103 protein-coding genes (2 of these 103 only partly in view) are annotated in these 113,664 nt (G+C 66.4%); 68 read left to right on the top strand and 35 right to left on the bottom strand.

Annotation, left to right across the window (positions count from 1 at the left end):
* Positions 1-672, top strand: the 3' end of a protein-coding gene (locus tag QX108_RS09570) for an EAL domain-containing protein (protein ID WP_315721110.1). 1,836 nt of this gene lie to the left of the window's left edge; the window shows 672 of its 2,508 coding nt (coding positions 1,837-2,508); its start codon lies off the left edge, out of view; its stop codon occupies positions 670-672.
* Here the strand turns inward: QX108_RS09570 and QX108_RS09565 are convergent.
* Both QX108_RS09565 and QX108_RS09560 read right to left on the bottom strand, forming a co-directional pair.
* Entirely contained in the window at positions 626-1,690 is a 1,065-nt protein-coding gene (locus QX108_RS09565; protein WP_315779544.1) for a helix-turn-helix domain-containing protein, read from the bottom strand. The two genes, QX108_RS09570 and QX108_RS09565, sit on opposite strands and share 47 nt — an antisense overlap.
* A 387-nt stretch (positions 1,691-2,077) precedes the next feature.
* Positions 2,078-2,323, bottom strand: a complete 246-nt coding sequence (locus QX108_RS09560; RefSeq protein ID WP_172112765.1) for an Lrp/AsnC ligand binding domain-containing protein — start codon at positions 2,321-2,323, stop codon at positions 2,078-2,080.
* 120 nt (positions 2,324-2,443) lie between these two features.
* Between QX108_RS09560 and thiD the strand changes: the two genes are divergently transcribed.
* Together thiD and QX108_RS09550 are read left to right on the top strand one after the other, a co-directional pair.
* Positions 2,444-3,244: a bifunctional hydroxymethylpyrimidine kinase/phosphomethylpyrimidine kinase gene (gene thiD / locus QX108_RS09555; protein ID WP_315721108.1), complete on the top strand. Its 801-nt coding sequence runs from the start codon at positions 2,444-2,446 to the stop codon at positions 3,242-3,244.
* 58 nt (positions 3,245-3,302) lie between these two features.
* Positions 3,303-3,761, top strand: coding sequence for an ester cyclase (locus QX108_RS09550; RefSeq protein WP_409998489.1), 459 nt, complete (start codon positions 3,303-3,305; stop codon positions 3,759-3,761).
* A gap of 25 nt (positions 3,762-3,786) precedes the next feature.
* Here the strand turns inward: QX108_RS09550 and QX108_RS09545 are convergent, their stop codons facing one another.
* Complete coding sequence (locus tag QX108_RS09545; RefSeq protein ID WP_315779546.1) at positions 3,787-4,836, bottom strand: AraC family transcriptional regulator; 1,050 nt, start codon at positions 4,834-4,836, stop codon at positions 3,787-3,789.
* 142 nt (positions 4,837-4,978) lie between these two features.
* On the opposite strand from QX108_RS09545, the gene QX108_RS09540 reads away from it, so the two are divergent.
* From QX108_RS09540 to QX108_RS09490, 11 genes are all read left to right on the top strand, one after another.
* Positions 4,979-5,803, top strand: coding sequence for an alpha/beta hydrolase (locus tag QX108_RS09540; RefSeq protein ID WP_315721106.1), 825 nt, complete (start codon positions 4,979-4,981; stop codon positions 5,801-5,803).
* 15 nt (positions 5,804-5,818) lie between these two features.
* A complete protein-coding gene (locus tag QX108_RS09535) occupies positions 5,819-6,331 on the top strand; it encodes a hypothetical protein (RefSeq protein WP_315779549.1) in 513 nt (170 codons plus the stop codon).
* 27 nt (positions 6,332-6,358) lie between these two features.
* Positions 6,359-7,003: a hydrolase gene (locus QX108_RS09530; protein ID WP_315721104.1), complete on the top strand. Its 645-nt coding sequence runs from the start codon at positions 6,359-6,361 to the stop codon at positions 7,001-7,003.
* A 13-nt stretch (positions 7,004-7,016) separates the two neighbouring features.
* A complete protein-coding gene (locus QX108_RS09525; RefSeq protein ID WP_315779551.1) occupies positions 7,017-7,304 on the top strand; it encodes a XapX domain-containing protein in 288 nt (95 codons plus the stop codon).
* A complete protein-coding gene (locus QX108_RS09520) occupies positions 7,301-9,178 on the top strand; it encodes an amidohydrolase (protein ID WP_315779553.1) in 1,878 nt (625 codons plus the stop codon). The genes QX108_RS09525 and QX108_RS09520 overlap by 4 nt, the downstream gene beginning before the upstream one ends.
* On the top strand, positions 9,178-9,603 hold the full coding sequence (locus tag QX108_RS09515) for a DoxX family protein (protein WP_315779554.1): 426 nt from the start codon (positions 9,178-9,180) through the stop codon (positions 9,601-9,603). Before QX108_RS09520 ends, QX108_RS09515 begins: the two co-directional genes overlap by 1 nt.
* Positions 9,604-9,629: 26 nt before the next feature.
* Positions 9,630-10,514 carry a glyoxalase gene (locus QX108_RS09510; protein ID WP_315779556.1) on the top strand — a complete coding sequence of 295 codons (885 nt, stop codon included), beginning with the start codon at positions 9,630-9,632 and terminating at the stop codon, positions 10,512-10,514.
* Positions 10,515-10,518: 4 nt separating this feature from the next.
* Entirely contained in the window at positions 10,519-11,928 is a 1,410-nt protein-coding gene (locus QX108_RS09505; protein WP_315779558.1) for an alginate export family protein, read from the top strand.
* Positions 11,929-11,948: 20 nt separating this feature from the next.
* Positions 11,949-12,638: a YoaK family protein gene (locus QX108_RS09500; RefSeq protein WP_315779560.1), complete on the top strand. Its 690-nt coding sequence runs from the start codon at positions 11,949-11,951 to the stop codon at positions 12,636-12,638.
* Between the two features lie 174 nt (positions 12,639-12,812).
* A complete protein-coding gene (locus tag QX108_RS09495) occupies positions 12,813-14,081 on the top strand; it encodes an HlyD family secretion protein (protein ID WP_315779562.1) in 1,269 nt (422 codons plus the stop codon).
* A 13-nt stretch (positions 14,082-14,094) separates the two neighbouring features.
* On the top strand, positions 14,095-15,675 hold the full coding sequence (locus QX108_RS09490; protein WP_315779564.1) for a DHA2 family efflux MFS transporter permease subunit: 1,581 nt from the start codon (positions 14,095-14,097) through the stop codon (positions 15,673-15,675).
* Positions 15,676-15,921: 246 nt separating this feature from the next.
* Here QX108_RS09490 and QX108_RS09485 read toward each other — a convergent pair whose 3' ends face one another.
* The 4 genes from QX108_RS09485 to QX108_RS09470 are packed head-to-tail and all read right to left on the bottom strand — an operon-like array spanning position 15,922 to position 20,599.
* The gene (locus QX108_RS09485; RefSeq protein WP_315779566.1) at positions 15,922-16,773 is read right to left on the bottom strand and encodes a fumarylacetoacetate hydrolase family protein; all 852 of its coding nucleotides are present in this window, start codon (positions 16,771-16,773) and stop codon (positions 15,922-15,924) included.
* A 14-nt stretch (positions 16,774-16,787) separates the two neighbouring features.
* Positions 16,788-18,113, bottom strand: a complete 1,326-nt coding sequence (locus tag QX108_RS09480; RefSeq protein WP_315779568.1) for an MFS transporter — start codon at positions 18,111-18,113, stop codon at positions 16,788-16,790.
* Positions 18,114-18,143: 30 nt separating this feature from the next.
* Positions 18,144-19,676 (bottom strand): bifunctional 3-(3-hydroxy-phenyl)propionate/3-hydroxycinnamic acid hydroxylase, encoded by a 1,533-nt coding sequence (locus tag QX108_RS09475; RefSeq protein WP_315779570.1) that lies wholly within the window; start codon positions 19,674-19,676, stop codon positions 18,144-18,146.
* 29 nt (positions 19,677-19,705) lie between these two features.
* Positions 19,706-20,599, bottom strand: coding sequence for a VOC family protein (locus QX108_RS09470; protein WP_315779572.1), 894 nt, complete (start codon positions 20,597-20,599; stop codon positions 19,706-19,708).
* 174 nt (positions 20,600-20,773) lie between these two features.
* On the opposite strand from QX108_RS09470, the gene QX108_RS09465 reads away from it, so the two are divergent.
* Positions 20,774-21,493 (top strand): GntR family transcriptional regulator, encoded by a 720-nt coding sequence (locus QX108_RS09465; RefSeq protein ID WP_315779574.1) that lies wholly within the window; start codon positions 20,774-20,776, stop codon positions 21,491-21,493.
* A 93-nt stretch (positions 21,494-21,586) separates the two neighbouring features.
* On the opposite strand, the gene QX108_RS09460 is transcribed toward QX108_RS09465, so the two are convergent.
* Positions 21,587-22,243 carry a TetR/AcrR family transcriptional regulator gene (locus QX108_RS09460; RefSeq protein ID WP_172112784.1) on the bottom strand — a complete coding sequence of 219 codons (657 nt, stop codon included), beginning with the start codon at positions 22,241-22,243 and terminating at the stop codon, positions 21,587-21,589.
* Between the two features lie 173 nt (positions 22,244-22,416).
* Between QX108_RS09460 and QX108_RS09455 the strand changes: the two genes are divergently transcribed.
* The gene (locus QX108_RS09455) at positions 22,417-22,842 is read left to right on the top strand and encodes a CHRD domain-containing protein (RefSeq protein WP_315779576.1); all 426 of its coding nucleotides are present in this window, start codon (positions 22,417-22,419) and stop codon (positions 22,840-22,842) included.
* Between the two features lie 9 nt (positions 22,843-22,851).
* Here QX108_RS09455 and QX108_RS09450 read toward each other — a convergent pair whose 3' ends face one another.
* The 5 genes from QX108_RS09450 to QX108_RS09430 form a co-directional block, all read right to left on the bottom strand.
* On the bottom strand, positions 22,852-24,426 hold the full coding sequence (locus tag QX108_RS09450) for an EAL domain-containing protein (RefSeq protein WP_315779578.1): 1,575 nt from the start codon (positions 24,424-24,426) through the stop codon (positions 22,852-22,854).
* A 169-nt stretch (positions 24,427-24,595) separates the two neighbouring features.
* The gene (locus tag QX108_RS09445) at positions 24,596-25,783 is read right to left on the bottom strand and encodes an MFS transporter (protein WP_172133041.1); all 1,188 of its coding nucleotides are present in this window, start codon (positions 25,781-25,783) and stop codon (positions 24,596-24,598) included.
* Between the two features lie 27 nt (positions 25,784-25,810).
* Positions 25,811-27,187: an NAD(P)-binding domain-containing protein gene (locus QX108_RS09440; protein WP_315779580.1), complete on the bottom strand. Its 1,377-nt coding sequence runs from the start codon at positions 27,185-27,187 to the stop codon at positions 25,811-25,813.
* A 61-nt stretch (positions 27,188-27,248) separates the two neighbouring features.
* Positions 27,249-27,566, bottom strand: coding sequence for an ArsR/SmtB family transcription factor (locus tag QX108_RS09435; RefSeq protein ID WP_172112829.1), 318 nt, complete (start codon positions 27,564-27,566; stop codon positions 27,249-27,251).
* Positions 27,567-27,669: 103 nt separating this feature from the next.
* On the bottom strand, positions 27,670-28,152 hold the full coding sequence (locus QX108_RS09430) for a hypothetical protein (RefSeq protein WP_315779582.1): 483 nt from the start codon (positions 28,150-28,152) through the stop codon (positions 27,670-27,672).
* Between the two features lie 77 nt (positions 28,153-28,229).
* Here QX108_RS09430 and QX108_RS09425 point away from each other — a divergent pair, with 77 nt between their 5' ends.
* The 4 genes from QX108_RS09425 (at position 28,230) to arsB (ending at position 30,882) form a co-directional block, all read left to right on the top strand.
* Positions 28,230-28,877, top strand: a complete 648-nt coding sequence (locus tag QX108_RS09425; RefSeq protein ID WP_315779584.1) for a Crp/Fnr family transcriptional regulator — start codon at positions 28,230-28,232, stop codon at positions 28,875-28,877.
* Between the two features lie 90 nt (positions 28,878-28,967).
* A complete protein-coding gene (locus tag QX108_RS09420; protein ID WP_172182586.1) occupies positions 28,968-29,330 on the top strand; it encodes an ArsR/SmtB family transcription factor in 363 nt (120 codons plus the stop codon).
* Positions 29,323-29,850: an arsenate reductase ArsC gene (locus QX108_RS09415; protein WP_315779587.1), complete on the top strand. Its 528-nt coding sequence runs from the start codon at positions 29,323-29,325 to the stop codon at positions 29,848-29,850. Before QX108_RS09420 ends, QX108_RS09415 begins: the two co-directional genes overlap by 8 nt.
* Before the next feature lie 3 nt (positions 29,851-29,853).
* Positions 29,854-30,882 (top strand): ACR3 family arsenite efflux transporter, encoded by a 1,029-nt coding sequence (gene arsB / locus QX108_RS09410; protein WP_315721085.1) that lies wholly within the window; start codon positions 29,854-29,856, stop codon positions 30,880-30,882.
* A 34-nt stretch (positions 30,883-30,916) separates the two neighbouring features.
* Here arsB and QX108_RS09405 read toward each other — a convergent pair whose 3' ends face one another.
* The gene (locus tag QX108_RS09405) at positions 30,917-31,156 is read right to left on the bottom strand and encodes a hypothetical protein (RefSeq protein ID WP_315779589.1); all 240 of its coding nucleotides are present in this window, start codon (positions 31,154-31,156) and stop codon (positions 30,917-30,919) included.
* 328 nt (positions 31,157-31,484) lie between these two features.
* Between QX108_RS09405 and QX108_RS09400 the strand changes: the two genes are divergently transcribed.
* The 13 genes from QX108_RS09400 (at position 31,485) to QX108_RS09340 (ending at position 45,742) form a co-directional block, all read left to right on the top strand.
* The gene (locus QX108_RS09400; RefSeq protein ID WP_315721083.1) at positions 31,485-31,790 is read left to right on the top strand and encodes a PepSY domain-containing protein; all 306 of its coding nucleotides are present in this window, start codon (positions 31,485-31,487) and stop codon (positions 31,788-31,790) included.
* A 9-nt stretch (positions 31,791-31,799) separates the two neighbouring features.
* Complete coding sequence (locus QX108_RS09395) at positions 31,800-32,465, top strand: response regulator transcription factor (RefSeq protein WP_172112796.1); 666 nt, start codon at positions 31,800-31,802, stop codon at positions 32,463-32,465.
* Entirely contained in the window at positions 32,462-33,892 is a 1,431-nt protein-coding gene (locus tag QX108_RS09390) for a sensor histidine kinase (protein ID WP_315721082.1), read from the top strand. The genes QX108_RS09395 and QX108_RS09390 overlap by 4 nt, the downstream gene beginning before the upstream one ends.
* Positions 33,893-34,002: 110 nt before the next feature.
* Positions 34,003-34,551, top strand: a complete 549-nt coding sequence (locus tag QX108_RS09385; protein WP_315779592.1) for a cytochrome b — start codon at positions 34,003-34,005, stop codon at positions 34,549-34,551.
* Positions 34,552-34,611: 60 nt separating this feature from the next.
* Entirely contained in the window at positions 34,612-35,307 is a 696-nt protein-coding gene (locus tag QX108_RS09380; RefSeq protein ID WP_315779593.1) for a VIT1/CCC1 transporter family protein, read from the top strand.
* A 794-nt stretch (positions 35,308-36,101) separates the two neighbouring features.
* Positions 36,102-36,383 carry a hypothetical protein gene (locus QX108_RS09375; protein ID WP_315779596.1) on the top strand — a complete coding sequence of 94 codons (282 nt, stop codon included), beginning with the start codon at positions 36,102-36,104 and terminating at the stop codon, positions 36,381-36,383.
* A 168-nt stretch (positions 36,384-36,551) separates the two neighbouring features.
* Positions 36,552-36,803: a DUF3551 domain-containing protein gene (locus tag QX108_RS09370; protein ID WP_315799399.1), complete on the top strand. Its 252-nt coding sequence runs from the start codon at positions 36,552-36,554 to the stop codon at positions 36,801-36,803.
* Positions 36,804-38,408: 1,605 nt separating this feature from the next.
* Positions 38,409-38,681 carry a DUF3606 domain-containing protein gene (locus QX108_RS09365; RefSeq protein ID WP_315779599.1) on the top strand — a complete coding sequence of 91 codons (273 nt, stop codon included), beginning with the start codon at positions 38,409-38,411 and terminating at the stop codon, positions 38,679-38,681.
* 26 nt (positions 38,682-38,707) lie between these two features.
* The gene (gene glgX, locus QX108_RS09360; RefSeq protein ID WP_315779601.1) at positions 38,708-40,945 is read left to right on the top strand and encodes a glycogen debranching protein GlgX; all 2,238 of its coding nucleotides are present in this window, start codon (positions 38,708-38,710) and stop codon (positions 40,943-40,945) included.
* A 97-nt stretch (positions 40,946-41,042) separates the two neighbouring features.
* On the top strand, positions 41,043-42,116 hold the full coding sequence (locus tag QX108_RS09355; RefSeq protein ID WP_315721073.1) for a tartrate dehydrogenase: 1,074 nt from the start codon (positions 41,043-41,045) through the stop codon (positions 42,114-42,116).
* A 155-nt stretch (positions 42,117-42,271) separates the two neighbouring features.
* Positions 42,272-43,690, top strand: a complete 1,419-nt coding sequence (pyk, locus tag QX108_RS09350) for a pyruvate kinase (RefSeq protein ID WP_315721072.1) — start codon at positions 42,272-42,274, stop codon at positions 43,688-43,690.
* A gap of 192 nt (positions 43,691-43,882) precedes the next feature.
* Complete coding sequence (locus tag QX108_RS09345) at positions 43,883-44,695, top strand: UDP-2,3-diacylglucosamine diphosphatase (protein ID WP_172115044.1); 813 nt, start codon at positions 43,883-43,885, stop codon at positions 44,693-44,695.
* A gap of 57 nt (positions 44,696-44,752) precedes the next feature.
* The gene (locus QX108_RS09340; protein WP_315779603.1) at positions 44,753-45,742 is read left to right on the top strand and encodes a threonine/serine dehydratase; all 990 of its coding nucleotides are present in this window, start codon (positions 44,753-44,755) and stop codon (positions 45,740-45,742) included.
* A gap of 13 nt (positions 45,743-45,755) precedes the next feature.
* On the opposite strand, the gene QX108_RS09335 is transcribed toward QX108_RS09340, so the two are convergent.
* Both QX108_RS09335 and QX108_RS09330 read right to left on the bottom strand, forming a co-directional pair.
* Entirely contained in the window at positions 45,756-47,495 is a 1,740-nt protein-coding gene (locus QX108_RS09335; RefSeq protein WP_315779605.1) for a caspase family protein, read from the bottom strand.
* Between the two features lie 154 nt (positions 47,496-47,649).
* Complete coding sequence (locus QX108_RS09330) at positions 47,650-49,260, bottom strand: hypothetical protein (RefSeq protein WP_315779607.1); 1,611 nt, start codon at positions 49,258-49,260, stop codon at positions 47,650-47,652.
* A 75-nt stretch (positions 49,261-49,335) separates the two neighbouring features.
* Here QX108_RS09330 and QX108_RS09325 point away from each other — a divergent pair, with 75 nt between their 5' ends.
* On the top strand, positions 49,336-50,535 hold the full coding sequence (locus QX108_RS09325; RefSeq protein ID WP_315779609.1) for an MFS transporter: 1,200 nt from the start codon (positions 49,336-49,338) through the stop codon (positions 50,533-50,535).
* Here QX108_RS09325 and dgcA read toward each other — a convergent pair.
* Positions 50,505-51,500 (bottom strand): N-acetyl-D-Glu racemase DgcA, encoded by a 996-nt coding sequence (dgcA, locus tag QX108_RS09320; RefSeq protein WP_315721067.1) that lies wholly within the window; start codon positions 51,498-51,500, stop codon positions 50,505-50,507. The genes QX108_RS09325 and dgcA overlap by 31 nt on opposite strands.
* Before the next feature lie 158 nt (positions 51,501-51,658).
* On the opposite strand from dgcA, the gene QX108_RS09315 reads away from it, so the two are divergent.
* The 3 genes from QX108_RS09315 to QX108_RS09305 all read left to right on the top strand — a co-directional run bounded on the left by QX108_RS09315 (position 51,659) and on the right by QX108_RS09305 (position 54,595).
* Positions 51,659-52,792 (top strand): ABC transporter permease, encoded by a 1,134-nt coding sequence (locus QX108_RS09315; RefSeq protein ID WP_315721066.1) that lies wholly within the window; start codon positions 51,659-51,661, stop codon positions 52,790-52,792.
* Between the two features lie 6 nt (positions 52,793-52,798).
* Positions 52,799-53,569 (top strand): ABC transporter ATP-binding protein, encoded by a 771-nt coding sequence (locus QX108_RS09310; protein WP_172115057.1) that lies wholly within the window; start codon positions 52,799-52,801, stop codon positions 53,567-53,569.
* Positions 53,570-53,722: 153 nt separating this feature from the next.
* Positions 53,723-54,595, top strand: a complete 873-nt coding sequence (locus tag QX108_RS09305; protein WP_315721065.1) for an MlaD family protein — start codon at positions 53,723-53,725, stop codon at positions 54,593-54,595.
* A 356-nt stretch (positions 54,596-54,951) separates the two neighbouring features.
* Here the strand turns inward: QX108_RS09305 and QX108_RS09300 are convergent, their stop codons facing one another.
* Positions 54,952-60,702: a methyl-accepting chemotaxis protein gene (locus QX108_RS09300; RefSeq protein WP_315779613.1), complete on the bottom strand. Its 5,751-nt coding sequence runs from the start codon at positions 60,700-60,702 to the stop codon at positions 54,952-54,954.
* Between the two features lie 384 nt (positions 60,703-61,086).
* On the opposite strand from QX108_RS09300, the gene QX108_RS09295 reads away from it, so the two are divergent.
* Together QX108_RS09295 and QX108_RS09290 are read left to right on the top strand one after the other, a co-directional pair.
* Positions 61,087-61,461, top strand: coding sequence for an Hpt domain-containing protein (locus QX108_RS09295; RefSeq protein ID WP_315779615.1), 375 nt, complete (start codon positions 61,087-61,089; stop codon positions 61,459-61,461).
* Positions 61,462-61,544: 83 nt separating this feature from the next.
* Positions 61,545-61,865 carry a 2Fe-2S iron-sulfur cluster-binding protein gene (locus QX108_RS09290; protein ID WP_172115065.1) on the top strand — a complete coding sequence of 107 codons (321 nt, stop codon included), beginning with the start codon at positions 61,545-61,547 and terminating at the stop codon, positions 61,863-61,865.
* A 59-nt stretch (positions 61,866-61,924) separates the two neighbouring features.
* Here the strand turns inward: QX108_RS09290 and QX108_RS09285 are convergent, their stop codons facing one another.
* Positions 61,925-62,389: a thioesterase family protein gene (locus QX108_RS09285; RefSeq protein ID WP_315721062.1), complete on the bottom strand. Its 465-nt coding sequence runs from the start codon at positions 62,387-62,389 to the stop codon at positions 61,925-61,927.
* 176 nt (positions 62,390-62,565) lie between these two features.
* Here QX108_RS09285 and QX108_RS09280 point away from each other — a divergent pair, with 176 nt between their 5' ends.
* Positions 62,566-63,594 carry an NAD(P)/FAD-dependent oxidoreductase gene (locus QX108_RS09280; protein WP_315721061.1) on the top strand — a complete coding sequence of 343 codons (1,029 nt, stop codon included), beginning with the start codon at positions 62,566-62,568 and terminating at the stop codon, positions 63,592-63,594.
* Between the two features lie 171 nt (positions 63,595-63,765).
* Positions 63,766-64,374 carry a DUF2147 domain-containing protein gene (locus QX108_RS09275; RefSeq protein ID WP_315721060.1) on the top strand — a complete coding sequence of 203 codons (609 nt, stop codon included), beginning with the start codon at positions 63,766-63,768 and terminating at the stop codon, positions 64,372-64,374.
* Positions 64,375-65,057: 683 nt separating this feature from the next.
* Here the strand turns inward: QX108_RS09275 and QX108_RS09270 are convergent.
* Both QX108_RS09270 and QX108_RS09265 read right to left on the bottom strand, forming a co-directional pair.
* Positions 65,058-67,004, bottom strand: coding sequence for a hypothetical protein (locus QX108_RS09270; RefSeq protein ID WP_315779617.1), 1,947 nt, complete (start codon positions 67,002-67,004; stop codon positions 65,058-65,060).
* Between the two features lie 92 nt (positions 67,005-67,096).
* Positions 67,097-68,188 carry a YbhN family protein gene (locus tag QX108_RS09265; protein ID WP_315779618.1) on the bottom strand — a complete coding sequence of 364 codons (1,092 nt, stop codon included), beginning with the start codon at positions 68,186-68,188 and terminating at the stop codon, positions 67,097-67,099.
* A 371-nt stretch (positions 68,189-68,559) separates the two neighbouring features.
* Between QX108_RS09265 and QX108_RS09260 the strand changes: the two genes are divergently transcribed.
* Positions 68,560-69,066 (top strand): ferritin-like domain-containing protein, encoded by a 507-nt coding sequence (locus QX108_RS09260; protein WP_315779620.1) that lies wholly within the window; start codon positions 68,560-68,562, stop codon positions 69,064-69,066.
* 74 nt (positions 69,067-69,140) lie between these two features.
* Here the strand turns inward: QX108_RS09260 and QX108_RS09255 are convergent, their stop codons facing one another.
* Complete coding sequence (locus QX108_RS09255; RefSeq protein ID WP_315721058.1) at positions 69,141-69,572, bottom strand: hypothetical protein; 432 nt, start codon at positions 69,570-69,572, stop codon at positions 69,141-69,143.
* A 49-nt stretch (positions 69,573-69,621) separates the two neighbouring features.
* Between QX108_RS09255 and QX108_RS09250 the strand changes: the two genes are divergently transcribed.
* The 3 genes from QX108_RS09250 (at position 69,622) to QX108_RS09240 (ending at position 71,702) form a co-directional block, all read left to right on the top strand.
* Complete coding sequence (locus QX108_RS09250) at positions 69,622-70,206, top strand: hypothetical protein (protein WP_315726286.1); 585 nt, start codon at positions 69,622-69,624, stop codon at positions 70,204-70,206.
* Positions 70,207-70,466: 260 nt separating this feature from the next.
* A complete protein-coding gene (locus tag QX108_RS09245; RefSeq protein WP_315721057.1) occupies positions 70,467-71,054 on the top strand; it encodes a YdcF family protein in 588 nt (195 codons plus the stop codon).
* A 24-nt stretch (positions 71,055-71,078) separates the two neighbouring features.
* The gene (locus tag QX108_RS09240; RefSeq protein WP_315721056.1) at positions 71,079-71,702 is read left to right on the top strand and encodes a class I SAM-dependent methyltransferase; all 624 of its coding nucleotides are present in this window, start codon (positions 71,079-71,081) and stop codon (positions 71,700-71,702) included.
* A gap of 49 nt (positions 71,703-71,751) precedes the next feature.
* On the opposite strand, the gene QX108_RS09235 is transcribed toward QX108_RS09240, so the two are convergent.
* Together QX108_RS09235 and QX108_RS09230 are read right to left on the bottom strand one after the other, a co-directional pair.
* Positions 71,752-72,177 (bottom strand): universal stress protein, encoded by a 426-nt coding sequence (locus QX108_RS09235; protein ID WP_315721055.1) that lies wholly within the window; start codon positions 72,175-72,177, stop codon positions 71,752-71,754.
* A 52-nt stretch (positions 72,178-72,229) separates the two neighbouring features.
* Complete coding sequence (locus tag QX108_RS09230) at positions 72,230-72,769, bottom strand: histidine phosphatase family protein (RefSeq protein ID WP_315721054.1); 540 nt, start codon at positions 72,767-72,769, stop codon at positions 72,230-72,232.
* 116 nt (positions 72,770-72,885) lie between these two features.
* Here QX108_RS09230 and QX108_RS09225 point away from each other — a divergent pair, with 116 nt between their 5' ends.
* The 10 genes from QX108_RS09225 to QX108_RS09180 all read left to right on the top strand — a co-directional run bounded on the left by QX108_RS09225 (position 72,886) and on the right by QX108_RS09180 (position 87,992).
* Positions 72,886-74,319 carry an FAD-binding oxidoreductase gene (locus QX108_RS09225; protein ID WP_315779623.1) on the top strand — a complete coding sequence of 478 codons (1,434 nt, stop codon included), beginning with the start codon at positions 72,886-72,888 and terminating at the stop codon, positions 74,317-74,319.
* Between the two features lie 94 nt (positions 74,320-74,413).
* Positions 74,414-74,917 (top strand): peptide-methionine (R)-S-oxide reductase MsrB, encoded by a 504-nt coding sequence (gene msrB, locus QX108_RS09220; RefSeq protein ID WP_172115093.1) that lies wholly within the window; start codon positions 74,414-74,416, stop codon positions 74,915-74,917.
* A 296-nt stretch (positions 74,918-75,213) separates the two neighbouring features.
* A complete protein-coding gene (locus tag QX108_RS09215; protein ID WP_315779626.1) occupies positions 75,214-77,019 on the top strand; it encodes a flagellar hook-basal body complex protein in 1,806 nt (601 codons plus the stop codon).
* 43 nt (positions 77,020-77,062) lie between these two features.
* Positions 77,063-78,925, top strand: a complete 1,863-nt coding sequence (gene flgK, locus QX108_RS09210; protein WP_315721051.1) for a flagellar hook-associated protein FlgK — start codon at positions 77,063-77,065, stop codon at positions 78,923-78,925.
* Between the two features lie 15 nt (positions 78,926-78,940).
* Positions 78,941-80,812, top strand: a complete 1,872-nt coding sequence (locus QX108_RS09205) for a flagellar protein (RefSeq protein WP_315779628.1) — start codon at positions 78,941-78,943, stop codon at positions 80,810-80,812.
* A gap of 92 nt (positions 80,813-80,904) precedes the next feature.
* Positions 80,905-81,711: a hypothetical protein gene (locus QX108_RS09200; RefSeq protein ID WP_311975817.1), complete on the top strand. Its 807-nt coding sequence runs from the start codon at positions 80,905-80,907 to the stop codon at positions 81,709-81,711.
* Between the two features lie 11 nt (positions 81,712-81,722).
* Entirely contained in the window at positions 81,723-83,348 is a 1,626-nt protein-coding gene (locus tag QX108_RS09195; protein WP_315779634.1) for a hypothetical protein, read from the top strand.
* A gap of 52 nt (positions 83,349-83,400) precedes the next feature.
* The gene (locus QX108_RS09190; protein WP_315780543.1) at positions 83,401-84,591 is read left to right on the top strand and encodes a hypothetical protein; all 1,191 of its coding nucleotides are present in this window, start codon (positions 83,401-83,403) and stop codon (positions 84,589-84,591) included.
* Entirely contained in the window at positions 84,588-86,096 is a 1,509-nt protein-coding gene (locus QX108_RS09185; RefSeq protein WP_315779636.1) for a pyridoxal phosphate-dependent decarboxylase family protein, read from the top strand. The genes QX108_RS09190 and QX108_RS09185 overlap by 4 nt, the downstream gene beginning before the upstream one ends.
* A 348-nt stretch (positions 86,097-86,444) precedes the next feature.
* Complete coding sequence (locus tag QX108_RS09180) at positions 86,445-87,992, top strand: flagellin (protein WP_315721046.1); 1,548 nt, start codon at positions 86,445-86,447, stop codon at positions 87,990-87,992.
* 159 nt (positions 87,993-88,151) lie between these two features.
* Here the strand turns inward: QX108_RS09180 and flbT are convergent, their stop codons facing one another.
* Positions 88,152-88,586, bottom strand: a complete 435-nt coding sequence (flbT, locus tag QX108_RS09175; protein ID WP_315721045.1) for a flagellar biosynthesis repressor FlbT — start codon at positions 88,584-88,586, stop codon at positions 88,152-88,154.
* A 380-nt stretch (positions 88,587-88,966) separates the two neighbouring features.
* Between flbT and QX108_RS09170 the strand changes: the two genes are divergently transcribed.
* From QX108_RS09170 to flaF, 3 genes are all read left to right on the top strand, one after another.
* Positions 88,967-90,511: a flagellin gene (locus tag QX108_RS09170; protein ID WP_315779639.1), complete on the top strand. Its 1,545-nt coding sequence runs from the start codon at positions 88,967-88,969 to the stop codon at positions 90,509-90,511.
* 230 nt (positions 90,512-90,741) lie between these two features.
* Positions 90,742-92,313: a flagellin gene (locus tag QX108_RS09165; protein WP_315721043.1), complete on the top strand. Its 1,572-nt coding sequence runs from the start codon at positions 90,742-90,744 to the stop codon at positions 92,311-92,313.
* Between the two features lie 349 nt (positions 92,314-92,662).
* Positions 92,663-93,028: a flagellar biosynthesis regulator FlaF gene (gene flaF, locus QX108_RS09160; protein ID WP_172114420.1), complete on the top strand. Its 366-nt coding sequence runs from the start codon at positions 92,663-92,665 to the stop codon at positions 93,026-93,028.
* Between the two features lie 277 nt (positions 93,029-93,305).
* Here the strand turns inward: flaF and QX108_RS09155 are convergent, their stop codons facing one another.
* The 4 genes from QX108_RS09155 to QX108_RS09140 form a co-directional block, all read right to left on the bottom strand.
* Positions 93,306-93,692, bottom strand: coding sequence for a hypothetical protein (locus QX108_RS09155; RefSeq protein ID WP_315721042.1), 387 nt, complete (start codon positions 93,690-93,692; stop codon positions 93,306-93,308).
* Between the two features lie 214 nt (positions 93,693-93,906).
* The gene (locus tag QX108_RS09150; protein WP_315721041.1) at positions 93,907-94,392 is read right to left on the bottom strand and encodes a hypothetical protein; all 486 of its coding nucleotides are present in this window, start codon (positions 94,390-94,392) and stop codon (positions 93,907-93,909) included.
* Positions 94,393-94,449: 57 nt separating this feature from the next.
* Positions 94,450-94,848, bottom strand: coding sequence for a flagellar assembly peptidoglycan hydrolase FlgJ (flgJ, locus tag QX108_RS09145; protein WP_315721040.1), 399 nt, complete (start codon positions 94,846-94,848; stop codon positions 94,450-94,452).
* Entirely contained in the window at positions 94,848-95,972 is a 1,125-nt protein-coding gene (locus QX108_RS09140) for a flagellar basal body P-ring protein FlgI (RefSeq protein WP_172134694.1), read from the bottom strand. Before QX108_RS09140 ends, flgJ begins: the two co-directional genes overlap by 1 nt.
* Before the next feature lie 270 nt (positions 95,973-96,242).
* Between QX108_RS09140 and QX108_RS09135 the strand changes: the two genes are divergently transcribed.
* Entirely contained in the window at positions 96,243-96,656 is a 414-nt protein-coding gene (locus tag QX108_RS09135; protein WP_315721039.1) for a flagellar assembly protein FliX, read from the top strand.
* A gap of 14 nt (positions 96,657-96,670) precedes the next feature.
* Here the strand turns inward: QX108_RS09135 and QX108_RS09130 are convergent, their stop codons facing one another.
* The gene (locus QX108_RS09130) at positions 96,671-97,045 is read right to left on the bottom strand and encodes a helix-turn-helix domain-containing protein (RefSeq protein ID WP_315721038.1); all 375 of its coding nucleotides are present in this window, start codon (positions 97,043-97,045) and stop codon (positions 96,671-96,673) included.
* Positions 97,046-97,189: 144 nt separating this feature from the next.
* Here QX108_RS09130 and QX108_RS09125 point away from each other — a divergent pair, with 144 nt between their 5' ends.
* The 4 genes from QX108_RS09125 (at position 97,190) to QX108_RS09110 (ending at position 101,857) form a co-directional block, all read left to right on the top strand.
* The gene (locus tag QX108_RS09125) at positions 97,190-97,801 is read left to right on the top strand and encodes an NAD(P)-dependent oxidoreductase (protein WP_315779643.1); all 612 of its coding nucleotides are present in this window, start codon (positions 97,190-97,192) and stop codon (positions 97,799-97,801) included.
* 228 nt (positions 97,802-98,029) lie between these two features.
* Complete coding sequence (dksA, locus tag QX108_RS09120; protein WP_172114412.1) at positions 98,030-98,395, top strand: RNA polymerase-binding protein DksA; 366 nt, start codon at positions 98,030-98,032, stop codon at positions 98,393-98,395.
* Positions 98,396-98,629: 234 nt separating this feature from the next.
* Positions 98,630-100,726: a sensor histidine kinase gene (locus tag QX108_RS09115; RefSeq protein ID WP_315799398.1), complete on the top strand. Its 2,097-nt coding sequence runs from the start codon at positions 98,630-98,632 to the stop codon at positions 100,724-100,726.
* 339 nt (positions 100,727-101,065) lie between these two features.
* Positions 101,066-101,857, top strand: a complete 792-nt coding sequence (locus QX108_RS09110; RefSeq protein ID WP_315779648.1) for a 2-keto-4-pentenoate hydratase — start codon at positions 101,066-101,068, stop codon at positions 101,855-101,857.
* A 308-nt stretch (positions 101,858-102,165) separates the two neighbouring features.
* Here QX108_RS09110 and QX108_RS09105 read toward each other — a convergent pair whose 3' ends face one another.
* From QX108_RS09105 to flgF, 5 genes are all read right to left on the bottom strand, one after another.
* Positions 102,166-103,356, bottom strand: a complete 1,191-nt coding sequence (locus tag QX108_RS09105; RefSeq protein WP_315721034.1) for a hypothetical protein — start codon at positions 103,354-103,356, stop codon at positions 102,166-102,168.
* Between the two features lie 485 nt (positions 103,357-103,841).
* Positions 103,842-104,621 (bottom strand): flagellar basal body L-ring protein FlgH, encoded by a 780-nt coding sequence (gene flgH / locus QX108_RS09100; RefSeq protein WP_315721033.1) that lies wholly within the window; start codon positions 104,619-104,621, stop codon positions 103,842-103,844.
* A 5-nt stretch (positions 104,622-104,626) separates the two neighbouring features.
* Positions 104,627-105,688 (bottom strand): flagellar basal body P-ring formation chaperone FlgA, encoded by a 1,062-nt coding sequence (flgA, locus tag QX108_RS09095; RefSeq protein WP_315779651.1) that lies wholly within the window; start codon positions 105,686-105,688, stop codon positions 104,627-104,629.
* A 22-nt stretch (positions 105,689-105,710) separates the two neighbouring features.
* The gene (flgG, locus tag QX108_RS09090; protein WP_172114406.1) at positions 105,711-106,499 is read right to left on the bottom strand and encodes a flagellar basal-body rod protein FlgG; all 789 of its coding nucleotides are present in this window, start codon (positions 106,497-106,499) and stop codon (positions 105,711-105,713) included.
* 28 nt (positions 106,500-106,527) lie between these two features.
* The gene (flgF, locus tag QX108_RS09085; RefSeq protein WP_172134699.1) at positions 106,528-107,292 is read right to left on the bottom strand and encodes a flagellar basal-body rod protein FlgF; all 765 of its coding nucleotides are present in this window, start codon (positions 107,290-107,292) and stop codon (positions 106,528-106,530) included.
* Positions 107,293-107,669: 377 nt separating this feature from the next.
* Between flgF and fliL the strand changes: the two genes are divergently transcribed.
* From fliL to QX108_RS09060, 5 genes are all read left to right on the top strand, one after another.
* Complete coding sequence (fliL, locus tag QX108_RS09080) at positions 107,670-108,164, top strand: flagellar basal body-associated protein FliL (RefSeq protein WP_315721031.1); 495 nt, start codon at positions 107,670-107,672, stop codon at positions 108,162-108,164.
* 20 nt (positions 108,165-108,184) lie between these two features.
* Positions 108,185-109,387, top strand: a complete 1,203-nt coding sequence (gene fliM, locus QX108_RS09075) for a flagellar motor switch protein FliM (protein ID WP_315721030.1) — start codon at positions 108,185-108,187, stop codon at positions 109,385-109,387.
* Complete coding sequence (locus QX108_RS09070; RefSeq protein ID WP_315721029.1) at positions 109,384-109,863, top strand: DUF6468 domain-containing protein; 480 nt, start codon at positions 109,384-109,386, stop codon at positions 109,861-109,863. Before fliM ends, QX108_RS09070 begins: the two co-directional genes overlap by 4 nt.
* The gene (locus QX108_RS09065; RefSeq protein WP_172114401.1) at positions 109,860-110,630 is read left to right on the top strand and encodes a MotE family protein; all 771 of its coding nucleotides are present in this window, start codon (positions 109,860-109,862) and stop codon (positions 110,628-110,630) included. Before QX108_RS09070 ends, QX108_RS09065 begins: the two co-directional genes overlap by 4 nt.
* Positions 110,631-110,734: 104 nt before the next feature.
* Positions 110,735-113,664, top strand: partial view of a tetratricopeptide repeat protein gene (locus QX108_RS09060; protein ID WP_315779654.1) — the 5' portion only. The gene runs 832 nt beyond the window's last position; only the first 2,930 of its 3,762 coding nucleotides appear in the window; its start codon is at positions 110,735-110,737; its stop codon lies beyond the right edge, outside the window.

Below are 113,664 nucleotides of genomic sequence, written 5' to 3'. Positions count from 1 at the left end.
ATCATCGGGCGCGTGTGTGACGATGCGACGGCGTGGCCCGACGACGTCAAGGTCGCGGTCAACCTGTCGCCCGTGCAGTTCAAGCAGTCGGAGCTGTTCGACGTCATTCAGTCGGCGCTCGCGAGGTCCGGCCTCGATCCGAAGCGGCTCGAGATCGAGATCACCGAGTCGGTGCTGCTGGAGCGTGCGGCAGAGAACGAGAGCTTCATCGACCGGCTCAAGGGCCTTGGAATCTCGCTGGCGCTGGACGATTTCGGCACCGGCTACTCGTCGCTGCGCTCGTTGACCGCGTTCCCGTTCAACAAGATCAAGATCGACAAGTCCTTCGTCGCCAATCTGAGCGTGCGCGACGAAAGCGCCGCCGTGATCTCGTCGGTGGTGACGCTGGCGCGCGGGCTCGGGATTCAGATCACGGCCGAAGGCGTCGAGACCGAGGAGCAGCTGGCGCAGCTGCGCGCGCTCGGAGTCAACTTCGCGCAGGGCTACCTGCTGGGCCGGCCGATGCCGGTCGGGCAGCTTGAGCAGCATCTGGAGATCACGCGGGCGTCGGACGAGACCGATGAGCCGGTGCCGGACGCCGAAGGCCCGCAGGAGGCCGATGCGCGCTCGGCCGCGGTGGTCGCGCTCATTCCCCGGTCCGGGGCGCTGCTATCCCTCGCATCCAACGGCTGAGCGGCGAGGCGACGTCCGCCTCGGCGTCGGCCGACAGCTGCGGCAGGCCGAGCATCGCCGCCTCGCGCGCGGCGCTCGGCGTGATGCCATAGGCCGCCTTGAACAGCCGCGTGAAATGCGCATCCGTGCCGAGCTGCCAGCGCCGCGCCACCTCGCTGACGCGCAAGCCGCGCGATCCGCTTCCGGCGAGATCGAAGAAGGCGCGGTGCAGGCGGCGGCTGCGGATGTAGTCGGCGATGCCGCCGATCGGCGCGAACAGCCGATACAGCGATGCCCGTGACAGGCCGAAATGCAGCGCGACGGCGTCGGCGCTGAGCTCGGGGCTGGACAGCTGCGATTCGATGTATTGCCGGATGCGGAGCAGCGAGGCATCCGCCGTCACGCTGCGATCGGCATCGCGGCGTTCGAGCTCGCCGCGCAGGCACGCCGAGATCAGCGAGATCGTCCCGTCGATGACGGCCTGGCACTCATCGAAGCTCATCCGCGGTGCGCAATCGAGCAGTGCGCCGAAATGCCGCGCCAGCAGCGGCGCCATGGCCCCGCCGCGCGGCAGCACCAGCCCGTGCAGATCATCGACCTGCAGCAGGCGTGAATCGAACATCGGCCGCGGCACGACCATGGTGACGTTCTCGAACGGGCTGGCACGCGTCTCGAGTGTCTGGGCCAGATCGAGCACGCAGAGATCGCCGGCTTCGACCCGGATCGGGCGCTGGCCGGCAACGCCCTCATAGCCGCCGCTTACATAGAGCTGCAGGATGATGTGATCGACGCCGCTGCGCGCGATGGTCTCGGCCGATCGCCGGAAGCGCTGGCCGCTGGCCCGGGCCGATCCGAGCAGGACGGAGCCAAGCGCATAGGACAGGACGTCCGCCCTGAAGGGGGCGGCTTCGCCGGCGGCGAGGTCGTCGACGTCGAAGAACGTCGAGGTGGCCTCGCGCCAGGCGACGATGTTGGTTTCGGTGTCCATCTGCTCGGCGGAGAAGCTGTAACTCGGCAGCAGGGACGAAACGGCGTTCATCTCATTCTTCACACGACGTCGCAGACTGTCTTGAGCTTTCGTCTCAACTTCTTGATCGATCGTATCCGGCCGCTCGCTCGCATTGACCTCCCGCACCCCGCACCGGTTATAGGAGGCCTATCGCCAAGTTGCCCAGAAGGAAAGCCGGGCCGTTCGATGGTCCCCCCGATTGCCCTCGCGATCGAAGGGCCCGGTTTTCCGAACTGCCGAAGCACTTGGCCGGACGAAAATCGGCCGGAGAGGGGACCGCCCGCTCACCGTCTTTCATGACGAAACCATGCTTGTGCCATTTTCAAAGACCTCGGCGCTCGTCGGCAACGACGGGCGCCTTTGTCTATCGGCGAGGTCCGAAGGGCACGCGACGATCCTTGCGGGAGCTGCCTGCCGTCAGGTGGCGCCGAAGGCCTTGAAGGTGATGATGGTGTGGGTGTCCTGGATGCCCGGCAGCACCTGGACCTTCTCGTTCACGAAGTGGCCGATGTCGGTGGCGTTGTCGACGTAGAACTTCACCAGCAGATCGTAATTGCCGGCCGTGGAATAGATTTCGGACGCGATCTCGGCCTCTGCCAGCGCATTGGCGACCGTGTAGGACTGGCCGAGCTTGCACTTGATCTGGACGAAGAAGGGAACCATTGCGGACGGTCTCCAGAGGACGTTCCAAGCCTCAATATAGCGTTTTCGGACGAAGTCGAGACGCATTTCAGGGGACCCGGCCTGCTTGCCGGGCGTGTCGACGCCGCGCTAGGAAAGGCTATGAGCACCCCTGTCGCACTCACCATCGCCGGCTCGGACTCCTCGGGGGGAGCCGGCATTCAGGCCGACCTGAAGACCTTCGCGGCGCTGTCCGTCTATGGCGCCTCGGTGCTGACGGCGCTGACCGCCCAGAACACCACGGGCGTTACCGGGGTGCACCTGGTGCCGCCCGATTTCGTCGCGGCGCAGATCGACGCCGTCTTCGCCGATCTTACCGTCGGCGCGGTCAAGATCGGCATGGTGGCTCAGGCGCCGATCGCCGGGGCCATCAGCGACAGCCTGGGACGCTGGCGGCCCGCTCACATCGTGCTCGATCCGGTGATGGTGGCGACCTCCGGGGCGCGGCTGTTGCCGGAGGACGCGATCGAGGCGTTGCGCAGCCGGCTGATCCCGCAGGCCTCGCTGATCACGCCGAACCTGCCGGAAGCGGCCGCGCTGCTCGGCGAGCCGGTCGCCGATACGGACGAGGCCATCGCTGCGCAGGGGCGCCGGCTGCTCGCGCTCGGCTGTCCGGCCGTGCTGATCAAGGGCGGTCACGGGCAGGGGGCCGAGAGCACCGATTACCTGATCACCTCAGGGACCAGCATCGCGCTGTCAGCGCCGCGCGTCGCCACCAGGAATACGCACGGCACCGGCTGCTCGCTGTCGTCGGCGGTGGCCGCGGGGCTTGCGAAGGGCGAGGAGCTGGAGACTGCCGTGCGCAATGCCAAGGCCTTCATTTCCGGCGCGATCGCTGCCGCCGACCGCTTCACGGTCGGTCACGGTCACGGCCCGGTGCATCATCTGCATCGGTTCTATTGACGCGGTGGTTCATGCATCCGGTCCGGCCGCGCAAGCTTTTCCACTCAGGAGGACCTCGATGATGCGGCATGCCCCGATCCTGATGATGCTGGCCATGGTCGGAGTGCTCTCCACTCCGGTCCGGGCGGAGCGGGCCTATTCGGCGGAGGAAGAACGCAACAAGCAGACCGTGCTCGACTTCTATGAGCAGGGCCTCAACCGCAAGGACTTCGCCGCGGCCTCGAAATATCTCGGCACCTACATCCAGCACAATCCGAGCGCCGAGGACGGTCCGGAAGGATTCCGCAAGTTCATCGAATTCCTGAAGGCCAAGTATCCGCAATCCCGCAGCGAGATCACGAAGGTTCTTGTCGACGGCGACTTCGTCATCCTGCGTGTGCATGCGATCCGCGAGCCGGGCACCCGCGGCAGCGCGATCGTCGATATCTTCCGTCTGAAGGACGGCAAGATCGAGGAGCACTGGGATTCCGTGCAGCCGATCCCCGAGCAGTCGGCCAACACCAACGGCATGTTCTGACCCGCAAGCCGAGCAGATCCGCCGCTCACTTCTGCTGAGCGGCCTCGATCTCGCGTCGATGCCCGTTCATCACGCGCGATCGATATTCGCCCGGGGACTCGCCGAACCAGCGGTTGGAGGCGCGGAAGAACGTGCTCTGGTCGGCATAGCCGAGCAGATAGCCGATGTCGGTGAGCGTCATGCGGGAATCGGCGAGGTGACGCTGCGCCAGCTCGCGCCTGACATCCTCGACGAGGTCGCTGAAGGAAATGCCTTCGTCGGCGAGCCGGCGCTGGAAGGTGCGATCGCTCAAGCCGAGCTCGGCCGCGATTGCCGAGCGCAGCGGGCTGCCGTCGGGCAGCAGCTTGGCGATCGCCGTGCGTGCCCGATGGGCGGTGTCGGTCTTGACGAGACGCTCCAGCGCCTCGTCGGCGATGCGATCATGGATCGCGGCGAGCTCGGGCGCCGACGTGGTCAGCTTGCACGCGAGATCCTGCTCCGCGATGAGAAAGCCGTTGAACGGCGCGTCGAATTCGAGCGGCGACTGGAACGCCTTGTTGTAGGACGCGATCGACAGCGGCACCGCGTGCGAGAAGCGCGTCGAGAGCGGCGTCAGCCGCCGGTCCAGCATCCAGCGGCACAGATTGAGCAGATTGACCACGCCGTAATCATAGCGCTGGCGCGGGATCGGACATTCGCCACCATAGACGTCGGTGCGTACCCAGCGGCCCCCATCGCCGGGTTCGAGCGTGATGGTCACCGCGTCGCTGACAAGACACATGTAGCGGATGAGACGGGTCAGTCCGGCGAGAAGCGTGGGGCTCGACATCATGGCGTAGCCCGCGACGCCGTAATTGTCAGGCCGCGGCGCATCGAGCTTCGCAAGGCCAATGTCCGGATTGCCCGAGCGCTCGGCCGCCAGCACCCATAATCGGCTCAGCGCCTCGGTCGGCCAGCGGCGATCGCAATCGTCGAGATCCTCAATCGCAAGTCCGATCTCGGCAAACAGCGCGGCCGCATCGAGGCCTTGCTCGTTCAGCGTGGTCGCGACTCCGCGCATCCAGGACGACGATGTGGTTCGGATCTGCTGAGCCATCCCCTTGGCCTTCTGGAGCCAGTGCTTTGGCGTCCTCGGATCATTGTGCAGGTGCACATGAGACTGCATAGCATCTGGGATCGGCGATCGCGATACGTATTTCGTCGTGGCGACCGCGTCCCCCCAGGCCCAGGAGACAATCATGCCCGTCCTGAAAACCAACGATGGCACAGAGATTTACTACAAGGACTGGGGCTCCGGTCAGCCGATCGTGTTCAGCCATGGCTGGCCGCTGTCGTCGGATGATTGGGATGCGCAGATGATGTTCTTCCTCAATCATGGCTTCCGCGTCATCGCCCATGACCGCCGCGGTCATGGCCGCTCGGCGCAGGTCCCTGATGGTCATGACATGGACCACTATGCCGACGATCTCGCGGCGCTGACCGCGCATCTCGACCTGAAGAACGCCGTGCATGTCGGCCATTCCACCGGCGGCGGCGAGGTCGTGCATTATCTGGCGCGCCACGGCGAGAGCCGCGCGGCCAAGGCTGCGATCATCGCCGCGGTGCCGCCGCTGATGGTGCAGACGGCGGCCAATCCGGGCGGCCTGCCGAAATCGGTGTTCGACGACTTCCAGACCCAGACCGCAACCCGTCGCGCGGAGTTCTACCGCGAGGTCGCGGCCGGACCGTTCTATGGCTTCAACAAGCCCGGCGCGAAGCCGTCCGAGGCCGTGATCCAGAACTGGTGGCGGCAGGGCATGATGGGCAGCGCCAAGGCGCACTACGACGGCGTCGTCGCGTTCTCGCAGACCGACTTCACCGAGGACCTCAAGAAGATCACCTTGCCGGTGCTGGTGATGCACAGCGAGGACGATCAGATCGTCCCCTATGCGGATTCCGCGCCGCTGTCGGCCAAGCTGCTCAAGAACGGCACGCTCAAGACCTACAAGGGTTTTCCGCACGGCATGCCGACCACCGAGGCCGCGACCATCAACGCCGACCTGCTGGCCTTCATCAAGGGCTGATCAGAGGAGGCTGGCATGACTTGGGGAATCCCGACGACTCTGTTTCTTCAGATCCACGTGGTGCTGAGCCTGATCGGAATCGCGACCGGGCTCGTCATGCTCGCCGGCATGCTGGCAGGCCGCCATCTGGCGGTCTGGGCGGCGCTGTTCCTGGTTACGACCTTTCTCACGGGCGTGACCGGGTTTCCGCTGCCGCCATTCGGTCTCGACCCGCCGCGGATCATCGGCATCATCCTGCTGGCGCTGCTGACCGCGGCCGCCGCCGCGCTCTACGTGTTCGCGCTGTCGGGGTGGTGGCGACGGGTCTATGTCGTCGCTGCGCTGCTCTCGCTCTATCTCAACGTCTTCGTTGCGGTCGTGCAGTCGTTCCAGAAGATCGGCGTGCTCAACGCGCTCGCGCCCACGCAGAGCGAGCCCCCGTTTGCGGTCGCTCAGCTCGTCACGCTCGCTCTGTTCATCGCTCTCGGAATTTTCTCGTGGCGGCGTTTCACGCCGGACGCGGCTGCGCCGCGCGCGTCGCTCGTCTGACTCATCTCGTTTCCAAGGAGAACCCTCATGTCCAAGCTCGAAATGCTCACCCCGCAGAACTGCGCGGTGGCGCTGATCGACTACCAGCCGGCGATGTATCAGGGCGTGCAGTCGCACGACCGTCTCGGCGTCTTCAACAACATCCAGATCGTCGCCAAGGCGGCCAAGCTGTTCAAGCTGCCGACGGTGCTCACCACCGTCGCCAAGGATTCGTTCTCCGGTCCCTTCATGCCGGAGGTCACCGAGCTGTTTCCCAATCACGACATCGTCGACCGCACGGCGATGAACTCCTGGCTCGACGCCGGCTTCCGCAAGCAGGTCGCGGCGACCGGCCGCAAGAAGTTCATCATCGCGGGACTGTGGACCGAGGCCTGCGTGCTGTTCCCGACGCTCGACATGCTGCGCGAGGGCTATGAGATCTACATTCCGGCCGATGCCTGCGGCGATCTGTCGCTGGAGGCGCACAACCGGGCGATGGATCGCGCGGTGCAGGCCGGCGCCGTGCCGATCACCTCGTGCCAGTTCGCCTTCGAACTGCAGCAGGACTGGGCGCGCGCCGAGACCTATGACGGCATGATGGAGATCCTGAAGGCGCATTCGCCCTACGGCATCCAGATCCGCTTCTCGAAATGGGCGCTCGGCGAGCACGCCTCGGAAGGCGGCGCGAAGTAGTCAAGGGCGCGTCATGAAGATCTATCTGTTCTCGCTCGGGGCAGGGCTGTTGGTCGGCGTGATCTACAGCCTGCTTCAGGTCCGCTCGCCGGCGCCGCCGCTGGTGGCGCTGGTCGGCCTGCTCGGCATCCTCGTCGGAGAGCAGGTGATCCCCGTGGGCCGGCAGCTCCTCGATGGCAGCAGCATTGTTGCGGCCTGGCAGAAGGCAGCCTGCGCCACGCATATCTTCGGCCTGCTGCCCGGCCATCACGGCCGGGCGGAGACCAACAATAACGCTGCGCCAGACGAGAAGGCCTCATGAGCGATCATCCCGACCTCATCCTGCATCGCGGCCTGTTCACGACGCTCGACCGCTCCAATCCGCAGGTGAATGCGGTGGCGATCAAGGACGGCGTGTTCACGGCTGTCGGCCATGAGCCGGACGTGATGAAGCTCGCCGGCCCGAAGACCAAGCTGATCGACCTCAAGGGCCGGCGCGTGCTGCCGGGCTTGATCGACAATCACCTCCACATCATCCGCGGCGGGCTCAACTTCAACATGGAGCTGCGCTGGGACGGCGTGCGCTCGCTCGCTGACGCCATGGCGATGCTGAAGGCGCAGGTCGCGATCACGCCGCCACCGCAATGGGTGCGCGTGGTCGGCGGCTTCACCGAGCACCAGTTCGCCGAGAAGCGGCTGCCGACCATCGACGAGCTCAATGCGGTGGCGCCGGATACGCCGGTGTTCCTGCTCCACCTCTACGACCGCGCCCTCCTGAACGGGGCTGCCTTGCGCGCCGTCGGCTACGACAAGGACACGCCGCAGCCGCCGGGCGGCGAGATCGTGCGCGATGCCCAGGGCAATCCGACCGGCCTGCTGCTCGCCAGGCCGAATGCCGCCATTCTCTATGCCACGCTCGCCAAAGGCCCAAAACTGCCGTTCGACTATCAGCTCAACTCGACGCGCCACTTCATGCGCGAGCTGAACCGGCTCGGCGTCACCGGCGCGATCGATGCCGGCGGCGGCTTCCAGAACTATCCCGACGACTATGCCGTGATCCAGAAGCTGTCCGATGACGGCCAGCTCACGATCCGGCTCGCCTACAATCTGTTCACGCAGAAGCCGAAGGGCGAGAAGGACGATTTTCTGCGCTGGACGCAGAGCTCGTCCTACAAGCAGGGCAACGACTATTTCCGGCACAACGGCGCTGGCGAGATGCTGGTGTTCTCCGCCGCCGACTTCGAGGATTTTCGCGTGCCGCGGCCGGACATGCCGGCCGAGATGGAAGGCGAGCTCGAGGAGGTCGTGCGCATCCTCGTGCAGAACAAATGGCCGTGGCGGCTGCACGCGACCTATGACGAGACCATCTCGCGCGCGCTCGACGTGTTCGAGACCGTCAACCAGGACACGCCGCTCGACGGTATCAACTGGTTCTTCGATCATGCCGAGACCATCTCGGACCAGTCGATCGACCGCATCGCGGCGCTGGGCGGCGGCATCGCCGTGCAGCACCGTATGGCCTATCAGGGCGAGTACTTCGTCGAGCGCTATGGCTTTGGCGCAGCCGAGGCGACGCCGCCGGTGAAGAAGATCCTGGACAAGGGCGTCAAGGTCTCGGCCGGTACCGATGCGACGCGCGTCGCGTCCTACAATCCCTGGGTCTCGCTGTCGTGGCTGGTGACCGGCCGCACCGTCGGCGGCCTGCGGCTTTACCCGCAGCGCAACTGCCTCGACCGCGAGACGGCGTTACGGATGTGGACCGAGAACGTCACCTGGTTCTCCAATGAAGAGGGCAAGAAGGGTCGCATCGAGGTCGGACAGTTCGCCGATCTGATCGTGCCGGATCGGGACTTCTTCGCCTGCGCCGAGGCCGAGATCGCCGACATCACGAGCCACCTCACCATGGTCGGCGGCCGCGTGGTCTACGCAGCGTCGGACTTCAAGACGCTCGACGACGCCGTGCCGCCGCCTGCGATGCCGGATTGGTCGCCGGTGCGCCGCTTCGGCGGCTACGGCGCGTGGCTCGCGAAAGATGAGACCGGCGCGGTGCGTGCCCAGGCGATGCAGATGTGCGGCTGCGCCAACTCCTGCGGCGTGCACGGCCACGATCACGCACGCTCCTGGTCGAGCCAATTGCCGGTCGCTGATCTCAAGAGCTTCTGGGGCGCGCTCGGCTGCGCCTGCTGGGCGGTGTAATGGCCGCAATGTCCGATACGCCGCGGCCGATCGCCGTGGTGCTCGATTGGCCGTGGCTGTGGCCCGCAGTCCGCCTCGCGCTGGTCTCGGCCTATCTGATCGGCGGCCTCCAGAAGCTCGCGGACTTCCCGGGCGCGATCGCCGAGCAGGCCCATTTCGGCCTGCAGCCGGCGGCGCTGTGGGCGGCCGCTGCGATCGCCGTCGAGCTGATCGGTTCGCTGCTCGTCGTGTTCAACCGGTTGGTCTGGCTCGGCGCCGGCGGGCTCGGCGTGCTCACCTTTGTCGCCATGCTCACCGCCAACGACTTCTGGCACATGCAGGGCCATGACCGCTTCATGGCGCTCAACGCTTTCTTCGAGCATCTCGGGCTGATCGCCGGTCTCGTGCTCGTCTCCGTCATGTCCTGGCGCGCGCGCCGCGCCTGATCTGCGTCTTCCTGTCTGAGGTTGTCATGTCCCGTCATCTGCTCGGCGCACTCGTCGCCACCTCGCTGCTCGCCGTTCCCGCGCTCGCCAAGGACACCGCGCCGCTCGTCGGCGTCGGTGCGCAATACGATACGACGCATGTCTACGTCGCGCCCGACGACGTCGAGAAGTTCGTGACGAGCTTCCTCGCCACCTTCGGCGGCCAGAGCACCAAGCAGGTCGTCGCCACGGTGACGCCGACGCCGAGCAGCACGACGTCGCAACTGCTGCAGACGCCGGTCGGTACGGTGTCGCTGTTCGGCTTCAAGACTCCGATCCCATATCCGTTCGGCGCCGAGCGCACCGGCTATCTCGTCACCGACATGGACGCCGCCATCAAGGCGGCCAAAGCCGCCGGCGCCAATGTCGTGGTCGCGCCGTTTCCCGATCCGATCGGCCGCGATGCCGTGATCCAGTGGCCGGGCGGCGTCAACATGCAGCTCTACTGGCACACGACCAAGCCGTCCTATGCGGCGTTCGAGACGGTTCCGGAGAACCGCGTCTATGTCTCGGCCGATCGCGCCGAAGCCTTCACGCGCGCCTTCCTGCGCTTTGCGAAGGGCAAGGTCGTTTCCGACGAGGCCAAGGCGCCTGGCGTCGAGATCGGCCGTCCCAACGATCACTACCGGCGTATCCGCATCGAGTCGGTGTTCGGCCGCATGACCGTGCTCGTCACCGACGGCCATCTGCCATATCCGTTCGGCCGCGAGATGACCGGCTACGAGGTCGCCGATCTCAAAGCCACGCTAGACAAGGCCAAGGGCGCGGGCGCGACCGTGCTGGTCGAGCCCTTCACCGCCGACAAGCGCGAGCAGGCGCTGGTGCAGTTTCCCGGCGGCTATGTCGCGGAAATCCACGCGCTGGTAAAGTAGCCCGATGGGGACGCACGTGCGGATGGGGCAGGCACTGACGAGGACGGCGGCCGCTGTTGCGATGATCGCAGCGTCGTGCGGCGTGGCCGACGCCGAAGACAGCCGTCCCGCCATCCGCACCAACCGCTGGCAGGAGGACTGGTCCGTTCTTGCCAATCCGGCGCTGCGCACGCAGCCGTTCGATCCGATCAAATACATCCCGCTGCAGGCCGGCGTGCCGCAGAGCTACGTCTCGTTCGGCATGACCCTGCGCGAGCGGTTCGAGAGCCTGGACGCGGCGAGCTTCGGCATCGGCGGCGCCAAGCCCGATTCCCATGTCCTGCAACGGCTGCAGATCCACGTCGACGCGCATTTCGACGAGCACTGGCAGGCCTTCGTCCAGCTCGAGGACGCGAGAGCCTTCGGCAAGGCCAACATCACGTCGGTCGACCAGAACCCGCTCGATCTCCGGCTGGCTTTCCTCGCCTACGTCAACGCGACGGAGCAGGGCACGTTCAAGGCCCGTGTCGGCCGGCAGGATTTCGACTTCGACCTGCAGCGCTTCGTCTCCTCGCGCGACGGGCCGAACGTGCGCCAGTCCTTCGACGCGCTGTGGGGCGATTGGGAAAGCGGTCCCTGGCGCTTCATCGGCTTCGTCAGCCAGCCGGTGCAGTACAATCTGGTGCGGCCGTTCGACGATACGTCCAACGGCAAGTTCCTGTTCCACACCTTCCGCGTCGAACGCCACGTGCTCGGCACCAACGAGCTGTCCGCATACTACTCCTACTACCAGCGCGACAATGCGCGCTTTCTCGACGCCGCGGGCCTCGAGCAGCGCCACGTGCTCGACCTCCGCTTCGCCGGCAAGCTCGCCGGTTTCGATTGGGATCTCGAAGCCATGGGGCAGGCGGGCTCGGTGGGCGCCAAGCAGATCCGCGCCTGGGGTGCCGGCGCCCGCGCCGGCTACACCTTCGCCGACATCGCCTGGCAGCCGCGGATCGGCCTCCAGCTCGACGGCGCCTCCGGCGACCGCCATCGCGGCGACGGCCGGATCGAGACCTTCAATCCGCTGTTTCCGAACGGCTACTACTTCTCGCTCGCCGGCTTCACCGGCTACACCAACCTGATTCACCTCAAGCCGTCGCTGACCGTGAAGCCCACCGCGGCGCTGTCGTTCATGGCCGCGATCGGCCTGCAATGGCGCGCGACGATTGCGGACGCGATCTACGTCCAGCCCAATGTCGCGGTGGCCGGCACCGCCGGGCAGGGCAGTCTCTGGTCCGGCGCCTATGCGCAGCTGCGCGCCGACTATCGCTTCGATGCCAACCTCACCGGTGCGATCGAGGCCGTGCATTACGACATCGGCGACACGCTGCGCCGCGCCGGCGGGCACGATTCGAATTACATCGGCGTCGAGCTGAAATACGCGCTCTGATCAACGAAGGCAGGCAACCCATGGCGACCACGGACTCGCGTATCGTCCCGCTGCTGCTCAGCGTCAATGCCGGCTATGTCGACACCGCCGGCTTCCTCGCGCTGCAGGGCCTGTTCACCGCGCATGTCACCGGCAACTTCGTCACCTTCGGCGCGGCGCTGGCGCTTGGAACGTCCGGCGCCATCGCAAAACTGCTGGCGCTGCCGGTGTTCTGCGTCGTCGTGATCGCGACGCGGCTGACCGGCACGCTGCTGTCGCGCAGATGGTCGCGCGCGTTCGAGATCCTGATCGCCGTCAAGCTGGTGCTGCTCGTCCTCGGGGCCGCGCTCGCCATCCATTTCGGCCCGTTCCACAACGGCGACAGCCACGAGGCGATCCTTACCGGCATGGTGCTGGTGGCGGCGATGGCGATCCAGAACGCCGTGCATCGGATCCATCTGCCGACCTCGCCGCCCTCCACCCTGATGACCGGCACCACCACGCAGGTGATGATCGACATCGCCGACAAGATCTATGTCGGCGACAAGGGCCAGGCACCGCCGCCCGCGCGGTTGGTGCAGATGGCGGTCAACGTCGCGGCCTTCGCGCTCGGCTGCGGCGCGGCCGCGCTGCTGTTCGTCAGGCTCGGCAGCTGGTGCTTCGTGATCCCGCCTGTTGTCGCTGCGCTGACGCTCGTCGCGCGCATGGCTGGTCCGCCGCCGGCGCGCTGAACTCCAGATCGTCATCGCGTCGAGCCGATCCGATCGTGCCTACGATTGGATGACGGAAATTTTAGGGTCCGCTCACGAAAAGTTATCGATCCCGAAGCGGCCCTCCGGGCTTGCCTGTTGAGATCCGTTCTCTATTTTAGAACGGAACAGTTTCGTTCTTTTCGGAGCGCCGCAATGGCCGTCCAGTCGTCCACCACCGAGTCCACGCCGCCCTCCAAGCCTTCCGATCCTGCCGTCCCGGCGCGCGAGCGCGCGTTGAAGCAATGGCGCGGCGATGCCGTCAAGGAGCTCCGCCGCGAGGCCGATCGAGAAACGCATCAGCCGGATGAGACTGCTCCCGCCCCGGAGGGGCAGAGCGAGCAAGGCGACAAGCCGCGCCGTGGCATGCTGCGGCGGCACCCGGTGGGCGCCGCGCTTGGTCTCGTCGTGCTGCTGGCGGCCGCTTCCGGCGGCTACATCTATTACGACGCGGCGGGCCATTTCGAGAGCACCGACGACGCCTTCATCGCGGCCCGCCAGTTCTCGATCGCGCCGAAGGTCTCGGGCTACATCACCGCGGTTCCGGTCACCGACAACCAGCACGTCAAGGCCGGCGACGTGATCGCCCGCATCGACGACCGCGACTACAAGACGGCGCTGGCGCAGGCCGAGGCGCAGGTCAGATCGGCGGAGGCCGCGATCCACAATATCGACGCGCAGATCGCGGTTCAGCAGGCGCAGATCACCGCGGGCCAGGCCCAGGTCGACCAGTCACAGGCCGGGCTGACCTTTGCCGAGCAGCAGGCCAAGCGCTATCAGGACCTCGCCCGCACCGGCTCCGGCACCGTGCAGAGTGAGCAGCAATACACCTCGCAGCTTCAGCAGGCGAAGGCCGGGCTGACCTCGGCGCAGGCCAACCTGCAGGTCGCGCAGCGGCAGCTGGAATCGCTGAAGGCCCAGCGCGAGAGCGCCGATGCCAATCTCGCCCAAGCGCAGGCCCAGCGCGACCAGGCGCAGCTCAATCTGTCCTACACGACGGTGACCGCGGCGCAGCCCGGCCGCATCGTCAATCTCAGCGCCGCCGATGGGCAGTTCGCAGCCCAAGGCACGGCGCTGTCGATGTTCGTGCCCGACGAGGTCTGGGTCACCGCCAATTTCAAGGAAACTCAGCTCGACCAGATGCGCCCCGGCCAGCCGGTGACCCTGGAGATCGATGCCTATCCGGAGCGCGAGATCCGCGGTCATGTCGCCAGCGTGCAGTCCGGCTCGGGCCCGGCGTTCTCACTGCTGCCGCCGCAGAACGCGACCGGCAACTACGTCAAGATCGTGCAGCGCGTGCCCGTAAGGATCGACATGGATGATCCGCCGACCGACGTCGCGCTCGGCCCGGGCATGTCGGTGGTGCCGACCGTGCGGGTCGATCCCAAGCCCTCGCTTTATGAGCGGCTGAAGGCCGTGCTGTGAGGAGGCTGATGCCATGAGCGATGCCGCCGCTCTCTCGGCGCCGCGCGCCGGCAGTCCGTGGATCATCGCGGTGCTGGTCGCGCTCGCGACCTTCATGGAGGTGCTCGACACCACCATCGCCAATGTCGCGCTGCCCTATATCGCGGGCGGCATGGGCGTCAGCCAGGACGAATCCTCCTGGGTGGTGACGACCTATCTCGTCTCCAACGCCATCATCCTGACGGCGTCGAGCTATCTCGCCAAGAGGCTGGGCCGCAAGACCTTCTTCATCATGTGCCTCGGCCTGTTCACCCTGAGCTCGGTGCTGTGCGGCTTCGCCTGGAATCTGCAGGTGCTGCTGCTGTTCCGTATCCTGCAGGGCCTCGGCGGCGGCGGCATGGTGCCGGTGGCGCAATCGATCCTCGCCGACTCCTTCTTGCCGGAGAAGCGCGGCCAGGCATTTGCGCTGTTCGGCGTCGCCGTTGTCGTCGCGCCGGTGGTCGGCCCGACGCTCGGCGGCTATCTCTCCGACAATGCCTCCTGGCACTGGTGCTTCCTGATCAACGGCCCGGTCGGCGTCGCCGCGATGGTGCTGATCGGACTGATCCTCAAGGAGCCGCAGGAGGTCACCGAGGAGCGGCGCAAGCAGGCGCACGGCTTCGACGTCGTCGGCTTCATCCTGGTCGCGACCTTCCTCGGCGCGCTCGAGCTGATGCTCGACCGCGGCCTGGAGGATGACTGGTTCGACTCCCGCTTCATCGTGATCACCGCAGCGGTCTGTGTGTCGGCCTTCATCGCTATGATCCCCTGGGAGATAAACCAGAAGAACCCGACGGTCGACGTGCGCATGCTGGCCTCGCGCCAGTTCGGCGCCTGCTTCCTGGTGATGCTCGCGACCGGCGCGATCCTGCTCGGCACCACGCAGATGCTGCCGCAGATGGTGCAGCAGGATTTCGGCTATACCGCCACCTGGGCCGGCCTCGTGCTGTCGCCCGGCGGCCTGGTCACCATGGCTATGATGTTCGCGGTCGGGCGGCTCTCGGGCAAGGTGCAGCCGAAATACATGATCATGACCGGCGCCGCCGTCGTGGCGTTCGCGATGTATGACCTCACCCGGGTCTACGCCAATGTCGACTTCTGGTTCTTCGCGGAGTCCCGCATGCTGATCGGCATCGGCCTGCCGCTGATCTTCCTCTCGATCACGACCGCGTCCTACAACGGCATTCCCCCTGAAAGGACCGACCAGGCTTCGGCGCTGATCAACGCCGCGCGCAACACCGGCGGTTCGATCGGCGTGTCGCTCGCCGCCAACATCCTGGCGCATCGCGGGCAGTTCCACCAAAATCGCCTTATCGAGGGCACGATCCCGTCGAACCCGGCCTATCAGGACACGCTGAACCAGGTGACCAACTACTTCGCCGCCCATGGCAGCTCGATGGTGCTGGCGAAGCAGCAGGCGCTGGCCTGGATCGGCCAGACCGTGCAGATGCAGTCCTCGCTGCTGGCCTATGTGGATGTGTACTGGGCCTTGATGCTGATCTCGCTGTCGGCCATCCCGCTGGCGCTGACCTTGCGCAAGGTGAAGCTCGGCGGCGGCCCGGCAATGGCGCATTGAGGGGGAGTTGGTGTCTCCGCTGTCATTCCGGGGCATTCGCGCGCAAAATGGCGAAGCCATTTTGAAGCAGCGCGAATGAGCCCGGAATCCATACCCACGGGCCGCCATGTTGGGCGAGAGCTGCAGTGCGTAGACCGGTGGTACGCCATTGATGGTCGTGGTTATGGATTCCGGGCTTGCGCTGCGCGCGCCCCGGAATGACGGAGGAGAAAGCGAGTGAGATCGCTGCAGGGCGAGCGAGCGGACTTAAATCGCCTCGTCCGCGATCCCGTTCCGCAGCAGTCCGATACGGTCGATCTCCACTTCCACCACATCCCCCGGCTTCATCCACAGCGGCGGCGTGCGGCGGGAGCCGACGCCGCCGGGGGTGCCGGTGGCGATGACGTCGCCGGGCTCGAGCCGGGTGAAGGAGGAGCAATATTCGATCTGGCGCGGGATATCGAAGATCATCTGGCTGATCGTCGCCTCCTGCACCACCTCGCCGTTCAGCCGCGTCTGCAGCTTCAGCGGGCCGAGATCGTCGATCTCGTCAGCCGTCACCAGCCACGGGCCGAACGCGCCGGTGTCGGGGAAATTCTTGCCCGGGGTGAACTGATGCGTATGGCGCTGGAAGTCGCGCACGCTGCCCTCGTTGTAGCAGGCATAACCGGCAATGTGCTGGAACGCCTCACTGCGCGGGATATAGCGGCCGGGCTTGCCGATGATCACGGCGAGCTCGCCCTCGAAATCCAGATCGGTCGAGACGCGCGGGCGGATGATGTTCGCCAGATGCCCGGTCTGGCTGTTGGGGAAGCGGCCGAACACCGTGGGGTTCTCGACCTCGGAGCGACCGGTCTCCTTGCGGTGGGTCTCGTAGTTCAGGCCGATGCAGAGGATCTTGTCGGGGTTGGGGATGACAGGCAGGAAGGTGATGGCCGAGAGCGAATGCCGCTTGGCGCTGCTCGTCGCGGCAGCGACCTCCTTCAGCGCATCGGCGGCAATCACCGACTTCAAATCGGGAAAGCGGTCTCGCAGGACAGCGCCGAGATCGGCGACCTCATCGCCTTCGACCAGTCCCCAGGACTTGACATTGTTGATTTCAAAACTCGCGAATTTCATGGGATGTCCTCTGGTCAGGTCGAGACCGCCGCGACGGCGGAGGGGGAGGTTGGTTCCTGCGCCGTCCGCGCGAAGCGCGCGATGGTGCGCTCCGGGAAGATCAGGGCGAAGGCGGAGAGGGCGCCGACGATGAGCACGCCGGCGGTGAAGGTCATGGCATGGGCATAGCCCAGCGGCGCGTTGCTGCCGGCCTCCCCGACGATCCAGCCGGTGAGTGCGTTCGAGACCAGCGCCGAGGCGGCGTTGCCCGAGTAGATCACGACGATCAGCCGTCCGCGTTGCACGGCCGGCGCGATGGCGCCGAGCGCGACCGGCCCGAAGATCGTCGTGAGGCTTGGCGCGGCGAAGGCGATCGCGACGCAGGCGAGCTGCAGCGGGCCCGTCGTGACGATGCTGAGCAGCAGTGCGCAGCCGGCAGCGAGCAGCGCGAGGCCCGAGGCGTGGCCGAGGCAGGCGCGCAGGCTGAAGCCCTTGCGCTGCAGAACTTGCGTCAGCCAGGAGCCGCCGAGCAGCAGCGGCGACTGGAACAGGTAGATGGCCGAGATGATCCAGCCGACATCGACCTGCTTGTAGCCGAGCCCGAGCTGCAGATAGGGCGGCAGCCAGGTCGCAGACATGCCGACGATCCAGTACGACGCGGTCGACATGATGATGACGCCGATCACCGTGGCATCGCCCCACAGCACGCGCGCGGGCAGCGCCTTGTCCTTGGCCACGACAGCTTCCGGCGCATGTGCGGCCGAGTAGGGGCCTTCGCCGCCGATGAAGAACCAGCCGAGCATCCAGGCCAGCCCGAGCAGGCCGCAGAACAGGAATCCGGTGCGCCAGCCGTAGTTGACGATGACATAGGTCAGGATCGGGCCGCCGGCGAGCAGGCCGACGCTGATGCCCTGCAGCACCACCGCGCTCGGGACACTGCGTTTGTCGGCGGGAAACCAGTTGTAGCAGGCGTGCAGCGCGGTCGGCAGGCCCGGGCCTTCACCGGCGCCGAGGATGATGCGGCAGACCACAAGCACCGCGATCGAGCCGGAAAAGAAGATCGGCAGCTGCGTCGCCGACCAGACGCCGGCCATGATCAAGAGCAGCCATTTCACCGGAAAGCGGCCGACCACGAACATGCCGACGGCCATGCCTGACAGCGAGAACAGCAGGAAGAAGCTGCTGCCGATCAGGCCGAAATCCTTCGGGCTGAGTCCCAGCTCCTTCATCATCGGCACGGCCGAGAGGCCGAACACCAGCTTGTCGAAGAAATTCAGCGTCTGGAACAGGAACAGCATGATGAGGACGGCGATCGCGCGTCCTCCCGCTGATCCGCTCGCGGTCTCGGTCGTTGTCGTCATGGCGCTTCCCCTTTGATGTTTTTGTTTTGATTAGTTCAGTCGTTCGTGCAGCTCGGTCAGCAGCGCCGCGAGCTCCGGCGTGTCCGCGGCGACGCCGTAGACGTAGTGATCGGGCCGCACCAGTGCGGCGCTGCAGCCATGGCGCTCGAACCATCGCGCGACCACGCCGCTCTCTTCGGTCAGGCCGCTGCCACCGATGGTGATCACATGGATGTGGGCGTCCGCCTGCGCGCTTGGTGCGCGCCGTCCGTCGAGGACCAGCCGCCATCCGGTTCCAGCGACCGCATCGAGCAGGACACGTTCCCCATCTCGCAGAATCCAGGGCTGTGGAAACAGCGTGCCGTTGGCGGCGTTCGCCTTCGTCGCCAGCAGGCCCGTGGTCAGCGGCGGCACGATCTCCTGCCGGGTGATGGTGCGCGGCGCGCCGCCGCCCTCGGCGAGGATGCGCGCGTCACGGGCTGCGGCAGCCACGGGGTCCTGCTCGCAGATCACGCGGCCGATCGCCTTGATGCGGGTGGTGAGCTCGCGGACATGGGTGCTGCGCTCGACCTCGTAGCTGTCGAGCAGCGCCGACCCCGATTGACCGCGCAGCACGCGAACGAGCTTCCAGCTGAGGTTGGCAGCATCGCGCAGGCCCTGGCACATGCCCTGGCCGATGAAGGGCGGCTGCTGATGCGCGGCATCGCCGGCCAGCAGCACGCGGCCGTCGCGCCAGCGGCCGGCGACCAGCGCATGGAAGCGGTAGCTCGCCGCGCGCCACAGCTGGCCATCCTCAGGCGAGAGCCAGGGTGAGAGAAGTTGCCAGACCTGCCCGGGCTGCTCCATCGCATGTCGGTCTTCGCCCGGGCGCAGCATGATCTCGAAGCGACGGTGGTTGCCGGGGCCGATGATGTAAGTGGTCGGCCGCGCCGGATTGCAGAATTGGGCCGCGGTCGCCGGCAGCCTGCTCATACCGCTGTCGTTGACCAGCAGGTCGACGACCAGCCAGGGCTCGTCGAAGTCGAGATCGTCGAAGCCGATGCCGAGGGTCTGGCGGACGGTGCTGGAGGCGCCGTCGCAGGCGATGACGTAGTCGGCCGTGACCTCGCGCGTGCTGCCGTCCTCGCGCTTCAAAACGACGGTCGCGGCGTTCGCATCCTGACGGATGTCGACCAGGGTCGTGCCGAGCTCGACCGTGACGGAGGGGCAGTCGGCGACGCGGTCGCGCATCACCTGCTCGACCGGCGGCTGGGTGAACACCATGCTCGGCGTGTAGCCGAGCGGGTAGGGCGGGCCTACCATGTCGATGCGGCGGATCAGTTGTCCTTGTGCGCCGAAATGCTCCGAGGCCGGAAACGGCGCGACGTAGCGGCTGACTTGCTCGGCGATGCCGAGATTGTCGAACAGCCGCATGATCTCGTGATCGAGCGCGATCGCGCGCGGCTTGTCGTAGATCTCGCGGGCACGGTCGATCGCAAGCGCGCTGACGCCCTCGCGGCCGAGCAGGCTTGCCGCAAAGGCGCCGGTCGGCCCGAAGCCGATGATGACGACCTGATGGTGTTCTGTGTTCGACGTGGCGGACATGGCGCGCGAATCTCGGCGTTGGAAGAAGGTCAGGCGGCGAAGCCAACCGCGAGCTGCGCGGCCTTGACGTGCTCGGCCTTGGGCGGCGCGATGCCCCATTGATCGGTGCGGCCGGGCGGCCAGACCCAATGCTCGGGACCGCGCACGACGTAGTCGTCGTCGACCTGCAGCACCTCGGCGGTGTATTCGATGACGATGCCCTGGGGATCGAGGAAATAGGCGAACACGTTGTCGCCGGGGCCGTGGCGGCCGACGCCCCAGGCGATCGGATAGCCGGCATCGATCATGCGGCCCGATCCGCGCATCACGCCTTCCCAGGTCGGCATCAGGAAGGCGACGTGGTTGAGGCCGTTCACCTTGGCGCTCGCGATGACGACGGCATGATGGTCGGAATTGCAGCGCACGAAGGCCATCGCCGCCGAGCGATCCGTGAGCTTGAAGCCAAGCGCGTGTTCGTAGAAGGCGGCGGTAAGGTCGACATCGGTGCTGTTGAGATTGACGTGAGCGAGGCGCTCCGGAAGCTCCGGTCGTGATGGCCTGGCCTCGTGCGTGACGTCGCCATGCACGAAGCGCAGCGTGCAGCCCTCGGGGCTGCGCAGGCTCATGATCACGCCGCCATCGGGCGCCGGGTTCGACGCGGCGGCTGCGATCAAGGTCGCGCCCTGTTGAAGGGCGTTGCGCGCGATGGTGTCGAAATCAGTGGCTTCGGCGACACGGAACGTCACGGCCTTCAGCTCGGTGCGATCGCTCCGGTGCAGCGCGACGACGTGATGGTCGCGTCCTGTGGCGCGCAGGTAGATGACGCCGTCCGCGGTGGCGACCCGCTCCAGCCCCCAGACGTCGCGATAGAACGCCTCGGACCGGCCAAGATCGGGCGTGCCGAGGTCGACGCTGCGTAGAGCCGTGACCGGAAATCGGGTCATGGACGAGTCCTCCGGCGCGCCCCCTGAGAGGAGCGCGCGATGTTTCTTGTCATGGCCGGCGATCCGGCGAAGTTCTTTTATTACATAAAAAATCGAAATCAATCAGAATTTATAAATTTTATGTTTCAGGGTGAAGCTCTATACAAGAGCGGCGATTCCGAGGGGAGATCGAACGTGGACGCGGTGATCGAGGTCGAGGGGCAGGGCCCGTCGACCCAGGCAAGCCATGTGTATGACCGGCTGCGGGAGGACCTGCTGTCCGGGCGGCTCGCGCCATCGCGCAAGCTGCAGATGCGCTTCCTGACCGAGACCTATCAGACCGGGCAGACGCCGCTGCGCGAGGCGCTGAACCGTCTCACGGCCGACGGCCTGGTCGAGGTGCGCGAGCAGCGCGGCTTCTACGTCAAGGACATCAGCCGCGCCGAGCTCGCCGAGCTGACCAAGACGCGCTGCTGGGTCGAGGCGCTGGCGCTGCGCGAGTCGATGGCGGCGGCGACGCCGCAATGGGAGGAGCAACTGGTGCTGGCGCAGCATCGCCTGAGTCGCGCGCCGCGCTCGCTGAGCGCGACGACGTTCGAGGACAATCCGGAGTGGGAGAAGCTGCACCGGATCTATCACCGGGTCCTGATCTCGAACTGCGGCTCGCAATCGCTGATCGGGTTCTGTGGTCAGCTCGCCGACCAGCTCTATCGCTATCGCAGGCTGTCCATCCGCAAGGCGTTTCCCTCGCGCGCGGTGGGCGACGAGCATGCGGAGATCGTCGCGGCCGTGCTCGACGCGGACACGGAGCGCGCGGTCGCCTTGCTGACCGCACACTATCAGCGCACGGCCGACGTGATCCTGCAGGACGAGACGATCTTTCCGGAGCTGAAGGCAAAAAGCGCCGGGAAATAGCGCCATTTTGCGCGCGAATGCCCGGGAATGACGGCAGGCGACATCAGGTGCCGTTCGTGCAGGCCGAGGCCGGCTGCCAACAGCGCTGCGCTCTCACGTCGTCGCCGACAGGAAAAAGGCGACCCGTCCTTCGACGCAAGCCTGAAGCTCCTTCTTCAGCGCACGGATGTCCTCGCCGAGCAGCGCCCGCATCAGCATGGAGAACACCACTAGATCGATGAAGATCCGGGCCGTGTCCTCGATCCGCTCCGCCGCAAAGGCGCCCTTGCCGGCGAGGCCTTCTGCCCGCGCCAGCTCGCCGAGAACGTGACCGACATTGAGAGTGGCGCGCTGGCGCGCCGAGGCCTGGATTTCCAGCGTAAGGTCCGGGAAGCGGGGGTTCTCGGCAATGGCGGTGCGCATCAGGCCGATGGTCTCGTCCTCGAAGGCGCGCTCGATCAGCGTCACGCCGAGGTTCACGAGCCTGGAACGGAAGCTGCGTCCTTGCGGAACGAGGTTCTCATACTGCGTATTGCGCGCCGCCTGGCGGCCGATCACCGCCGCGAACAGCGCCGCCTTGCTGGGAAAGCGTGCATAGATCGTCGGCTTGCCGGCGCGCGCCGTCTGCGCGATCTCGTCGACGCTGGCGCCCTCGAAGCCGTTGGCGAGGAACACCGTCTTGGCGGCGTCCAGGATGCGCTCCTCGACCTCGCCGGCACGTTCGAGCGAGGGGCGCCCGACCTTGCCGCGCGCCGTCCTGGAAGCAGCCATCCGTTCCGCCATTGCCTTCCGTCGAGCTCGTTGTTGTTTCATCCTGTTTGGCACAGCCGCCGGCATTGATCAATCAACGCCGCGGCCGCGGCTCCCGCATGCGCATTGCGGAATATCGGCTTGCCTCCGGGGTCCTCAGACTCCAGACTGCAACCAACGACCGGGAGGAAGCCATGAACCGTAAGCTCGTTTTGGCGGTGCTCGTCTCGACATGCGCTGCGGGGTTGCCGTCGGCTCGTGCCGAAACCGTCATCTTGAAGTCCGAGCTCAAGGCCGCCAACGAGGTCCCGCCGAATGCGAGCGCCGCGTCCGGCACGGCCGAAGCGAGCTTCGACACCACCACCAAGACGCTGGTCTGGACGATCACCTTCTCCGGCCTGAGCGGCCCGCCGATCGGCGCGCATTTCCACGGACCCAGCGAGCCCGGCAAGAATGCCGGCATCGTGCTGCCGTTCAAGAGCCCGGAGTCGCCGATCACGGGGGCGTCCGCGCTCACCGAGGCACAGGCGGCGGATCTGCTCGCCGGCAAATGGTACGCCAACATCCACACCCAGGCCAATCCGGGCGGCGAGATCCGTGGACAGATGACGAAGCAGTGACCGCGGCCCTCAGGCCGCCAGCACCGGCGTCTTGGTCTGCTCCGCAGGGGCCGCGGCGCGGCGCACGTCGAGGAAGTGCTTGAAGCGATCGAGCGACATCGGCGGCGCGACCAGATAACCCTGGCCTTCCTCGACCCCGCAGGCGAGCAGCGCAGCGACCTGCTCCTGATGCTCGATGCCCTCGGCGACCACTGACATCTCCAGCTCGCGCGCCAGCGCCACCAGCATCTGCACCACGACGACGGCGGACTGGTCGCGGGTGATCGCGTCGACGAAGAACTTGTCGATCTTCAGGATGCGCGCGCCGAGCCGCTGGATGGTGGACAGGCCGCTATGGCCGATACCGACGTCGTCGAGCGCGATGCGGAAGCCGAGATCGCTGAGCTCCTTCACGACATCGGTCGCCTTGTCGAGATCGGCGAGCTCCTCGCGTTCGGTCACCTCGAGCACGACCTGGCGGGTCGAGACCGACGAGGATGCGACCACCTTGCGCAGATCGTCGATGAAGCCGGCGCCGAGCAGATGCCGCGGCGTGATGTTGACGGACAGCTTGAACAGCTTGTCCTGCCGCATCTCGGGCTGCAGCCCGCGCAGCGCGGTTTTCAGGATCTGCCAGGTCAGCCTTTCGATGCGGCCGGAGCTTTCGGCCAGCGGGATGAAGCTCATCGGCGGAATCAGCCGGCCGTCCGGCTTCTCCCAGCGCGCCAGCATCTCGCAGCCGACGATGTCGCCGGTCTTCAGGCTGAAGGTCGGCTGCACATAGGGCTTGAACTCATTGCCCGCGAGGGCGCGGTCGAGCTCGGCCACCGGATCGACAGGGCGGCTCAGATAGCTCGCCAGCAGCAGCCCGAACACGCCGCCGAGCATGCCCGCGGCGAGCATCGTCAGCAGATAGGACATGTCGTGGCGCGCACTGAGGCTGTACGGCCGCACATGGATGGTGGCCTGCAGCGGATAGCGATCGGACACCGTGGTGAAGGCGACGCTCTGGGTCGGCGGCTTGGATGACGCGTCGGGATGATAGCCCGCGACCTGCTCGCCATCGGGCAGCGTGAGGGTGACGTGGCTCTCGGCGCGCAGGCCGGCCGGCATCACGTCGAGCAGATTGCCGTCGATGCGCAGGATCGCCGCCAATGAGCGCTGTGCGTCGATGTCGCGCAGCACGCCGAACGCGGCGCCCGTGAACTGCGCGACGCGGAACAGCCGCAGCTGGCCGTCGGCCGACTGGAACATCTCGTCCCGCCGCGCCCAGCCATTGTCGAATTCGAGTGTCTCGGAATAGGCCGCGCAGAGCACGGACCCCTCGCGGTCGACGGTGCGGATGTCCTTGACGATGGTGCCTTGGTAGACGTGCAGGCGCAGCGCCTGCAGCGCGATGGCGCTGCAATCCATCGGTCCCTTCGCGATGAGGCGATGCAGGATGGAGCCGGCGGAGTCGATCGCGGCTTCGGAGCGGCGCAGTGCCACCTTGCTGAGGTCGCTGAGCTGGCGCGCGGTCTGGTTGCCGATCAGCGCAGTCACGGCGAGATCGGCGCCGGCCAGGAAGATCCCGACACAGGCGACCACCGCCCCGACACGAAGCATGTGTTTGCGCTGCAATGCCATCGTGTCCGTGAACGCCCCCCGTGTGACCACGGAGCATCGTTCAGCCCAACCTTCAACTTTTCGTATATTCGCGACCTCGGGGCCGGCCGCAGCGGTCAGCGCAGCTGCGGCCGCCGAAAGCTGGTTAAGGAAGTGCTACCGAGGCAGCTCAGGCCGCCTTGTCGGGGGCGCTGCCCGGCACGGCGGTTTCGGCCCGCCCGGCCGACAGCAGCATCAGGGCCGCGAGCGCCGACAGGCTCAGGCTCGCCGAGACGATCAGCACGAAACGGCCGAGCGCGTCGATCAGCAGTCCGAACAGCAGCGGCGCAAAGGCCTGGCAAATCCGCGACGGCGCGCCGATCAGGCCGAGCCGGTAGGCGTAGTTGGCGGGGCCGAAGATCGCGAGCGGCAGCGTGCCGCGGGCAATCGTGAGAATGCCGTTGCCGGACCCGTGCAGCAGCGCGAAGGCCGCCGCGGCGCCGCCGCCGAACAAGCCGATCGTCAGCGCGCCGAGCGGATGGGTGATGCAGGCGAGCCGTGCCGAGGCGAGCGGATGGAAGCGGCTGAGGAAACCGGCCTCGAACACCCGTGCGGCGACCTGCGCCGGCCCGATCATCATGCCGGCGAACAGCGCCTGCGCCGGCGTCGCGCCGAACGCCTCCATCAGCCGCGGCAGGTGCACGGCCATCGCCGCGGTCACGGTCCAGGCAGCCGCCATCGCGAAGGCGATCAGCACCATCGGGCGATCGAGCGGAATGTTCGGTTTGCCCGTCGGCACCTCGCCGGGCGCCATCGCATTGGCGCGGGGCAGCGACAGGTTGAGCGGCAGGCCGATCACGAGATGCGCGATCGCCCAGGCGAAGCAGGTCTCGCGCCAGCCGATCGTCGCGAGCCCCCAGGTGCTCAGCGGCCATCCGACCGTCGAGGCAAAGCCGGCGAGCAAAGTGATGCCGGTGATCGCGCCGCGGGCATCACGGCCGTAGATGCGTCCGAGCGCGCCGAACGCGGCATCATAGAGACCGAGCCCCATGCCGACGCCGAGCCACAGCCACGCGATCGCCATCACCCAAAGCGAATGCGACAGGCCGAGCAGCGCGAGCCCGATCGCCAGCACGATGTTGGAGGCGCAGAGCACCTGACGGCCGCCGACGCGATCGATCTGGCGGCCGATGCGCGGGCCGAGCAGGCCGGAGATGATCAGCGAGGCGGAGAACGCGGCGAAGAACCAGTTGTTGGAGAGGCCGAGATCCCTTGCGATCGGGTCGGCGAGGATCGCCGGCAGATAATAGCTCGATCCCCAGGCCAGGGTCTGGGCGGTGCCGAGAGCGATGACCACGCCCAGCCGTCGTGCCTGCATTCCGTTCGACCTCTCGTCAGTTCTGCGTCATGAGCAGCCGCAGCCCGTGCGCCCGGCCGCCTTGGCCTTAGCGTCGTCGGCGCAACAACTGTCTACGCCGGACGGCGGCGGTCCGCCACAGCAGCCGGACAGGGCTGCAATGCTCTCGAGCCCGCCGCGGGTGCAGACGCCGGTTTCCGGCAGTTGCAGTTCGACGCGATGCGCCGCAGCCTTGTCGCCGGCGATGTCGGCCGTGATCGAGCGAACCTGCTCGTAGCCCGTCATCATCAGGAAGGTCGGCGCGCGGCCATAGCTCTTCATCCCGGCGAGATAGAGCCCGGGCTCGTCCGCCTGCGCCAGCTCGCGTGCGCCATGCGGCCGCACGGTCCCGCAGGAATGCTCGTTGGGATCGATCAGCGGCGCCAGCGCTGCCGGCGCTTCGATCGCGGGATCGAGCCGCAGCCGCAGCTCCGACAGCCATGACAGATCCGGACGGAAGCCGGTGGCGACGATCAGCTCGTCCGCGTCGATGCCGCGATCGCCGCCTGCGACGATCTGCAATCGGCCGTCCGCATCGTTGATCCCCGTGACATGAAATCCGGTCTCGACCCGGATGCGTCCCGAGCGGACCAGTGCGGCGAACGCCATGCCGAGCTCACCGCGTGCGGCGAGCTGGTCGGCGCTGCCGCCGCCGAACGCCTTGGCCGGATCGTCGCTGCGCAGCAGCCAGATCGCCTGCGTGCCGGGTTCGTCCTCGGCAAGCGCGGCGAGGTCGATCAAGCTGCCGATCGCCGAGTGGCCGGCGCCGAGCACGGCGACGGTCCTGCCGGCGTAGCGGCTGCGCCGCGCGCCCAGGACGTCCGGCATGCCGTAGGCGATGCGCGCGGCGTGCGCGGCCTCGCCGAGCGCGGGCAGGCCATTGCCGCCGGCCGGATTGGGCGAGAACCAGGTGCCGGAGACGTCGATCACGGCATCGGCCTGCATCGCCGCCTCGCCCTTGCCGTTCCGGTAGCGGATCTCGAACGGCGCAGCGGCGCGGCCCTTCGACTTGGCCTTGTCGAAGCCGACGCGGCTGATCGCGGTCACCCGATGCGACGTCTTGATGACGTCGCGCAGGGCCGTGCGGGTCGTCAGCGGCGCGAGATAGGAGTCGATCAGCTCACGCCCGGTCGGATAGACCTCCGGCTCGGGCGAATTCCACCCGGTGGCGGCGAGCAGCCGCGCCGCCGCCGTATCGACGTTGTATCGCCATGGTGAGAACAGCTGCACGTGCTGCCACTGCCGCACCGCATGCGCGGCCTCGGGCCCGGCTTCCAGCACGACCGGGCGCAGGCCGCGCTCCAGCGCATGCGCCGCGGCCGCTAATCCGACCGGGCCGGCGCCGATGATCGCGACCGTCTTGGTGCTCGTCCTGGCTTCCGTCATCACGCACCTCCCATGCTTCTAGAATTATCGAATTAAAGGCCAAGAGAAAGGGCTAAGAGAATCATGCGGCCGGCCGCGCCGTGCCACAGCCTTGCTCCTCGGCACAGCATTCCGAGACCAGAAATCCGAGCAGCGACCGCATCACGTCGTATTCGGCATGGCAGACCAGCGTCGTGCCCTCGCGCAGCTGCGAGATCAGCCCGACCGCAACCAGCGCCTTGACGTGATGCGACAGCGTGGAGGCCGGAATCTTCAGCCGCTCCTGCAGCCGTCCGACCGGCATCCCGGCATGCCCGGCGCGCACCAGCGCGCGGTAGATCTTCAGGCGCGTGGTGTTGCCGAGGGCTTCCAGGCGGGCGGCGGCGTCGTCGAGCTTCATGGGGCGCAGGATGCGGCGGAGGGCAACCGGAGTCAATCGATATTTCTAGTATCTTCGAAATAATAAAGAGAGCTGCGGGAAGCTTCAGGAGGGCGCTGCACGGCTATCTCAGCCGGTAGCCGGCATGGCAGCCGACGCAGGCCGCCATGGTCTCCGCCAGCGCCGCCAGCGCGGGCTTGAACTCGCCGGTGACGCCGGCGTTCTGCGCTGCGATGGCGAAGCGGCTTGCCGCCTTGTGCATGGCCGTGCCGGCCTCCTGCATGCCCTGCGGCATGAATCTGGCCACCTCGGCCGCGCCGTGCAGCCGCAGCGAGGTCATGCCGAGGCGCTGCTCGGCGATTCGGCCGGCTCTGTCCATGTCGCCCGCCGCAAGCGCCTCGTTGATCTGCTGCAGCGCCAGCAGATGGTCGCGCATGTTGGCGAGCGTGTGCTCGGCAAGCTCGGGCGGGAAGGCCACGCGCTCGCGCGTGTCGGCCGGAAGCGCTCCACCATGGCTGCCGTGGTCGTGGTGGCCGTGATGCTGCGCCGTGGCGATGCCAGCGGACGCAACCAAGGCCAGCATAATGGCGGCAAGACGCAGGCGCATGAGAACCTTCCATGTGATTGATCGCGTGATGTCCTCTCTAGACCTTGCGGCCGGGCTGCGCATATGATCCTGATCATATGCCGAGGACCGACCATTCCCCATCCGACGGCGCGCGTCCGCTCGACTGGCGCCGCCTCGCGGTTTTGTCGCCATTGCTCGCCGCGATGCCCGCGGCTACCAGGGTGCGGACGCGGCGCATCGAGGTGCCACGCCAGGGCGTGGTGTTCTGTCGGGGTGATCGCCCGCGGGCAATGTATTTCGTGCTGATGGGCGAGGTGAGATTGCTGCGCCGCTCGCGCGCCGGCGACGACATCATCCTGCAGCGGGCGCGGCAGGGCTTTCTCGCCGAGGCCAGCCTCGATCAGTCATCATATCATTGCGACGCCGTCGCAGCGCAGGATTCAGCACTGCTCGCGATCGACCGCCAGGCGTTCGCCGACGCGCTGCGCCGCCCGGAGATCCGGGACAAATGGAGCGACCATCTCGCCCGCGAGCTCCGCCAGGTCCGCGCGCAGTCGGAGCGGCTCAGCCTCAAGACCGCCCGCGAGCGGATCGTGCACTTCATCGAGACCGAAGGCGAGGGCGGCGAGCTCGCGCTCGACCGCTCGAAGAAGGACTGGGCCGCCGAGCTCGGCATCACTCACGAAGCGCTCTATCGCGCGCTGACACGCATGGCGCAGACTGGCGAGCTTGTCATCAGCGGCGCGCGCCTGCGCTTGTGCTGAGTGGATCAGCCGGATCATCGTTCGCGTCGGCATCGGACAATCCGACTCGAGGCCTTGACGTGCAGATTATATATCGATAATTCTGGATATATGGAAAACGAGAGCGCAGTTCTGGCCCTGGCGGCACTGGCGCAGCCGACGCGGCTGCAGGCCTTCCGCACCCTGGTGCAGCACGAGCCCGAAGGGCTGCCCGCTGGCGAGCTCGCGCGCCTGCTCGAAGTGCCGCAGAACACGTTATCGGCGCACTTGTCGGTGCTGGCGCGCGCCGGTCTCGTCAGCTCGATCAGGTACAGCCGCTCGATCGTCTATCGGGCCGACCTGGTGCAATTCCGGGAGGTTGCGCTGTTCCTGCTGCAGGACTGTTGCGGCGGCCGCCCCGAGGTCTGCGCGCCCGTCATCGAGAGCCTCACCCCATGCTGTCCGCCGAAGCGGAAGGAGAAGACCCGTGTCTGATCGCATCTACAACGTGCTGTTCCTGTGCACCGGAAATTCGGCGCGTTCGATCCTCGCCGAGTCGATCCTGCGCAAGGACGGCGCCGGCCGCTTCCGCGCCTTCTCCGCCGGTAGCACGCCGAAGGGCGCGGTGCACCCGTTGGCGCTCACGCTGCTCGCGCGCATGGACTATCCGGCCGACGATCTCAGCTCGAAGAGCTGGAGCGAATTTGCCGTGGCGGGCGCGCCGGTCATGGATTTCGTGTTCACGGTCTGTGACAACGCGGCCGGCGAGGCCTGCCCGATCTGGCCGGGGCAGCCGATGACCGCGCATTGGGGGATCGAGGATCCGGCGGCGGCCGAAGGCACGGAGCTCGAGAGGCTCGCCGCGTTCACCACCGCCTTCCGCTATCTGAAGAACCGCATCGATGCCTTCATCAACCTGCCGCTGGACCGGATCGATGCGTTGTCGCTCGGCACGCGGTTGCGCGAGATCGGGGCCGGCGAGGGCGCAACGTCGTTCCGCTCCGACGTGGCCTGACCGATGACCGTCTTCGAGCGCTATCTGACGGTCTGGGTGCTGCTCTGCATCGTCGTGGGCATCGGTCTCGGCCATCTCATGCCTGGACTGTTCGCGGTCGTCGCATCGGCCGAGGTCGCCCGGGTCAACCTGCCGGTGGCGGCGCTGATCTGGCTGATGATCATTCCGATGCTGCTGAAGATCGATTTTGCCGCGCTCGGCGGCGTCAGAGCGCATTGGCGCGGCATCGGCGTCACCTTGTTCGTGAACTGGGCGGTCAAGCCGTTTTCCATGGCCTTGCTCGGCAGCATCTTCATCGGCCACGTGTTTGCGCCGCTGCTCCCCGCAGGGCAGTTGTCGTCCTACGTCGCCGGCCTCATCCTGCTGGCTGCCGCACCTTGCACGGCGATGGTGTTCGTGTGGTCCAACCTCTGCGAGGGCGAGCCGCACTACACGCTGAGCCAGGTCGCGCTCAACGACGTCATCATGGTGTTTCTGTTCGCCCCGCTCGTCGGCCTGCTGCTCGGCGTCGCCTCGATCTCTGTGCCCTGGACCACGCTGCTGCTGTCGGTGCTGCTCTACATCGTGGTGCCGGTGATCGTGTCGCAGCTCCTGCGTCGGGCGTTGCTGCGCGCCAAGGGCGGCGCCTTCGAGCGCACCCTGCGCGTGCTGCAGCCGGTGTCGCTCGTGGCGCTGCTGGCGACGCTCGTGCTGCTGTTCGGCTTCCAGGGCGAGCAGATCCTGAAGCAGCCGGTCGTGATCGCGATCCTCGCCGTGCCGATCCTGATCCAGGTCTATCTCAATGCGGGCATCGCCTATTGGCTCAGTCGCCGGCTCGGCGTCGCCTGGTGCGTGGCCGCGCCCGCGGCCCTGATCGGCGCCAGCAATTTCTTCGAGCTGGCGGTCGCCGCCGCCATCAGCCTGTTCGGGCTCGACTCCGGCGCCGCGCTGGCAACCGTCGTCGGCGTTCTCGTCGAGGTCCCCGTGATGCTGTCGGTGGTGCGCATCGTCAAGGCGAGTCGCGACTGGTACGAAGCGGGGCTGCCGGCCTGAGCCCGTCGTGCGACGCGCGGCGCGGCGATCGGCATCACCGCCGCGGCTCGTCCTGCTCGTCGTCGTCGCCTTCGCGCTCCCGGCGGGACGGCTCGTAGCTCAGCAGCCGGCCGTCGGCGCGCTCGGCCAGCGCCGCAAGCTGCACCAGATGCGATGCGGCCCCGACATGGATGCGGGCCACCGGCTCCGGCGCCGTCTCCCGGCTCGCCTGCGCCACCGCGAGAATGCCACCGAGCCCCGCCAGCAAGGTTGCCAGCATCACCGTTCTACGCATGCCTATACTCCGAACTCGCTTGCGCCGGCCTGCTCGCGCGACGCCTGCATGAGAGCATGTCGCAACCGCGCTGACGGCATCCCGTCGCGCGGCGTCAGCGAATTGTCAGCTTGGCTCGGGCAGGATACGACGATATGCGAGTCTCCACCCCCGCATTCGGTCCGAGCGCAATTCCGACACCGGAAGTTCAAACTAAAACCCTCAGCGGTTTCCTAGCATTTGCGAATGCCCCGCAATCCGAAACCGGCGCGACGAATGAACGCCAGCTTCGATAATCAGAGCGCCAGGTCCAGGGAAGATCATGCATTTGCCTCAAATCGGACGGTTCATGCGCGTCACGTCGTTGGCGATGCTGATCTCGACGGCGGCGTCGGCGGCGACCGATGCGCGCGAGGATGATCGCGAGCGCCGCGATGCGGTGCGCCACGCCGTGGAGGCGGGCGACGTGCTGCCGCTGTCGCAGATCCTGCCGAGGTTGCGCGGCCGGATCGCGGGTGATGTAACGGGGATCGACATCGAGCGTCAGCGCGGCCGCTGGCGCTATGAGTTTCGGGTGATCGGGCGCGACGGCCGTGTGCTCGAAGTCTATGTCGATGCGCGTAGCGGAGAGATCGAGCGGATCGACCAAAAGTAGGATGAGTAGATGCGTGTGCTGCTGGTCGAGGACGATCCGCGGCTGTCGTCCGACCTGTCGCGGACGCTGCTGGCGGCCGGGTATCTGGTCGAGAGCTCCGACGATGGCGAGCAGGCCTGGTTTCTCGGCGACACCGAGGATTATGGCGCCGTGATCCTCGACCTGGGCCTGCCCGGCATGGACGGCCTGTCGGTGCTCAAGCGCTGGCGCAGCGCCGGGCGCCACATGCCGGTGCTGATCCTGACCGCGCGCGCGAGCTGGGCCGAGCGGGTCGACGGCATCGACGCCGGGGCCGACGACTATCTGCCGAAGCCGTTTCGCAACGAGGAGCTGCTGGCGCGGCTGCGCGCGATCGTCAGGCGCTCCGCCGGCCATGCCGCCCCGGTGCTCTCGTCGGGCGACCTGACGCTCGACGAGCGGCAGATGAAGGTCAGCCTGTCCGGCGTGCCGGTGGCGCTGTCGCAGCTCGAATACCGGCTGATCGCCTATCTGCTGCGGCAGAGCGGCCGCGTGGTGCCGCAGCACGAGCTTGAGGAGAACGTCTACGGCCTCGGCCACGATCACGATTCCAACGCGCTCGAGGTGCTGATCCGGCGCGTGCGCAAGAAGCTCGGCGCCGACATCATCGAGACCCGCCGCGGCTTCGGCTACATGATTGCGGAGACGGTCGAATGAGGCTGGGCTCGCTGCGGCTGCGGCTGGTGGCAGCGGGCACCATCGCGCTGCTGGTCGCGCTCGGCGTCGCCGGCTTCGGCATGGTCGTGTTGTTCGAGCGGCATGTCGCGCGCACGCTCGCTGCCGACCTCGACGTGCATCTGCGGCAATTGCTGAACGGCCTCGAGGTGGATCCCGAGGGGCGCATCGTCGTGTCGCGATCGCCGGCCGATCCCCGCTTCGTCGTGCCCCTGTCGGGCCTGTACTGGCAGATCTCGGACGATCACGGCCAGCTGCTCCGCTCGCGCTCGCTGTGGGACACGATCCTGCCGCTTCCGATCGACGAGCCCGGACCCAGCGATGTGCATCAGCATGAGCTTGCCGGTCCCGACGGCGTCCGCGTGCTGGTCGCCGAGCGCAGCATCGTGATGAATCCGGGCAGCCAGATCCGCGTGCGGGCCGCCGTCGCCTATGATCTCGACGGTGCCACCAGCGCGGTGCGCGCCTTCGCCAAGGATCTGTCGATCGCGCTTGCCGTGCTCGCAACCATCCTCGCGGTCGGTACGACCGTTCAGGTCAATCTCGGCCTCCGTCCGCTGGCGGTGCTGCGCCGGGGCGTCGCCGAGATCCGCGGCGGCAAGCGTCAGCACCTCCCCGTCGAGGTGCCGACCGAGGTGGCCCCGCTGGTCGAGGAGGTCAACGCGCTGCTGGACGCGCAGAGCCGCGAGATCCTGCGCTCGCGCAGCCGCGCGGCCGATCTCGCGCACGGCTTCAAGACGCCGCTCGCCGCGCTCACCGCCGACGCCGCGCGGCTCAAGGAGCTCGGCCAGCTGGAGCTGGCGCGCAACGTCGAGGACGTCGCGGAGGCCATGAGCCGGCAGGTCGATCGCGAGCTGGCTCTGGCGCGGCTGCGCGGCAAGGTGCGCGGCGCGCCGGAGGCGGCCACCGAGCTGGCGCCGCTGGTGGAGGCGCTGCTCGGCACGCTCGGCCGCACGCCGGCCGCGGCGCATGTCAGCTTCGACGGTGAGGTGCCCGCGGGCTTGCGGGTCGCCATGGACCGCACCGATCTGGCCGAGGTGCTCGGCAATCTGCTGGAGAATGCCGCGCGCCACGCGGCGAGCACGGTGCGCATCGTCGCGCGCGCGACCCCTCTCAGCATGGTGGTCGAGGATGACGGTCCGGGCATTCCGGCGGCGCAGATCGGCCGCGTGCTCGAGCGCGGCGGCCGCCTGGACGAGCAGGGGCCGGGCAGCGGCCTCGGCCTCGCGATCGTGCAGGACGTGCTCGAAGCCTATGGCTGGCGGCTGCAGATCGGCAGCTCCGAGCTCGGCGGGGCGAAGATCACGATCGGGCCGGCGATGGCGCAGGCCCCGGCGATGGTGGCGGAAGGTCGGCGCTCGCCGGCGCGCGACACCAGGGAGACGCGTTCCATCCTGACGGCGGGCTGACGGCCGACGTCAGCAGCGCGACGCCCGGGATCAGCTATTCGCTTCGGCCATGCCGCCCCTGCGCCGGACCGCCGGCAGCGAGGGCTCCCACGTCCGAAGGATGCTGTCTCATGCGTATTCGAAACTCCGCCAAGACCTATGGCTCGATCGCAATCGGCCTGCACTGGATCGTCGCCGTGCTGGTGCCCGCGGCCTGGATCTCGGGCCATCTCGGCGACATGCTGCCGCGCAACGCCCACGACGTGGGTCTGATGATGCACGCCTCGCTCGGGCTGTCGATGCTCGGCTTCGCGCTGGCGCGCCTGGCTTGGCGCCTGGCCGATCCGCCGCCGGTCCCCGAGGCGACGAAGTTCGGATCATGGACCGTTCATGCCGGCGAGATCGTGCATCTGCTGATCTACGGCATCATGTTCGCCATTCCCGTCCTCGGCATCCTTACCCAGTTCGCCCGCGGCTACGGCTTGCCGGTGTTCGGCCTGTTCGAGATCGCCTCGCCCTGGGTCGGCGACCGCGGCTTCGCCCACGACATGAAGGAGATGCACGAGGCGCTGGCCAACGGCCTGATGATCCTGATCGCCCTGCATGCCGGCGCCGCGCTGCTGCATCACTACTGGCTGCACGACCGGACCTTGAAGCGCATGGTGCCGGGGCTGCGGTGAGCGCTGCTGTCATCCCGGCCTGCTAAAAGGCCTCCGTCGCTCACGCCGTCGGAGGCCGCCATGCCGGCAACGCCGCACATCGAAAAGCATTTCACCGCGTCGGAGGTCGTCCGCGATGTCGTCATCGGCATGGCCGACGGCCTCACCGTGCCGTTCGCGCTCGCCGCCGGTCTGTCGGCGGCGGTCGCCAAGACCGACGTGATCGTCACGGCCGGCCTCGCCGAGGTCGTCGCCGGCGCGATCGCGATGGGACTCGGCGGCTACCTCGCCGCCCGCTCCGACGCCGAGCATTACGCCGCCGAGGAGAAGCGGGAGCACGACGAGATCGAGCATCTGCGTGGCCGCGAGATCGAGGAGGTTGCGGCGATCTTCCGCGGCTACGGTCTCGAGGGCCAGGCCTTGACGACCGTGGTCGACGCCATCGCGTCCGATCGCAAGCGCTGGGTCGACTTCATGATGCGCTTCGAGCTCGGCCTCGAACGCCCGGATCCGAAACGCGCGCCGATCAGCGCCGTGACCATCGGCGGCTCCTACGTGATCGGCGGCCTGATCCCGCTGATCCCCTACATGCTGGCGCCCGACATCTCGTCCGCGCTCCGCATCTCCGTGGTCGCGACCGGCATCGCTCTCTTGATCTTCGGCGCCATCAAGGGCCACTTTACCGGCGTCAACAAGATCAAGTCGGCGCTGCAGACCGCCCTCGTCGGCGGCCTCGCCGCCGGCGCTGCCTTCTGGCTGGCGCATCTGTTCGGGTGAGGGTGGGACGGGATTGCAGTCGAGGCCATTCGGAAGAAGGTCACCGGGCCGGTCATTATCCGCGTCACCGGAGCCCGTAGGGTTGGCAAAGAGGCGCACGTGGCAACGCCGCGTCGCATCGTGACCACCGTGCGTTTCGGGCGGCGGCATTGGTGGTCATGCGCGACCTGACGGCAGGGCGTGCCACCTCAACGCAAGCATCAAGAATGGTGGCACGCTGGATCAACGAGCACGGTGTCGTCCCGGCGAACGCCGGGACCCATAACCCCAGGGAGTGGTTTGGGGCAGGCGCGTTGGCGCGGACGTGGGCACGCGCCGCCTGTGGCGTCGCTTTGCCCACCCTACGGCAGCGCTGTCTGAGACCATGCGTCAGCCTTGAACCTGCATAGCTCAGCTCTAGGCGAGATTCTGACGTTAGTTCCATTCAATTGGCCGTTGCAGGGAGGTATGGTAGTCGGTTTGCGTGAGCAAGACCTTGACCCCCGACCAAAGCAAGAGACCTCGCGATCCGCCTCGCATCGGTTCGCCCTGACGAAGCGCTAAGCGTCGCAAGGGGGATAGAGGCGCCTTGGTTCAAGTGTCAGGCGTTATCTCACGTCGCACGCCATTGGCCCGATGAAACGTATAGCCGCCTCCTTGAAGAGGCGATTCTGGCAGCCGACTGTCAGGAGGAGATTTTCAATCGTGTAGCCGTCTCGGCATGGCCGATTAGGGCATACCTTGAGCGCGGCAACCTGCCGCCCGCTAAAGAACTTCTTTTAAAGTATGTCGCTGCCTCTGGCGCCATTGAAAATATGGGGAGTCGTTCAGAGGCGCTGTTTTCCATATTTCAGGCGTCGAAGCCGTTCGACACCGGGTTATGGCGCCCTGTATTTTGGGCTTTGGTGGCAGCAGCGGAGCCTGCTCTTTCCTGGCGTCAGCTTAGAAACCTGAAGCACGCCGTCGCAATGGTTGCCTCCGATAACGATGAGTTGCTGCATCAGGTATTTGAGAAGCTTTCTGAAGCGAAAAATCTTTCGACCGTGAGACGCTACCTCGGCCAACATATCAAGCAGCAGCCGCGCTCCTATTTCTAGGTCATGAGCCGCCGAAGTTAGCTGCGGTCGCCTGCTTTCCGCGGAGCAAGAGAGGGTCACCCGACGACGCGGAGACCGAAACCCGCCGCGCCCGCAGATCAAGCCCGCGTGGAAGTGGCCGTGCCGGCTGACCCTTTCGGATTGGTCGGCCTCGTGCCATGATGGGCGATGATACGCGCGCTTCTCCTCATGACTTCGATCACGGTGCTTGCCACCGCTCCAGCCGCGGCCCAGCGGTTCGATGGCAATGATCCGGTGTGCCTCCAGACCTGGGAGTGGGGCGGGTCCAGCACGGTCTCGTGCCAATACAGGTCGTGGGACGCGTGTCGAGCGGCGGCTGCAAGCCTTTCGGCCATGTGCTTGCCGAACCCTGATGTGCAACGCCCGCCGGAACGAAGCCGCCGTTTGCGTCCCCGATAGGCGCCATAGGGCTGGCGAAAAGGCGCACGCGGCACCGCCGCGTCGCATCGTGCCCGCCGCACGTCATCCGACGGGACGACGATGGTAGGCAGCCGGCCTCTCTCCCCGCGTCATTCCGGGGCATCGCGAAGCGATGAGCCCGGAATCCATAACCCCGGACGCCGATGGAGCGCGAGCCGCTCGCCACGAGCATCTCGGCTCTCATGGAGATCGTGAGTATGGATTCCGGGCTCGCGCTACGCGCGCCCCGGAATGACGACGCGGGGAGAGAGGGGGTCACCATGCGGTTCGGGCGGTGTTGATGGTGGTTGCGCGCCGCTCGTGGTGTCGCCTGGCTCCGTGAGGCAGCCGGCCTCTCTCCCCGCGTCATTCCGGGGCATCGCGAAGCGATGAGCCCGGAATCCATAACCCCGGACGCCGATGGAGCGCGAGCCGCTCGCCACGAGCATCTCGGCTCTCATGGAGATCGTGAGTATGGATTCCGGGCTCGCGCTACGCGCGCCCCGGAATGACGACGCGGGGAGAGAGGGGGTCACCATGCGGTTCGGGCGGTGTTGATGGTGGTTGCGCGCCGCTCGTGGTGTCGCCTGGCTCCGTGAGGCAGCCGGCCTCTCTCCCCGCGTCATTCCGGGGCATCGCGAAGCGATGAGCCCGGAATCCATAACCCCGGACGCCGATGGAGCGCGAGCCGCTCGCCACGAGCATCTCGGCTCTCATGGAGATCGTGAGTATGGATTCCGGGCTCGCGCTACGCGCGCCCCGGAATGACGACGCGGGGAGAGAGGGGGTCACCATGCGGTTCGGGCGGTGTTGATGGTGGTTGCGCGCCGCTCGTGGTGTCGCCTGGCTCCGTGAGGCAGCCGGCCTCTCTCCCCGCGTCATTCCGGGGCATCGCGAAGCGATGAGCCCGGAATCCATAACCCCGGACGCCGATGGAGCGCGAGCCGCTCGCCACGAGCATCTCGGCCCTCATGGGTATCGTGAGGATGGATTCCGGGCTCGCGCTGACGCGCTCGGCCAAGCGAGGCGTGGATGGATGATTCCGTGAAAAATAAATCTGTTGCTGTTTTTCGGAATTCATGTTTCATTACCGTCATCCCGTGCTCCTCGAGAGGGGCGCTTCGCGATCGTCACGGAACGTTGGGCGCGGGATGCGGTGGCCGCAGGATGCCGCAGCGTGGGGGGACTCGCGCGGACGAACGGCAGCTTGCGGACGCGAAGTCGCGTGGTCCTGGCGCCCCGACGCTGGCGCTAAGTCCGGTGGTGATGATCCGCTGGGCGACGGTGGCTAACAAGCCGGTACACCGGGGAGATCGCGAAGTAAGCGTGAAAACCATCGCGCGGGGAATGCCGGGATGTCTCGGCTGAACCTGTGGTGACTGCCGCCTGCTTTTTTTCTTGCAGGCGGGCCATGGGTTGCGGCCAGCGCCCGGCATTCCCCGTGCCCTCTGCCTGATCCGAGGGCAACAGGACGGACATCACTCGGGCGTAACACGCCGCGAGACCGTCGATTCGCGCCTTGAGCCCGGTCCTGAGCCTTCTGCGGCGCGAGCGCGGGAACCATATTCTGCAGCCGCGGTTAGCACCTATGCAGGAGGAAGCCCAATGCGCCGCCCCAAAATTCAGCCCATCCGCAACAAGCTCGATCTCAGCGATCGGGTTCAGGTCCGCATCGTCACGCGACGGCTTCGCGTCACGCCGGCGGAGCTGACCGAGATCGTCGGCCGCATCGGCAACTCCATCGCCGCGATATCGAAGGAAGTCCATCAGCAGCGTGGCAGCAAGCCGTCTGTCCCCGCCGATGTGCCGGATGCCGCGGTCATTGCAGCAAGGGAGACGGTCGCCGCCGAGGCCGTCGCAACGTCCGAGACACGCTAGACAGAGTAAGCGGGCAGGGGGCAGTTATGGATCAGTTCACCGACAGGGCCGACGCCCTGACGCAGGCGGCGTTCAGCCTGCGCAAGGCCAAGATCAGCGAAGGCCGGCCGTTTCCGCTCGGCGCCACCTGGGACGGTCTCGGCGTCAATTTTGCGATCTTTTCCGCGCACGCGACCAAGGTCGAGCTGTGCCTGTTCGACGAAACCGGCGAGACCGAGCTCGAGCGCATCGAGCTTCCCGAATACACCGACGAGGTCTGGCACGGATATCTGCCGACGGCACGTCCGGGCACGGTGTACGGCTATCGCGTGCATGGGCCCTACGAGCCCGACGTTGGGCACCGGTTCAATCCGAACAAGCTTGTGATCGACCCCTATGCCAAGCAGCTTGTCGGCAACCTGCGCTGGGGTCCGGAGCTGTTCGGCTATCAGCTCGATCACGCCGACAAGGACCTGTCGTTCGACGACCGCGACAGTGCACCCTTGATGCTGAAGTGCCGGGTCATCGACCCCGCCTTCACCTGGGGCACCTCGCGCAAGCCGGAAATTCCGTGGGAGCGGACCATCTTCTACGAGATGCACGTCAAGGGCTTCACCAAGCTGCATCCGATGGTGCCCGAAGCCGACCGCGGCACCTTCGCCGGTCTGGCGCACCAGGACATTCCGGCCTATCTGCGCTCCCTCGGCATCACCTCGGCCGAGCTGTTGCCGATCCACGCCTTCATCGACGACAGCTATCTGATCGAAAAAGGCCTGCGCAACTACTGGGGCTACAATTCCATCGGGTTCTTTGCGCCGGAGCCGCGCTATCTGAAGACCCCGTTCGCGACCGAATTCAAGACCATGGTCAACCAGTTCCACGCCAACGGCATCGAGGTCATTCTCGACGTGGTCTACAACCACACCGCCGAAGGCAACGAGCTCGGCCCGACCCTGTCGTTCAAGGGCATCGACAATGCCAGCTACTACCGGCTGATGCCCGACCAGAAGCGCTACTACATCAACGACACCGGCACCGGCAACACCGTGAACCTGTCGCACCAGCGCGTGCTGCAGCTGGTCGCCGATTCCCTGCGCTACTGGGCGACCGAGATGCGGGTCGACGGCTTCCGCTTCGACCTCGCCACCATCCTGGCGCGCGAGCCCTATGGCTTCGACGAAGGCGGCAGCTTCCTGGACGCCTGCCGTCAGGATCCGGTGCTGAACAGCGTCAAGCTGATTGCAGAGCCCTGGGACATCGGCCCGGGCGGCTACCAGGTCGGCCAGTTTCCGCCGGGCTGGGCGGAGTGGAACGACAAATTCCGTGACACCGCGCGTGCATTCTGGAAGGGGGACGGCGGCACGCTGGCCGACTTCGCCAAGCGCATCTCGGGCTCGGGTGATCTGTTCAACAAGCGCGGCCGCCGGCCGTGGGCAAGCGTGAACTTCATCACCGCCCATGACGGCTTCAATCTCAACGACCTCGTCTCCTATAACGAGAAGCACAACGAGGCCAATGGCGAGGACAATCGCGACGGCCACAGCAACAACCACTCCTGGAATTGCGGCGTCGAGGGACCGACCGACGATCCCGAGATCACGACGTTGCGCGAGCGCCAGAAGCGCAACCTGCTGGCCACGATGCTGCTGTCGCATGGCACGCCGATGCTGCTGGCCGGCGACGAGTTCGGCCACAGCCAGAACGGCAGCAACAACGCCTATGCGCAGGACAACGAGACCACCTGGCTCGACTGGATGGGCATCTCGCCGCAGGGCAGGGTGCTGCGCGAGTTCACCCGCAAGCTGATCGCGATGCGCAAGGCGTTTCCCATTCTCTATCGCAGCCGCTTTCTGGTCGGCTCTCACAACGAGGAGCTCGACGTCAAGGACGTCACCTGGCTCGATCCCTCGGGCGAGGAGATGGCGACCGAGCAGTGGACCGACGATCACGCCCGCTGCTTCGGCATGCTGCTCGACGGTCGCGCCCAGGAGACCGGCGTGAAGCGGCGCGGCTCGGATGCGACGCTGCTGCTGGTCTACAACGCCCATTTCGACGTGGTGAACTTCACGCTGCCCGCGGTGCCCGAAGGTCATAATTGGCTGGCGCTGCTCGACACCAATCAGCCGGACGCGCAGCCGCAGTCGTTTCCGTTCGGCCACGTCTATGCCGTGACGGGGCGATCGCTGCTCGCCTTCGGCCTGTCCTCGGAGCAACAGCCGATGCGCGGCTTGCGCCACGGCCTGGGCGCGCTGCTCGACGTCGCGGAGGCGCCGCTGCAGGGATAGGGGACACCGCGTGAGCACGGCACGGCTTGTCGTTGGCGGGATGTCATGCAAAAGCTGTCTGGGTGAAACGCCCGGACAGAGGTCAAAAAAAGCTCAAATGCGCACTCACTCCATCGCCGCCATTCCCGCCGACGGCATCGGCCCCGAGGTCATCTCCGCCGGCGTCCGCGTGCTCGAGGCGCTCGCCAAGCGAGCGGGCGACATCAGCTTCAACGTCAAGACATTCGACTGGGGCTCGGACTACTACAAGAAGCACGGCGTGATGATGCCGGCCGACGGTCTCGCCGAGCTGAAGAACTTCGATGCGATCTATTTCGGCGCGGTCGGCGCGCCCGACGTGCCCGACCACATCACGCTGTGGGGCCTACGGCTGCCGATCTGCCAGGGGTTCGATCAGTACGCCAATGTGCGCCCGACCAAGATCCTGCCGGGCGTCGCCTCGCCGCTGCGCAATGTCGGCGTCGGCGATCTCGACTGGGTGATCGTGCGCGAGAACTCCGAAGGCGAATATGCCGGCATGGGCGGCCGCGCGCATCGCGGGCTGCCGGAGGAGGTCGGGACGGAGGTTGCGGTGTTCACCCGCGTCGGCGTCGTCAGAATCATGCGCTATGCGTTCAAGCTCGCGCAGTCGCGGCCGCGCAAATTCCTCACCGTCGTCACCAAGTCGAACGCGCAGCGCCACGGCATGGTGATGTGGGACGAGATCGCCGCGGAAGTGGCGCGCGAATTCCCCGACGTGACCTGGGACAAGATGCTGGTCGACGCGATGACCGTGCGCATGACCCTGCAGCCGAAGAGCCTCGACACCATCGTTGCGACCAACCTGCACGCCGACATTCTCTCCGATCTCGCCGGCGCGCTCGCCGGCAGCCTCGGCGTTGCCCCGACCGGCAACATCGATCCGGAGCGGCGCTTCCCGTCGATGTTCGAGCCGATCCACGGGTCGGCGTTCGACATCACCGGCAAGGGCATCGCCAATCCCGTCGCGACGTTCTGGACGGCTGCGCAGATGCTCGATCATCTCGGCGAGAAGGACGCGGCCATCAGACTGATGGCGGCGGTGGAGAAGGTGTGTGCAGCCGGAATACTGACGCCGGATGTGGGCGGCAAGGCGACGACCAAGGAGGTGACGGACGCGGTGATCGACGCCATCCACGGCTCCAACGTCTGACGCGTGCTGCTTCCTCGCGCAATTTCGGCGTGTTCCGCCGCACACTTGCAATGGACGCTGCGGGGCGTATACCAGCGCTTCCACGGCGTCTGCGCATGACAATCACATGCGTGTCATCAAGACGTGAAACGCGGGCTGGGGAGAAAGGACACATCATGCGTCGTCACCGTCGAGCCAAGATCGTTGCGACCGTCGGCCCCGCCAGCAATTCACCGGAGATGCTGAAGGCGCTGTTCCTCGCCGGTGTCGATACGTTTCGTCTCAATTTCAGCCACGGCACGCAGGCCGATCACGCCAAGGTCCACGCCGCGATCCGCGCGCTGGAGAAGGACGTGCAGCGACCGATCGGCATCCTGATGGATCTGCAGGGGCCGAAGATTCGCGTCGGCACCTTGCGCGACAAGAAGATCCAGGTCGACGCCGGTGAGACGATCCGCTTCGTGTTGAATGGCACCGAGGGCGACAAGGATTCGATTCCGCTGCCGCATCCCGAGATCTTTGCGGCGGTCGCGCCCGGTCACGATCTCCTGATCGATGACGGCCGCGTGCGTGTGCGCGTCACCGGCCTCGGCGACGACTGGATCGAAGCCAAGGTGATCGTGAGCGGCGCGATCTCCAATCACAAGGGCGTCAATCTTCCAGGCACCATTCTCGAACTGTCGCCGCTGACGGCGAAGGATCGCTCCGATCTCGCTTTCGGCCTCGATCTCGGCGTCGACTGGGTGGCGCTGTCCTTCGTGCAGAAGCCGTCCGACGTGATCGAGGCGAGGGGGCTGATCAACGGCCGAGCCGGCATCATGTCGAAGATCGAGAAGCCGGCGGCGCTGGAGCGGATCGACGACATCATCCAGCTGTCGGATGCCATCATGGTCGCGCGCGGCGATCTCGGCGTCGAGATTCCGAACGAGGACGTGCCGGGCAAGCAGAAGGAGCTGGTGCGCGCCTGCCGTCTCGCCGTGAAGCCGGTGATCGTCGCGACGCAGATGCTGGATTCCATGGTGGCGACGCCGACGCCGACGCGCGCCGAGGTCTCGGACGTCGCGACCGCGATCTATGACGGGGCCGATGCGGTGATGCTGTCGGCGGAGTCGGCCAGCGGCCAATATCCGCGCGAGGCGGTGGCGATGATGGACAGCATCATCAAGAGCACCGAGAAGCACAAGATGTACGGCTCGATCATTCAGGCCACCCAGCCCGACGAGGAGCAGACGCCGCCGCATGCGGTGGCGACCGCGGCGGCCGACCTCGCGTCCGCGATCCACGCCAAGGCGATCGTGGCCTACACGTCGAGCGGCACCTCGGCCTCGCGCGTCGCGCGCAAGCGGCCGAGCCTGCCGATCCTCGCGATCACGCCGAACGAGGATACATCGCGTCGCATGTGCCTGTTGTGGGGCGCGCACAGCGTGCTGTCGCAGGACGTGCAGAGCTACGAGGAGATGGTCGAGCGTGCGACGTTCTTCGCGGTCCAGGAGGAGTTCGCCGACAAGGGCGACCTGCTGGTCGTCGTCGCCGGCATTCCGTTCGCCCAGGCCGGCACCACCAACAATCTGCGCGTCGTCGCCGTGCCCAGATAGGAGGCAGCCGAATTCCCTGTCTGCGCCGCCCGCTTGTCGCCTGATTGTCGCACCGCGCTGGTATCGCGGGAACGTGACGAGGACACCGCGAGTCGTGATGCGAACGGTGTCCGTCGCGGTCCGGCAGGATGGGTTCTGCCGGCGCGGCCGCTCGTCATCGCCGTGTCATCAGGGACTGTTAGGTGGGCGCGCATGGGACTCGAGACTGCTGGTGAAGAAAGCCCGACGAAGCGCTTTCGGACGTTGTTCATCTCCGACGTACATCTCGGAGCCCGCGGCTCGCAGGCCAATCTTCTCGTCGATTTCCTGCGCCACCATGATGCCGATACGATCTATCTGGTCGGCGACATCATCGACGGCTGGGCGCTGAAATCGAGCTGGCACTGGCCGCAGTCGCACAACGATCTCGTGCAGAAGATGCTGCGCAAGGCGCGCAAGGGCGCCAAGATCGTCTACGTACCGGGCAACCACGACGAGTTCCTGCGCGGCTATTACGGCACGCATTTCGGCGGCATCGACGTCGTCGAGAACATCGTCCACACCGGCACCGACGGCAAACGCTATCTGGTCATCCATGGCGACATCTTCGATCTGGTGGTGCAGAACGCGCGCTGGCTCGCCCATCTCGGCGACAAGGCGTACGACTTCGCGATCCAGATGAACCGCCTGGTCAACTTCTTCCGCCGGATGTTCGGCGTGCCCTATTGGTCGCTGTCGCAATGGGCCAAGCAGAAGGTCAAGAACGCGGTCAACTACATCGGCGCGTTCGAGACGGCGCTGGCCTCCGAGGCGCGCCGGCATGGCGCTGACGGCGTGATCTGCGGCCACATCCATTGCGCCGTCATCCGCGACCAGGATGGCATCCGCTACATGAATTGCGGCGACTGGGTCGAGAGCTGCACGGCGCTCGTCGAGCACGAGGATGGCCGGTTCGAGATCCTGACCTGGACTGATCCGCAGCGACAACCTGCGCCGGTTCCGCAACTCGCAGCCCGCGCCGCCTGACGCCGGTCGACGCCGGCTCCCTTGCCTCTCGGCAATCGAGCGCGGTAAAATAGGGGTATGACAGCTCATGCCCCGATCCTGCCCGTCACCGTCGCCGACATCGAGGCGGCGGCCCGCGTTCTCGCACCGGTTGCGGTGCGGACGCCGCTCCTGCCGGCCCCCGTGCTCAGCGAGCGCTTGAACGCCAATGTGTTCGTGAAGCCGGAGGTGCTGCAGCGGACCGGCTCATTCAAGTTCCGCGGTGCCTACAACAAGCTGGCGTCGATCCCGCTGGAGGACCGCGGCAAGGGTGTCGTCGCGTTCTCGTCGGGCAATCACGCGCAGGGCGTCGCCCACGCCGCGACGCTGCTGGGCATGGACGCCACCATCGTGATGCCCTCGGACGCGCCGGCCGCCAAGCGCGAGCGGACCAAGGCGTTTGGGGCCGACGTCGTGCTCTACGATCGCGACCGCGAGGACCGCGAGGCGATTGCGCGCGACATCGCCGGCAAGCGCGGTTCGACGGTGGTGCCGCCCTACGACGATCCCTATGTGATCGCGGGGCAGGGCACGGTCGGCCGCGAGATCGCCGAGGATCTCTCGGGCCTCGGCCTCTCGCCGGATCTCGTGATCGTGCCGGCGTCAGGCGGCGGGCTGCTCGCGGGGGTCTCGACGGCGGTCAAGGCGCTCTTTCCGGAGACGCAGATGGTGGTCGCCGAGCCCAAGGGCTTCGACGACCATGCCCGCTCGCTGCGGGCCGGCCACCGCGAGGCCCATGACGCCAAGGGCCGCACCATCTGCGATGCCCTGATGGCTGCGATCCCTGGAGAGATCACCTTCGCCATCAACAGCCGGCTGTTGTCGGCGGCGGTGGAGGCCTCGGATGAAGAGGTGGGCCGCGCGGTCGGCTTCGCCTTCCGGGAGTTGAAGCTCGTCGTCGAGCCGGGTGGTTCTGTCGGTCTGGCGGCCCTGCTGGCGGGCCGCCTCGACGTGACCGGCAAGACGGTCGTGATCGTTCTCTCGGGCGGCAACGTGGATGCCGAACTGTTTGCCAGGCTGATTGCCTGACGTTCCCCATCCGTCAGTGAAAGCCGAGGCTGCCCCGACCGGATCCGCCACCGCCGATCCGCGGTCCTGACTGCGCGACATGCGGTGTGCCGGGGCCGCGCATCGGCCCTTGGTCGCGGGCCAGCGATGGACGTGACCCGTTGAAGCTCGGCTTGAACGGACCGGAATTGCCGGGGAAGGGACGGCGCACCTCGCGGGTGTCGAGCGGACGACCGGGCATCCGCTTGAACGGATCGCGCTGGATCTTGGCAGCCGGCAGCGTGTTCGACGGCGGCACCACCTTGTTGCCGATCTTGTTCTGGCCCAGCGGCCGCGCGTCGAGCACCTTGCCGGGACGGAGATTGTTGATGGGTGCGCCGTTGGTGAGGACCGCCGGCGGCGTCTGGCGCGGCGGCGGGGTGTTGATCGGCTGCATTGGCACTGGTCCAGGACGCCCCTGCATGTGATTGCCGATGTTGAGGGGACGCCCTGCGGGGGCAAGCTGCGGCGGCACCATCAGCCGTGTCGGTTGCAGCACCGGCACGATCCGGGGCTGGACCTGCAGCCGCACCGCGATGGGGGCATAAGGGCTGTCGGAGTAGGATTCGCTGAAGCTCTTATAGGCGGCAGGCGAGTTCGCCAGCACCGTCTGATGCCACGCGGCAGCCTGCACCAGGCCGGCGAGCAAGGCGCGAATGCGCTCGGCGAGCGGATCGCGCGGGTACATCTCGATGAACTCGCGATAATATTGCGGACGGTTTTCCGACAGCACGTAGTCATAGGCCTGCCGCACGGACCGGCTGGGAAGGTCGGCGGCCATCTGGACCACGGGCGCCTTTTCCGGCGGACGCGTCGCGGCGACGAGGGAGTCACCGAAGAAGGTGAAATCGCTGGTGAGCGATGAGCTCTCCCACGGGGTCTGCCGTCCCGCCGTCGTCTGGTTGACCTGCAGGCGGACGCGCTTGAACAACTGCTCGATCGGCAGGTTCGGCTGCCGCGCCAGGTTCAGGAAGGCCTGCGTATAGGGGCTGTGCTCGCCACGGCCATCGAGCGCCTCTTCACCGGGGGATGTCGAATAGCCGACGATGGAGCCGTTCGGCGCATCGACGATGGCAAGGCCGCGTCCGGCATCATTGACCGCAGGAAACGGATTGTTGCGGCAGGCATCGAGCACCACGATCCGCATCCGGCTCGGAATGGCATCGAGGGTGGCCATCAGATCGACCAGCCGGATCGTGCTGGTCGTGAGGTCCGACGGAGCGGAGATGCGGGCGTCGATCGGGATGAGATAGTTCTCGCCTGCGAGCTGAACACCATGACCGGCGTAATAGACCATCGCCACCGCGTTCGGCCCGTGGGCTGCGACCCGGCTGGAAAAATCCTGCACGACCTTGAGCATCTCGTTCTGCGTCAAATCGGTCGCGGTGATCACCTCGAAGCCGGCCGAGTTCAGCAGCTTCGCGACGGCATGGGCATCATTGTCGGGATTGTCGAGCGGGGGAGCATTCTGATAGCTCGCATTGCCGATCACGAGCGCGACGCGCGGCTCGGGCCCTTGCTGCGAGGGGGCGGCTGCACTGTCTGCTGCGACCGACGCTGGCGCGGCAAGTGCGCGCGGCGGCGTCTGCAGGCCGTCGATCTCACTGCTACCCGCAAAAGCCGAACCCGGGACGGCACAGGCCATCAGGCCCAGTAGCGCTGACGTGAGCAGGGATTTCCAAGCGAAACGGGAAGCGCGAATTATCGGAGCGGACACGGCGTTCTCCTCGAGCATGCGCAAAGAGCGAATGGCTTGAGGATCAGGCTAAGAGGGGCAGGCGGGCGTGTCCGTGACCCGCGTCACCTCTGAATGGTGGTCAGCCAGGGCCCGCTCGTGGGAGCCGGAGGAAAGATGCCGCGACGGGAGTGAATCCCGGATGCAACGAGCCTCAAGAGAAGAAGGCGATCTTCTCGGGCTGTGTCATGCGGCGGATCGGCAACAATGGATCGTTCGCCGGCGCCTGCGGACGCTGCAGAAGGCCGTTCGACAGCAGGGTCGAGCCGAGCGACGGTTCATACGCCGGCTTCGGCATCGCGTAGGCGCTCGTGCTCGGAGCCGGAGCAACTGGAGCAGAGGGCTGCCCGATCGACGCCACCTCGGCCTGCGGCGGCGCTGGCGGCGCTTGAACTGCTACCGCTGCGGCCACGGCGGCCAAGGTTTCCGCCGCAATGGACTCCGGGAGCGGGGCCGGCATCGGCGCGCTCGGCGCGGGAGCCGGCGGCGGAGCGACCACCGGCTCGTTGGTCGGAGCCATCATCGGCGGGACGACGGTCGTCACGATTGGTGGGGCAGCTGGAGCCGCCGTCGTCTCCGTAGTGGGCGTTGTCAGGGTGAGCTGTGGCTCGGAGGGCGGGGGCTCGCTGAAGCTGGCCACGATGTCGTCATCGACCGAGGTCGGCTCCTCGATGTCGAAGCCGAGCGTTCGGGCTCGAGCGAACTCCTCGTCCTCAACCGGATCGGGCGCTCCCATCTCGGCCGCGACCAGCTCGAGGATCGCTTCGTCCTGCGCCTCTGCTGCTGCCGCATCCTCTGCATTCGCGGAAGCCTGTTGCTCGATCTCGACCAGAACCTCGGCAATCGAAGGCTCGGCCACGATGTCGGTCGGCGCCACCGAAGCCGCAGGCTGAACCACGGCCTCGGTCGCCTCGCTTGCGATCATCGCGGCCGCCACGATCACCGCAGCAGACGGCGTCTCGATCGTCTCGATCGCGGCCACGGCCGCGACGAGCGAGCTGGTCACCGCAGGCGCGGGAGCAGCCGCCTCCACGTGCGCTGGCATGATCGGCTCGGGCGCGATGGGCGCGTGCTGCGCGCTCGGACGTTCGTCTCGAGCCTCCGGCATCACGGGCTCTGCAGCTGCGGCTGATGTGCCTTCCTGCGCGGGCGGGACGACAGTGTCGGCTCTTGCGACAACCTCGGCAGCCGTTGGCGAAGCTGCCGCTTGTCCGTCGTCCAGCTCCTTCAGATGTGTTCTGATGATCTCGAATGCCGCGAGCAACGCAACCTTGGGGTCCGCGGCCGCGAGCTGGTCACAGGCGGCCTCGATCGAGATCACCTGGGAATCGATCAGGTCGCAGATTCGGGAATCTGCGCCGATCTCGCGCCAGCGCCAGGAAATCTCCTTGATGATCCGGATGCCCTTGCGCACCGGCGCCAGGTTCTGCTCGAGCGCCATGCTGTCGACCGCAGAGGTCGCGGCCAACGCGGCGTCTTCGACGGTGGCGCGGATCGCGGCCAGGGCTTCGGGCAGTGCCTTGCCGTCAGCCAGATCGAATTCCTGCTGCTGTTGGCGCTGCGACGCCAGCGCATGCTCGATGCGCGCCACCGCGTCGAGCACCATGCTGGTGTCGGCGTTGCGGTTGCGCTTGGCGTATTCGCCGAGGAACCAGCGCCCCCTGGACGTCTCCATGAAGGCGTCGCGGATCGCCTCGTAGTCGGCCTCGTTCGGCTGAGCCGCGCGGGCGGAAATCGGCGAGAGGGCGAAGACTTCATCGACCATGACAAACCCATCGCGCAAATTGCTGCGCGTTGCCATAACGATCACCATGATATTGATCGAATCGCAATTGAATTGATGCCACTGTCCCGACAAATCTCCACCACATCGCCGGTATTGTCGCGTCGATTCGCGGGCCGGCTGGGGCTGTTCTACGGCGCGGTGTTCGCGCTCTCGGGGACGCATCTGCCGTTTTTCCCCGTGTGGCTACGGGCGATCGGACTGGACGCCGCCTGGATCGGGGTCATCATAGCGGTTCCCGCGGTGACGCGGTTTACCGTGCTGCCGCTGATCACGGCCGGCGCCGAGCGCCGTCAAGCGCTTCGTGCCGCGATGCGGCTGGTGACCTTCGCAACCGCGTCCGGATTTGCCGTGCTGGCGTTCCAGCACGATGCCTGGCCCGTATTTCTGGTCTATGTGGCCACGTGCTGCCTGTGGACGCCACTGGTCCCGCTCACGGACGCGTACGCGCTGCGCGGCGTCATGAGCTATGGCTTGAACTACGGGCGACTCCGATTGTGGGGCTCCGCGGCGTTCATCGTCGGCACGCTGCTCTGTGGCGGGCTGGCGGATGTCGTTGCGGCAACCGAGCTGATCTGGATCATCGTGTCGGTCGGGCTGCTCGGGACCGCGAGCAGCCTGCTGCTCCAGCGGCTGCCTCCGTTGCCGCGCAGCGCCGGCCCGGCGCAGGACGGGCGGCATCTGTTGAGCGATCCCGGTTTTCTCTGCGTCATCATGGCCTCGGCGCTGATCCAGGGCAGCCATGCGGCCTACTACACGTTCTCCGCGATCGAGTGGAAGGCGCAGGGGATTAGCGGGCTGACCATCGCCTGGCTGTGGACGATGGGCGTGCTTGCCGAAATCCTGGTGTTCGCGCTCTCGCCGAGGTTCACGCTGGCGCCGTCGACGCTGGTGGTCATCGGCGCGGTCGCGGCCGTGCTGCGCTGGACGCTCACGGCGACGGAGCCGCACGCTCTTGGGCTCACGGCGGTCCAGATCAGCCATGGCTTCACGTTCGGGCTGACACTGGTCGGGACCATGGGGCTGCTCGTCCGCCAGGTGCCGGCGCATGTGACGGCGCGGGGGCAGGGCTATTATTCAGCTGCCAGCGGCATCGTCGGCTCGGCGGCCTCGGCGCTGTCAGGTCCGATCTACGCGCAATATGGGCCGGGCGTCTATCTCGTCATGGCGGCGATGGCCGGGCTCGGCGGCCTCCTGATGTGGACCGCGCGCAACCGGTTCGCGGGTCATCCCCACAGCGCGGCGTCCGGCGGATAGACCAGGCTATCCTCGTAGTACAGGCCGTGGGTGCAATCCTCTGCCAGCAGCAGCGGACCGTCCAGGTCGACATAGCGCGCGAGCGGCGTCAGCAGCATGGCCGGCGCCATCGACAGCGAGGTCGCGACCATGCAGCCGACCATGATGTCGAAGCCGAGCGCGCGTGCGGCATCCGCCATGGCCAGGGCTTCCGTCAGCCCTCCGGTCTTGTCGAGCTTGATGTTGACGGCGTCGTAGCGGCCGCGCAGCGCTTCCAGCGAGCTGCGGTCGTGAACGCTCTCGTCGGCGCACACGGCGAGCGGGCGCGCGATGTTTGCGAGAGCCTCGTCCTTTTCCGCCGGCAGCGGCTGCTCGACGAGGGTGACACCCGCGGCGGCGCATGCCGCGAGATTGCTTTCCAGATTGGCGTCGGTCCAGGACTCGTTGGCGTCGACGATGAGTTGCGACTGCGGTGCCGCCGCGCGTACCGCGGAGATCCGTGCCGGATCGCCTTCGCCACCCAGCTTGATCTTGAGCAGAGGCCGGTGCGCCGCCTTGGCTGCGGCCTTGGCCATCACGTCGGGCGTGCCGAGCGAGATCGTGTAGGCCGTGACGCACGGCTCCGGCGCCCGGCGCCCGAGCAGATCCCAAATCCGTCGGCCATTCCGCTTGGCCTCGAGGTCGAGCAGCGCGCAGTCGAGGGCATTGCGCGCGGCGCCCGGCGGCATCGCCGTCTGCAGGGCCTCGCGATCGAGGCCGGAGGCGATCGCATCGCGCATCGCGAGCAGGGCGCTCAGCGTGGCGTCGGGTGTTTCGCCATAGCGGGGATAAGGGACGCATTCGCCGCGGCCAACGATCGCTCCGTCTCGCAGCTCCGCGATCACGGTGACGGCTTCGGTCTTGGCGCCGCGGCTGATCGTGAAGCTGCCGGCGATGGGCCAGTGGCCGATCTGGGCGTCCAGTATTGGAAAACCGGTGGAAGTCATTTGAAAGTCTGGCGATTTGTGAACCGGAATGGGGCGCTGGGGACTTGCGCGACGGGAGCGACTATGGCTGTTGATGGGGGTCTCCGGCAAGGTGGTGGCGACGCGGTGGGATTTCTCTCGTCAAGGAGCGGGCGTCCGAGGCTCCGAGGATGGTCGTCGTGAACGGCCGCCCCGATCTGCAGCGAAGCGGCGACGGCAACGCGCTGCTGCTGCGCGCGACCGGCGCATGGACCGCGCCCTTTGCGCCGTCGCTCGAGCGGCTCGTCGCGGATGCCGAGAAGCTCGCCGGCAAGAAGGTCGACGTCTCGATCGACGTCTCGCAGGTGGTCAAGCTCGATACGTTCGGGGCCTGGCTGATCGAGCGGCTGCGCCGCAGCTTCACGACCGGAACCGCGGAGCCCAGGATCGACGGCCTGTCCGCCAACTACGCCAGCCTTGTCGATGAGGTGCGCCGGGTCAGCATCGCCTCCGAGGGTGATGCAACCGCGCTGACCGTCACCAGCATGCTCAGCCAGATCGGCCGCAGCGTTGCCGGCATCTTCGGCACGGTGGCGGCGCTGATCGACATGCTCGGGGCCGTGATCGTCGCCAGCGGCCGGGTGCTCATCCATCCCCGCAGCTTCCGCCTGACCTCGACCATCCATCATCTGGAGCAGGTGTGCTGGCGCGCGGTGCCGATCATCGTGCTGATCACCTTCCTGATCGGCTGCATCATCGCCCAGCAGGGCATCTTCCATTTCCGCAGGTTCGGCGCCGACATTTTCGTCGTCGACATGCTCGGCGTGCTGGTGCTGCGCGAGATCGGCGTGCTGCTGGTGGCGATCATGATCGCCGGCCGCTCGGGCAGCGCCTACACGGCCGAGCTCGGCTCGATGAAGATGCGTGAGGAGATCGACGCGCTGCGTACCATGGGCTTCGATCCGATCGAGGTCCTGATCCTGCCGCGGATGCTGGCGCTGGTGATCGCGTTGCCGATCCTGTCCTTCCTCGGCGATATCGCTGCGCTCTATGGCGGCGGGCTGGTGGCCTGGTTCTATGGCGGCGTCGATCCCGAAGCCTTCCTGCTGCGCCTGCGCGATGCGATCTCGATCGATCATTTCACCGTCGGCCTGCTCAAGGCCCCGGTGATGGCGGCGGTGATCGGAATCGTTGCCTGCGTCGAGGGCCTCGCCGTGCAGGGCAGCGCCGAGTCGCTCGGGCGCCACACGACGTCGTCGGTCGTGAAGGGGATCTTCTTCGTCATCGTCATGGATGGCGTGTTTGCGATCTTCTTCGCAGCAGTCGGGATGTGAGTCGAGATGATGCAGGCCGTCTCTGATCCGATCATCCGCGTCCGCGACGTCACCGTGCAGTTCGGCAAGACACGCGTGCTCGACGGTCTCGATCTCGACGTCAAGCGCGGCGAGATCCTCGGCTTCGTCGGTCCATCCGGTGCGGGCAAATCGGTGCTGACCCGCACCATCATCGGCCTCGTGCCGAAATTGTCGGGCAACATCGAGGTGTTCGGCGTCGACCTCGACGCCGCCGATCGTGCCGGTCGCCGGGCCGTCGAGCGGCGCTGGGGCGTGCTGTTCCAGCAGGGCGCGCTGTTCTCCTCGCTCACGGTGCGGCAGAACATCCAGTTTCCGGTGCGGGAATATCTCAAGGTCTCGCAGCGGCTGCTCGACGAGATCATGGTCGCCAAGCTGGTGATGGTCGGATTGCGGCCCGATGTTGCCGATCGTTTCCCGAGCGAGCTGTCCGGCGGCATGATCAAGCGCGTCGCGTTGGCACGGGCTCTCGCGCTCGATCCGGAACTGGTGTTTCTCGATGAGCCGACCTCGGGGCTCGATCCGATCGGTGCCGGCGATTTCGACGAGCTGGTGCGCACTCTGCAGCGCACTTTGGGACTGACGGTTTTCATGGTAACCCATGATCTCGACAGCCTCTACACGGCCTGCGACCGCATCGCCGTGCTCGGCAACGGCAAGATCATTGCCGCGGGATCGATGGCCGATATGCAGGCCTCGGAGCATCCGTGGCTCAGGCAGTATTTCCACGGCAAGCGTGCCCGCGCCGTGATGGGGTAGCGCGACGCGCCCCAGGGATGATTTTTTGTGAGCGGGAGTGGAGACTCCCGCGACTAAGCTGATGAGGTGGGTGCCGCGGTCCGGCGCCAACCGAGAGCGCACGGGAGCGGGGGCTGGGATCTTCGCGGCCACGTGCCGGTACCGGAGTTGGTAATGGAAACGCGGGCGAATTACGTCCTGATCGGATCGTTCACGTTGGCGGTGATCGCCGCGGCGGTCGGATTCGTCCTCTGGTTCCAGAGCCTGCACACCACCAAGCAGCGCAGCCCGCTCAGGGTCGTGTTCGAGGGCCCGGCCGCGGGACTGCGCAATGGCGGCAGCGTCAATTTCAACGGTATCCGGGTCGGCGAGGTCATCTCGGTCAAGCTCGACAACCCGCGCCGTGTCGTGGCGCTGGCGATGGTCGAGAACAATGCGCCGATCCGCAAGGACACCCTGGTCGGCCTCGAGTTCCAGGGCCTCACCGGCGTCGCCGCGATCGCGCTGAAGGGCGGCGAGGAGGCCGCGCCGCCGCCGCCGCTCGACGAGGACGGCGTTCCGCTGCTGCGCGCCGATCCGACCCGGCTGCAGGATGTGACCGAGGCGATCCGCGCCACCCTGCAGAACATCAACAAGGTGGTCGCCGACAACCAGGACGCCGTGAAGAACTCGATCAAGAACCTCGAGGTCTTCACCCAGTCGCTGGCCCGCAACTCCGAGCGCATCGATGGCGTCATGTCCCGCGTCGACGGCATCATGGGCAAGGCGGACACCTTGATGCTCGGTCTCAATTCGCTGGCCGGCGGCAAGGACGGCGGCGAGCTGTTCCTGACGGTGAAGTCGATCCGCGAGCTTGCCGAGGATTTCGACAAGCGCTCGGGCGCGCTGATGGCCGATGGACGGCGGACGCTGTCCGACATCAGCCGCGCCGTGAACAATTTCGACCGCAATCCGACCCGGGTCCTGTTCGGGGCCAGCAACTCCAGCCCGAGCAACGCCCAGGCCTCGCAGCCCGCGGCCGCACCGCCCGCGCCTGGGCGGCGGTGAGGCTCTGGCGAATAGCGAATTGGGAGTAGCGAATAGGGGCGCTTGAACCGGCGGCCGTAGTGTGCCGTTGGCTGCTCGTCTCCTGGCTCGACACCGCGTAGTCCTGTCGGATGCCGGGCGATGTACGCGTCGCTGGCAAGGTCGAGCGCAGGATGCGGTGGCGATCTCCAAGCGGCAGGGGCCGGGCGTGCGGGTGCCGGGCCGACATGGGCAAAGCCGAACAAGGCTTCATTGGATCGACAAAAGCGAAACGGAGGCCTCGCGGCCTCCGTTCGTCTGAGTTGCTCTCGACTTGTCGGTGGGGGGCTCGTCGCCATCGGCTATTCGCCACTCCCCATTCGCTACTCGCTCTCCCCTCACGCCAGCCGGCCGGCGGCGTGGGCGAGCAGGGTGTAGACTAGGCCGGTCTCCGAGGTCAGCTGCGTGCGCAGCGCCTGCGGGTTGCGGTCGTCGCGGGCGACCTCGTCGAGCAGCCGCTCGAACTCGGTGATGTAGCGGTCGACCGTCTGCTTGAAGGTGCGGTCGGCGCGGTACTTGCGGGCGACCTCGTCGAACGCCTTCTGGCCGGCCGGCGTATAGAGACGCTTCGAGAACGCCTTGGTCTCGCCGCGCTGATAGCGGTCCCACATCTCGGCCGCGAGGTTGCGGTCCATCAGCCGGGCGATGTCGAGCGACAGCGATTCCAGCGGATTGCCGGGCTGCTGCGCCGCTCCGCGGCCACGCGGAGCCGGAGCCTGGGGCTGGCCGGCGGTGCTGTTGTCGGCGCGGTTGAGCAGGTCGGACAGCCAGTTGTCGCTGCGCTGATCGGCGACCGGGCCCATCGGCGGTGCCTCGACCCTGCGCGGCTGCGGCGGGGGCGGGGCTGGCGGCTGCATCCCGAGATCCGGCGGCGGGAGATTGGTGACGCTGGTCGCCGCAGGCTCGCGCAGGCGCATGTCGGTCCGGCCGCCGACGGCGGCCACCACCGGCTCCTCCTGACGCATGACGGCAGCAGGCGGCGCGACTGCGGCGGGACGCGCCGTGCTGACCACGTCGAGACCCCGACCATGATGTGCGACGATCCGGTTGAGCTCGGCGAGGGCCTCGATCTGGTCGACGATGACCTTGCGCATCTGCGCCGTGCTCTCGGCCGCCTCCTGCGGCATCTCCAGCACGCCGCGGCGCAGCTCGTTGCGCGTCGCCTCGAGCTCACGATGCATTTCGGCGGTCATCTGCTTCATGCTCGACACCAGCGTCGCGAACCTCTCGGCCGACTGCTTGAACATTGCATCGGCTTCCTGCGTGCTCTGCTGGTAGATCTCCTGCATCTGCGACGTCGTGAGGCGGCGTTCCTCCTCCGCATTGGCGCGGATGGCTTCGAACTGGCGGCTGAGCGCGGTCGAGCCGGCGCCGGCCGTTTCCGCCACGACCCGGGCGATGTCGCGGGCCCGCTCCTCGGCGGCCGCGAGCGACTCGTCGAGCAGGGTGGTGAAGCGGGTCAGGCGCTGGTCGAGATCGGCGGTGCGAAGATCGATGGTGGTGACCAGCGATTCCAGCGTCGTCTTGCGATCCGAAATCGAGACCGTAGCATCGCGGTTGCTCTGCTCGACGATGGCGGCAGCCTCGATCAGGGCCTTGCCATGGGCATCGAACTGGCTCGACAGCGATCCGAGATCCTCGAGCGCACGGGACGTCTTGGCGTTGAAGACGTTGAGCTGATCTTCGAGGGTCTGCGTCGCCGTGCCATTGCGCGACGTCACGTCGTTCATCGCGGTGACGAAATCGGCCACGCGGGCGACCAGCGCACGCTCCAGCGAGTTGAGATTATCGTGGGCGCCGGTCAGCACCTCCTGCAGCAGGATGTTGCCCTCGCGCAGACGCTCGAACAGAGCGACCGTGTCGGTGCGCAGGATCTTGCTGGTCTCCTGCATCTCGGTGACGGCCGCCACCGAGACCTGGCGCGACTGCTCGATCGCGGCGCGCGAGGCCTGCTCGAGATCCTTCAGCGACTTGGTGATCGCCGTGGTCGCGAGCTCGCCGGCCGAGGTGATGGTGCGGGCGACCTCGGAGCCGTTGCCGTTCACAGTCTGGGCGAACGCCTGGCCGCGCATCTCGATCTGCTTCAGCGCATCGGTGGTGACGCGATCGATCTCGATCGTGAGCTGGTTGGTCTTCGAGTTGAGCGTCTCGACCAGCGTGCCGCGCTTGCCGTCGAGGATCTGCGACAGCCGCTCGCTCTGCTGCTGCACATAGGTGACGATCTCGTCGGTCTTGCCGGTCATGGCCGAGCCGAACGAGTTGCCGGCGGCGAGCACCGAGCGCTCGATCTCGGTCGAGGTCGACTTCACCCGCGTCGAGACCTCGTTGGAGGCCGCGACCAGCGCGCTCTGGGCATTGAGGGCGCTGCTCTGGATCGCGTCCGTCGTGTTGGCGGCGACCGTGTTGATCGAACGTTCGATCTCGGTCGAGATCGCCTTGAGCTGGCCGGCCGTGTCGGTGGAGGTCGCCGTGAGCACGCTCTGCGCTTCGCGGGCGCCGCTGACGATCACCGCGACGGTCTCGGTCGTGGTCGTGGTCAGCACCGCCTGGGCCTCGCGTGCGCTGCCGATCAGGGCCGCAGCGGTGTCCGCCGAGGTCGAGGTCAGCGACATCTGCGCCTGGCGTGCGCTGTTGAGGATCGAGGTCGCTGTGTCGGCGCCGACCGACGACAGCGTCCGCTCGACGTCCACGGCGAGCGACTTGACGTGCTCCGCCGCCTCGGTCGAGCTCGAGATCAGCTTGGACTGGACCTCACGGGCGCTGTCGATGATGACGGTGGCCGTGGTGGTGCCGACCGCGGCGAGCGTCCGCTCGACGTCGATCGCCAGCGACTTGACGTGGTCGGCGGCTTCGGTCGAGGCGCTCACCAGCTTGGACTGCACATCCCGCGCGCTGTCGACGATGGTCGCCGCGGTGCTGGTGCCGACGGCAGCGAGCGTGCGCTCGACATCGGCGGCCAGCGACTTGACGTGATTGGCCGCTTCCGAGGACGCGCTGATCAGCGTGCTCTGCGCCTCGCGCGCGCCGCCGGTGATCGACTCGGCGGTGGTCGTCCCCGCGATCGAGAGCGAGCGCTGGACGTCGACGGTGAGCACCTTGACCTGCTCGGCGGCCTCGTGGGAGGCGGCGAGCAGGGCGCTCTGGGCCTCGCGGGCACCGGCCGTGATCGTCTCCGCGGTCTCCGTGCCGGCGCTGGTCAGCGAACGCTGCACATCCGCCGCGAGCGACTTCACGTGCTCGGCCGCGTTGGAGGAGGCCGAGACCAGCGTGTTCTGGACCTCGCGGGCGCCGGCCAGGATCGAGGCTGCCGTGGCCGAGCCTGCGGCCGTCAGCGCCTGCTCGACATCGGTGGCGAGCGACTTCACGTGGTTTGCGGCATCGGAGGAGGCCGACACCAGCGTGTTCTGGACCTCGCGAGCGCCGGCGAGGATCGTCGCCGCGGTGGTCGAGCCCGCCGCCGTGAGCGTGCGCTCGACGTCGGCCGACAGCGACTTGATCTGCTCGGCGGTTTCGCCGGAGGCCGTGACCAGAGTCGCCTGGGCCTCGCGTGCGCTGGTCAGGATGGAATTGGCGGCGTTGCTGCCGGCGCCGGTGAGGGCGCGCTCGACCTCGGCGGACGTATTCTTCAACTGCGAGCCGACGTCCGTCGACACGTTGAGCAGCGCCTCCTGCGCCGTGCGGGCGCCGGTCTGGATGGTCTCGCTGGTGTTGACCACGAGATTGGTCAGCGCGCGCTCGGCATCCTCGACATGCGACTTGATGCTGGCGGACAGCAGCTCGGCGCGGGTCATCAATTCGTCGCTGGCCTGGCGGCCGCTGCTCTCGATGCGGCCGGCCACGGCCTCGACGCGCGAGCCGAGGAGGTCCTCGAACTGCGACACGCGATGGTCGATCTCGGTGGCGATCGAGCCGACCCGGGTCTCGATGCCCTGATGGATGTCCTGGAAGCGGGCGGTGACGGCCTCGGTCAGCTCGAAGCTGCGGCCGTCGATGATGTTCGACAGGCTGACGATGCGCTGGTCGATCGCCTCCAGCGCCTTGTCGGTGCCGTCGGTGAGCGAGGAGGTCAGGATGTTGAGGCGGGAATCGATCGACTGGATCGCCTGGGCCGAGCCATCGGTCAGCGAGGAGGTCAGCACGGTCAGCCGCGAGTCGATGGCGTGCAGCACCTGCGCCGCACCGTCGGTCAGCGAGTTCGACAGCGTTCCGAGCCGGCCCTCGATGGTCGAAGTGACCGAGGTCGCCCGGTTGTCGAAATTCTCCTCAAGCGTCTTCAGACGGCCCCCGACGGTGTCGTCGAAGGTCTTGATCTTGGAATCGAGCGTGGAGTCGAAGTCGGTGATACGAGCCTGCAGATTGGTCTCGAACAGGCCCAGCCGCTGGTCCAGCGTCGCCGTGATCTCACCGCTGTTGGACGACAGACGGGTGTCGAAGCTGTCGACATAGGTCTTGAGATTGTCGGAGATCTCCTGGGTCCGCTGGCCCATGCGCTCGACGATCTCGCCGCCATAGGTCTTCACGGTGCGATCGAACTCGGTGATGTGCCGGGTGATCAGCGCGCCCAGAGTCGAGCTGTCGCGGGCAAAACGTTCGGCGAGTTCGGTGCCCTGGTTCTTCACCAGCTCGTCGAAGGCGCTGATCTGCATCGACAGCGTGTCGTGCGTGCTCTCGGTCTGGCTGACGACCTTGGCGACCAGCGAGGTGACGGTCGCGTCGAGCGACTCGCTCGCCTTCTCGCCCGACGTGACGATGTGGCCCGACAGGCGCTGGCTCGCCTCGTCGATCTTGGTGACGAGGTCGCCGCTGCGCAGCTCGAGCTCGAGCAGCAGGGAGTCGCCGGAAGCCTTGAGCGAATCGTGGACCTGCTCGGTGCGGACCGAGATGCCGTCGACGATCGCAGCCGTGCGCTGCTCGAACTCGTTGGTGATCCGGTCGATCCGCTCATTGAGCATCTCGTGAACACGGTCGGACAGATCGGCGAACTCGTCGTGGACGTGGCCGGTCTTGAAATTGAGGCTGGTCGTCAGCCGCTCGGAGGCGTCGAGCACGGCGCGGGTGGTCTCGGCGCTCGCTTCTTCCAGACGGTCCAGGAGATCGCCGCCACGCTCGCCGAGCGCGAGGATCATGTTGTCGCCGGCATTGCTGAGCGCCGCCGTGATGTGGGCGCCGCGCTCCTCGAGCGCGCCGGTGATGCTCTTGGCGACCTCGTCGACGCGCGAGGCGATCGCATCCGAGATCAGCGCGATGTCGTGGCGCAGATCGATCTGCACGCCGGAGATGGCGCTGCGGACCTGCTCGGCCTGGCCGACCAGGTTGTCGCGCTGATGGGCGATGTCCTGGAGGAGGGCGCGGATGCGCACCTCGTTGTCGCTGTAGGCGCGTTCGAGCGCGGCGACCTCGTTGGCGACCAGCATCTCGAGCTCGCCGGCGCGTGCGATCGCGCGCTCGACGCCGTCGCCCATCGCCGCAACCTCGCGGCGGATGGCCTGGCCGACGGTCACGATGGAATCGCTGACGGCGCCCTCCGGCTCGGAGAAGCGGATCGCGACCTGCGCCATCGACTGCGCGATCATGCGCAGCTCCTGGCCGCGCCAGGCGAGACTCGCCAGGAAATAGAACAGCAGGACGGGGGCGAAGAACACCGCGGCGAGGCCGGCGAGCACCAGCACGCCGCCGCTCTGGCCGATCACGGCCTGCAACGACGGCAGGAAGCCGATCGTGAGCAGGGCACAGCCGACGATCCAGATGCCTGCAAACACGGTTGCCAGCGTATAGACGCCGCGCGAGGGGCGGCCCTTCTGGATCGCCTGCAGCAGCTGGCCGATGGTCTCGCGGTCGTCATTGGCCGGACGGCGAGCGGCAAGCGGCGGCGGCTCGATCTCGTCCAGGCTGCGGTTGTCGACGCCCGGACGGGAGTCGAACGAGTCGAAAGCGGATCCGCCGGTCGGCATGACCGGCGGCGCCCCGTCAGCGTGGACCGGGCCCTGCGAGTCCTGGGGCGCGGACGTATCGCTGATGTTCAAAGCCTCCTGAATGGCGGACAGCGCAACTTCAGTCGGGTCTTTGACCTTTTTGGGGGTGTTCGCCATGTTGAGTCCGAGCCCTCGTCTTAATTTCGTTCCGGCAAGCCGCGTACGAGTACCCCCTCGCCGCGCTCGAACCGGACGTCATCCCTCGCAGGCACCAGGGGTGGCAAATTCCGCCAGGTGACCCACTCCATCCGGGGATCATCCTATTGGCTGTGCCTGTTGAAAGAAATGGCCGTGGTTAAGAGATTCTTAATCATCGTTAACAGCAGCCGCCGTTAACACTTTAGAAGGTCTGCGAATTCCGGTTTCGGCCGTGATTGGGGCGGAGCCGGGTCGAAATCGCGGCAAACCCGCGGCAATTGGGACGGTAACAATGCATTAACCATTGTCGTGCTTGGGTTACCACAGGGGCGCGATGCGCGCCCGCCGGACCGGATGACTGCCATGATTCCCGACCTGTCACGGATCGAATGGATGCCCTCGCCCCCGCTGGTTCCCGACGACGGGCCGATCAGCCTCGACCTTCTCCGGCGCATGACCCTGGGCGACACCGAGCTCGAGCGTGAAGTGCTCGCGATGTTCTCGACCCAGGCCGTCCGCCTGCTGGAGCGGCTGCAGGTGCTGCCCGAGGATGCCGCCGCGGTCGCCCACACCCTGAAGGGCTCCGCCCGGGCCATCGGCGCGCTCGACGTCGCCGACGCGGCCGAAGGCCTCGAAGCGGCGCTGCGGGCGGGCGATCCGGCCGATGCGCTGGCCTGGCTCGGCACGGCCGTGGCGCAGGCCCGCGCGGCCATTTCCGACATGCTCGGCGCGGCCTGACGGGCCGTCCGCGGCACTAGCGCGGAGCGGAGCGGTCCGTTATAGGACAGCCCGACCTCATTCCCTGCGCAGCACGAGCACACATGGCCAAGATCACCTTTGTCGACCATACCGGCGAATCCCGAACCGTTGACATCGAGAACGGCGCGACCGTCATGGAAGCGGCGATCCGCAACGCCATTCCGGGCATCGAGGCCGAATGTGGCGGCGCCTGTGCCTGCGCGACCTGCCATGTCTATGTCGACGAAGCCTGGCGCGAGAAGGTCGGCCCGCCGACCCCGATGGAAGAGGACATGCTCGATTTCGGCTACGACGTGCGGCCGAATTCCAGGCTCTCCTGCCAGATCAAGGTCTCCGACGAGCTCGATGGTCTCGTCGTCGCGACGCCCGAGCGTCAGGCCTGATCGTCGGGTCGTCGCGCTCATCTTCTGCTGACATCTCCTTTGAAATTTCGCCGCGCGGTCTACGCCGCCGGCGTGAGGGTGGCGCCATGGCGAGCCCAGGGCCGTAGCGCCGCGACGACCTGCTCGGTCAGCGGCGCCGGCTTGCGCGTCACCTCGTCGATCAGCACCATCACGGCGGTGGCCGAGGCCACGCAGCGCCCGTCCGAGAACACGACCTGCTCGCAGGTCACCGACGTGCGCCCCAGCTTCACCACTCCCAGTCCCAGCTCGATTGTGCCCGGCCAGCGCAGCTCGGCGCGGAAATGCATGTCGAGCCGCACCATGATCCAGGCAAGCCCCTGCTGGGTCAGGCCATGGCGCGGGTCCTTCATCAAGGTCACCCGGCCGGTCTCGAAATACGTCGCATAGACCGCGTTGTTGACGTGCTGGTTGGGGTCGAGGTCGCCGAACCGGACGTTATCCGCGAGGCGATAGGGGAAGTCCTCGAGCCGTGGCGCATGGTCGTGGCGGGCCGTCTCTGTCACCGATTGATCTCCATCATTCATGCTCCCTTCAAACCTCGCTACACCGGCCGCCGCAAGCCGCGGGCGCGCGCGAGGGGTGGCTTTTGTGCCTTCCCTGCGACCGCCCCGTTGGCTACAAATTCGGAACCGCCACCTGCCGCCATCCTCCGGGCGGCGTCTCCAACGAGAAGAGCGACATGAGCGAAGCGATCAAGACCGATGTGCTGATCATTGGCGCGGGCCCCTGCGGACTGTTTGCCGTGTTTGAACTGGGGCTGCTCGACATCAAGGCGCATCTGATCGACATCCTCGACAAGGTCGGTGGCCAGTGCGCCGAGCTGTATCCGGAGAAGCCGATCTACGACATTCCCGGCGTGCCGATGGTGACGGGGCAGGGCCTCACCGATCAGCTGATGGAGCAGATCAAGCCGTTCAGCCCGACCTTCCATCTCGGCGAGATGGTCACGAGCGTGGAGAAGATCGGCGATCCCGGTTTCCGCGTCACCACCGATGCCGGCAAGGTGTTCGAGTGCAAGGTCGTGGTGATCGCCGCCGGCGGCGGCTCGTTCCAGCCGAAGCGTCCGCCGGTGCCGGGCATCGAGGCCTACGAAGGCACCTCGGTCTTTTATGCCGTGCGCAAGATGGAGCAGTTCCGCGACAAGCATGTCGTCATCGTCGGCGGCGGTGACTCCGCGCTCGACTGGACGCTCAACCTGCATCCGATCGCCAAGCGCATCACGCTCATTCATCGCCGCGACGACTTCCGCGCCGCGCCCCACAGCGTCGAGCAGATGCGCGCCCTGGTCGCCGGCGGCAAGATGGATCTGCGCATCGGCCAGGTGACCGCGCTCGAAGGCGCCAATGGTCAGCTGTCGGCGGCGACCATCAAGGGCAACGACAATGCCGTCGAGACCATCCCCTGCGAGATGATGCTGCCGTTCTTCGGCCTGACGATGAAGCTCGGCCCCGTCGCCGAGTGGGGCCTCGCGCTCGAGCACAATCTCATTCCCGTCGAGACCTCGGCGTTCGAGACCTCCGTGCCCGGCATCTTCGCGATCGGCGACATCAATACCTATCCCGGCAAGATCAAGCTGATCCTGTGCGGCTTCCACGAGGGCGCGCTGATGGCGCAGAAGGCGCACCGCTACGTGTATCCGGAGAAGCGGCTGGTGTTCCAGTACACGACGTCGTCGTCGAGCCTGCAGAAGAAGCTCGGCGTCAACTAATTCGTTCGCGGCATGGAACCCGGCACCATCACACCAACTCAAATGTGAAGAAATGTTTCCTGCGCGTGCCGGTTTCACCGGCGCGCCAGACCTGTTATGGGCTGGAAGGAGCTGCGAAACGGCCGTACTGTGCGGCCATTCATTTTGTGACTTGGTCAAGGTGAGATGATGATGCGCAATGCGTTTCCCCGACTTCGGCTGGTGCCTGGCGTGACGACGCTCGCGGTCGGCGCGCTCGTCGTCGCCGGTGCGCTGCTGACGCGGCCGGCGCTGGCGGCAGAGCCGACCGCGGCCGGGCTGTGGCAGAAGGTCGAGGACGGCAGGCCGGTCGGCTGGTTTCTCTTCATCGACCACGACGGCGTGTTCGAGGGCGTGATCGCCAAGACGTTTCCGCGTCCGGGCGACAATCCGAACGAGGTCTGCGCCAAGTGCACCGACGACCGCAAGAATGCGCCGGTGCTCGGTATCTCCTTCGTGCGTGACATGAAGCGCGAAGGCTTGAAATACGAAGGCGGCAACGTGCTCAATCCGCGCGACGGTAATATCTGGAAGGCCAACATGAAGGTCAGCCCGGACGGCCAGTCGCTGACCTTGCGCGGCTATCTCGGCTTCTCGCTGCTCGGCAAGGACGAGACCTGGACGCGCCTGCCGGACACCAACATGGCGCAGATCGATCCCGCGATCCTCGCGAAGTATCTCCCGGCCCAGGCGACGACGGCGACCGCGCCAGGATCGAAGCAGGCCCCCCCGATGATGAAGAAGCCGGCGCCGGCGAAGTAGTTGGCGGCTGGCCTGCATGTCATTTCTGCTCGCGATGGACATGCTGTCGCGCTCTCGCGGCGCATGGCGCCCGAGTTGCGAAGGCTGAACTCGGCCCTCCGAAGTGAGAGGGCGCAGGGAATGCCGGGTGAGGGCCTCACCCATGGCCCGCCTGCTGAAGAAAATGCAGGCGGCAGGTACCACAGGTGCAGCCGGATCAACCGGCATTCCCTGCGCGATGGCTTGACGGCTTATACGTACTCTCCCCGGGGACCGGGCTGTCTTGCCCCCGTCACGGGCGGATCATCGCCACCCGCTTGGCACCAGCGTCGGGGTGCCAGGACCATACGACTTCACCGTGCGCCACCGCTCGTTCGTCGGCATGATCGGGATCACGCTGCGACCAATGGCGCCCACCGCATCCCGCACTCCACGCTCGTGACGACCGCGAACCGCCCCTCTCATGAGCACGGGATGCGCCAAGAGAGCATGATTTCTGGAAAAGGGAAATGAAATTCTTTCGTCCGGCGGGACTGGACAAGGGTGATCCGTCTGAGACCGCACGCGAATTTAATCTCCCGGCGCAGCCCGTCGCAGCCTGATCAGGATGCGCGAGGCTCTGTTAGTTCGATCCGCGGTGGCGACATCACGCCCGACGGGCGACTCGCTGAGATCGGTGGCGAGATGCCGGTCCGGCCGGCATGCTACTGCCTGACCACGCCTGCCGGCGGCAGCGGCTGGATGGTGACGTTGGCTTCGACCGCATCGAGGTTGAGCACTTGTGCGGCGGCCGGAAACGCCGCGTCGGCCATCGCCGCGTGGCCTTCGGCGGTCGGGTGCACGGCGCCGCCATAGACCGCGGACAGCACGCCCCAGCTCGCATCGTGGATGTCGGCAGGCTGCATCGCCGCCGGCAGCCCTTGCGGATAGGTCATGGCCGAGAAGTAGCTGTCATTGGCGTCGCGGATCCAGCGGGCGCGCGGCAGATAGGGCCGATACTCGCTGGCGCCGCGGCCGCACAGCAGCGGCTCGTTGGCGGCGCTGACGATGTTCGAGTCGAAGCTCTCGCCATTGGCGGAGAAGCATTCGCGGTCGAACGGCGGATCCTGCGGCGAGCGGGCGCAGAAGCCATGATCGGCGAACCCGGCCTGATGCGCATCGACGAATGTCATCCGGTCGGCACGCGGGTCGCGGCAGAGGATGCCGGCGGTGCACTGCGCGAGCCCGCGCAATGTCGGCAGGAATTCGTTCTCGACGAAGCCGGCCACGTTGGCGAGACGCTGCGGATTGGCGTTGAAGGAGGGATGGACCTCGAAGCCGGCTGGACCGCCGCGGCAGGGCGTGCCCGGGCCGCTCAGCGCCGGGTTGCCATAGGAGGTGTAGACGACGTGCGAGAGGTCGCCGACCAGCGGCTTGAGCGCCTCGCGCAGCTTGGCAAAACCCTGCGGCAGGTCGCGCGCCAGCTCGCTGCGCGATTCCTCGACCGAGCCGATCACGCCGGAGCGCTTGAACAGCGTGCGCTCGGTGGGCGTATCGACGATGACGTCGGCGACGAGACCGGAGAAGTTGATGTCGTTGGCGCCGATCGACAGCAGCACCAGATCGAGCTTACGGTCCGGCTGGCGGCGCTTGGCCGCGGTCAACGCATCGCGCAGCTCGCCGAGCTGGCCGTTGACGCCTCCGGCGCAGGTCGCCACCGAGCGGCCGGGAAGGCATTCGCGCGCGCGCTGGCTGCCGAACAGGCCGTCGGCGATGGTGGCGCCGGTGCAGGCGAGCGGCAGATAGGTGACGGCGACGTGCGGGTAGCGCACCGCGAGCGCCAGCGCGGTGCGGGTCTGGTAGCTGTATAGCGAGCGGTGGCAGGCGGCATTGAACCAGACCGCGCTGTGCTTCTGCCAGTTCTGCAGCGTGTCCGGCGCCTCGCAGGCGCGGCCACCCTTGAAGCCGGCGCGGCTCGGCCGATAATATTGCGCGGACGGACCGCCGAGATAGGAGCGGAAGCAGAAGCCTTCGTCAGCCAGCGCGATCGGACGGTCCGGATTGCCCTCGCCGGAGGCGATGCTGTCGCCGAGCCCGGCGATGAAGACGTCGCGCACCTGGATCCCGGTCGAGACCTGCCGCGTGCCTTCCGGGCTGGTGACGTCGACGGATGCGACGGTCTGCCGGCCATAGCGGACGCGCAGATTGACCGGCTCGGCGCAGTCGAAGGTCGAGGTCTGCGGCCCATCGCCGTCGTCGAACGACCACGCGCAGGTGGCGCCGACGGGCACCGGGCCGGTCAGGCGCACCGTGACCGGATGGTCGATCGGCGTCAGATAGCTTTCCTTGACGTTGTCGCGTGTGCACGGCTCGTTGACGCGGCCTGCGAGGTCGATGCACAGCCGGTTGACGACGTTGCGCGCCCAGCCGCGGCCGTCGCTCTGGATGCTCAGTCCCTGCTCGGCGGACAGGATGGAGCGGTCGCGCGTGCTCTCGACGTGGAGCAGGAAGTCGCGCTCTTCGCGGAACAGGCGGAAGCGGTTGCGGACCTCCCAGCTGATCTGCAGCGGTGCTGCGTCCAGCTGAGCGGCAGCCTCGGTCGCGGCGAGAGGCGCGAGCAGGCCGCCCAGGACGCAGGCGGCGAGCATCGGACGAGAGAGAAATCGGGTCATACGCCAGGATTCACGTGAGCGATGGGGCGGAAATAAGAGGGCGGCTGGCAACGTCAACCGCGCCATCACAAACGGTGGTCGGAAGCGCCAAGTCAACCTTGTGAGTGGCGCTTGATCCGTTGCGGAACCGGCGCGGTTGCAGTCGCCGTTGCGCGCTTGGCGGCGATCTCGTCGGAGACGGCCGCTTGCAGCCGGCGCCGCTCCTGCCATGGCTTGACGACGTTGAGCCAGAGTTCCCGGACCCCCATGATCGAGATCGCGATGCCGAACGGGATCACGAAATACAGCACGCGGAACACCAGCAGGGTGGCAAGCAGCTGCTCGCGGCCGAACTGCGGCAGCGCCACCAGCATCGCGGCGTCGAACACGCCGATGCTGCCGGGCGCGTGGCTGGCGAAGCCGAGCAGGGTGGCGAGGATGAACACCACCGACAGCGACAGGAAATCGATCGGCGGGTTGGCGGGAACGAGCAGGTACATCGCCAGTGCGCAGAAGCCGAGATCGACCACACCGATCAGGATCTGCACGATGGTCAATGGAGCGGAGGGCAGCACCACCTTCCAGCCGTTCTGTCCGAGCTGGCGCCGGTTCTTGCCGGCATAGAGCCAGCCGAGATAGGCGAAGATGGCACCGAGGATGCCGATCGCGATCAGCTGGTTCACCGCCGGCGGCAACTGGTCCATCGCGGTGGCGGCGGCCGGATGCAGGGTCATGCCGATGCCCAGCACGAACAGGTTGCCGAGCCAGAAGGTCAGCCCCGACAGGAAGCAGATCTTGGCGACGTCGATCGCCGACAGGCCGTAATCCGAATAGATGCGGAAGCGGATGGCACCGCCGGTGAACACGGTGGCGCCGATGTTGTGGCCGATCGAATAGCTGGTGAAGGCGCTCATCGCCGCGATGCGATAAGGCACGTGTTTCTTGCCAATCGTTCGCAGCGCAAAATAGTCATAGAACGTCAGCGTGCAGAACGCGCCGACCACACATAAGGCGGCGAGCGCGATGTGACCGGGCGGGATCTCGGTCAGCGCTGTCAGGATGACGCCGCCGTCGACGCCCTTCAGCGTGCGCACGAGCGTGGTGATCGCGAAGGCGATGATCGCAAGGCTCGCTGCAATCCCCAGCCGCTTCCAGCCGATCCATTTCTTGAAGCCACGCGAGAGCGTGGTCAGCAGGCGCTGCATTCATCCTCCCGGCGGGGCGGCACTAGATCTTTGAGAAGGGACAAAACCATTGAACGATGAGGGCGGGTAATCCGTGACAGCCTGTTCCTTAAGCTAAAACGGACGCTTTGTGCAGTCCTTGACACAGCGCAGCTCCGGCGTCGATCCGCGGGTCTGTCACACTCCAGTCACATAGCTGCGGCCGCCTTAGTTCGGTCCCATTGGTTACCCGCCAAGCAAGTCACGACCGGCCGCGAGGTTCCGGCGGTCGTGTCGCCGCGGGCCGGAACAACGGACGCGTCACCCGGTTAGCCGCCCGCGGGGGTAGCGAACATGGCCACGATCGGTCGGGGAGGGCAAGCCATGTTCCGAACCAAGAGGACAAGTGGCAAATGGGACTCTTCACCAAGGACATCAAGACGATGAACGACCTGTTCGTTCATCAGCTGCAGGACATCTATTACGCCGAGAACCAGCTGATCAAAGCGCTGCCCAAGATGGCCGACAAGGCGACCGATCAGCAGCTCAAGCAGGGATTCCTCACGCATCTCGACGAGACGCGGACGCATGTGAAGCGGCTGGAGCAGGTGTTCGAGATGCACGGCATCGCGCCGAAGGCGGTCGACTGCCCGGCGATCGACGGCATCATCGAGGAGGCCGAGGAGGTCGCCGGCGAAGTCGCCGACAAGACCGTGCTCGACGCCGCCTTGATCAATGCCGGCCAGGCGGCCGAGCACTACGAGATCACCCGCTATGGCAGCCTGATCGCCTGGGCCAAGCAGCTCGGCCGCAGTGACTGCGCGGCGGTGCTGCAGAAGACGCTCGACGAGGAGAAGGCGACCGACATGAAGCTCACCAAGCTCGCCGAGACCACCATCAATTTGCGCGCGGCCAGCTGATCGCGCCGCACGACGTGATGAGGCAAAACGCCGCGCGGAAGTACCGCGCGGCGTCGTCATTTCGGAGGGGGTGATCAGCTCTTGCGCAGGGCGAAATTGGCGCCGCAGAACGCCATCAGGGCGCCCAGGCAGAGCGCGGCAAGTCCCGCCAGCACGCCGGAGGCCGACGGCACCGGGCTCGGTCCGGAGATCGCCTGGCCGATGCCGGCCAGCATCAGCACGCCGACCACGACGAGGAAGTTGCGCGCACGCTGCGGGATCTCGCCGGATACCGCGCTGTGCATGATGTTGGCGATGAAATAGCCGCTCGAGAAGCCGACCGTCGCGATCAGCCACCAGGCGATCGCCGAGCCGGCTGGCATGAAGGCACCTTCGCTCTGCCACAGGCCGCCGAGATCGAGGCCGTAGCGGGCGCCGAGCATGTGCACGGCGAGCGCCAGCAGCACGCCTGCGGCCATCGCGCCGGCCAGGATCAGGTGGCGCGGAAAATGGATCGTTTCGCTCATCGTTCGTTTGTAGGATAAGGCGCCCGACCCACGCAACAGGACCGCCCCCATTTCCGTACCGACACCATCCGATGCGCCCATCGGCTACGCCTACAAGGCGTCGCTGATCGGCTCCGCCCAGGAGTTCGAGCTGACCGAGCAGGGCCTGTCGTGGCGGTTCGCCGGCCACGCCGGGGTATGGCCCTATGCCGACATCGCCGCGATCCGGCTGTCCTACCGACCGGTGTCGATGCAGGCCAAGCGCTTCCGCGCCGAGATCACGCACCGTGACGGCCGGCGACTGAACGTCATCTCGACCACCTGGCAGACCGTGACCCTGATGGTGCCGCAGAGCGAGGCCTACAGGACCTTCATCCTTGCCCTGCATGCGCGGCTCGCAGCCGCAGGCAGCACGGCGCGGCTGACCGGCGGCCTCGGTCGTGCGGTCTATGCCGCCGCGGTGGCCGTGATGGCGGTGGTGACCGTCGCCATGGCCGCGCTTCTGGTGCGCGCGCTCGTCATCACCGAGTGGTCGGGAGCGCTGTTCCTGATCGGCTTCGCCGCGCTGTTCGCCTGGCAGGTCGGCGGCTTCGTCATCCGCAACAAGCCGCAGACCTACACTTTCGCAGCGATCCCGCCCGCGCTGCTGCCGTGATCACGGGACGTCACCGCTGGTCATCGAATGTGACCCGCGCTGGCGGCGCATCGTGCGACGATGTCGGTTGAGTCCGTCCCTACGGTCATTCCGGGGCAATCGTCGATGCGCAGACGCGAAGCGGCGGCGCGTTGACGATTGAACCCGGAATCTCGAAGTTGTTGCGCAAGACAAGCTCGGTATTCCGGGTTCAAGGCCTTGCGGCCTTGCCCCGGAATGACGGCGCGCGAGGCAGGATAGGACGCTGCTGGAGAAGCTCGATGCAGGATCGCGCGCAGCGTTGGCCCGATGCCGGTGAGATCGCCGCCATCAACGCGCAGCATTTCGCCGACACGCCGCTGCGCCCCGCCGATCTGCTGTTCGTGTTCGGCACCCGCGTCGAGGAGGAATTGCGTGCCGAGACGGCAGCCAGCCTCTGGGAGCAGGGCTGTTTCCGCCACGCCATCGTCAGCGGCGGGATCACGCCTGGCGCCGAGCTGTCGGAGTGCACGCTGATCAAGGCCGCCATGGTCAAGCGCGGCGTACCGGCGGACCTCATCCTCGAAGAGCATCACGCCATGAACACCGGCGAGAACGTCGTGTACTCGCTGCCGGTGATCGAGGCCACGCTCGGCCTCGCCAATGTCAGGACCGTCATCTGCCTCGGCAACAGCTGGACCGCGCGGCGTTATGCAATGACCCTGCAGCGGCACTGGCCGCAGGTCGAGAAGATGCTGCTGACCGTCGACGGCTTCGGCGTGCCGCGCCATCTCTGGCACACCCATCCGGAATTCCGCCGCCGCGTGCTGAGCGAGTGGGACAAGATCGAGCCGTACAAGGAGAGGGGCTTCATTGCAGAGTGGCCGTAGCAACGCCTGTACCAGGACATTTCCATGACCGAAGCAGCTCATCGCATCATCGCTCACTATGAGACCCGTGCGTTGTCGTGGGACGCCGACCGCCGCGCAGCGGCGTGGACCGATAGACCAGCCATCGACCGCTTTGTATCTCTCCTCAGACCGGTGGCGACCGTGCTTGATGTCGGTTGCGGAGGTGGCGTGCCGGTCGCAGCGCACATCGTGGGGCAGGGGTTTTCGGTCACCGGCGTCGACAGCTCTCCGACCATGATCAGCCTGTGCCGAACGCGGATGCCAGGGCAGACGTGGATCGTCGCTGACATGCGCTCGTTCACCTCAGACCAGCAGTTCGACGGCGTGCTGGCATGGGACAGCTTCTTTCATCTCGCGCACGATGATCAGCGACGCATGTTTCCGATCTTCGCAGCCTGCACGGGGCCGGGCGGCGTTCTGATGTTCAACGCCGGTCCCGCGCACGGCGAAGCGATGGGATCATATCGCGGCGATCCGCTATATCACGCGAGCCTGGATCCGTCGGAATACGAGGCGTTGTTGCATGCCAACGGCTTCGAGCCGATCACGCATGTGACGGCCGATCCTTCGAATGGCGAGCGGAGCTTCTGGCTTGCCCGCGCGGTTCGCGCCGGCGCGCTGATCTGACCAGCGTCGCTCTGGCGCCCAAGAGCTGCGGTGATGTGCTCGATCGTTGCTACGGCCTGACCACCAGCACCGAGCACTTCGCATAACGCACCACATGCCCCGCATTGCTGCCGAGGAAATACGTCCGCATCGCCGGGCGGTGCGAGGTCATGACGATCAGATCCGCCTGCACCTTGGCGGCCTCCTCGAGGATCTCGTGATAGATGCCGCCCTGGCGCACCGTGTAGCTGATGCGCTCGGCCGGGATGCCGGACTCGCGGGCCACGATCGACAGCGCTTCCTCGGCGGTCTCGCGCTGCTGGGCGTCGAAATCGGCGGGGACATATTCGGCGAGCATCACCGGCGTCATCGGCATCACGTTGAGCAGATGCACCTTGCCCTGCCACGTCTCCGCCAGCGTGGCGGCGGTCGCAATCGCCGGCTTGGCAAGGTCGGTATCGGCCAGATCGATGGGAACCAGAATCGATTTGAACATCGCGGCCTCCTTCACTGGGCGCGACCATTACGCGCTCCGCCGCGGCGGCCTGTCAATCGGAGCCCTGCTTGAGCAGCTTCGGTGTGACGAACATCAGGAGCTTGCCGCGCGCGAAGCTCACATCCCCCCAATCGTCGGTGTCGAAGTCGAAGATGGCGAGGCCGGAGGTCGGCATGTTGCGCATCAGCTCCTGGCGCGCCTCGGGATCTCCCTGGCCGGTCAGCGCCAGCGCCAGCTCATGCAGGCCGGGATTGTGGCCGACGACCAGCAGCTGCTTCGGATCGAACGCCGCTGCAAGGCGGATCTGATGCAGGATCTGCATCGGCTCGGCGCCGTACAGCTCCGGCACGGACTCGACCTGCGGGGAGACGATGCGGTCCTTCATCGCCTCCAGCGCGAGCTCCCAGGTCTGCTGTGCCCGCACCGCCGTGGACACCAGCACCAGCTCCGGCGCGAGCGGATGGCCGGCGATGAAGTCGCCGATCATGGCGGCATCCTGGTGCCCGCGCTCGTCGAGACGGCGGTCCTGGTCACGGCCCGAGGGCGCGTCAGTCTCGGTCTTGGCGTGGCGCAGCAGCATCAATCGGCGCATGGAATCCGGTCTCGAATCGGTCAGGGTGTCTCAGCCTGTATCACGTCTCTTTATCGCCACTAAAAGCGGCATGACGTCAGGTGACAGACCGGCGCAGGGTTCGCTAAGAAAACGCCATGAGCGAGACTTTCACAAGCGCGATCGATGACGCGGATGCCGCAGGTGCGATCACCCGGACCCGGCTGAATTTCGACCTCGACGTCGATGTCTGTGTGGTCGGGGCGGGACTGGCGGGGCTGACCACGGCGCTGTGCGCGGCGCGGCAGGGCGCCAGCGTCGCGGTGCTGGAGGGCCGCCAGGTCGGATGGAACGCCTCCGGCCACATGCTCGGCACGGTGCTGCCCGGATTCGACCTGCCGCTCCCCGACCTGATCGAGCGCGTCGGCCTGGAGCATGCGCGCGCGCTGTGGGCGCTGTCCTGGTCGGGCGCCGAGTTCATCCGCGCCCAGGCCACCGAGATCGCGATGCCCGGCATCGGCCTCAGCGAGGGCGCGCTCGAAGTCTCCAACGTCGACGCCGGCGATGCGCTGATCCGCCGCCTGCAGATGCTGCACGAGGATTTCGCCACCGAGGTCGAGGGCTGGCAGGTCGAGCGCGTCAGGAGCGAGCTCAAGACCAGCCGCTATTTTCATGGCGTCCATTACCCCCGGGCGTTCCAGCTCGACGGCCGCAAGTATGTCCACGCGCTGGCGCGGCTGGCGCACAAGGCCGGGGCGCGGATCTTCGAGGACACGCCGGTGGTCAGCATCGATGCGTCCGGCGTGCGCAAGCGCATCGTGACGCCGTCGGCGCGGATGCGGGCTTCGCACATCGTGCTCGCCGGCAACATCCACCTGGGCGCGCCCTTGCAGAAGCTGTCGGATACGCTGCTGCCGGTGTGGCGCTATGGCGGCGTCACCGCGCCGCTCGGCGAGGCGCTCGCCGAGGCGATCGCCTTCAAGGGCTCGGTCCACGACACCGACGGCATCGACCATTTCCGCGTCGTGGACGGCGACCGGCTGATGTGGGCGAGCCCGGAGACGACCTGGGACGCGCGTCCCAGCGGGTTCGCCTCGGCGCTGCAGCGCCGGATCCGCACCGTGTTTCCGCAGCTCGGCCGCGTCGAGATCACGGAGACCTTCGGCGGCGTGACCGGCCAGACGGTGCACGGCATGCCCCAGATCGGCCAGCTCCGCAAAGGCCTATGGGTGGCGAGCGGTTTCGGCCGGCAGGGGATGAACACCTCCGCGATGGCCGGTCAGCTGATCGCGCAAGGCATCCTTGCCGGCGACGACCGCTGGAAGCTGTTCTCGCCGTTCGAGCTGGTCTGGGCCGGCGGCGTCAGCGGCCGGGTCGCCGGCCACGTCGTCAATCTCTGGGTCCGAGGCCGCGCCGCGGCTGCAGGTACCCTGGCACGGCACCGCGAGCGGGCTCGGGCGCAGGAGCGGATCCGGGAGATCAGGGCCGCCGAGGCGCGCCGCCAGGCGGCGCAGCGCCCCGGCTCGCGCCTGCCGCTGCGGCCGCAGCCGTCCGACCTGACCCGCCGTCCGGACGCCGGGGAGGGCGGGTAGCTCGCAAGAAAGTGAGGCATCGAACCCGCAGCCGACGTAACTTCGCGGGATCTCGTCCGTAAATCCGGTAACAAGCCGCCGTACGGAGACAACCATGATCGACCGCCGCATGATGTTCACCACCGCTGCCGGATTGTTCGGCTTCGCCGCCCTGCGCTGGTTCGGCGGCTCGGAGCCGGCACGCGCCGCCGAGAAGTTCGAGATCGAGAAGACCGAGGCGGAGTGGCGCGCCCAGCTGACGCCGGAGCAGTTCGACATCCTGCGGAAAGAAGGCACCGAACGGCCCTGGACCAGCCCGCTCTTGAAGGAGCACCGCAAGGGCACGTTCGCCTGCGCCGGCTGCGACCTGCCGCTGTTCTCCTCGGATACCAAGTTCGACAGCGGCACCGGCTGGCCGAGCTTCTTCAAGCCGCTCGACAATGCGGTCGGCACCCGGCAGGACAAGACCTACGGCATGGTCCGCACCGAGGTGCATTGCCGCCGTTGCGGCGGCCATCTCGGCCACGTGTTCGACGATGGCCCGAAGCCGACCGGGCTGCGCTATTGCATGGACGGCCTGTCGCTGGTGTTCCATCCGGCCAATCCGTCCTCGACCTGAAAAATCTGCGCCTGGATTGTCGACGGCGTCCGTTGAAGACCTGAAAAGCGGGTCTTCGAGGACGCGCCGGCACCTGTGAGCAGCAGCCAGGCCGGAGCGCGATGGTGCGCGTCCGGCCCGGCAAGAACTGCCGGCTCGGCAATTGTTTACCACTTTCGGCACCGCTTTTTTGACGTTGTTATTTCCCAACTCGCTGATTTCGCAGCGAAATGCCATCTGGCACAGCGATTGCGATGCTCTCCACGAAAACGCGGCCATGGGCGGACCGGCCGCCGGGTCAATGTGGAGAGAATGGTATGGGTATCTTCGACGCGATGAACACCTCGGTGAGCGGCCTGTCCGCTCAATCATTCGCGCTGCAGAACATTTCCGGCAACATCGCGAACGCCTCGACCGTCGGCTACAAAGGCATCGGCACCAGCTTCGAAGACCTCATCCCCAACGCCACCAACCCGACCCGGCAGAACGCCGGCGGCGTCACCGCCTTCGCCAAGGCGACCATCACCACCCAGGGCACCGTCTCGACGTCCTCGGTCGCCACCAACATGGCGATCAACGGCGACGGCTTCTTCAACGTGCAGAAGGCCTCGTCGGTGGTCGACAACGTCCCGGTCTTCACCGGCGTCACCAACTACACCCGCCGCGGTGATTTCCAGCTCAACGCCAACGGCAACCTGATCAATGGCGCCGGCTATTACTTGATGGGCGTCGCGGTCGACGCCAAGACCGGCAACGCCACCGGCAACGTGCCGACGGTGCTGCAGTTCGCCAACAATTTCGTGCCGGCGCAGGCGACCACCGCGATCCAATACGCCGCCAACCTGCCGACGCAGCCGAAGACCGGCGCCAGCGGCAATGCGGCGACCGGCACGCTGGTCGCGGCCGGCGGCCTCAACTCGGCCGATCTCTCCAACGTGCCGCTGCCGGTCGGCACCAATTTCTACGCCGACGCCACGGTCACCGGCGCCACGGCCAACAACAAGAACGCGGTGGGCATCACCACCTCGACCCTGCTGTCCGGCGGCGCGCTTACCGACTCGATCACCACCGACTTCACGGCCGGTGACACCATCACCCTGACCGGCAGCGCGGGCGACGTCGTTACCTTCACCTTCGTCGCCTCCGGCGCCTCGGGCAACCAGATCAATGTCGGCGATTCCGTCGGCACGCTGCTGGCCAAGATCGCCGCGGTGACGGGTGTGTCGCCGACCATCACCGCCGGCAAGATCACGCTGCATTCGGGCAGCGGCGAGGACTGGAGCCTGAGCAGCACCGCGGGCGGCTTCGCGGCGCTTGGCCTGACGTCGCCGGTGGCCTTGACGCGAACGGCGAGCGCCGGCACCGGCATCGTGATCGGCAACGACCTCACCAACTTCAACAACGAGACCATCTCGGGCGGCGCGGTCACCACCTACAACTCGGCGGGCACGCCGGTGAACGTGCAGCTGCGCTGGGGCAAGGTCGACAGCTCGACGCTCGGCACCGGCCATCAGGACGTCTGGAACCTGTTCTATCAGACCGATTCCAACGCGACCGGTTCGACGGTGGCCTGGCAGAACGTCGGCACCAATTTCGTGTTCGGCTCCGACGGCTCGCTGACCTCGCCGACCTCCTCCAACATCTCGATCCCCAACGTGGTGGTCGACGGCACCACGCTCGGCACCGTCAGCCTCAACATCTCCTCGGGCGCGCTGACACAATATGCCAGCACCGTCGGCTCGGCCACGATCAACCAGATCTCGCAGAACGGCTTCGCCGCCGGCCAGCTGCAATCCGTCGCCGTGAATAATAGCGGCATCGTCACCGGCACCTTCTCCAACGGCCAGACCATCAATCTGGCCCAGGTGACGCTGTCGCACTTCAACGGCACCAACTATCTGAAGGCGCTCGACGGCGGCGCCTATGAGGCGACCGACCAGTCGGGGCAGGCCATCATCGGCGCGTCCGGCAAGATCTCGGGCGGCTCGCTGGAAGGCTCGAACACCGACATCGCCGACGAGTTCACCAAGCTGATCGTGACCCAGCAGGCCTATTCCGCCAACACCAAGGTGATCACGACGGCCAATTCGATGGTGCAGGATCTTCTGAACGTGCTGCGCTGACGGCGCAGCGCGTGGCGGTTGAATTGACACAAGGCAAACGAACATGGGTTTGAGTTCCGCCCTCGCCACCGCGATGTCCGGCCTGCGCTCGACGCAGGCCGCGCTCTCGATCATCTCGTCGAACGTCGCCAACGCCAATACGCCCGGCTACGTTGTACAGAACCCGAACCAGATCGAGATCGCCAGCGGCGGCTTCGGCTCGACGGTGATGACGACGGGCGTCAACCGCCAGCTCGATCTGTTCGTGCAGAACCAGCTCCGCACCGAGACGTCGGGCGGAACCTATGCCAACCAGATGGCCAACATCCTGACGCAGCTGCAGAGCGTGTACGGCACGCCCGGCGGCAGCGGCACAATGGAGACGGCGCTCAACAACTTCACCACGGCGCTGCAGTCGCTGTCGAACAATCCGAGCAACCAGTCCGCGCAAGCGGTGGCGCTGTCGGCCGCGCAAGGGCTGGCGCAGCAGCTCAACGCGACCACCAAGGGCATCCAGACGCTGCGCACCAATGTCGAGCAGGACATCGGCAACTCGGCGACGCAGGCCAACGCGGCGATCAAGCAGATCGCCACCTTGAACACGCAGCTGCAGGGCCTCAGCAGCTCCGATCCGCTGTCGGCGACGCTGCAGGACCAGCGTGACAACGCCATCGACACGCTGTCGAAATATGTCGACATCCGCGTGGTGTCGGACTCGACCAACGGCGTCAGCGTGTTCACCAATTCCGGCATTCAGCTGGTCGGCGCGGGGCTGACCTCGGAGTTCACCTTCTCCTCGCCCGGCACGCTCGACGCCACCTCGCTCTACAACAGCAATCCGACCAAGAGCGGCGTCGGGCAGCTCAACATCAAGCTGTCGAATGGCGTCTCGCTCGACGTCGTGGCCAACAATCTGCTGAACTCCGGGCAGATCGCGGCCGACCTCAAGCTGCGCGACCAGACCCTGGTGCAGGCGCAGACCCAGGTCGATCAGCTCGCCGCGACGATGGCCTCGGCGCTGTCGGACAAGACCACGGCCGGCACGGCTGTGACGGGACCTCCGGCCGGCTTCGACGTCTCGACGACGGGGCTGCTCGCCGGCAACACGATCAACCTGACCTACACGGATTCGAGCAACGTCCAGCGCCAGGTCAAGATCGTCAATGTCAACGATCCCGCCGCGCTGCCACTGCAGAACGCCACCGGCGCCAACCCGTCCTATGTCGGCGTCGATTTCTCGCTCGGCATGGCCTCGGTGGTGACGCAGCTCAACAGCGCGCTCGGCGGCGCGCATCTGCAGTTCGCCAATCCCTCCGGCACCACGCTGCGCATCACCGATGACGGCACCAGCCAGGCGACGGTGAAGTCGGCCTCGTCGACAGTGACGGTGCAGACGCTCGCCAGTGGCAACCCGCAGCTGCCGGTGTTCACCGACGGCAGCGGGGTGTATACCGGCGCGATCACCTCGACCGGATCGCAGATGACCGGGCTCGCCGGGCGGCTCAACGTCAATCCGGCGCTGCTCAACGACGCGACCAAGCTGTCGACCTATTCGACCTCGCCGCAGACGCCCGCGGGCGACTCCACGCGGCCGGACTTCCTGTTCGCGCAGCTGACATCGGCGACGTTCAGCTATTCGCCGACCACCGGCCTCGGCTCGGCGGCGCAGCCGTTCCAGGGCACCGTGTCCGGCTATCTCCAGCAGTTCGTCAGCCAGCAGGGCAGCGCCTCGACGCTCGCGACCCAGCTCAGCCAGGGGCAGAGCGTCGTCGTCAGCACGCTGAAGGAAAAGTTCAACTCGACCGCCGGGGTCAACATGGACAGCGAGATGTCCAACCTGATCCAGGTCCAGAACACCTATGCGGCCAACGCTCATATCATGTCGGTCGTGCAAAGCATGATGCAGAGTCTGATCCAGGCTTTCTAGTGAGGCGCGAGTAAGATGTCGATCAGCAGTATCAACTACGGAACCTCTCTGCTCGGTCTGTCCGTGCGGAACATCTCCAACCAGCTCGCGGACCTCTCGACGCAGCTGTCGAGCGGCGTCAAGGCGAACAACTATGCCGGCATGGGGCCGGACGAGGGGTTTGCGATCGCGGCGCGGGCGCAGCTGTCGAACATCGCCGGCTTCACCACGACGATGACGCACGTCAACACCGTCATCGGGGCGGTCAACACCTCGTTGCAGTCGTTGTCCAAGATCGCAAGCCAGGTCCAGAGCGGTGCCTCGGCCACGCCGCAGAACCTGACCAGCACCGGTCAGACCACGGGGCAACTGACGGCGTCGTCCAACCTGTCGGCGATCACCGGCATCCTCAACACCCAGGTCGGCGATCGCTACATCTTCTCCGGCAGCGCCACCGACCGGCCGGCGATCGCCTCGGCCGACGACATCCTGAACGGCACCGCCACCCAGGCCGGGCTGAAGCAGGTGATCGCCGAGCGGCAGCAGGCCGATCTCGGCCTCAACGGTCTCGGCCGCCTCAACCTCTCCGCGTCGGCGACCATGCCGATCACGCTGGCGGAGGACGTCGCCGGCTCACCATTCGGATTCAAGCTGAGCTCGGTGACCTCGTCGCTGACCAATGCGACCGTGACCGGACCGTCCGGCTCGCCGGCGGGAATCTCCGTCGACCTGACCGCCGGCAATCCCAACGCCGGTGATCAGATCAGCTTCGTCTTCAAGCTGCCCGACGGAACCTCGGAATCGATCAAGCTGACGGCGTCGACCACGACGCCGGCGCCCACCAACACGTTTGCGATCGGCGCGACTCCCGCCGCGACCTCGGCCAACCTGAATGCGGCGCTGAATACGGCGCTCACGACCTTGGCCAACACCTCGCTCGTGGCAGCCTCCGCCGTGACCGCGGGCGACAACTTCTTCAACACCGCCAGCTCGGTGTCGGGCACCGCGGTCAACAACAAGGCGGGGACGCCGGCGCCGATCACCGGGGCGACGCTGCTGTCGGGCATCGCCGGCACCGATTCGATCGCGACCGACTTCACCGCCGGCGACACCATCACCGTGAACGGGCAGACGCTGACCTTCGTCGCCTCGGGCGCCAACGGCAACAACCAGATCAATGTCGGCGACAGCGTGCAGACGCTGCTGTCGAAGATCGATGCGCTGAGCGGGACGTCGAAGGCCTCCACGGTCAGCGGCGGCGCGATCACCTTGCGCACCGACGATGCGGCGACCTTCTCGGTCTCGAGCTCGAACGCCGGTGCCTTCGCCGCGCTCGGCTTTTCGGGCACCGTCACCGCCGCGACCCCGCCTTTGCGGGTTTCCGGCGTGCCGCTGGGATCGGCGACCAGCCTCGTCAACGGCTCGACCAGCACCGTGGCCTGGTACACCGGCAACAGCGGCCCGGGCTCGGCACGGTCCAGCTCGACCATCCGCATCGACACGGCGCAGAGCATTCAGTTCGGCGCCCAGGGCAATGAGTTCGCGATCCGCAACCTCGTGCAGCAGACCGCGGTGTACGCCGCCGTCAACACGCCGCCGGCCGGCGCGAACGCGCCGCAGCAGATCGGCGCGCTCAGCGAGCGCATTGCCGCCAACCTGACGGCGCGGATCGGCCAGCAGTCGATCTCGGACATCCAGACCGAGTTTGCCAACGCGCAGACCACGATGAAGGACGCCGCGGCCCGCCAGACCCAGGCCAAGGCGGCGATGCAGGCACTGGTCGACCAGACCGAGGGCATCTCGCAGCAGGAGGTGGCAGCCCAGCTCCTGCAGCTGCAGACCAATCTCCAGGCGTCCTACCAGACGACCTCGATGCTGTCGCAATTGTCGCTGGTGAAGTTCCTGTAAAGCAACGGGGGCGGCGGTTAGGTTTTCGTTAACCACGTCTCTTTAGCTTTTGTTCAGATCTGGGGCGAGAGCCTCTTTTTCTGGAGGCTGACGTGAGTAACCCGATCGACGAGCGGATCCACCTGGTGATCGCCACCCCCTGTTTCGGCGGCCAAGTGTCGAGCATCTATGCAAGCTCGATCTTCGCCCTGCAGCGCGAGCTGCGCGCCACGTCGAACGTCGACCTGACCGTCCACATGCGCGACGGCGATGCGCTGATCACCCGCGCCAGGGCCAATCTCGTCACCTTGTTCCTCAACGATCCCTCCGCCACGCATCTCCTGTTCATCGATGCGGATATCGGTTTCGCGCCCAAGCAGGTGTTCCGGCTGATCGAGTCCGGCGGCGACATGGTCGCAGGCGTCTATCCGGTCAAGAAGGTCAATTGGAACAAGGCGCGGCGCGCCATCAACGCCAACCGCATGGACGTGCCGGCGGCCTCGCTCGACTATGTCCTGGAGATCGACAATCCGGACCACGTCGCGGTGGTCAACGGCTTCACGCGGGTGCGCTATGCCGGCACCGGATTCCTGATGATCCGCCGCCGCGTCATCGAGGCGATGATCGCGCATCCGGCCTACGCTCCGCTGCAGTTCTTCCGCGAGCACTCGCAGGATGCGCTGGCCGGCAATCCGAACCGCTTCGCGCTGTTCGAATGCATGATCGACCCGGAGACGGGCACCTATCTCAGCGAGGATTTCGCCTTCTGCAGGCGATGGACCGATCTCGGCGGCGAGATCTGGGCCGATCTCGACAGTCGGCTGGATCATGTCGGTCCGTCGGTGTTCCACGGCAATGTCGCCTCGCAGTTTGCGTCGGCGGTGGCGGTTCCCACCGCTGCTGCGGCAGACGCAGCCTGACGATCCGCAACATGACCCCGGCGGCAACCCGGTCGGAGAGTCTTCAATCGTCCCGCAGCGAGCGGCGCGGGCAGGGCGCTGCGACCGGGCTGCGCGATCTCTTCGCCTTGCTCGGCGATCTCCTGATCGACGGCGGCGACACCCGCCTGGCGCTCGATCGGCCCTGGGGCCGCAACGCCTATGGCTGCTCGCCATCGCCCGCGCCGGATCTGGTGTGCTTCGCCTCGAGCACGGCCTCGCCGATCTCGGAGCGCGCCTATGCGCGCGTCGAGCTGGCGCGCGAGCGATTGATGCATGCGGCGATCTCGCTCGGCGTCGACGAGGCGCTCGACCGCCGCACCGAGGAGATGCGCGGCGAATTGCGCGGTCATCTGCGTCTTGCCGACGATGTCGACATCGTGTTCTCGCCATCGGGCACCGACGCGCAGCTCCATGCGCTGGCGCTGGCGCGCGCGCTGCTCGGCGAGCACGTCACCAATGTCGTCGTCGGGAGCGATCAGACCGGCAGCGGCACGGCGGCGAGCGCTCGCGGATGCCATTTCAGCACGCGGACGGCGAACGGCCTTGCGGTGACCAGAGATGCGCCGATCGACGGCCTCGCGAGCGAGGCGGTGTTCCTGCCGCTGCTCGACGGCGCCTCGATGCAGCCGCGCGGCGATCTCGCTCTGGCCGTGCTCGACACGGTCGAGGCGATCGTCCGGGACGGCCGTAACGTCCTGCTGCAGGTGATGGACTCCTCCAAGCTCGGCTGGCGCGCGCCGGGACTGGCTTGCCTGGACGAGGTGATCAGGCGCTGGCCGGGCCGCGTCCAGGTCGTCGTCGACGCCTGCCAGATGCGGCTCGGCCCGGGCCGGCTGCGCTGCTATCTCGACCGCGGCCATCTCGTGCTGATGTCGGGCTCCAAATTCTATGGCGGGCCGGCCTTCAGCGGCGCGCTGCTCGTCCCGCGCCGCGTGGCGTCGGCCCTGGGCGAGGGTCACGCGGTCGCGTCCGGATTGTTCGACTACGTCAATCGCAGCGACTGGCCGCTGGCCTGGACCGATCTGCGGGCCCGCTCGGCGCCGCGCGCCAACGTCGGACAATGGCTGCGCTGGGAAGCCGCGCTCGAGGAGATCGCGGCCTATCAGGCGGTGCCCGCTTCATTCCGCCGGATGGCGATCCGGCAACTCGGAGAGGCGATCGAAAGCCTGCTGCTGCTGTCGCCGGTGCTGCGCCCGATCGCTCCCTATGCGAGCGCCGACGAGGACGATGACGAGTTCGGCCGTCCGACGATTTTCCCGTTCGCGCTTCAGCGCGAGGGGCGGCCGCTCGATCTCGGCGAGACGCAGGCAGTCTATCGTGCCCTCCAATACGATCTCGGCAGCCGCTTCAGCGGTCGGACGGCGGCCGTTGCCGCGCGTCAGTGCCTGATCGGTCAGCCGGTCCGTATCGAGCGGCCCGGCGAGGCGCCGACGGCCGCGCTGCGGCTGTGCATCGGCGCGCGCCAGCTGACGGAGACATGGTGCGACGACGTCACCACCGCGCGCGTCAATCTCGAAGCCGAAATCGACCGCATCGCCGACGTGGTCGCCAAAACAGAGCTGCTCGTATCGGATCTGAGCAGCCGCGATCTCAGGGACATCTGCCATGCCAACTGATCTGCTCGCTTTGGCCGAAGCCGGCCGCACGGGATGTGCCGAGCGCACCGGCATGGCGAAGATCGCCAAGGCCGCCTTCGACGGCCAGGATCTCAAGCCGACATGGGCTGCGCTGCTCGGCAAGCTGCTCGACGGCAGCGCCACGCCGGGCGAGGGGCTCGATCTGGCGCTGATCGCACAGCTGCTGGGCGAGAAATCGTCCGGGCTCGCGATCCAGCACGACGTGCTGCAGTCGCAGCAGCTCTATCGCGTGGCCGGCAATCAGCCGGCGCCGCGGCTGCGCGTGCTCGCGCTCGCGGCGGCAACCGACATGGGCAGCAATACGCCGATCGAGTTCCTGCTCGAGGACACCGACATCGAGCTGATGCTGCTCTACGTCGTGCCGGGCGCCGAGCTGCCGGCGCCGCTGCCGGCGCATGACGTCGCCATCGTCATCGCCTCCGATTCCGAGGATTGTCAGCACGCGCTGCACGAGATCGACGCCGTCGCGGCGCGCTGGCCGCGTCCGCTGCTCAACCCGCCGCAGCGGATCTGGCATCTCGACCGCGACAAGCTGCATGCGCTGCTCGCCGGCATCGAAGGGCTGACGATCCCGCCGACGGTGCCGGTCGACCGCGAGCGCCTGGTCGCGGTGGCGGACGAGTGCGAATGGATCGGCGACGTCGATGACGCGCTGAGCTTTCCGCTGATCATCCGGCCGCGCGGCTCGCATGCCGGCGTCGGCCTGGAGAAGATCGAGGAGCCGATCGAGCTGTCGCTCTATCTCGACGAGCGCGACGAGCAGGAGTTCTTCCTCGCGCGCTTCGTCGACTATGCGAGCGAGGACGGCCAGTTCCGCAAGTACCGCATCGTGTTCGTCGACGGCGTGGCCTATGCCTGCCACATGGCGATCGCGCGGCGCTGGGACATCTGGTACCTCAACGCCGGCATGGCGGCGAGCGAAAGCAAGCGCCTCGAAGAGGCGACGTTCATGCAGACCTTCGACATCGGCTTCGGCCGGCGTCATCGCAGTGTGCTCGCGGAGATCGCCGAGCGCATCGGTCTGGATTATTTCATCATCGACTGCGCCGAGACCAAGGACGGCTCATTGCTGGTGTTCGAGGCCGACAACACGGCGGTCGTGCACAACATGGATTCGCCTGATGTCTTCCCCTACAAGCCGCCGCAGATGCGAAAGATCTTCGCTGCCTTCGCGGACATGATCGCCAAGCGCGCGGCAGCGGCGGCGGAGCAGGCGGCGTGACCGCCGAGCTGCGCAGCGATGTCACGTTGCAGCCGGCCGAGACGCTCGATCCGCGGGACTGGGACGAGCTGCGCGCGCAAGGTCATCGCATGCTCGATGACATGTTCGACTACGTCGCCGGGATCCGCGACCGTCCGGTGTGGCAGCCGATGTCACCGCCGACCCGCGAGCGCTTTCGCAGCCGGCTGCCGCACGCGCCGACCGATCTCGCCGAGGTCTATCGCGACTTCAGCGAGCTCGTCGTTCCCCACGCCACCGGCAACGTGCACCCCGGCTTCATGGGCTGGGTGCATGGCGGCGGCACGGTGGTCGGCATGCTCGCCGAAATGCTCGCCGCTGGACTGAATGCCAATCTCGGCGGCCGCGATCATGCGCCGATCGAGATCGAGCGGCAGGTGGTCGACTGGACGCGGCAGCTGTTCGGCTTTCCGCAAGGCGCCAGCGGCATCTTCGTCACCGGCACCTCGATGGCCAATCTCATGGCGGTGCTGGTGGCTCGCCGCACGGCGCTCGGCGCATCGGTTCGCACGGCTGGCCTGGGTGAGACCGGCCGGTGCCTGCGCGCCTACACCTCGAAAGCCGCGCATGGCTGCATCGCCAAGGCGATGGATATCTGCGGCTTCGGCAGCGATGCGCTGCTCGGCATCGCCGTCGACGCGGCGCATCGCATCGACGTCGCCGCGCTGCGGGCTGCGATCGCAGCCGACCGCGCCGCGGGCCTGAAACCCTTCCTCGTCGTCGCCTCCGCAGGAACGGTCGATATCGGGGCGATCGACGATCTCACGCAGGTGGCCGAGCTGTGCCGCAGCGAGGGCCTGTGGTTTCACGTCGATGGTGCGTTCGGTGCGCTCGCCATGCTGTCGCCGGAGCTCGCACCAATGCTTGCGGGCATCGAGCGGGCGGATTCGATCGCGCTCGACTTCCACAAATGGGGGCAGGTGCCCTACGACGCGGGTTTCCTGCTGGTGCGCGACGGCGCCAAGCATCGCGACGCCTTCGCCGCGCCGGCCGCCTATCTGCGCCGTGAGACGCGGGGCCTTGCAGCCGGTGCGCAATGGCCGTGCGATCTCGGTCCGGATCTGTCGCGCGGCTTCCGGGCGCTGAAGACCTGGTTCACGCTGCGCACGTTCGGCACCGACGCGCTCGGCGCCATGATCGCGCGCAGCTGCGAGCTCGCCCGCCACCTCGAGCAGCGTGTGCGCGCCGAGCCCGAGCTCGAACTGATGGCGCCGGTCAATCTCAACATCGTCTGCTTTCGCTATCGCTGTGAGGATGCCGATGCGCTCAATGGCGAGATCGTCGCCGACATCCACGAATCCGGCCTCGCGGCACCGTCGACCACGGTGCTCGACGGCCGGCTGGCGATCCGCGCCGCGATCGTCAATCATCGCACCGATGTGTGCGACATCGAGCGGCTGATTGCAGCGGTCCTCATGTTCGGCCGTCAACGGGCGGCCGGCCTGACGCCGTTGGTCGAGATCGAAGCGCCGCCGCTGGCGCTCTGATCGCAAACGGCCTGTCAGCTTCGCTCCGCTGGTCGACGAGTACCACCGGAGCGATGACGCCTGCGCGTGTCGAACCGTTTCCAAAGGTGGTTGACGCGTCGTGAACGACACCCGTTTTTGGTGAATCTGCGAGGCTTTTCAACGGACGGCTTTACGCGTCGCTGCGACGATCAGACGCGTCGATGCGCCTGTTCTGTTGATTGAAGCGAGGCCGCCCCACAACCGCTTCAGCGTTTGTTAGCCACTGCCATTCACCGTGACGCCCGTCGTCCGGGTCGCCAAGTCGAGCTGGACGTCACGCCGATCTCGAAGGGATCGGCGTCGATTTCACACCAGAAGGGTATGAAAATGTCAGGTATCGTCCTCTCGGCGTCGGTGCGCCAGAATCTGCTTTCGCTTCAGTCGACGGCTCAGCTCCTCGCCACCACCCAGAACAACCTCTCCACGGGCAAGAAGGTCAACTCGGCGCTCGACAATCCGACCAACTTCTTCACCGCCCAGGGTCTCGACAACCGCGCTTCCGACATCAACAATCTGCTCGACGGCATCGGCAACGGCGTGCAGGTGCTGCAGGCCGCCAACACCGGCATCACCTCGCTGCAGAAGCTCGTCGACAGCGCCAAGTCGATCGCCAACCAGGTTCTGCAGAGCGCGGTGGGCTACTCCACCAAGTCGAGCGTGACCTCGACGGCTCTGACCGGCGCGACTGCCACCGACCTGCTTGGCTCCAGCTCGACGGCTGTGACCGGCTCGGTCGTGCAGAACGACAACACGACTCCGGCCGCCATCACCGGCTCGACCAAGCTGTCGGGCACGTCGGGCACCGCGTCGAACAACCTCGCCACCGGCATCACCTCCGGTGAGACGCTGGTCGTCAACGGCACCACCTTCACCTTCGTCACCGGCACGTCCTCGACGGGCACCAGCATCGGCATCGGCGACAGCGTCACCAACCTGCTGTCGGCGATCCAGTCCCAGACCGGCGTGACCTCGTCGATCACCGCAGGCGCCATCACCCTGACGCCGCCGGCGGCGGGATTGACGCTCTCGGGCAGCAGCGGCACCTTGGCCAAGCTCGGGCTGACTGCTGTCGGCGACGGCTTGTCAGGACAGACGCTGACGGTCGGCGCCACAGGAGGTGGCACGGCGACCAGCATCACCTTCGGCCTGGGGACAGGGCAGGTGAAATCGCTGAACGACCTCAACGAGAAGCTCGCAGCCAACAACCTGCAAGCCTCGATCGATTCGTCGACCGGCAAGATCACGCTCACCACCACCAACGACGCGGCCTCGGCCACGATCGGCACGATCGGCGGCACGTCGGCAGCCTCGAGCCAGGCCTTCAACGGTCTGACCGCGGCGGCTCCGGTGGCGGATACGACCGCGCAGACGCAGCGCTCGAACCTGGTCTCGCAGTACAACAACGTGCTGACGCAGATCAACCTGACGGCGAGCGACGCATCGTTCAACGGCGTCAACCTGCTGAACGGCGATACGCTGAAGCTGACGTTCAACGAGAACGGCAAGTCGACGCTGTCGATCACCGGCGTGACCTTCAACTCGGCGGGGCTCGGGCTCACCACGCTGACCTCGGGCACCGACTTCCTCGACAACAACTCGGCGAACAAGGTGATCGGCGTGCTGACCACGGCGAGCTCCACGCTGCGCAACGAGGCGTCGACGCTGGGTTCGAACCTGTCGGTCGTGCAGGTCCGTCAGGACTTCAACAAGAACCTGATCAACGTGCTGCAGACCGGCTCGTCGAACCTGACCTTGGCCGACACCAACGAGGAAGCGGCCAACAGCCAGGCGCTGTCGACCCGCCAGTCGATCGCGGTGTCCGCGCTGTCGCTCGCCAACCAGTCGCAGGCCAGCGTGCTGCAGCTGCTGCGCTGATCCGCAGGCATCGTCATCTCGAGATCGAAGGCGGCGGGGGAGACCCCGCCGTTTTCGCGTCTGTGGAGCACGCGTGCCGTTGCGTGTCTTGCGTCCATACGAAGAGCCCGGCTCCGCGGGCGTGGAACCGGGCTCTTCGTGGGAGTGCTGTCGCCGAGGTCAGGCGGCGGAGCTGACCGTCTTGGCGGCCTGCTCGGCCTGTTCCGCCTCGGCCTGCTCGAGCAGCTTCTTCTCGAAGGCGACCAGCTTCTTGGCTTCCTTCAGCGCCTGATAGAGATCGCCGTTGAGGATGTGACCGTTGATGGCCTCGATGATGGGCCAGGCGCTCGGCACCGTCGTGATGATGTCGCGCAGCAGGTTGAAGTAGGTGCCGTGATCCGCATCTGCACCGGGCGAGATGTACATCAGCTGGACGGCGAGATAGACGAGCTTGGCTGGCGTGTCGGCGGTCTCCGGCGTGAGGATGTCCTTTTCGCGCAGGATCGGGATGTTGTCGCCGTCGATCAGCAGCCGTGCCCGCTGGTCGGTGTTGGTGATCACGCACGAGCCGATGATGATGCGCTCATGCGGCTTCAGTTCGACTTTCAGGGCCATTCTCGTCCTCCGTTGCCGCGATCGGCGCGGCGCCGAATCTGCTTCGGCGAGGCCGGCACTCATGTGCTGCCAGTCTAAATCGCGCGAACAGTCTGCGCGCTCGATCGCTCGGCGCGCAGCGATCCTTTCCGAACATGGTTAATGATCGGTAAATGACCGGCGCGCTTGGTAAATGTCTGGTGTTTTCAATGTGATCGCTGGTGCGCTCTGCGATGGTCGAGCGCGGCGGCGCGGCCGCAAGCGGCCGCTGTGGCGGGTGGCTTCACCCTTTGTTAGCCAGTCCCATTTACCTTAACGCACGTCGCCCGGTTGCGAAGTCGATACGGGCACAACCGATCCTGAAGGATCGGTCGTTTGTTTCACACCAGAAGGGTATGAAAATGTCAGGTATTGTTCTCTCGGCGTCGGTGCGTCAGAATCTGCTCTCGCTTCAGTCGACGGCTCAGCTCCTCGCCACCACCCAGAACAATCTCTCCACGGGCAAGAAGGTCAACTCGGCGCTCGACAATCCGACCAACTTCTTCACCGCCCAGGGTCTCGACAACCGCGCTTCCGACATCTCCAATCTGCTCGACGGCATCGGCAACGGCGTGCAGGTGCTGCAGGCTGCCAACACCGGCATCACCTCGCTGCAGAAGCTCGTCGACAGCGCCAAGTCGATTGCCAACCAGGTGCTGCAGAGCTCCGTGGGCTACTCCACCAAGTCGAGCGTGACCTCGACGGCTCTGACCGGCGCGACTGCCACCGACCTGCTGGGCTCCAGCTCGACGGCTGTGACCGGCTCGGTCGTGCAGAACGACAACACGACTCCGGCCGCCATCACTGGCTCGACCAAGCTGTCGGGCACGTCGGGCACCGCGTCGAACAACCTCGCCACCGGCATCACCTCCGGTGAGACGCTGGTCGTCAACGGCACCACCTTCACCTTCGTCACCGGCACGTCCTCGACGGGCACCAGCATCGGCATCGGCGACAGCGTCACCAACCTGCTGTCGGCGATCCAGTCCCAGACCGGCGTGACCTCGTCGATCACCGCAGGCGCCATCACCCTGACGCCGCCGGCGGCGGGATTGACGCTCTCGGGCAGCAGCGGCACCTTGGCCAAGCTCGGGCTGACTGCTGTCGGCGACGGCTTGTCAGGACAGACGTTGACGGTCGGCGCCACAGGAGGAGGCACGGCGACCAGCATCACCTTCGGCCTGGGGACAGGGCAGGTGAAATCGCTGAACGATCTGAATACGGCGCTCGCAGCCAACAACCTGCAGGCTTCGATCGACTCGACCGGCAAGATCACGCTCACCACCACCAACGACGCGGCCTCGGCCACGATCGGCACGATCGGTGGCACGTCGGCAGCCTCGAGCCAGGCCTTCAACGGTCTGACCGCGGCGGCTCCGGTGGCGGATACGACCGCGCAGACGCAGCGCTCGAACCTGGTCTCGCAGTACAACAACGTGCTGACGCAGATCAACCTGACGGCGAGCGACGCATCGTTCAACGGCGTCAACCTGCTGAACGGCGATACGCTGAAGCTGACGTTCAACGAGAACGGCAAGTCGACGCTGTCGATCACCGGCGTGACCTTCAACTCGGCGGGGCTCGGGCTCACCACGCTGACCTCGGGCACCGACTTCCTCGACAACAACTCGGCGAACAAGGTGATCGGCGTGCTGACCACGGCGAGCTCCACGCTGCGCAACGAGGCGTCGACGCTGGGTTCGAACCTGTCGGTCGTGCAGGTCCGTCAGGACTTCAACAAGAACCTGATCAACGTGCTGCAGACCGGCTCGTCGAACCTGACCTTGGCCGACACCAACGAGGAAGCGGCCAACAGCCAGGCGCTGTCGACCCGCCAGTCGATCGCGGTGTCCGCGCTGTCGCTCGCCAACCAGTCGCAGGCCAGCGTGCTGCAGCTGCTGCGCTGATCCGCAGGCATCGTCATCTCGAGATCGAAGGCGGCGGGGGCGACCCCGCCGCTTTTTTTGCGCCTGGTTCGGTGCTGCCGCCCGTATCAATACTGGCTCCGAACGCGGGGCAGAGACCCGGGACGGAGCGTAACCAGACGTTAAGCAAGAAATTTAAAGCGCCATTAACCATGTTTTAAAAGTGGGTGGACTAGAACCTCCTGGTGAATAACTAGGAAGGTTTCACACACATGTCCGGTATCGTTCTCTCGGCTTCGGTTCGCCAAAACCTGCTGGCGCTGCAAAATACTGCATCGCTGCTGGCCACGACTCAAAACAACCTGGCCACCGGCAACAAGGTCAACACGGCGCTCGATAACCCCACCGAATTCTTCACTGCGCAATCGCTCAACAACCGTGCGAGCGACATTGCGAACCTGCTCGACAGCATCGGCAACGGCGTCCAGGTTCTGCAGGCAGCGAATACCGGTCTGACCTCGCTCCAGAAGCTGGTCGATAGCGCGAAGTCGATCGCGAGCCAGGTCCTTCAGGCGCCCACCGGCTATACCACCAAGTCGAGCGTGACCTCCGCGGTCATCCCGGGCGCGACCGCAAACAACCTGCTCGGCAGCTCCTCGAACAATTTCGTGGCCGGCAGCGTGGTCAACAACGACAATCTCAGCACGGCGGTGGCGATCACCGGGTCGACCAGGCTGTCGGGTACGGCGAGCTCCACCTCGAACGACCTGGCGAGCAGCATCACCACCGGCGACACGCTGGTCGTCAACGGTGTGGTGTTCACCTTCGTGGCCGGGTCCGTCTCGGCAGGCACCAATATCGGCGTGGGCGACACCGTCAGCAACCTTCTTGCCGCGATCGATTCGGTGACCGGCGCAACCGCGACGCCGTCCTCGGTGAGCGGCGGCCAGATCTCCATCGCCACAGGCACCGCGCAAGACCTGACGATATCGGGCACCGCCTTGGCCAAGCTCGGGCTGACAGCAGGCACGACGGCCCGAAATCCGCCGGCGTTGTCAGGGCAGACGCTGACGATCGCCTCGACAGGAGGCGGTGTCGCAACGAACATAACATTCGGCACGGGCGCCTCTCAGATATCGACGCTGGCCCAGCTCAACACCGCTCTTGCCGCGAACAATCTGCAGGCCAGCCTGAGCACGACCGGTCAGCTGACGATCCTCACCACGAACGAAGCGGCCTCGTCGACCATCGGCGCGGTCGCGGGCTCCTCGACCGCGGCGAGCCAGGCCTTCAACGGCGTGACCGCATCGACCCCGGTGGCGGACACGAACTCGCAGACGACGCGCGCCGGACTGATTGCCCAGTACAACAACGTGCTGGCGCAGATCGACACCACCGCACAGGACGCATCGTTCAACGGCATCAACCTGCTGAACGGCGACACGCTGAAGCTGACCTTCAACGAGACCGGCCGGTCGACCCTGAACATCACGGGCGTGACGTTCAACAGCACCGGCCTCGGTCTGTCGGCGCTGGTGGTCGGAACCGACTTCCTCGACAGCAACTCGGCCAACAAGGTGTTGTCGACGTTGAACAGCGCATCGACGGCCATTCGCTCCGAAGCGTCGTCGCTCGGTTCGAACCTGTCGATCGTGCAGATCCGTCAGGACTTCAACAAGAACCTGATCAACGTGCTGCAGACCGGCTCGTCGAACCTGACGCTGGCCGACACCAACGAGGAGGCGGCCAACAGCCAGGCGCTGTCGACACGGCAGTCGATCGCGGTCTCCGCCCTGGCGCTGGCCAATCAGTCGCAGGCGAGCGTTCTGCAGCTGCTCCGCTGAGCGCGACCGTACCGGCATCTCCATCCAGCGAAGCGGCGGGCATGGCCCGCCGCTTCTTTTTTTGCGCCTCGGCCACCGCGCTCACGCGCGGTCCGCGGGCTCCCCCGCGATGCTTCGGTATGCGGCGCGCGGTGTGCGTGCCCGCGGCGAAAGACTCCCGAATTTTTCCAAGCGATTTGAGCAAACACGTTCGCACCAAATTAAGAGGCCTCGCAGGTGCGGTTGTTTTCGACGTCTGGTGATATCGAGAGGCGAAATCCGCTAATAGCTGCTAACCATATTTTAAAGGCACACAACGTACAAAACCTGTGCAGTTTGTTGGTGTCCCCGCGTCAGTCCGGAGTACTTGATGTCATATGCCGCTCAAGCCTATGCACGCACGTCGCAAACGACGGCATCACCACGGGAGATCGAAGCTCAGGCATTGTTGAAGGCTGCGCGGCAGCTGCAGGAAGTGCAGGCCAATTGGAGCGGCCCCGATCGCAACATGTACAAGGCGCTGCTCTTCAATCGTCGCCTCTGGACGATCTTCATGAGCGCGATGGAGATGGACGACAATCCGAACTCGCTCGATATCCGACAGAACATCGCCAATATTGGCGTGTTCGTCATGAAGCAGACGATCGAGATGCAGATGGATCCGGATCCGGCGAAGCTGAAGTCGCTGATCGACATCAACTGCCACATCGCGGCGGGGCTATCCGGACGCAGCTGACCTTCCGGTCCGGACACCGGGAGGAAGCGCCTTGGCTTACGTCACCAGCATCTTGTCCATGTCCTAGACATCGAAGTCCTAGACATCGAACGTGTTGGAGCGACGGAACGTACGAAGCCGTCGGTCCAGCGCTCCATCAGCGCAGTCGGAGCAGGGCGCATCGGGCCAGACCGGCCTCGACGCCGCCAACGCCACGCAGAGCAGCTGATCTTTCCAATGCTGAGAACCGCCGCGGCGGCCGGCCGGGGCGGCTGGACGTCGATCGTCGGTGATGCGATCAGGCCGTGCGATCGGTGGGCATCACGCGCGGCGCGTCTTCCTTCTGCAGATCCTTCTGCAGGTCGAGCGTGTTGAAGTAGGCGCGGCGGCGCAGCACGGCTTCATCCGGATACTGCGCCACGACCTGGTCGGTCCTGCGGTTCACGACCTGAAACACGAGCGCTGCGGCCGCGCGGTCGTAATAGGCCTGATGCGAGACCGACAAGTCGTTCGCGGCCCTGAGCTGGACGTCGTTGCGCACGGGGGCGCCGGCCTCGGCCGCGGTCACGGTCTGGCTCGGAGGAAGGTCCGTCGGCACAGCGTTCACCACCGCCTGGCTCGACGGTTGAATGATCGGAACAGACGCTGGCGCGCCGACCGGTCTCACGCTGAAATCGGAACTCATGGCAGCCTCCTCATGGCCATCGAGTCAATTCCCAACCCATCCCGCTTGCAACTATGCCGATCACCAATCAACGTTATGTTAGGAAATAGGATGAACGGCGCGTTGTGATTCGCCGGGGCCTTTTAAGCTTGTTCGAACGTTAAACGGCGAGCGCCGCGCGACCCTTTCGGGCGGCGCGGCTCTGGAGAACCGATTCCTGTGCCAGGCTGAGGGCTCAGAGCGTCCGGCTGACGGCGAGCGGGGTCAGATGGCGGCTGCCCGGGGCGGCGCGGTGGCCGCCCGACGTATAGGTGCTCGGGATGTTCCTGCGCTGAACCTCGGCATTGACCCCTCGCACGATCTTCTCCGAGACCGCGTGCGCCGTTGCCAGGACCGTCAGGTTGACCTGCAGCATCGCCCGGAACGTGTCGTGGTGGCGGTGCAGGCTGGCAAGCAGCTCCGGCGCAGTCTGCTTCATGAACGCCTGGCTGGCCTTGAGGCGGCCCACCGTCGTGACGTAGTGGCGCGAGAGCTCGGTCTTCCTCGGTCCGAACGCCATGCCCTCGCGCAGCTTGCCGGCGCGGACCAGCTCGGTCTCCTGCTCGATGACCGCAATCAGCTCGCTCATGACGCTGACCATCTCGTCAGCGAGCGCGCGCGCCTCCGCCGCGCTGGCGGCAGCCGTGTAGGTCGTGTTTCTCGCCTGGCCCTGTGCGGTCATCTCTTTACTCCTGTCGGCGTGGGGCGGTGCGGACCCCCGCGATGTCTACGCTTACGGTTACGCTTTGCCGTTGCCGGCACTGCTGCCGGCAGTGCTGCTCTTGGCCTGCTGAAGGATCAGGGTGCGGAAGACGTCGTTGGAAATGCCGACGCCGCCGGCCTTGGCGAAGTTCTTCGAATATTCCTCGGTCAGCATCGAGCGCCAGACGCCGGTGCCGGGCGTGTTGCCGAACGGACCATCGCCCTTCACACCATTGGTCATCTGCGAGAACATCGAGTTCAGGAACATGGCCTCGAAATCGGTCGCGGTCGCCTTGGCCTTGGCCTGGGCCTTGGGAGACACCTTGGTGAGGGCCTCCGCGAGGTCCAGATCGGTGCGCGGCGCGGCTGCGGCCGTCGCGTGGGGCGTGCTGAGCGGAACCCGGCCGGCGTAGGAGTCGACGAAGGACGTGGCCATTACATCACCTCGATGTCGGCTTCGATGGCGCCGGCGGCCTTGATCGCCTGCAGGATGCTGATCAGGTCGCGCGGGCCGATGCCGAGGCCGTTGAGGCCGTCGACCAGCTGCTGCAGCGACACGCCGTCACGGACGATCGCGAACTTCTTGCCGTCCTCGGTGACGCCGACGCTGGTGCGCGGCGTGACCACGGTCCGCCCCCGCGACAGCGGATTGGGCTGGCTGACCTGCGGGCTCTCCGAGATCGTGACCGTGAGGTTGCCCTGGGCGACGGCCACGGTGGCGACGCGGACGTCGCGGCCCATGACGATGATGCCGGAGCGCTCGTCGATGACGATCTTCGCGGCCAGATCCGGATCGACCTGGAGCTGCTCGATCTCGGTCAGGAAGGCGACGACATTGCCCTTGAACTCCGATGGGACGCTCAGTTGCACCGTCGACGGATCGATCGGCTCGGCCGTCTTGACGCCGAGGAAATCGTTGATGGCCGCGGCGATGCGCTTGGCGGTGGTGAAATCGGCGTTGCGCAGGGCCAGCCGCACGTTCGGCAGCCGGTTCAAGGCGAACTCGATCTCGCGCTCGATGATGGCGCCGTTGGCGATGCGGCCGACCGTTGGCACGCCGCGCACGATCTTGGCGGCCTCGCCCTCGGCCTGGAAGCCGGAGATCGCCAGGGAGCCCTGCGCCACCGCATAGACGTTGCCGTCGGCGCCGAGCAGGGGGGTGACGAGCAGGGTGCCGCCCTGCAGGTTCTTGGCGTCGCCGAGCGCGGACACCGTGACGTCCATGCGCGTGCCCTGCGTCGCGAAGGGCGGCAGATTGCCGGTGACCATGACGGCGGCGACGTTGCCGGTGCGGATGGTGGCGCCGCGGATGTTGACGCCCATGCGCTCGAGCATCGCCTGCAGCGACTGCTTGGTGAACGGGATGTTGTTGAGCGTATCGCCGGTGCCGTTCAGGCCGACCACGAGGCCGTAGCCGATCAGCTGGTTCTGGCGCACGCCTTCGATATTGGCGAGATCCTTGATCCGCGACGTCGCATGCGCGGGCATGACAATAGAGGCCAGCGCCAGCATGGCGGCGCAAGCGGCCTGAAACAGGCGCGTAAGTCGGACGCGTCGCATCCTATGCTCCCCTCGAACTCTGCAAGTGATCAGTTGGCCACTCCCATGACCGCACGATCGGCATTAACTATGCGAGGGCCGTGCCAGGGTGATGCTCCCGGCTAACTCATTGAAAGAGTATGAAATCGATCGCGGGCTTTGTTGCGAGCCAGGGTTACTCCGGAGGAACGAAGCTGCCGCCCCGGCAGAATTTGCCGGGCCATTTACGCACCGTTAACCACGACGCGGCCAATCTCCGCTCCGACACGCAGAGCTTGCGGGGAGCCACCGATGCGCATCTATGGACCGAACGGCACGACGCTCAACACGTCGACCAGCTCCACGCGAAAGACCTCGTCCGGCGGCTTCAAGCTGCCCGACGTCGGCACCACGCAAGAGACGCGCGCGACGCTGGCGCCGAAGCAGACCGCCAACATCGACGCGCTGCTGGCGCTGCAGGGCATCGAGGAGGATCCGGCCGAACGCCGCAAGCGCTCGGTCCAGCGCGGCAAGCGCGCGCTGGACGTGCTCGACGATCTCAAGCTCTCGCTGCTGTCCGGCAAGCTCGACACCGCGATGGCGCTGCGGCTGCGCGATGCGGCGGCCGACCTGAAGCAGACGTCCGGCGAGCCGGGACTGGATGCGATCCTGTCCGAGATCGAGCTGCGGGTCGAGGTCGAGCTCGCCAAGGCGGGGCAGGGCTGAACCGGATCGGGCGCTCAGGCGGCCTTTGAGGGCGCCTGCGCATCATAGCGCCGTTGCGCGGCGGTGACGTCCTTCAGATGCCGCTCCGCCCAGTCACGGAGCGGATCGACCGCCGCGGCGAGCGTCAGTCCCAGTGGCGTGATCGAATATTCGACCGTGACCGGCACGGTGGCGATCGCGCGCCGCCGCACCAGACCGTCGCGCTCCAGGCTCTTCAACACCTGCGAGAGCATCTTCTGCGAGATGCCTTCAATGGCACGGCGCAACTGATTGAAGCGCAAGGGCTCGTTGCGCAGCAGGATCAGGATCAGCACGGCCCATTTGTCGCCGACGCGATCGAGGATTCTTCGCGTGGGACAGTCGGCCGAATAGACGTTCGGGGCTCGCATCGGTTACTCCGGCGTGACCAGGTGATCTCAAAGTGCGCTCTTAACACCAGCATTCGTTTCGCTATCTAGTCACTATCGGATACCAAGAGGGTCTCGTCCAGAGGCCCGATCCGAGCCAATGATCGCAAACGATGGAGTTGCAGCATGAAGATCGCCGTCGCCGGCGCGTCCGGCCGTGCCGGGTCGCGCATTACCGCCGAGCTGGCCAATCGCGGCCATCATGTCACCGGCATTGCCCGGCATCCGGCCAAGATCGAGAAGCACGCCAACGTCACCGCCGTGCAGGGCGATGCCAACGACCGCGCCGCGCTGGCGAAGTTGTGGGCCGGCCACGAGGTCGCGATCAGCTCGATCCATTTTTCGGCGAGTGACGTCGAGGCGCTGATCGGGGCGGCGAAAGATTCTGGCGTATCTCGTTACCTCGTTGTCGGCGGCGCCGGCTCGCTCGAGGTCGCGCCGGGCGTGCGGCTGGTGACGACGCCGGGCTTTCCGGCGGCCTACAAGGCCGAAGCGGAGAAGGGCGCCGCGTTCCTGGATCGGCTGCGCCAGGAGAAGGAGCTCGACTGGACCTTCCTGTCGCCCTCGGCCATGATCGATTTTGGCGCCAGGACGGGCAAGTTCCGGCTCGGAACGGACCAGCTGCTGGTCGATGCCGACGGCAAGAGCTTCATCACCTTCGAGGACTTCGCGGTCGCAATGGCCGACGAAATCGAGCGTCCGGCGCACCGCCGGGCCCGTTTCACGGTCGGTTATTGAGGCAGTCCCTGGCGCCCCCGCCGTCCGGTCGCGATTTTGGCTGGACAACGGCCGGATGGCGGGGCGCCCGTGTCGATGGAAATATTGTCTGTCACAAGAGGCCGCTATATAACGCGGCCGCGAACGGGCGTATTCCGTCCGCCGGTGCCGAAACCGGCGCCAGCACGTACAGATGGGCTGACCTTGGAAAAGTTGAAGAACTACAAACCTTCCGAAAAAGAGCCTTTCATGAACGAACGCCAGCGCGAGTACTTTCGCGCCAAGCTGCTGGCATGGAAGGAGGAGATCCTGCGCGAATCGAAGCTCACCCTGCAGGCTCTGCAGGAGGAGAACGTCAACCATCCCGACCTCGCCGACCGGGCGTCGTCGGAGACCGACCGGGCGATCGAGCTTCGCGCCCGTGACCGCCAGCGCAAGCTGATCTCCAAGATCGACGCGGCGCTCCAGCGCATCGAAGACAACACCTATGGCTATTGCGAGGAGACCGGCGAGCCGATTTCGCTGAAGCGGCTCGAGGCCCGTCCGATCGCGACGCTGTCGGTGGAGGCGCAGGAACGCCACGAGAAGCGCGAGAAGGTCTATCGCGACGAGTAGGTCGCGATGGTGACATGATCAGCCTTGCGGCCGCCTGCCGGGTGCGGCCGCAGGCCCGAACGACGGCTGAGTTCGCGCCTCCCTGCAGCGCGAAGGTAGCTGCATTCTCGCGTTGTCATCCCCCTCGCGTGGACCGGTTTATCGGGACAAGCCAGGAACTTTTTGGCGCTCACGGAATTGGAGTGGGTTCCGTGTTGGAACACGCCGTGGGGGATCATGCGCGCGCAGGAACCAATGCCGATGGGCTCGCTCGGCGGCGTGCTCGTCACGCTGCAGCGCTCGTATGGCGTTCTCAGCATCAAGGGACGCCTGCTTCTGCTTGCGGGCATCCTGTTCCTGCCCTGCGTCGGGCTGATCGCCTATGTCATCATCTCGATGGCGCAGTCCGCGGATGCCTCGATCCGGCGGGGCCTGTCTTACGCAGCCCAGACGATCTCCGGCGCTGTCGACGCCGAGCTTCGGCGCTACATCGCGCTGGCGGAGGTGCTAGCAAAGTCACCCGATCTCGCCGCGGACGATCTCGACCAGTTCGAGTCGGAGGCGCGCCGGGTCGGGCTGGTGAGCGGCGATGCCTGGATCATCGTTTCCGACCCCAGCGGCCGGCTGCTGCTCAACACCCTGGCGGCGCCCGGCAAGCCGCTCGGCGAGCGCACCCCGCAGGGCCAGCGCTCGCAGGATCTTGCGTTCAAGCTGGGCCGGCCGCAGGTCTCCGACATCTTCACCGGCCCCAATTCCGGCGAATGGGTGGCGACGGTCGATATCCCCGTCTTCAAGGACGGCATGCCGTTCCGCTGTTTGTCGATCGCGATGCCTGCGGCCAACTACACGCGGCTGCTCGCCCAGCAGCAGCTGCCGGCCGACTGGCTGGTCGGCATCATGGATGGCAGCGGCCGGTACATCTCACGCATTCCGAAGAACGCGACCTCGACGGGGCAGCCCGCGTCGGCCGGCTGGCGGGCGAGCGCCAAGGTCGCCGGCATTGCGGAGTTTCCCTCGATCGAAGGCGATCGCGTCATCAACGCCAATGCGCATCCTCAGCTGAGCGACTGGACCGTCGGCGTCGGCATCAAGCAGGGCGTGTTCGCCCAGGCGATCTCCTCGACGGTCCAGACCGCCACGATCGCGGCCACGACGATCTGCGCGCTGGCGCTGCTGCTTGCGGCCGGCATCGGCCGCAGCATTGCCCGGCCCCTCGACGGCATCGCAGTCAAGAGCTCCACGCCCGGCGCGGCCGCTCCGTCCGATCCTCCGGAGGTGCGGGCGCTGAATGCACGACTTGCCGCCGCCGCCCGGGCTCAGGCCGAGAGCGCGCGCATCATCCAGGACAATTTCAGGCTGCTCGCCAAGGCCAGGGACGACTCCTCGCGCACCGCCGAGCAGCTCAAGCTCGCGGCCAAATATGGGCGGCTCGGGACGTTCTCCTGGGACGGCAACTCGAACACCAGCCAATGGTCCGATGAGATCGAGGAGCTCTATGGGCTGCAGCCCGGAACCTTCCCAGGCACCTATGACGCCTGGCTGGCGCTGGTGCATCCCGAGGATCAGGCCCGCGCCGACCGGGACAACAAGCAGGCGCTGATCACCGGCGAGCTCAATTCGGAATGGCGGGTGCCGCTGCCGGACGGCTCGATCCGCTGGATCGAGGCGCGGGCGCGCCTGTTGCGCGGCGAGGGCGGCAGCGACCCGCAGATGATCGGCGTCAATATCGACGTCACCGCCGCCAAGGAGGCGGACCGCAAGCGCGAATTGCTGGTCCATGAGCTCGCCCATCGCGTGAAGAACAGCCTCGCGGTGGTGCAGTCGCTGGCCCACCAGCTGCTGCCGCGGCACGATGTCAAGGTTCGCGACTTCACATCGCGGCTGCATGCGCTGGCCACGGTTCACACCAGCCTCGCGGAGAACGACTGGCAGGGTGCCGATCTCGCTTCGCTGGTCGCCAGCCAGGTGGCGCCGTTCGCCAGCGCGCCCGATCAGCTGTTGCTCAGCGGTCCAGATATCCTGGTCCCGGTCGAGTTGACCACGCAGCTCGCGCTCGTCATCCACGAGATGGCCTGCAATGCCAGCAAGTACGGCGCGCTGACGACGCCGAGCGGTCGCGTCGAGGTCTCCTGGTCGCTCCGGCCCGACGCGTTGCATGTCCGCTGGCAGGAGAGCGGCGGTCCGCCGGCCCGCGAGCCTCCGGTGGTCGGCTTCGGCAGCCGCCTGTTGACCCGCACCGTGAGGCATCTGCAGCGCACCTTTTCCGAAGGGGGCCTGATCTGTCAGTTCGAGCTGCCGTGGCTCGAGACGCGCAGTCCGGGAGCCGACGCAACCCTCAGCGAAGCGAAGTAGCGGCGCGGCCAGTCTTGCCTCCCCGACCGCGCAATTTCGCGACGTCGAACCGCTGCTCAGGCTGCGCAGTGCTGTCTCCCGTGGCGTATGGCGGCTGCTCGGCTGGAATCCGCGACCGAATGATGAGATCATCGTCGCGACGGCCGGGAGCCTGCTGATGTGGCGGCTGCTGCGGCCGTGGTTGAAGTAGCTTCCGAACGACCGGGGGCGCGCTTCAAGCGCGGCGCGAGCTTCCGCGATATGAGATCAGGCGGCCGTCAAAAGCGATTGAGTAACAGCTGGTTAACCATAAGTTTTGAGAGGCCGCTTCGAGCGGCTCGCAGCGGGAGTTGAACGACCATGGGAGCAGACGAGGTCCTGGCTGCCGCGCAATTGATCGTAGGCGCCCGCCGCGCGAGGACGCCGCTGGCGGCTCTGCCGGCTCACCTTCAGCCGAAGGATGAAGCGGCCGGTTATGAGATCCAGCATGAGGTTCACTGGCTGCTCGCCGAGCATGCCGGCGATTTCGCCGGCTACAAGATCGGCTGCACCAGCAAGGTGATGCAGGATTACATTGGCATTCCGCATCCTTGCGCCGGCGGGGTGTTTGCGGGCGGCGTGCATGCCTCGGGCGTCGCACTGCGCGCGGCCGATTTCGTTCGTGTCGGCGTCGAGTGCGAGATCGCGGTGCGGCTGGCAAAGGACCTGCTGCCACTGGACGCGCCCTTCACCATCGCCCATGTCGGCGACGCGATTGGCGACTGCCACGCGGCGATCGAGATCGTCGACGACCGTTACGTGCAATGGGAGACCATGGGCGCCCCGACCCTGGTGGCAGACGACTTCTTTGCCGCAGGGTGCGTGTTGGGGCCTGCCGTCCCGCGCGATGCGGCCGGCGACCTCGCCGCCGTGCAGGGCTGCGCCTTCGTGAACGACGCCTTGGCCGGGCAGGGCTCCGGCGCCGACGTGCTCGGCCACCCGCTGCACGCGCTCGCTTGGCTTGCCAATCATCTTGCCGCGCGCGGCGACGGGCTCGAGGCCGGGCAACTGGTGCTGACCGGCAGCCTCGTCAAGACGGTCTGGCTCAAGCCGGGTGACCGGGTGCGGATGGAGCTGGATGGGCTGGGCGTCGTCGAGGCGGCGATCGTGTGATCTCGTCCTCAAAAGGGTGATGCCTCGCCCGACGGTCGGTTGGCAAGCTCGCCGATCGAGCCAGCGCCATGCGCAGGAGCCGTCCGGCGGGCTGTCGGCAAGCGTTGTGGACGTTGTGCAATACCGTGCGATCCCGGACGCCGGATGGATGCCAATCCGCACGCTCTGAAAGGTGGTTCGGCCCAGATCCGGCCCGAGCGGTGATTTGCCAGTTTGGACGGTAGGGTGCTCCCCTGGACCTGCGGCGGGCGACGTCCGACCGGCGATGACCGGTGGGACGTCGGATCCGTAGCAATGCCGGACCGATCTCAGGCGTTCAGTCCACTTCTCATCGCATCCGCGAACTGTTTCAGGGTGTAGGCACTGGGGATCTCGTCGGCCTTCCAGAGAAAACCGCCGGCCAGCGGGTGACGTTTGCTCCAATACGCAAACTTCTCCTGGGCCTTCTCAGGTGTCTCCGCGCCGTAATTGATGCCGACGCCGGGAAAGACAAAGCTCTCCGCATGGAAGCCAGGCGCCATCTTCCGTTCGATGGCATCGACCCAATCTTGGGGGTTGTTGCCTCCCCCGCCAGAGTAGCACTGCAGGTTGAATTCCGCGACGATCTGAGGATCCCGTTCGTGAACCTCCTGCAGGCTGTCGCACCAGAAACTCGGATCGGTGTAGGTGCAGAAAGTGACCTGGTAGCCGAGCACACCCAGCATGCGGCTGAATGCGACAGTCGTTGGCGTATCGTAGAGGCTCTCATTGTCGAGATCGATGCCGTCGACTGCAGGCATGGCAGCCTTGAGAGCGCGGAAGTTTTCGTAGAGCGGGGTGCCGGGTCCTGTCTGTGGCTCGCCGGGGCCGTCGGCCCAGATCAAATTCTGAATGTTGCTGAAGGTGCCCTCACCCCAGAGCGAGAACAGAAGTCGTCTGACCGAAGATGTCGGGCCCTTGAGCGCGTGAAGGCGTTCGGCCCATTTGAGGTCGCCGACATACTTGCCGCCTTTGACGACCATTCCCTCGTTGAAGATGCTGCCGTCGGCCTCGACGTGAAACGCCCAGGCGATCACCGTGTTGAAGTTCGACGACATCAGCGGCTCGATCCCTCCCGACGACTGATAGAACGGGCCGGGAACATAGATCGCCAGCGTCTTGTACGCGTTCTTGAGAATGCCGTTGTCGTTCCACAGATCCGCAGCCGGCACATGGGTCAGATCGAAGGTGGCATCGATGTAGCTGCCATCGATCTTTTCGGCCCGGCAGGACAACGTCACGTGAATATCCTTGCAGGTGAGCTTGTAGCTTCCTGCCGGAATGAAGCCTGTCGGAGGGGCGCTCCCCGGGGCCGGCTTGAGAACCCCGTTTTCATTGAGAAGCTGAACGTCTTCAGCGTTTGTCAGATCGAAGCTCGCCGGGACCCAATTGTCTCCGGCCGACCAGGCCTGGCAGGTCAGCTTCACGGTGATCTGGAAACATGAGCGAACGTAACTTCCGTTTGGAATAAAACTGCCCATTGTCTTCACCATTCGTTTGAGAGGAAAAATTGCGTGCATGAAAAGCAGGCGACTCGGTTCGGGAAAGGCCGTAAGTGTGAACGGCTGCTTTCCCGACGCCAGAAGTCTTCAGGGCCAGAGCTGATGATCGCGTTTCGAACGGTCGAGCAACTCAACTCTTGAATGACTAAATTGCGAGCGACGTCGGCTCGAAACGAACACGGCCTCCGGCAGGGGAGCTACCGGAGGCCGCGTATACATCACCCGCCGCGCCTAGGTTCGCATTGGGCAATGTGGGAGCTCGTTTCAGGAAGAAGGGCGGCGGCTGCGGGCCCCGTGATCTCGGGGCGTGAACTCGCGCTCGGCCAATCCTCGTCCGACCCTCCTGAAGTCAGGAGGGATTTTTGTCGCGTCTCGTCGTCCTCGTTTTCGGTTGCCGACCTGCTCGCCGGCGGCTTGGTGGAGCGACCGGGCGGGGCTCCGCCCGGTGCCTCATGGTGTTCGCCTTAGAACGGCAGCAGGATGTCCATGACCTGCTGGCCGTAGCGCGGCTGCTGGACGTCCATGATCTGGCCGCGGCCGCCGTAGGAGATGCGGGCCTGGGCGATCTTCGAGCTCTCGATGGTGTTGTCGCTCTGGATGTCCTCGGGCCGCACGATGCCGGCCACGATCAGCTCGCGGATCTCGTAGTTGACGCGGATCTCCTGCTTGCCCTCGACGACCAGATTGCCGTTCGGCAGCACCTGCGTCACGACGGCGGCGACGTTGGTCTGCAACGTCTCCTGGCGCTGGATGGAGCCCTTGCCGTCCGAAGACGAGGTGCCGTCGGCGGTCAGGATGCGGCCGGGCAGCACCTTCAGCGCCTGGGTGCCGAGCGTCTTGGAGCCGATGAAGTCGGTGATGCCCGAATCCTCCTTGTTGGTGCGGCTGCGCTGGGTCTCGTTGGCGAAATTGGCCTGGTCGGAGATGCTCACCGTGACCGTGAGGATGTCGCCGACCTGGTGCGCGCGCTGGTCCTTGAAGAAGGCGCGCGAGCCGTTGCGCCACAGCGAGTTCGGCGCGTAGGACACGGCTTCGGGCTTGGGCATCGGCATCTGCACCGGCTTGTAGCCGGGCTGGGTGGTCGGATTGTCGATCTCCGTCAGCTTCGGCTTTTCGCCGAGCTGCGACAGGCGATCGATCGAGGAGCATCCGCCGGCCACCGACAGCACCGCGAAGGAGACCGTGACCAGCGCGATCCGCCGCAGGCTTGAGCCACCCTGACCATCGAACTTGAACTTGGACATGAAACTTACTCGGCTTTCGGGGTGGCGGAGGTGGGAAGACGGCTGGCGACGGAGACGGGAGCCGAGATCTCGGCCTCGGAGGTCTGCGCAGGCTTGGCGACGGCGATGTCGACGGAGACCTGGCCGCGACCCGAGACGCGGCCGGTCACGGTGCGCTTGGACTGCAGATTGAGCACGCTGACGACGTCGCCCTCGGTGCCGGATTCCAGCGCCTTGCCGCGCGTGGTGAGATAGATGCCTGCGGTCTGATAGATCAGCGTGACGGCCTGGTCGCGCTGCACGAGGTCCGGCTTGGCGAGATCGGTGGCCTTCAGCGGCTGGCCGGCGCGGACCGGCCGGCGCATCTGCATGCCCACCGCCAGCTCGCGCGAGGCGGGCTCGGCGCCGCCGAGGTCGGCACGCGGCCGCCGCTCGGTCTGCAGGTCGCCGGATCGGATCATCTCGTTGCGATCCATGTTGCGGGTCAGCACCACGGCCTCGACGGTCTCGATCGCCCTGCCGGTGTAGCGCAGCTTGGTCGGGCTCGTTCCGTTGGCATGGCCGAGCTCGAAGCTGATGTCGAAGCGGCCGCTGCGCGGATCGAAGCGGACATTGGTCGGCGCCAGCGTGCCCGATGTGGACGCGTCGAATTTCAGGTCCTGCACCGGCTGGTCGAAGCTGACGTTGAGGCTGGCGGCATCGCCGAGCCCGTTGCGGTGGTCGAGCGCCTGGGCCACGGCGGCGCTGATCTCCTTGGCATCGATGGCGCGAGCGAGCCGCGTCACCGCGACCTCCTTGATGTCGCGAACATCGACGCCGATGACCTGGTGGCTGCGCAGCGCCGCGACCACCTGCGCCGCCGGCAGCACGCCGGTGGTGCCGAGATCGGGCGCGCGGTAGACGGCGACGTTGGCCGCGACGCCGGCATTCTCGATCAGGTCGCCGACGCGCACGATCTCGCCGGTGACGTTGACGGCCGCGCGCAGCACGGGCGCCTTGATCTGGTCGTCGGCCTCGCCGGCGAAGGCCGACAGCGCGGTCGAGGCGAGCAGGGCAGCTGCAAGCAGGAAGGGACGGGTGCGGGTCATCGTCGTGATCTCCCCTCGGGCCTCAGCGGAACAGCGCGGTCGTGGACTGCATCATCTGGTCGGCGGCGGAGATGACCTTGGCGTTCATCTCATAGGCGCGCTGGGCGGCGATCAGCTCGCTCATCTCGCTGACGACATCGACGTTGGCCTGCTCGAGGCTGCCCTGGGTGATGCTGCCATAGCCTTCCTGGTTGGCGACGCCGTCCTGCGGCGCGCCCGAGGAGGGCGTGTCGGTGAACTGGTTGTTGCCGACCGGCTGCAGGCCGGCCTTGTTGATGAAGCGCGTGACCTGGATCTGGCCGATGATGTTCGAGGTGGTCGAGCCCGGCAACGTCACCGAGACCTGGCCCTGGGCGTTGACCGTGATGCCCGAGGCGTTGTTCGGGATCGTGATGGTCGGCTGCACCGGGTTGCCCTGGGCGGTGACGATGCGGCCCTGATTGTCCATCTGGAAGGTGCCGTCGCGGGTGTACTGATAGGTGCCGTCCGGCATCAGGACCTTGAAGAAGCCCTCGCCCGAGATCGCCAGGTCGAGATCGTTGCCGGTCTGCGACAGCGTGCCTTGCGTCATCGAGCGCGGCGTGCCGACGGTCTTGACGCCGCCGCCGATGTCGATGCCGACCGGCAGGATCGTGCCCTGGTCCGAGGACTGCGCGCCGACCCGGCGCATGTGCTCGTAGATCAGGTCCTGGAATGCCGCCGTCTGCTTCTTGAAGCCGGTCGTGCGGAGGTTGGCGATGTTGTTGGAGATCACCTGAACGTTGAGTTCCTGTGCCGCCATTCCGGTCGCAGCGGTATGAAGCGCCTGCATGTCACGTCTCCTTCAAAGTCTGTCGTGGTCAGGCCGGAACGTCGGCGAGTTTCTCGATCGCGCTCTTGCGCAGGTCGCTCTGGACCTGGAGCATGTTGGCGACCTGGGTGTAGGCACGCATCACTTCGACCATCTTGCTCATCTCGCCGACCGCGCTCACGTTCGACTTCTCGATGTAGCCCTGCTGCACGGTGGACTTGATGTCCTGCTGCGGGATGGCGCCGCCGACGGCGGCGTAGAGGTTGTTGCCCTGCTTCTGCGCCTGTTGCGGGTCGGCGAAGTTGACGAGGCGCAGCTTGCCGCGGATCGAGTCGGTGCGGTTGACGCCCTCGACCACGGTGACGGTGCCGTCGGGCGAGATGTTGATGTCGTGGTCGGTCGGCTGGAACACGATCGGACCGCCGGTGCCGAGCACCAGGTCACCTGCGGCCGTGACGAGCTGGCCGAGATTGTTCATGTGCAGGTTGCCGTCGCGGGTGTAGCGCTCGCCGGCTGCGGTCTGCACCGTCAGGAAGCCGTCTCCCGTGACGGCGACGTCGAGCGCATTGCCGGTGCGCTGCATCGAGCCCTGCGAGAAGTCGCGATAGGTGCCGCGGTCCTGGACGTAGGCGACCTTGCGGGCGGCGCCCGGAAAATTGTCTTCATGCGCGCCGGAGGAGAGATACTCCTCGAACAGCTGCTGATCGGCCTTGAAGCCGTTGGTGTTGACGTTGGCAACGTTGTTGGCAACGACGTCGAGTTGTCGCTCCAGCACCATCTGCCGCGACAATCCGATGAGAAGCGCATTCTCCACCGGTCGATCTCCCCTCTTAACGAATCCCGCAGCCGATGCCTCTCCCAAGGCGGTCTGAAGCGGGTCTTCTGTGAACCGTTCGGCTCTCCCAAGCCGGCGGGTTCGCAAGGGGTACAGCGAAAGCCGTGCCAATTCGAAAACTGTACCGATATCAATGGTTTGAATTTTCGATCGGGTCCCAAACACCCGGCAATAACGTCTCGCTAACCATAATTGCCCGGCAAGATTTTCCCACCTCCCCAACAAAAGAAAGCTTCCGTTAACCATTGTTACCGTAGCGTTGCCTCAACGAAGCGCAGATGCGCTGGGAGCGTTAGTTTCGCGTCATCAAGCTTTCTGGCGGCATCGGTTCGACTGTCCTAGAGGATCCGAAGGCCATGGCTGAGAATGAAGGCGGAGCGGGCGAAGGCGAGGAGCAACTCGGCTCGCCGAAGAGCAAGCTCAAGCTGATCATCATGGTCGTCGGTGCGCTGGCGCTGCTCGGAGTCGGCGGCGCGGCCTATTTCTTCTTCTTCAGCCACAAGGCCGATGAGCATCACGCCGAGGCGGCGCCGCCGCCGAAGCCGCCGGCCTTCGTCGAGGTGCCGGACCTGCTGGTCAACCTGGTCGGCAATCCCGGTGACCGCGTCCAATATCTGAAAGTGAAGATCGTGCTCGAGGTGAAGGAGGAGAAGCAGGTCGAGGCGATCAAGCCGACCCTGCCGCGCGTCACCGACATCTTCCAGACCTATTTGCGCGAGCTCCGGCCGAGCGACCTCAACGGCTCGGCGGGCCTGTTCCGGCTCAAGGAGGAGCTCACCAAGCGGGTCAACGTCGCGCTGGCGCCCAACCAGGTCAACGCGGTGTTGTTCAAGGAAATCGTGGTCCAGTAAGGCAAAGAAGCTCAACGATCATGGCGGGCAACGATCAAGTCGACCAAGATGCGATAGCCGCGCAATGGGAGGCCTCGCTCGATTCGGAGGATCCCGCGGAGGCCGCGGAAGCCGCAGCGGCCAATGAACTCACGGAATCGATGGCCCTGCAATGGGCCGCGATGGTCGAGGATGGCAGCCGCGATTTCGGCGCCACCAAGAACGGCGGCGAGCGGGTGCTGTCGCAGGAGGAGATCGACAATCTCCTCGGCTTCACCGCCGGCGAGGTCAGCCTCGACGACCATTCCGGCATTCGCGCCATCATCGATTCGGCGATGGTGTCCTACGAGCGTCTGCCGATGCTCGAAATCGTCTTCGACCGCCTGGTGCGGCTGATGACGACCTCCTTGCGCAATTTCACCTCGGACAACGTCGAAGTCTCGCTCGACCGCATCACCTCGGTCCGCTTCGGCGACTACATGAACTCGATTCCGCTGCCGGCCGTGCTCAGCGTGTTCAAGGCGGAGGAGTGGGAGAATTTCGGGCTCGCCACCGTCGATTCCACGCTGATCTATTCGATCATCGACGTGCTGCTCGGCGGCCGCCGCGGCAACACCCAGCTGCGCGTCGAGGGCCGCCCCTACACGACCATCGAGACCAACCTGGTCAAGCGCCTGATCGAGGTGGTGCTGGCCGATGCGGAACAGGCTTTCCGGCCGCTGTCGCCGGTGCGCTTCACGATCGACCGGCTCGAGACCAATCCGCGTTTCGCCGCGATCAGCCGGCCCGCCAATGCCGCGATCCTCGTGAAACTCCGGATCGACATGGAGGACCGCGGCGGCAATATCGAGTTGCTGCTGCCTTATGCGACGATCGAGCCGATCCGGCCCGTGCTGTTGCAGATGTTCATGGGTGAGAAGTTCGGCCGCGATCCCGTCTGGGAAGGCCACTTCGCCACCGAGATTACCAAGGCCGAGATCGCCGTCGACGCCGTGCTCTACGAGGCCGACGTGCCGCTGAAGCAGCTGATGAAGCTCAAGGTCGGCGACACCCTGCCGCTCGACATCAGGCCCGATGCGCTGGTCGCGGTCCGCTGCGGCAGTACCATGCTGACGGAAGGCCGCATGGGTCGCGTCGGCGACCGCGTCGCGATCCGTGTCACCAAGAATTTGCGCAAGCCGAATACGACGCTCGCGATGTTCGAAGGCTCCGAAGGCCAGAACAAGTTGATGGAGGCCCAATGAACCACTCCCTCGGATTGATCATCGAAAGCCTGGTGGCGGTCCTTCTGGTGCTGACCATCGGCTATTGCATGCTGCTGAATTCCAGGCTGAAGCGGCTGAAGGCCGACGAGCATTCGTTGAAGGCCGTGATCGCGGAGCTGATCACCGCGACCGAGATCGCCGAGCGTGCGATCGGCGGCCTCAAGCTCGCGGTGCGCGACGTCAACGACAATCTCGGCAATCAGCTCGCCGCGGCGACGCAGATGTCCGATCAGCTCAGGAAGCAGCTCGCCGAGAGCGATGGCGTGGTGCGCCGGCTGTCGCGGATCGCGAGCGCTGCGCGGCCCATCACCTCGCCTGACGCCGTGCCCGAGCCGGCGGCCGCGCCTGCGCCGGCCGCGACGGCCGAGCCGGTGCGCGTCTCCGGCGCCAAGGCGGTTGCCGCCGCGGCCCAGGCATTCTCTGAACGTCGAAGGACCGGTGGCCTTGCCGCATGAATGCGTTCCGTAACATCCGCGTCATTCCCGTCGTCCTGATCGCGGTGGCTTGCCTCGCGGTCCTGAAGGTGGCCGGCCTCGTGATCGATGGCGGCTACGTGTTCGACTATGATCCGCAATCCTCGAAGCGGTCCTGGGCCCAGGAGAACCTCGGCTATCCGGGACGTGAGGACAATGACATCGTTACCGGCTCGACCCACGGCGCGCCGAAAGAGAAGAAGGAGGAGGCGCCGAAGCCTGCCGCTCCCGACACCAAGCCCGACGGCATCGTGATCAAGCCGGAGGAGAACCAGCAGCAGGTCTCCCCGGCGGAGAAGGCAATCCTCGAGCGGTTGCAGTCGCGCCGCCAGGAGCTTGAGGCGCGCCAGCGCGAGATCGACATCCGCGAGAGCCTGTTGCGCGCCGCCGAGCAGCGCATCCAGTCCAAGACCGAGGAGATGAAGGCGATCGAGGGCCGTATCTCCGGCGCGCAAGCCGCCAAGGCCGAAGCCGACAACGCCCGCTTCAAGAGCATCGTCACCATGTACGAGGGCATGAAGCCGAAGGACGCCGCCAAGGTGTTCGACCGGCTCGACATGTCCGTCCTGATCGAGATCGCCTCGCAGATCGCGCCGCGGAAAATGTCCGACATTCTCGGCCTGATGACGCCGGAGGCGGCCGAGCGCCTCACCGTCGAGCTCGCCCGCCGGGCTGGCGCCGACAGGCCGGAAGCCAGCGCCGAGCTGCCGAAGATCGAGGGCAAGATCGTGCCTGTGAAAAGCAATTGAGCCGCATGTTTAATGCCCCCTTAAACGCCGGATCCTAGACTTCCGGCGTGGCGGGGCAGGCGTATCCGTCAAGTCAGCGGATATCGAACTGGAAGCTTGTGACCATGGCGCGCACGTCTCCCATAGGATTGCGGTCGCAGGCCCGCGCGCGCATCCGCGCCGGCCTGGCCCTGCTGTCGGCCATCGTGATCGGGCTGATGCTGTCGACGGTCGCCGCCGGCGCCGCGCCGGTGCCGGGCGAGGCCAGCCTGTCCGCCCAGAACGGCTATGCCCGTCTGGTGCTGAAATTCTCCGAGGATGTCGGGGCCGACGTGACCACCGCCGGCTCGATCCTGCTGATCAGGTTCGATCGTCCCGCCAACGTGCCGATCGACCGCTGGGTCGACGCGGCGCCCGACTACATCTCCTCGGCGCGCGGCGATCCCGACGGCTCGGCGCTGCGGCTGTCGTTGTCGCGCAAGGTGCGAGTCAACACCATGACGGCCGGCGAGCGCGTCTTCATCGACCTGCTGCCGGACAGCTGGACCGGCGCGCCGCCGCCGCTGCCGGCCGAGGTCGTGCGCGAGCTCGCCGAGCGCGCCCGCGCCGCCGAGAAGGCGCTGCGGCTGCAGCGCGCCGAGGCGGAGTCGAAGAAGCGGCCGCCGATTCGCGTGCGCGCGCTGGTGCAGCCGACCTTCGTGCGGTTCGTGTTCGAGATTCCCGACGGCGTCGGCATCTCCTCGGTGATGAACGACCAGAAGATGTCGCTGTTCTTCAACGCGCCGCTCAACTTCGATCTCGCCGACGCCAAGATCGTGTCGCCGCCGAACGTTGCCGCGATCAACCAGCGCATCGACGGCAGCAAGACCGTGGTCGAGATCGGCATGATCGGCGAGGTTGACGTCCGCGCCTTCCGCGAGGAGAAGAACTACAACGTCGACATCGCCTATGTGCAGCCCGACAAGAAGGTCGCCGCGGTCTCCTCGGACACGCTGCCGGGCGCCAAGGCGGCCGCCGTCGACAAGTCCAGCGGCGACAAGCCCAATGGCGAGAAGCCAAAGCAGGCTGCGCAGCCCGAGATCGTGCCGCCGACCTCCGAGACCATCGCCAAGGAGATGAAGGCGGAGGCCAAGCCCTCGGTCGCTGCTCCAGCGACCGAGCCCGCAGCCGAGCCGGCACCCGCGGTTGCGAGCAAGGCGGAAGCCGCTCCCGAGCCTGCCAAGCTCGAGGCTGCCAAGCCCGAGGCAGCCAAGCTTGAGGCGGCGAGGCCTGAGCCTGCCAAGTCTGAGCCTGCCAAGTCCGAGCCGGCCAAGTCTGAGCCGGCCAAATCCGACGTTGTGAAGTCGGACGCGGCCAAGGCCGAAGCTCCGAAGATGGAAGTGGCCAAGCCCGACATGGCCGAGGCACCCAAGGCGATGGAGAAGCCTGCGACCGGTGCCGCGACGCTCGAGGCGCTGCGCGACAGCGAGGGCCTGCGGCTGACCTTCGGCTTCGGCCAGGTCACGCCCGCCGCGCTGTTCCGCCGTGGCGACACGGTGTGGATGGTGTTCGATTCGACCAAGCCCGTCGACGTCGAGCCGATCAGGGCCAAGGGCGGCGCGATCATCGGCGAGGTCAACCGGGTCGCGCTCGACAAGGGCCAGGCGATCCGCATCCGCCTCAACCGGCCGCAGATGCATTCGCTCGGCAGCGACGATGGCGGCCGCAGCTGGACCTTGTCCTTCGCCGACAAGGGCCAGACCAATCAGCAGCCGCTGATGGTGATGCGCAACGTCACCGATCCCGCGCTCGCCAACGTCATGGTGCCGCTCGCCAACCCCGGAGCCGGGATGCTGCATCGCCTGACCGATCCCGACGCCGGCGACACGCTGCTGGTGGTGACGGCGCCGCCGCCGATCCGCGGCTTCATCAAGCGGCAGGATTTCGTCGATTTGTCGCTGCTGGATTCCATTCACGGCATCGCGGTGCGTCCGAACTCCGACGACGTTGCCGTCGAGATCGCGCCCGACAAGGTGATCCTGGGTCGGCCGGGCGGGCTGACGCTGTCCTCGATCGGCTTCTCGCCGGAACGTGCGCCGACCGCGGTCAGGCCGATGTTCGACATCGACGAATGGCAGCAGAACCAGACGCAGCCCTTCGTGCCGCGCGAGGACCTGCTGATCAGGACGGCGGCCAATGCCGAGCCGGAGCGGCGTGCCCAAGCGCGCCTTGCGCTGGCGCGCTTCTACATGGCGCGCGGCATGTATCCCGAGGCGCGCGGCATCACCAATCTGATGATCTCGGACGACGATCCGCGCACCGACGAGACGGCGATGCTGATGATCCACGCCGTCGCCAGCATCCTGATGGGACGTCCGGACCAGGGGCTGAAGGATCTCGCCAACTCCTCGATCGGCAACAATTTCGACTCGCAGATGTGGAAGGGACTCGCGTTTGCACGGCAGGGCAAGTTTGCCGACGCACGCGAGAAGCTGAAGAACGTCGAATTCGCCATCGCCTCGCTGCCGCTCGACCTGCAGCGGATCGTGACATTGGATGCGATGAAGTCCTCGCTCGAGATCAAGGATTTCGCCGGCGCCGCCAAGCGCCGCGCCGAGCTCGAGGTGATCGGCGTGCCCGCGGACATGAAGCCCGATGTCGCCGTGCTGCGAGGCCGGCTCGCCGAGGCCATGGCGCAGGAGAAGGATGCGCTGGACGATTATAGATTCGCGATCGACTCGAACGATCGCCCGGCCGCCGCGGAAGCCAAGCTGTTCGAGATCAAGCTGCTGCAGAAGCGCGGCGAGATCAAGCCGGCCGATGCGTTGAAGGAGCTGGAGACCTTGCAGGCGACCTGGCGCGGCGACGCCATCGAGGTGCAAACCCTGCAGATGATGTCGCAGCTCTACGAGGAGGCGGGCCGTTACGCCGACTCGCTCGAAGCCGCGCGGATGGCGACCCGTCTGATGCCGAATTCGGACGTGGCGCGGCAGGCGCAGGATGCCGCGCAGCGGCTGTTCTCGCAGCTGTTCCTCGGCGGCAAGGCCGACGAGCTGCCGCCGGTCGACGCGCTCAG

Origin of the sequence: Bradyrhizobium sp. SZCCHNR1002, from assembly GCF_032381435.1 — a bacterium.
GTDB classification, from domain to species: domain Bacteria; phylum Pseudomonadota; class Alphaproteobacteria; order Rhizobiales; family Xanthobacteraceae; genus Bradyrhizobium; species Bradyrhizobium aeschynomenes.
This window is presented reverse-complemented; position numbering and strand designations above follow the sequence as displayed.

What these genes read in the sequence shown, in the direction of transcription:
- QX108_RS09565 (WP_315779544.1), bottom strand. Translation starts at nt 1,690, where the DNA reads ATGAACGCCGTTTCGTCCCTGCTGCCGAGTTACAGCTTCTCCGCCGAG.
- QX108_RS09560 (WP_172112765.1), bottom strand. Translation starts at nt 2,323, where the DNA reads ATGGTTCCCTTCTTCGTCCAGATCAAGTGCAAGCTCGGCCAGTCCTAC.
- thiD (WP_315721108.1), top strand. Translation starts at nt 2,444, where the DNA reads ATGAGCACCCCTGTCGCACTCACCATCGCCGGCTCGGACTCCTCGGGG.
- QX108_RS09550 (WP_409998489.1), top strand. Translation starts at nt 3,303, where the DNA reads ATGATGCGGCATGCCCCGATCCTGATGATGCTGGCCATGGTCGGAGTG.
- QX108_RS09545 (WP_315779546.1), bottom strand. Translation starts at nt 4,836, where the DNA reads ATGGCTCAGCAGATCCGAACCACATCGTCGTCCTGGATGCGCGGAGTC.
- QX108_RS09540 (WP_315721106.1), top strand. Translation starts at nt 4,979, where the DNA reads ATGCCCGTCCTGAAAACCAACGATGGCACAGAGATTTACTACAAGGAC.
- QX108_RS09535 (WP_315779549.1), top strand. Translation starts at nt 5,819, where the DNA reads ATGACTTGGGGAATCCCGACGACTCTGTTTCTTCAGATCCACGTGGTG.
- QX108_RS09530 (WP_315721104.1), top strand. Translation starts at nt 6,359, where the DNA reads ATGTCCAAGCTCGAAATGCTCACCCCGCAGAACTGCGCGGTGGCGCTG.
- QX108_RS09525 (WP_315779551.1), top strand. Translation starts at nt 7,017, where the DNA reads ATGAAGATCTATCTGTTCTCGCTCGGGGCAGGGCTGTTGGTCGGCGTG.
- QX108_RS09520 (WP_315779553.1), top strand. Translation starts at nt 7,301, where the DNA reads ATGAGCGATCATCCCGACCTCATCCTGCATCGCGGCCTGTTCACGACG.
- QX108_RS09515 (WP_315779554.1), top strand. Translation starts at nt 9,178, where the DNA reads ATGGCCGCAATGTCCGATACGCCGCGGCCGATCGCCGTGGTGCTCGAT.
- QX108_RS09510 (WP_315779556.1), top strand. Translation starts at nt 9,630, where the DNA reads ATGTCCCGTCATCTGCTCGGCGCACTCGTCGCCACCTCGCTGCTCGCC.
- QX108_RS09505 (WP_315779558.1), top strand. Translation starts at nt 10,519, where the DNA reads ATGGGGACGCACGTGCGGATGGGGCAGGCACTGACGAGGACGGCGGCC.
- QX108_RS09500 (WP_315779560.1), top strand. Translation starts at nt 11,949, where the DNA reads ATGGCGACCACGGACTCGCGTATCGTCCCGCTGCTGCTCAGCGTCAAT.
- QX108_RS09495 (WP_315779562.1), top strand. Translation starts at nt 12,813, where the DNA reads ATGGCCGTCCAGTCGTCCACCACCGAGTCCACGCCGCCCTCCAAGCCT.
- QX108_RS09490 (WP_315779564.1), top strand. Translation starts at nt 14,095, where the DNA reads ATGAGCGATGCCGCCGCTCTCTCGGCGCCGCGCGCCGGCAGTCCGTGG.
- QX108_RS09485 (WP_315779566.1), bottom strand. Translation starts at nt 16,773, where the DNA reads ATGAAATTCGCGAGTTTTGAAATCAACAATGTCAAGTCCTGGGGACTG.
- QX108_RS09480 (WP_315779568.1), bottom strand. Translation starts at nt 18,113, where the DNA reads ATGACGACAACGACCGAGACCGCGAGCGGATCAGCGGGAGGACGCGCG.
- QX108_RS09475 (WP_315779570.1), bottom strand. Translation starts at nt 19,676, where the DNA reads ATGTCCGCCACGTCGAACACAGAACACCATCAGGTCGTCATCATCGGC.
- QX108_RS09470 (WP_315779572.1), bottom strand. Translation starts at nt 20,599, where the DNA reads ATGACCCGATTTCCGGTCACGGCTCTACGCAGCGTCGACCTCGGCACG.
- QX108_RS09460 (WP_172112784.1), bottom strand. Translation starts at nt 22,243, where the DNA reads ATGGCTGCTTCCAGGACGGCGCGCGGCAAGGTCGGGCGCCCCTCGCTC.
- QX108_RS09455 (WP_315779576.1), top strand. Translation starts at nt 22,417, where the DNA reads ATGAACCGTAAGCTCGTTTTGGCGGTGCTCGTCTCGACATGCGCTGCG.
- QX108_RS09450 (WP_315779578.1), bottom strand. Translation starts at nt 24,426, where the DNA reads ATGCTTCGTGTCGGGGCGGTGGTCGCCTGTGTCGGGATCTTCCTGGCC.
- QX108_RS09445 (WP_172133041.1), bottom strand. Translation starts at nt 25,783, where the DNA reads ATGCAGGCACGACGGCTGGGCGTGGTCATCGCTCTCGGCACCGCCCAG.
- QX108_RS09440 (WP_315779580.1), bottom strand. Translation starts at nt 27,187, where the DNA reads ATGACGGAAGCCAGGACGAGCACCAAGACGGTCGCGATCATCGGCGCC.
- QX108_RS09435 (WP_172112829.1), bottom strand. Translation starts at nt 27,566, where the DNA reads ATGAAGCTCGACGACGCCGCCGCCCGCCTGGAAGCCCTCGGCAACACC.
- QX108_RS09430 (WP_315779582.1), bottom strand. Translation starts at nt 28,152, where the DNA reads ATGCGCCTGCGTCTTGCCGCCATTATGCTGGCCTTGGTTGCGTCCGCT.
- QX108_RS09425 (WP_315779584.1), top strand. Translation starts at nt 28,230, where the DNA reads ATGCCGAGGACCGACCATTCCCCATCCGACGGCGCGCGTCCGCTCGAC.
- QX108_RS09420 (WP_172182586.1), top strand. Translation starts at nt 28,968, where the DNA reads ATGGAAAACGAGAGCGCAGTTCTGGCCCTGGCGGCACTGGCGCAGCCG.
- arsB (WP_315721085.1), top strand. Translation starts at nt 29,854, where the DNA reads ATGACCGTCTTCGAGCGCTATCTGACGGTCTGGGTGCTGCTCTGCATC.
- QX108_RS09405 (WP_315779589.1), bottom strand. Translation starts at nt 31,156, where the DNA reads ATGCGTAGAACGGTGATGCTGGCAACCTTGCTGGCGGGGCTCGGTGGC.
- QX108_RS09400 (WP_315721083.1), top strand. Translation starts at nt 31,485, where the DNA reads ATGCGCGTCACGTCGTTGGCGATGCTGATCTCGACGGCGGCGTCGGCG.
- QX108_RS09395 (WP_172112796.1), top strand. Translation starts at nt 31,800, where the DNA reads ATGCGTGTGCTGCTGGTCGAGGACGATCCGCGGCTGTCGTCCGACCTG.
- QX108_RS09390 (WP_315721082.1), top strand. Translation starts at nt 32,462, where the DNA reads ATGAGGCTGGGCTCGCTGCGGCTGCGGCTGGTGGCAGCGGGCACCATC.
- QX108_RS09385 (WP_315779592.1), top strand. Translation starts at nt 34,003, where the DNA reads ATGCGTATTCGAAACTCCGCCAAGACCTATGGCTCGATCGCAATCGGC.
- QX108_RS09380 (WP_315779593.1), top strand. Translation starts at nt 34,612, where the DNA reads ATGCCGGCAACGCCGCACATCGAAAAGCATTTCACCGCGTCGGAGGTC.
- QX108_RS09375 (WP_315779596.1), top strand. Translation starts at nt 36,102, where the DNA reads ATGGGGAGTCGTTCAGAGGCGCTGTTTTCCATATTTCAGGCGTCGAAG.
- QX108_RS09370 (WP_315799399.1), top strand. Translation starts at nt 36,552, where the DNA reads ATGATACGCGCGCTTCTCCTCATGACTTCGATCACGGTGCTTGCCACC.
- QX108_RS09365 (WP_315779599.1), top strand. Translation starts at nt 38,409, where the DNA reads ATGCGCCGCCCCAAAATTCAGCCCATCCGCAACAAGCTCGATCTCAGC.
- glgX (WP_315779601.1), top strand. Translation starts at nt 38,708, where the DNA reads ATGGATCAGTTCACCGACAGGGCCGACGCCCTGACGCAGGCGGCGTTC.
- QX108_RS09355 (WP_315721073.1), top strand. Translation starts at nt 41,043, where the DNA reads ATGCGCACTCACTCCATCGCCGCCATTCCCGCCGACGGCATCGGCCCC.
- pyk (WP_315721072.1), top strand. Translation starts at nt 42,272, where the DNA reads ATGCGTCGTCACCGTCGAGCCAAGATCGTTGCGACCGTCGGCCCCGCC.
- QX108_RS09345 (WP_172115044.1), top strand. Translation starts at nt 43,883, where the DNA reads ATGGGACTCGAGACTGCTGGTGAAGAAAGCCCGACGAAGCGCTTTCGG.
- QX108_RS09340 (WP_315779603.1), top strand. Translation starts at nt 44,753, where the DNA reads ATGACAGCTCATGCCCCGATCCTGCCCGTCACCGTCGCCGACATCGAG.
- QX108_RS09335 (WP_315779605.1), bottom strand. Translation starts at nt 47,495, where the DNA reads ATGCTCGAGGAGAACGCCGTGTCCGCTCCGATAATTCGCGCTTCCCGT.
- QX108_RS09330 (WP_315779607.1), bottom strand. Translation starts at nt 49,260, where the DNA reads ATGGTCGATGAAGTCTTCGCCCTCTCGCCGATTTCCGCCCGCGCGGCT.
- QX108_RS09325 (WP_315779609.1), top strand. Translation starts at nt 49,336, where the DNA reads ATGCCACTGTCCCGACAAATCTCCACCACATCGCCGGTATTGTCGCGT.
- dgcA (WP_315721067.1), bottom strand. Translation starts at nt 51,500, where the DNA reads ATGACTTCCACCGGTTTTCCAATACTGGACGCCCAGATCGGCCACTGG.
- QX108_RS09310 (WP_172115057.1), top strand. Translation starts at nt 52,799, where the DNA reads ATGATGCAGGCCGTCTCTGATCCGATCATCCGCGTCCGCGACGTCACC.
- QX108_RS09305 (WP_315721065.1), top strand. Translation starts at nt 53,723, where the DNA reads ATGGAAACGCGGGCGAATTACGTCCTGATCGGATCGTTCACGTTGGCG.
- QX108_RS09300 (WP_315779613.1), bottom strand. Translation starts at nt 60,702, where the DNA reads ATGGCGAACACCCCCAAAAAGGTCAAAGACCCGACTGAAGTTGCGCTG.
- QX108_RS09295 (WP_315779615.1), top strand. Translation starts at nt 61,087, where the DNA reads ATGATTCCCGACCTGTCACGGATCGAATGGATGCCCTCGCCCCCGCTG.
- QX108_RS09290 (WP_172115065.1), top strand. Translation starts at nt 61,545, where the DNA reads ATGGCCAAGATCACCTTTGTCGACCATACCGGCGAATCCCGAACCGTT.
- QX108_RS09280 (WP_315721061.1), top strand. Translation starts at nt 62,566, where the DNA reads ATGAGCGAAGCGATCAAGACCGATGTGCTGATCATTGGCGCGGGCCCC.
- QX108_RS09275 (WP_315721060.1), top strand. Translation starts at nt 63,766, where the DNA reads ATGCGCAATGCGTTTCCCCGACTTCGGCTGGTGCCTGGCGTGACGACG.
- QX108_RS09270 (WP_315779617.1), bottom strand. Translation starts at nt 67,004, where the DNA reads ATGACCCGATTTCTCTCTCGTCCGATGCTCGCCGCCTGCGTCCTGGGC.
- QX108_RS09265 (WP_315779618.1), bottom strand. Translation starts at nt 68,188, where the DNA reads ATGCAGCGCCTGCTGACCACGCTCTCGCGTGGCTTCAAGAAATGGATC.
- QX108_RS09260 (WP_315779620.1), top strand. Translation starts at nt 68,560, where the DNA reads ATGGGACTCTTCACCAAGGACATCAAGACGATGAACGACCTGTTCGTT.
- QX108_RS09255 (WP_315721058.1), bottom strand. Translation starts at nt 69,572, where the DNA reads ATGAGCGAAACGATCCATTTTCCGCGCCACCTGATCCTGGCCGGCGCG.
- QX108_RS09245 (WP_315721057.1), top strand. Translation starts at nt 70,467, where the DNA reads ATGCAGGATCGCGCGCAGCGTTGGCCCGATGCCGGTGAGATCGCCGCC.
- QX108_RS09240 (WP_315721056.1), top strand. Translation starts at nt 71,079, where the DNA reads ATGACCGAAGCAGCTCATCGCATCATCGCTCACTATGAGACCCGTGCG.
- QX108_RS09235 (WP_315721055.1), bottom strand. Translation starts at nt 72,177, where the DNA reads ATGTTCAAATCGATTCTGGTTCCCATCGATCTGGCCGATACCGACCTT.
- QX108_RS09230 (WP_315721054.1), bottom strand. Translation starts at nt 72,769, where the DNA reads ATGCGCCGATTGATGCTGCTGCGCCACGCCAAGACCGAGACTGACGCG.
- QX108_RS09225 (WP_315779623.1), top strand. Translation starts at nt 72,886, where the DNA reads ATGAGCGAGACTTTCACAAGCGCGATCGATGACGCGGATGCCGCAGGT.
- msrB (WP_172115093.1), top strand. Translation starts at nt 74,414, where the DNA reads ATGATCGACCGCCGCATGATGTTCACCACCGCTGCCGGATTGTTCGGC.
- QX108_RS09215 (WP_315779626.1), top strand. Translation starts at nt 75,214, where the DNA reads ATGGGTATCTTCGACGCGATGAACACCTCGGTGAGCGGCCTGTCCGCT.
- flgK (WP_315721051.1), top strand. Translation starts at nt 77,063, where the DNA reads ATGGGTTTGAGTTCCGCCCTCGCCACCGCGATGTCCGGCCTGCGCTCG.
- QX108_RS09205 (WP_315779628.1), top strand. Translation starts at nt 78,941, where the DNA reads ATGTCGATCAGCAGTATCAACTACGGAACCTCTCTGCTCGGTCTGTCC.
- QX108_RS09195 (WP_315779634.1), top strand. Translation starts at nt 81,723, where the DNA reads ATGACCCCGGCGGCAACCCGGTCGGAGAGTCTTCAATCGTCCCGCAGC.
- QX108_RS09190 (WP_315780543.1), top strand. Translation starts at nt 83,401, where the DNA reads ATGGCGAAGATCGCCAAGGCCGCCTTCGACGGCCAGGATCTCAAGCCG.
- QX108_RS09180 (WP_315721046.1), top strand. Translation starts at nt 86,445, where the DNA reads ATGTCAGGTATCGTCCTCTCGGCGTCGGTGCGCCAGAATCTGCTTTCG.
- flbT (WP_315721045.1), bottom strand. Translation starts at nt 88,586, where the DNA reads ATGGCCCTGAAAGTCGAACTGAAGCCGCATGAGCGCATCATCATCGGC.
- QX108_RS09170 (WP_315779639.1), top strand. Translation starts at nt 88,967, where the DNA reads ATGTCAGGTATTGTTCTCTCGGCGTCGGTGCGTCAGAATCTGCTCTCG.
- QX108_RS09165 (WP_315721043.1), top strand. Translation starts at nt 90,742, where the DNA reads ATGTCCGGTATCGTTCTCTCGGCTTCGGTTCGCCAAAACCTGCTGGCG.
- flaF (WP_172114420.1), top strand. Translation starts at nt 92,663, where the DNA reads ATGTCATATGCCGCTCAAGCCTATGCACGCACGTCGCAAACGACGGCA.
- QX108_RS09155 (WP_315721042.1), bottom strand. Translation starts at nt 93,692, where the DNA reads ATGAGTTCCGATTTCAGCGTGAGACCGGTCGGCGCGCCAGCGTCTGTT.
- QX108_RS09150 (WP_315721041.1), bottom strand. Translation starts at nt 94,392, where the DNA reads ATGACCGCACAGGGCCAGGCGAGAAACACGACCTACACGGCTGCCGCC.
- flgJ (WP_315721040.1), bottom strand. Translation starts at nt 94,848, where the DNA reads ATGGCCACGTCCTTCGTCGACTCCTACGCCGGCCGGGTTCCGCTCAGC.
- QX108_RS09140 (WP_172134694.1), bottom strand. Translation starts at nt 95,972, where the DNA reads ATGCGACGCGTCCGACTTACGCGCCTGTTTCAGGCCGCTTGCGCCGCC.
- QX108_RS09135 (WP_315721039.1), top strand. Translation starts at nt 96,243, where the DNA reads ATGCGCATCTATGGACCGAACGGCACGACGCTCAACACGTCGACCAGC.
- QX108_RS09130 (WP_315721038.1), bottom strand. Translation starts at nt 97,045, where the DNA reads ATGCGAGCCCCGAACGTCTATTCGGCCGACTGTCCCACGCGAAGAATC.
- QX108_RS09125 (WP_315779643.1), top strand. Translation starts at nt 97,190, where the DNA reads ATGAAGATCGCCGTCGCCGGCGCGTCCGGCCGTGCCGGGTCGCGCATT.
- dksA (WP_172114412.1), top strand. Translation starts at nt 98,030, where the DNA reads ATGAACGAACGCCAGCGCGAGTACTTTCGCGCCAAGCTGCTGGCATGG.
- QX108_RS09115 (WP_315799398.1), top strand. Translation starts at nt 98,630, where the DNA reads ATGCCGATGGGCTCGCTCGGCGGCGTGCTCGTCACGCTGCAGCGCTCG.
- QX108_RS09110 (WP_315779648.1), top strand. Translation starts at nt 101,066, where the DNA reads ATGGGAGCAGACGAGGTCCTGGCTGCCGCGCAATTGATCGTAGGCGCC.
- QX108_RS09105 (WP_315721034.1), bottom strand. Translation starts at nt 103,356, where the DNA reads ATGGGCAGTTTTATTCCAAACGGAAGTTACGTTCGCTCATGTTTCCAG.
- flgH (WP_315721033.1), bottom strand. Translation starts at nt 104,621, where the DNA reads ATGTCCAAGTTCAAGTTCGATGGTCAGGGTGGCTCAAGCCTGCGGCGG.
- flgA (WP_315779651.1), bottom strand. Translation starts at nt 105,688, where the DNA reads ATGACCCGCACCCGTCCCTTCCTGCTTGCAGCTGCCCTGCTCGCCTCG.
- flgG (WP_172114406.1), bottom strand. Translation starts at nt 106,499, where the DNA reads ATGCAGGCGCTTCATACCGCTGCGACCGGAATGGCGGCACAGGAACTC.
- fliL (WP_315721031.1), top strand. Translation starts at nt 107,670, where the DNA reads ATGGCTGAGAATGAAGGCGGAGCGGGCGAAGGCGAGGAGCAACTCGGC.
- fliM (WP_315721030.1), top strand. Translation starts at nt 108,185, where the DNA reads ATGGCGGGCAACGATCAAGTCGACCAAGATGCGATAGCCGCGCAATGG.
- QX108_RS09070 (WP_315721029.1), top strand. Translation starts at nt 109,384, where the DNA reads ATGAACCACTCCCTCGGATTGATCATCGAAAGCCTGGTGGCGGTCCTT.
- QX108_RS09065 (WP_172114401.1), top strand. Translation starts at nt 109,860, where the DNA reads ATGAATGCGTTCCGTAACATCCGCGTCATTCCCGTCGTCCTGATCGCG.